Here is a 115343-nt window from a genome sequence, read left to right on the forward strand (position 1 = left end):
ATATGTATTGTTGAGACAAACAAACAGGTGTAAAAAACGTTGCTAAATCAACGTTTTTTTATTTTGACTAAGGAGAAGAATGAAAAAATTTTGCATTTTTTTGCATCACAATATCATTCTGAGAAAAGGGAAATCTAAAGAGTTAATTTGTCGTATGGTCCCCAGATAAAATCTTTTGTAGTCTGATTTTTAGATCTTCTTTTAGTTCGCATCAAAAAGCTTAATAATAGTTTGAAGTGAATGCTGCTTTAAGAATTCTTGTTCATATTCTTGAATGATTTCTTCCGCCCTTAATTGCTCAGATCCACTCAACTGTTGCTTCACATCTTGATACTCTTCCTCATATTTTCTAAAACTAACGGACCCTGATACGCAAACCACTCTGACATGGATTTTTTTGGATACTTCTTTTTATATTCTGGATAATCCATAATCGTGATCATTACTCATCAACCTTCCAATAATTAAATCCATGAATCTAAATGTTTTTCTTGTTTGGCTTATCTGCTATTTTAGTTGTCGACTTTCTCGCCACATTACCACTACTCATTTGCTAATATTATTATAAATATCATCATAATTGTATTCTTTAATAAATCCAATTTGCTCGGAATTTTATGTAACACGTATTAGTCAGCAGTTTCAGTAACAACTAAAGTAATACGGATTTCTGTATTTATTTCGTTTTCTCCTAATGAATTCCTAAACTATTTTTCGACGGTTCTATTTGTAAACTAAAAATCGACTAACTCATTGACACACATCAGTTTTTAAGTCATCATAAATATATAGTTAAACATAGATATCGATTTACTATTCCTAGGCATTTGTGAATATATGATCATGAAGACCAAGTATACTCTTTAGTAAAAAACTAAAAAAGGACTTTTAGGAAGATATCTGGTCAAACTTACGAATATAAACTGAATTATTTGAAGACAAATGAATAGGTTCTGCTAGAAAGCCTTGTCGCTTTCTTTGATAAAAAATTAACCCGAGGTTGGGACAGAAATGTTTCTTACTTTTGTCCCACACTTACTATCTTTAAAAAATGACAAATCTATTATATCAGAAATGAGGAATCAAGAAATGGGATTATTCGATGGACTAATGGGAAATGCTGCACAACATGATAATAAATCTGTAGAAAAAGAACTACAAGGGGTCTTAGTACCTAATGAAAACGTGGATTTAGCTTTTAAATTAGTAAGAGACTTAATTGTTTTTACAGACAAACGATTGATTATCGTTGACAAACAAGGTGTCACTGGTAAAAAAGTAGAATATAAGTCGATTCCTTATAAATCGATCTCACGTTTTTCTGTAGAAACAAGTGGTCATTTTGATTTGGATGCAGAGTTGAAAATTTGGATTTCTAGCGCTGAACTTCCGGCCGAGAGTCTACAATTCCGCAAGGACAAAAATATTGTAGCTATTCAACAAGCATTAGCTTCTGCTGTTTTATTCTAACTATTGAAAATCATTGAACCAATCTAACAATGATCCGTCCTTGTTTTTGACAGAAAATCCACCGAAAAATCAATTTTTTCGATAATGAGTAAGTCAATGAGGATTTCACTAACAAACAAAAACTGGAAGACTGAAAATCGTAAAAAAGATTTCCAGTCTTCCAGTTTTTTTGTCTTGATATATATCCAAAACTCTAGCGAAATGGATTATAAAAGCGTCCGCCATTGATGAACAATAAAGATATTCCTGCAGCACACAATAAGATTACCAGTAATAATGCCAAATAATCATTGCGCTTCAAGGGTTTAGCTAACAACCAAGTGCGGCTTTTTTTCTTACCGAAACGACGAAGCTCCATCGCCGAAGAAATCGTTTCGATCCGTTCTAAACTGGAGAAAATCAAAGGAATCGCAATCGTTAAATTGCCACGTACTCGTTTCATCAACGAGGCTTTCTTGGATAGCTCATTTCCTCGAGCTTGCTGTGCTTTTGAAATCGTTCGAAAATCTTCTTGAATATCTGGGATATAACGCAATGCTAAAGAAAAAGCATAAGCGATCTTATATGATCCACCTACTCGATGAATACTTGATGCCAATTCACTAGGGTTCGTCGTCAAAATAAAAATCAACCCTGGTGGAATCGTGACGAAATATTTGATCAGCAGATTGAACTCATAAAAAAGTTGTTCTTGTGTGAGTGTATACCGGCCGATTCCTTCAAAAATCACATGTCTTGTCCCATAGATCGTCACGCCATATTCTGGTGCAAATAGATAAACCGTCAGCAAATTCAAAATCGAAAAGAATGCGATGAATTTCAATACAAAGGAAATCTCACGATACGTAATTTTTGCTGTTCGAAAAAGAATAATAGAGAAAAGCGCAAGCACTAGCAAAAAACGTGTGTCATAAGAAATCATCCCAACTACTGAAATCATTAAAAAGCACAGCAATTTAGTGAAGCCGCTAAGTTGATGGATCACCGTTTTTTTCGGCAAATAACCGATCAAATTATTGTCTGCCATCAGTAGGCACCTCCTCATGCTGGATGAATGCCGACACAAAATCGGTGGCATCTGCTAAATGATTGTTTTGTGCCAAACGATAGAGACTCGTTTCACGCAGACTTGCTGAGGCAACTAATTCTGCCGAAGATAAGACATTGGCAGGGGTCTCATCCGCGATGATCTGTCCTTGTTTCAATACCAACGTCCGTCGGGTATGTTCCAACATCAGGTGCATATCATGGGTGATCATCAAGATGGTAATCCCTTGCTGGTTCAACGTGCGTAAAAAGGTCATCATTTCATTATAATGGTAATAATCTTGCCCCGCTGTAGGTTCATCAAGGATCAGCAATTCAGGCTCGAGTACTAAAATAGCTGCAATTGCTACTCGGCGTTTTTGCCCATGGCTCAATGCAGAGATTGGCCAATTACGAAATTCGTAGAGTCCACAGACCTTCAATGTGTCAAAAACTTTTTCCTGGATCTCCTCAGGTTCGACACCCTGGTTCTCCAACCCTAATGCGACCTCTTCAAAAATCATATTCTTCGATAGCATTTGATTGCTATTTTGCAACACGTAACCTATTTTATCGGCTCGTTCCTTGATACTTTCATTTGCAATGGATTGCCCTTTCCACAACAGTTCACCTGTTTGAAGAGGATAAAAACCTGTGATCAGGTTCGACAGCGTAGACTTGCCTGCCCCATTATGCCCAACAAGACTGACCATTTCTCCTTGATAGAGTGTCAAGTCAATTTTTTTGATGACTTGCTCATCCCCAAAGCCAAAGGAAATATTTTTCAGTGTCAGTAATGGCGTTTCTTTTAACGGAATTGCTTTGAATTCTCCCTGATCCTTGGCTAATGCCGTTGCTATTTCTGGGGAAACTAGTTGATCGACCTGTGTTAGATCAGAAAACTCTTCCAAAGAAATACCCGCACGTTTCAAAGCAGAGATATACAACGGTTCGCGTATACCATACATTGTCAAAAGGTCACTTTTTAGTAATTCTGTTGGCGTGCTATCTGCGATGATCGTTCCTTCGTTCATTAGAATAACACGATCGATTGGTGCTGCTAAAACTTCTTCCAACCGGTGTTCGATAATGATTGTTGTAAATTTTTGCGACTGATACAACTGGTCGATCATTTGAATCGCTTCATACCCCGTTTGTGGATCGAGATTGGCTAAAGGTTCATCAAACAAAAGGATCGGCGTTTCATCGATCAAGACGCCAGCCATCGTTACACGTTGCTTCTGACCGCCAGAGAGATCTTGTGGGCGTTTTTCTAATTGTTCCGATAGATTGGTTTTTTCAGACCAATAATTTACCGCCTTGCGCATCTCCGTTTGCTCAATCATCTCGTTTTCCAATGAAAATGCAATATCTTCAGCCACTGTCAAGCCAACAAACTGGCTATCCGTATCTTGCAATACTGTCCCCACATCTAACGAAAGGTCATAGATGGTGGATTCACCAAACAACTTCCCGTTGATGTTCAAACTCCCAGTATAACTACCTTTTTCATTTTGCAGGATGATACCATTCAAACATTTCCCTAAGGTAGATTTTCCTGAGCCACTAGGTCCCATGATCAAAATCTTTTCTCCTTGTTTGATGGATAAATTGATATTTTTCAGCGTGGGTTCGGCTTGGCTATCATATTGAAATGTAAAATCATGAAACTCGATCATTTTATATCCTCACGTTCTAATCTTCTTTATTTAAGCTACCTTTTTTCGTTTTCGTCTGTGCATAGGCTTTTAGCAAAATAACACCGATGACACCTGTTACAATCGCATTTGTGATCCCTGCAACGATACCTTGTGTAAAGACTTTGCTTGGTGCCTCCGCATAGATCAAGATATCTCCGATTGGTGCTATCACTACCCATGTAATCAAATTGGCGATCGTTTCACCAACAAGAAATGTTCCGATTTCTTTTTTCCCAAAAGTTCCTTGTTCGATTGGGATACGTTTAGCTAACAAGCCAAAGAAGACACCTAAAATACCTGAAGCAATGATCCATGACCACCATGCCCCATAGGTTGTCAAGTCACCAAGTGCATGGCCGATAAAGCCTGCTAACCCTGCAACGATAGGGCCATAAACAACGCCTAACAATGCCAAGAAAGGATACGCCGTTGCGATATCCGTATTAGGAATCCCTGTTGGAATAGTTACGAAACGTTTCAAAATGAAGAAGACCGCTGCGCCGATACCAATTGCTACAATGTGTTTTACCGTGAATTTTTTACTCATACTTTTTTACCCCTTTTTAATTAATACGTAATAAGTGCTTCTTTTCTTAGTTCTTTTCTTAGTTCTTTGTCAGTTCGATCGTCCAGTCATTGCCTGTTCCGATCTTATATACAGCTGAAAATGAATCCAGATTGATCCCTAAACCAACGTTCAATAATGAATTGATGTATAATACCGCTTTTTTTGGCGCTACTTGAGCAAACGAACGTCCAAAGACAACCTCATCTTGGTAACGGACTACACCTTGATAGTATATTTTTACTAGTAAGCTTTGTCCATATTCAATTTGCCAATTTTTGAAAAAATCCACCGGAATGTTCGTCCAAAGTGAGCCGAAACGAATATCGGTGATATCGATCGTACCTGTCGTTGTATGTTCATTTTGGACAGGAGCGATCAATGGGAATGTTACTAACTCGCTCGTTGGAATGACTGAACCTAGTTCGTCAAATCGTACATTTCCACTAGCTAGTCGAGCCCCATTGTATACATAGACATCGCGTCCATGGAATGTATGACTTTCTGATGAACCTGGCAAGCGCTGTGTTTCTTCATCAATTTGACGGACTTCTTTGATTCCTACGTATTGTGCCAAATATGTCAATGTCCCATTGTCTGGCGTGATGACATATTGCCCATCTTTTAATTCTGCCACGACACTTCGACGCGTTGAACCAACCCCAGGATCAACAACCGAAACAAATACCGTGCCCGCTGGCCAATAACTTGCTGCTTGCAATAGACGGTAACTTGCATCATGAATATTGTATGGTTCAATCTCGTGAGTGAGATTATTGATGATCAAGTTGGGCTCAACTTGATAAGCCACTCCATACATTGCATTTACCGCGCCATCTTGCAACCCAAAATCGGTTTGTACTACTAAAAATCCTGCCATAATTCGTCCACCTTCCAATTCTTTATGTCCGATGAGTCTCTTTATGAGATAGTCATCCTTGCTTAAAAGCAAATACAAAAAATGCCCCTAGCAAAAAATTTGCTAAGGGCATTGGACATGCGTTACCACCTTTAATCATAAAATCCTCACAGATTTCATCTCGATCAGTACCCAAAAAGTTTGCATCTTGGAGACTGTGCCTTGTTAACGGGGACAACCGTATTTCCTTCATAAAGTCGGGAAATCCGCTCAAAAGCCATTTTCAAGTAATTGATGCGCATCCCCTCTCACCAAGCAGGAATTCTCTTTAGCGTACATGGTTACTCTACTTTCTTTTTCATCGCGTTTTAATGATTGGTAATAAAATAGCAGAGTTCATTTGATTTGTCAATCAAGAAAAAAATTTTTTCTTTTAGCTAGTCTAATGCTGACTTTCTGATTTTTGTGCTATCGATTTCACTAAGTATACTTTTTTCAAAAACAAAAATTAATTACAGCAGAAAAAACTGTTGTCCATTGTTGAAATTTTTACTTCATACTGTATAAAAAGTTATTCGAAAAGAGGCAGCTAGTATGAAACCAGAAGAAAAGAATAGTTTAAAACAGGAATTACTCCATTCAATATTTTCCTATCGCCAACAACAAATAAATAATTATCAACAAAAGTATACAAAACAAGATATAATGGTGTGTCTTTCCCATTTAAAAAGCAAAAAGCCTGAGGATCAATCTTTTTTTGATCAAACCATTTCCGCTGCAAAACAATTGACTTTGCCAAGTATAGAAAAATATTTTGTCCGTCAACTTCAAAGTAGAATGATTACAGTTGATAATTTCAGCGTACAGTATGAATTGATTGCAAAAGAACTTGCGCAAAAACTTTGTCCTTTCGATGATCTTATTTACATAGAAAAAATGCTCACTATAGAGTTGTTAAAAGAAAAAATCGAAAAAAAGTTAAAGTTCTCTTCGGCAGATACGAAAAAGTTTTCCACTTATGATTGGCAGCACCAAGACACTGATTTTGATTCTTTCTACCAAGCAGCTCAAACTGCTTATCCGCAATTCAATTGGGACGATCTCTTGTCATCGACTACTCTTGAAGTCAAAACGAAATTGTATAAAACAATGAATCCGCCAGATTATCACTACAAAAATGAATTGTTTAATCTCATGCTCTACCAGGTTACTACTGAACATCTCCAATTTTCAATGCGAAATGGGCGTATAACTACCAGTGTCGTTTCTAAATTTAAGGCCCCTCCTTTACCATCTGTTTCCCAACTAACTAAAAAAAGCAAAGCTGCATCTGCACTTGATAATGAGAAAAAAGAACCGCTAAGTAAGAAGACATCGTTACTTACCAGAGACTGAGTACTGGTCAGCAAGACCTGATAGATAGAACAAAAAACGTGAGAAATCGACAGTTAAGTCTAATTCTCACGTTTTTCATTGGTTTAATAAATATATAGAAAGCTATTGTTTTCTAGTCAATTGTTTTTGAAACGACGATCTCTGATTTTTTACTGCTGTATTCTGGCATACTATGGAATAATTTTTGCAATAATGGACTTTGATTATGTCCTTCTACAGCTTGTTGATCCCGCCAGTTTTCGATCATGACGAATTCATTTTCTGTATCAATTGATTCAAACAATTTATAGCTTAGACAACCGTCTTCTTTTTTTGTTGCTTCGATCAAATTTTTAACTTCTGCTAAAAATTCATTTCTTTTTTCAGGTTTAATAGAAAATTTTGCATTGATTACGATCATATTAGTTCCCTCGCTTTACTTAAAAGATGTGATTTTTTCTGAAGCCAAACGAACAGATTCATACCCTTGGTCTACTGCTTTACCTACTGATAGAATCATAACAGGTACATAACGTTCTTTATCTAAATCAAAAGCTTCCGCTAATTGATCGGCTTCAAATCCACCGATTGGATTGGTATCATATCCATGACCGCGAGCAATTAACATGAACTGCATTGCAGCTAAGCTAGCATCGATTTTTACAACATCATTCATTTCTTGACGAGTAAGGTTTTTGTAGTAAGGAATAATAGCCGCTAATTGTTGGTCGCGGACTTCAGCTGGCATTTTCCCTTCTTCTACTGCTTGGTTGTAGATTTCTTCGCCGTATTCATAGCATTCCATGTCTCCAAAAATCAAGACCATTGCAGAAGAAGTATCATTTTGACGTGTGTTGAAACGGATCAGTGGTTTTAATTTAGCTTTTGCTTCTTCACTTTCGACTACAACAAAGCGCCAAGGTTGTAGATTTACTGATGAAGGAGCCGTTGTTGTTTCTTGGATCATTTCTAACATTTCTTCATGAGAGATTTTCACTGTTTCATCATAGACACGTACTGATTTTCTACCAAATACGATTTCTGAAAAATCATTGTTTGCTAATTCTTTGCTCATTCTTTTCGCTTCTTTCTTTATTCATCGGTATTTTGATATAATTTATCTAATAATCGAGTTAGTTCAATTAGTTCTTTCTCAGATAAAGAAAGACACAAAGAGTTATTGGAATTTTGATGATCTTTCTCACACTGAGCCAATTCTTTGATTGCTTTTTCTGAAAGTAAAACGAATACTTCACGATTATTTTCCGGATTTCTTTTTCGTATAACGTATCCTTTCTCTTCCAATATTTTTAAATGCCGTGAGATAGCTGCATTGTCAATTTTCATCTCTAGTTGGATCTGACTCTGCAAGCATTCCCCATGTTCACTTAAAAACATCAGCAGCTCATATCTAGTCAAGCTGAAACCGGTCTTTTTTTCAAATAAAGCTGTACCCTCTTGACTAATGATTTTGATTTGATAGAGCAACTGGCTTAGTTTTCTTAAATCCATCATTTCCCTCCTTCATTGACTAATCAATTATTGACTTGTCAATAATATAGACGATATCTGCATATTTGTAAAGTAGCAAGACAAAAAAAGTTGAAGCAACCACACGCCTCAACTTTCTAGCTTTATTTTATAGGGAGGCTGGGACAGAAGTGTTTAACTCCGAGAAATAAGAAGAAATTCACGAAAATTGCTTTTCAAATTTTTGTGAATTTCGGCTTACTTCCGAAGGAGTTGCTTCTGCTCTCGCCGTTTATTCGAGAGTCTGTAGCAAAACTGATTTTTAGATTTGTCCCAGACTCTATTACTAAATTTCCGATGTAAAATAATGAACCGTTTCAAGCATTCTCCTTAATTGCTCAGAGCGCTATCTATATGATACTAGTGATGGATCAAGAAACAACTGCATGTTCATAAATTCTAGCTGGTGTGGTAAATACCGCTTCAATCTCATGCAATTCACAAACTTCCGAATACTTTGCGACAACTTTACCACATTTTTCTAATATTTCTTCATGGTCACACTCTTGGTATTCCTCTACACATAAAACGACACAATTTTCCATTTTACTGATCACTTCGCCAATTACTCTGTTTTTTAAGCCAATCGGTCGGCAAGCATATTTTTGTCCTAAAATAATTTCTTCGTTACTCATATCTCATCCACCTTTAATCGTTTTAACATTTTATAAAATGATAATAACATTAAAATTAGATTATGAAAACTAAAAACCATTATAATATTTCAAAAAAATGAGGTAAAAGTAACAATACTTTCACCTCATCCGCTAAATTTTGAGAAATCATAGAAACAGAAGGACTTTCATCGAAAAAATAAACCAACATTTCCAAAAAACGAACCGCAACTCTCTCAGTTTCTTCTTATTTTTTCGGCTCGACACTACTGTTTCATCCTCATTTTTTATTTAGAAATAACACTAATTGGCATATTTTCAACTAAAAGCGCTACATATTTCTCCAAGTTTTCTTGATCAATGTGGTCGTAGCCATTGGTGACGCCACAGTCAATGTCTAATACCCCGATCAATTGGTCGTTTTTGACCATTGGTACGACGATTTCAGACTGTGCTGCTGAATCACATGAAATATAGTTTTCATGGGTTTTAACATCGTCAACGATCAATGAGATCCGTTTTTGTGCAGACTCCCCACAAACACCTTTGCCCATTTTGATTCGCGTACAAGACACGTGTCCTTGGAAGGGTCCTAAAATCAATTCTTCGCCATCGAAAAGATAATATCCGGCAAAAACTGTTTCTGGTAGGGTTTCATTTAAAAGTGCGGAAGAATTGGCTAAGTTAGCTAACCAATTGTCTTCAGCTTCCAATAGTCCTTCTTGCTGTAATAATAATATCTGGTATGCATCCTTTTTTTGTTTCTCTGTCCACATGACCCCATCCACTCCTTCTATGCAAGAAATTATAGCCTAGAAATCGTGGTCTGACTAGTCTATAAATTTAAAAGAGTTGAAAAATTTGGTTTTTCCGCCTTCCATCGCTTTCTATTCCCCATCAAACAAAGAGTGTGAGAAAAAGCAAGTCACACTTTTTTCCCCACACTCTCTCATTCTTATAGGTAACACAACCACAATTGCTTGATTGCCGTATCTATTCTGCTTGTTGGATTTCTTTTTCCAAATCTGCATAGTCGATTTCGCTTTGAACAAAAGTTGGATCATTTACTGGAAAGTGTTGGACCAAGCTTTCGATTTGGCTGCTTTCAACAGTACCATCCGCTAATTCAAAATCCATGACATGCCCGCCAAATTTTCTGGTATCATCAATAAAATGCAGATGGAACCCAGCTGCTGCCACACCTTGGAATAGCTCTGGGGTAAAAAATCCTACGAGCGTACCTTGGATTTTCTCTTGATAGAACTCCGGTTGCGATTCAGAAATCTTGGCTAATCTTCGATAAGGTTTTTCTTGTTTTGGCATGATTCTGATATGCATTTTTTTGAAGGTTCCTGTGATTTTTATCGCTAAAAACAAGTTTTTCCCATCTTCTTTGTCAAGGATGTCTTTCTTTAATGTCTCACCATCTGTTTCTGTTGTTACATCAAATGAACGATCGGCTGTGAAGTCTGTAATGGCAGAATAAGGCGTCAGTTCCTCTCCTGTCAATCGTATGACTGCGCCATCAGAACGACCTTGATAGGCTTCTCCATCCAAGAAAATGACTTCTCCATCTAATCCATGTAATGTGCCTAATCCCAACGTTCCATGTTGGAGTACTTGACCGATTGTTTCAGTTCCGTCCATCAAGCCGGCCATCAATGCGCCTAAGGTTCCGTGTTGATACAATACCTTTTCACTCATGCTCGCATCTCCTTAATAAAATTGATCTGGTAAAATCGTTTCGCCTAATTTTTCATTGTCACGGTAATCAATCGGAATATCGATGATCACAGGACCTTCTGTTTCAAATCCTTCTGCTAATGCTTGATCCAATTCTTCCACATTTGTCACACGTAACCCTTTCGCACCAAATGCCTCTGCATATTTTACAAAATCAACTGGGCCAAAGTTGACACCAGATGAACGTTGATATTTCATGATCTCTTGGAATTCTACCATGTTGTAGCGACCATCATTCCAAATCAAATGGACGATATTCAATTTTTTGCGCACTGCTGTTTCAAGATCTTGTGCAGAGAACAAGAAACCGCCATCCCCAGATACTGAAATGATTTGTGTGTTTGGTCGAACTAACGCCGCAGAAATAGCCCAAGGTAAGGCAACTCCTAATGTTTGCATGCCGTTACTGAACAATAGATGACGTGCTTCATAACTTCTAAAATGACGTGCCATCCAGATATAATGACTACCGACGTCAACAGTCACAGTCATGTCATCTGTTACTTTTGCTTGAAGCGTATTGATCACTTCTAACGGATGCAAGATTCCTTCTTCACTTTTTGATTCAACGATATCTCTTGCCGCAAGTTTTTCTTGTAAAGAAGCAAGATATTCCTTCGCATCAACAGATACTTGTTGTGGCTCTAAGGAAACAGTCAATAGGTCTAATGTTTCTGAGATATTTCCGATCAATTCTCTTTCAGGTTGCATATACGGATCAATTTCTGCTGGTGTTTCATCAATCACAATAATGCGCGCATCTTTTTCGGCATTCCAGTTTCTTGCTTCATATTCGATAGGGTCGTAGCCAATTGCAATGACCAAATCACTACGTTTCAACAACATATCTCCAGGTTGGTTTCTAAATAGTCCGACTCTACCAAAGAAATGTTCTTCTAACTGACGAGAGATCACTCCTGCTGCTTGGAAGGTCTCTACTACAGGCAAGCCTGTTTTTCCAACTAAATTCCTGATTGCTGTGGTTTCTTTTTCACTTGACCCACGCATTCCTACAAGTAGGACGGGTAATTTAGCTTCACGGATACGTTCAGCCAAATAGTCGATATCTAAAGCTGATGCTGATCCCAATTGAGGGTCTCTCAAAGGTTGGATCACTGCATTTTTAACAGGTGCATCGACTACATCTTGTGGGATACTGATGAAGCTTGCCCCCTTTTTAGAGCTTTTCGCCATACGATAGGCATTTGCGATCACTTCAGAAATCGTTTCTGGGTCTTGGATCTCAGCACTATATTTTGTGATAGGCTGGAACAATGCTGCGTTATTCATGCTTTGATGCGTCAATTTTAGCAGATCACTACGTTTTACTTGACCAGCAATTGCAAGAACAGGATCACCTTCTGCAGTAGCAGTAACTAACCCAGTTGCTAGGTTGCTTGCTCCTGGTCCACTTGTAGCAATCACTACGCCCGGTTCACCTGTGATCCGCCCGATCGCTTGAGCCATAAAAGCCGCATTTTGTTCATGTCTAGTAACGATCAACTCAGGACCACCATCTTCTAGTTCATTGAACACACCATCGATTTTTGCACCTGGAATCCCAAATACATAATCCACATGATGATTTATCAGACTTTCTACTACAGTTTTAGATCCTTGTTTCACTTTATCAGCCATTGTTTTTCTCCTTTTTCATTCCATTTAATTAAAAATAGAGACATTGATTAGTACAGTTTTAAAACCTGTTTCAAAATGTAGTTTAGCACTAATCAAGCAATTTGTGTAGTGATATGTAAAAAAAGATAGCGATAGAAGTGATACACTTCAAAAATAAGCAGGAATTCAAAAAAACACTTTTCACATTTTTGAGGATTTCGCTTTTCCCTTTGACAGTTCGCTTCTGTACTTTTCTTCAAATTTAAAGGATGAGGGACAAATCTAAAAATCAGTTTTGCTACAGACTCTCGAATAAACGGCGAGAGCAGAAGCAACTCCTTCGGAAATAAGCCGAAATTCACAAAAATTTGAAAAGCAATTTTCGTGAATTTCGGCTTATTTCTCGGAGTTAAACACTTCTGTCCCAGCCTCTCTTGCTCTATTCTCATGAACGATACGTCTTACCTAAAATATTTAATCCGATCACACGATCTTCCATGTGTGCGATTTTTGGTAGATGTCCCCAAGTCCCATAGCCATTTTTTTCAAATAGGCGTTGACTTGCTTGATTGATATCAAAAATAAAGGCTAATACTGTTTCGATCTTCAGGCGTGACAACTGGCTTTCGACAAAATGCAACGCTTTTTGCCCAAGCCCAAGCTTCTGACAGGATCGATCAATGTAAATACTGATCTCTACCGTTTGATCATAGGCTGGCCGTCCATAAAAATCACTAAGACTGATCCAACCAACAACTTCTCCTTTTTCTTCGATAAGCCATAAAGGCCGATGATCAGGGTCATGCGCTTCAAACCAGTCGATTCTTGACTCTACTGTGATTGGTTTCAAATCTGCTGTAGCCATCTTGCCAGGAATTGCTTGATTATAGATTTCAACGATTCGTGGTAGTTGCTCTATGGTTGCGTTCAAAAAATTCGTCACTGCTTCTATCATCCCATTCATATTAAGGTAAAATTTTTAAGGACAATTATAGCATTAAGCACGTTAGATAGCCATCCTTGATCGTCAAAATAAAAAAAGGCGAGATCAACTCATTTTTTTCGATTCCATCTGTTCAAATATCCTATAAGAAAAAAGCTGGCGATGCGAAAAGGGATACTGCATCTAAAAGTGAAAAACACCATCTGCCAACGACTCTCTTCGATTTTTCTAATGAAAGCAACAAGCATACATGATATGATAGAGGTAATAAAAAATTATCAGGTGATAAAATGGATAAAAATAATTTGAATTTTTATAGTTCATTAGTCAAATTTCTTGGCCAAGCTTTAGGTGAAAATTATGAAATCGTTCTACACAATCTTGAAGAGGACCACTTTCATATTGCCGCCATCGAAAACAATCATATCAGCGGTCGAGATATCGATTCACCGGTAACTGGATTCGCTTTGGACTTGATTCGTTCAAAAAAGCATCTGACACAAGACTATTTAGTAAACTACAAATCCCAGACGATCAACGGAAAAAATTTGAAGGGTGCTACTTTTTTTATTCGAAATGATCAAAATGAATTGGTTGGATTGTTGTGTATCAATCAGGATATAAGTAAATATCAGCAGTTGTCACAAGAAATACTGGGATTAGCTGGCTTAGCAAAAGAATCACACTCTCATGTCGCCTTAGACACTACTTTATTCTCTGACTCTGTTGAGATCTTGGAAGAAACGATTGAAGGGATCATTTATTCGATTGTTTCGCCAGACTTATTGGATCAACAAATCACGCTAAATAAAGATTTAAAAGTTGAGATCATTCGTCAGTTAAATGAAAAAGGGGTATTTCAAATCAAAGGGGCAGTCTCACAAGTGGCTAAGATCCTAAATATTTCTGATCCAAGTGTCTATCGCTACCTTAAAATAGCCGAACAAACAAAATAAAAAAGAGAGAAAGGACGAGCGTGGGAGCAGAAGCAACTCCTTCGGAAATAAACACTTCTGTCCCAACCTCATCCTTTTTTTCTTTTATTTATTCTTCACTTGTCTTTTTTGTTACTGGTGCCAAGAAAGCTTCCTTATCAAATGTCCCTTCCCACTTATCTACCATGATGGCAGAAACCATCGCGCCAGCTACATTCAACATGGTACGTCCCATATCAACGATCGGATCGATCCCAAAAATCGCACCAATACTTGTCAATGTGTGACCAAAACCTAAACCATTCAATGTAACGGTTGCAGCAACTGTCGCTGTACCTGGTACGCCGGCTATACCAATTGAGCCAACTGTAACTACGACCACCACTAAAATATAAAAGGAAAGGTTCATTTCTGCACCAACAGCCGAGCCCATCAATACACCTAACATCGCAGGGAATACCCCAGCACACCCATTCATTCCAATCGATGTTCCTAATGTAGCGACAAAATTTGACGTCTCCAATGAAACACCCAGATCTCCATTCAATGTTTTTAGTGTATAAGGCAAAGTACCTACACTAGAATGGGATGAAAAAGCGAATAATAGAGTCGTGAAGGCTTTCTTATAAAAGATCCATGGGTTGACACCCAGTACCATAAGAAGGAAAACGTACACGATAAGCATGAGTATGACACCTGTATATAACGCTGCGATAAAGCCGATCATCCCCATGATTGCTTGGATACCTCTGGAAATGATCGTATTACTCACTAATGCTACTACACCGTAAGGCATCAATTTGATGACATTTGTCAGCACCGAATTCACAGTCACTTTCAAGGAATCAAGCAGAGTCACAAAGGGCGCAACTTGTTCTGGTTTTTTTACTTCTAAAAAACGGATCGCGCCGGCAAACATTGCCGCAATGATCACGACTGAGACAATACTACCATTGTTCCCCATGACACTAATGATGTTATTAGGCACAAGATTAAGGAAAAATTCTGGGAAACTTTGCGAAGCGATATTAGTCATGTTTTCGACTCGTTCTGCTGCCAGATCACCAGCAAATTCTGCACCATTCAGTTGAAACAGTTTCACAACAAGTATACCTAACAATGCAGAGATCGCAGTTGTTCCAAGTAATGTGGCAAAAGTTTTCCCTGTTAGATGCTTCAGGCGCTCGCCTTTCACTTCCACCACGACTTTGATGATCGATAAAAACACGACCGGAATAGCTAATAATTGGATCATTTTTAAAAAGCCCGATCCAACTAATGCATACCATGTATTGATTTCTGTTCGAGCAAATTCCGTATAGACTTCATTAGTGGAACCAACTAGATCCACAACAATCCCTAAGATCAGACCTAGTATCAAAGCATAGATCATTCGTTTTGAAAAATTGACTCGTTTATTTTTCATGTATTTCATGATAGCTAATGAACCTAACAATAAGACCAGTCCAAAGACTGTATAAAAATTACTTAGTTTTAAAAATTGAGTAAAAAAAGGGGCATTGGTCACTTTATCCATCTCCTTTATTTTGCAGTATTTGCAACGACATTGATTGCTTCCCACGTGGAAGCAAATGGAGGAGCGCACGCAAAATCAATAAATCCTAGTTCTTTAGTCGTCATTTGTCCATGTATTGCCACAGCTAACCCCGTAGAACGGAGTACCGTTTCATTTTTGCCGAATAATTGGGCACCATACACTACTTTTGTCTGTTTGTCATACACAAGCTTGATTTTTATTTTTTCCTGCACACTATAATAGTTCGAATGGTTTGCTACCTCTACGCAAGTAGTACTGTAGTCCATTTTCGCTTGTTGTGCTGCCTTCTCTGTAAGCCCGACACTAGCGGCTTCATAGTCTCCGATTTTGATCGCACTACTACCTAATGCACCTACGTATTCTTCTGTTACCTTCTCGCTACTGATATTGATCCCCACGATTCGTCCCATTTTATTCGCTGTCGTAGCTAATGGCAGATAAACATCTCCCAACAAACGGTGAGGTATCGAGGCACAGTCACCGGCGGCAAAAATGTCTTTTTGCGAGGTTCGTCCGTAAGTATCAATTCTGATAGCACCATTCTCCAAACAATCGAGTTGTCCATCCAAGAAACCAGTATTCGGGGCAAATCCTATTGCAAACAGCACTGCATCAGTTTCATATCGCTGTTTACTTGTCTGTATAGCATGGACACGCCCATCTTGCTGCTCTATAGCTACTACTTCCTCTCCTAAATGGAGGTTCACACCTTTTTCTTGGATCGCTTCTGCTATTTTCTCAGAAAATTCCTGATCGAATGTTCGGTTCATCAATTCTGTTTTTGTTTCGATTATATGTACTTCATTTCCCGTTTTCACCAATTGGTCCGCTAATTCCAACCCGATAAAACTACCACCAACGATGGTGATTTTTCTATAGCTCGGTAGTGCTTGTTTAAATCTATTGATCTCTGATAATTTAGTTGCCGTATAAACATCCTTAGAGTCACTGCCCACAATAGCTGGAAGTAATGGACTGGCACCTACCGCCAACATCAGGCGATCATATTTCTCGTAGAATCGTTCATTTGTTGCTAGATCCTCCACTAGCACTCGTTTCTTCTCACTATCTAACGCTTGAACTTTGTGCTTTAATAACAAACGAATGCCCAAGCGCTCTATTTGTTCTGGGGTCCTTGCAAACATTTCGTTTTCATCACTGAATTCCTCCCCTAAATAATAGGGAAGGCCACATGCCCCGAATGAAACATACTCTTCTTGTTCAATTACGATTATTTCAGTGGATGGGTCTAGGCGCTTAGCCTTTGCTGCTGCACTCATGCCGGCCGCTATCCCACCGATGATCACAATCTTCATTTTTCCCCTCCTAACTTTCTTCCATTAGAATCAGTTCGATCTCGATCAAAGCACCTTTCGGCAGAGCCCCTACTTGAAAAGCAGAGCGAGCAGGAAAACGCTCACCAAAATATTCTTGATATACTTGGTTGAATGTTGCAAAATGTCCAATATCTGCTAAAAAACAAGTAGCTTTTACAATTTCATCAAAAGTTAGTTCTAAATCCTTGAGTATATCAGTTATATTTGCCATTACCTGTTTCGTTTGCTCTTCGATCGTTGAGCCACTCAGTTGATCTGTTTTTGGATCTACTGGCAACTGTCCTGAAATAAAAATAAAATCATTTGCTCGACGGTACTTCTCATAAGGCATTTTTATTTCTTCTTTCGTCATTGTTCCCTCCTTGAGTGATAAATTTTTATCAAAAAACATATTTCAATAAAAAATTATCACAATTAACTATATCAGTCAAATGTTTTTTAGTTTTTTTATATGTAGAAAAATTAGTATAATTGTATATTCTTTATAATAAATTACGTTATTAAATTAAATACTCGTTTGATAATTTTTTATCAAGAAAACGTTGACATAAAGAGAACGAGTATGCTACTTTTAATGCGCAAATGAAAACAAACTTTGGAGGAACGACTCATGAAAATCAATACGAAGTTACTGCATGACTATCCGATGATCGACCCTGTTACTGGTGCCTCATCCATCCCCAAATACCAAGCATCGACTTTTCATCAGGAAGATGTCTTTACCCATACGGGATTTAGCTATACGCGTTTTGGGAACCCTACGGTCGAAGCTGCTGAAAAATGTATCGCCTCTTTAGAAGATGCTACTTTTGGATTGGCCTTTTCTTCTGGAATGGCTGCCATCAACGCGGTCTTGTTTCTACTGTCAAAAGGTGACCATCTGGTATTAGGAAAAAACATTTATGGTGGCACCTTCCACAGCATCCATTTGTTTCTTTCACGATTTGGGATTGACTGTACATTCGTAGATGAAACAGATAATGATTCTTGGGAAAAAGCAATCAAAAAAGAAACAAAAATGTTTTATATCGAAACACCTTCGAATCCATTATTGACGATCACTGACATTAGAAAAGTAGCGGAAACTGCCAGAAAACATGGGATTCTTACTGTTTCCGACAATACTTTTATGTCCCCACTCTCGCAACACCCTTTATCCTTAGGCTTAGATATCGTCATACATAGTGCAACTAAATTTATCAATGGACATAGCGACGTAGTAGCTGGCTTAGTTGCTACAAATCAAGAAGCGATTTATAAAAAATTAAAGGAGCATCAGATCGCATTAGGTGGGATCTTAGGACCAGAAGATGCTTGGCTATTATTGCGTGGAGTAAAAACGATGGGATTACGCATGGAGAAGTCCATCAAGAATGCTTCTAAAATCGCCACCTTTCTATCTGAACACGCTAAAGTAAAAAAAGTCTATTACCCTGGATTAGCACAACATCCAAGATATCAAGTGCATCATCAACAATGTGAGAACTCCGGAGCAATTCTCTCTTTTGAATTGGAAACGATCGATCAGATCCAGTCTTTATTTACTAACTGTCGATTGCCAATCGTTGCTGTCAGTCTTGGTGGCGTGGAATCGATTCTTTCCTATCCTTGGGCAATGTCACATGCGAGTATGCCAGAAGAAGAACGGCTAAAAATGGGGGTAACGGAAACACTCGTCCGTCTATCTTGTGGGATAGAAGATGAAGAAGACTTGCTGAATGATCTGACACGTTCACTTGGATAATGTCGTGCTGATAGTACTTGCGACAACTATTACAGGAAAAAAACTGGAACGGACAAAGTTTCTGTCCATTCCAGTTTTTCTATACACTCTTTATTTCTTTACTAGGAGTCGATCGTAATTCTTTATTTTTCCCTCTAATCGATCAAAACATTCCTGCATCTCTTCGATTTTTTTCGCTAATTGCTGACTCTCTTCAATCAGCAACTCTTTTCGAGCTTCGATTGTTTCATTTCCTTGTTCACATAATTTATTATAGGCGATCAAAGAGTCGATCGAAAGGCCCGCATTGCGCATACAAATGGTAAAATCTACCCAATTCAAGTCTTCTTCCGTATAATCTCTGATACCACCTTTTGTTCGATGAACAGGAGGGATCAACCCAATCTTTTCATAATAGCGCAAGGTATCTGGAGATATTCCCTTTTTTTCACTTACTTCTCTGATATTCACTAGTTGTTCACCTCATTATAACTGATATGTATGGTCCTTTGATCAAGATCAAACATCCAATCAATGATGCAATTGAGATCTGCTTTTGCTTGATTGGAGGAAACCATTTTTTATTTTGTTACTAATTAATCGTGTCCGCAAAAAATAGCTTGCTTCTCTAAGTTCATACTTCTCACGATATACTAAAAGAATCATACGTTTCTCCAAGTCAAATTGCAAATGAAATTTTTTAAGATCAAATGTCAGTTATTTCCGTGATGGACAACAGATATGAACACAGACTCTCCTCAATCAGCTATGATAAGCAGTGTTCCTTATAGGTATCATAAAGCGATTATCCTAGTCATATGGTAAACTTTACAGTATAAAATCTACTCAAAGGAGGCCATGATGATGTTCCTTTTTCGTGCAACACTAAAATTGTTCCAGACATTTTTTTCTATTTTGAGAAAAGAAGAAATGCGGGCACTACTTTCTGTGATGTTGATTACTTTAACCATTGGTACGTTCTGCTTTTCTTTTCTCGAAAAAGTATCCTTATTTGACTCTTTTTACTGGAGTTTCATTACACTGACCACTATCGGTTTTGGTGATATCCATCCTGTTACAGTATTAGGAAAATTATTCACCATCCTATACGCTACATTTGGATTAGGGATTATGAGTATCTTTATTTCGATCCTAGTGAAAAATTATGTCCATACCTATGATTCAAGACACCACAATCATTGAAACTGTTGATTCCAGTAACTAGAATAACGAGTAATCAATTGATCGAGCGCCTGCATCTCGAACTGGCGCTCGGGGTCATCTGCCCAAATGCCAAACATGCTTCCAATAATCGGTAATTTTTCAACAGCCGCTGGCACCTGACTTATCTCAGTCCTTTCGATGCCCTCTAGCACTTGCTCAAAATGGTAATACCCATCTTTTTCTGTATTGCGCCCGATCACCCAGTACCAGCTGTCATTCGTATTCAACAAACGATGCCCTTTAGCTACTAAAAATTCTGGTGGGCAGACTTCATACCCCTTCCAACCAGCTGTCCAATATGCAACGATGATCGCGGGGTCAAACTGCCCATAGCGTTCATCTGCATGATAGTAGATACCATCGTTGAAGACGATTGGTTCCATTTTATTGTTTTTGACTATTGCGGCAAGTTCATTCGTATAGTCTATAAACTTCGCATAATCCCCTTTATCTAGGAGTCCTAGCCACCCTCCTTCTGTTTTTACATCATTCGCATACTCATCACAGCCAAGGTTGAAGTAACCTACTTTTCCCGAAAAATAGTCTATATATTTTTTTACTAATTGACGCGTAAAGTCAACCGCTTCTTGATTCGCTAAATCGATGGTACTTCGTGATGTGCGAAAAGCGGGAGCTTGAATACCTAAATGTTTCATTCCCTCAACTATAGCATCCATGTGTCCAGGACTATTGATTACCGGTATCAGTTCGATGCTTCGTTCTTTTGCGGATTGCAACAAATAGTCCATGTCTTTTTGCGATAAATAACAGCCATTTGGATCATCATAATATTTTTTCGTTCCTTTGATTAATTCCTCTTTCACCTTTTCACTTTCATAGTATTGGACTTGTCCGTTGATCGCCATGTCGTCCAAGATAAAACGTAGTCCGTTGTTTGCTAAAATCACTTCGATTCCTGTAAAACCAGCTTGAGAAGCTTTTTCAATGATGGTTTCCAATTGTTCTTTTGAAAAATATTTTCTGCCTGCATCGATCGAAAGTATTTTTTTCACAGTGCCCTCCTATTTTAAAACGTTTTCACGGAAAACTATAAGCTACTTTAGTAAAAAAATCTACTCCTAATTAAAGTAACTTGTAAAAAAGTGAGATAAAAGCAAAGAATACTTTCACCCCACACTCTAAATACGAATAAACGTCAGGAACAGAAGCAATCTACTCAAAATAGGCTGTACTTCTCAAATAGTCGAATCATAATTTTCGCGACATTTTTATTCCTTCTTGTATCTATGCTTTCATTTGATTTTTGCCACAGATATTTTTAACCCGTAAAGCTTTTGTTTTTGCCAAATAAAAAGGTCTAAGGTAAGCAACTGTATTCGAAAGTGGCAAAATATCCTCATTCAAATAGATATTCAGTTCTTCTTCAAGATAGTTTCGGCGGATACAGATCCTTTCCCATAACTCAGGATAATTTTCTTTAATCGAGGTACGAAGGGCTTCATCCGCAATTGCTACACATTCTTCTGCACTGACCCCAGTATAACCAGGAACAGATGGGATAATATCCAGTTGGAAAATCATGCCACTAACAAGGTATTCTGTGGAATCCTCATAGATAGGAGAAGCCATCCATTCTTCATCGGCTGTTAAATGTCCAGGGTTCAAATGCCAATGGAACAGCTGCTTCGGTAAGACAGATTCAATCAATTGATAAATTTCTTCTCCGATTAAACCAACTCTGAGATTCTCAATCCAAGTGACGATCGCCTTGAAATAAGGTTTCGCTACCCGCTCTAAATAATCGGCTTGCTCCACAGGTAACTCCTCTGCTTTTTCAACAACGAATCCTGTTCGACTAGAAAGCCCCCCTTTAAAACCAGCCGTTAAAGATAAGGCATCACCTTGTTTGATTTTTTTGTGTGTGGGGTAGAGATTAGCATAGTCAAAGCGCGTTCCTGTAGCTGCTATCGTGACCACTGTATTGGTTTGCCCCTCGCCATTCAGTTGTTCTGCCACTTCAACTTCTTTGATACCAACTTCAATTTTATTAAGTGCGTTGAGCATACATCTTGATGCTAAATTTGCTCCATACTCATAATGCGCAAGCTCATTTGCATTATTTTCTCTACGAACACCGTTTTCTCCTATCATCAGATAAGCAGCATTTATAAGTTCAGTTTTGGCATCAATAGTTTGTCTGATGGCTTCAACAATGAAATATGGAAGATCAAATAATTTAGAAGCGGCAACTTTCTGCGTCGTGAACATCTTCCAACCGATCAATCCAATTTTATTTTTTTCCTTAAACCCTAGAGTAGCAAAAATTTCCGCTAAAGATTCTTCATTTGTCATCGGTTGATTTGGTAGTGAAAAAGGCGGATAATGGATCAATTTCGTTGAAATCCTTGAATGAGCATGCATCTTTAGATTTTCATTCCCTACGATCAAAGTATCGTTGCCACTTGCTTCAACCACCAATAATCCCTCTTCAAATCTTGGGATAAATCCTGTCAAATATTCAAAATTCGCTCCATGTTCTTTGTCTGCATAAATAACTAGTGTATCGATTCCTTCTTCTTTCATACGTGTAATCAACTTATTTTTTCTTTCTTCCATTGTTTCTTCAGTCAAGAAAACAGGTGGAACATCTAAAAATGTCATTGGTTCCTTCACTGTGGTTAGAATAATTTTTTTGCTCATCTTTTCGTGCTCCTTTTCTCTAAACATACGCAAGTTACATGATTTTGAATTAATGCTTCCTCTAGCGTTTCGGATAAAGGACGATCCGTAACTAGCACATCGATTTCCGCCAACTCACATACTTTAAAGAACCCAGTTTTGTCCAGCTTCGTATGATCCGCAATAGCAAGGACAGTAGCGGCTTGTTTGACCATCTGTCTTTTGACCAATCCTTCCTCTTTCGTATGGATGAACACTCCCTCACTTGATAAAGCATAGATTCCAAGAAGAGTATAATCTACTTTATATTGCTTCAATTGTTCAATCGTTTCTGTACCATAAAGAAACAATTGCGTCTTGTGTAATTTTCCAGGCAAAAGAGAAATAGTCGTGCCATTTAATTTTGCTAGTAACATTGCATGCACCAAGGAATTTGTAACAGCATTTATTTTTTTATCAGATAAATGATGGATCACATTCTCAACTGTAGTGGAAGAATCGAAGATGACCGAACATTTCTCTTCAATGAATGAACTTGCTTTTTCACCCAATGCGATTTTCACTTGATTGGCTTTGCTTGCTCGTTGTTCATAGTCAAAAATAGGTGCTTTTTCTTCCGGCAGAATTGCCCCGCCGTGTGTCCTCCGTAAAAATTTTTGTTTTTCTAGTTTGATCAAATCGCGACGGACCGTATCTTTTGATACACCTAGCTCTTCTGCCAAATCCTCGATAGTGACACTCTGATGTTCTTTCAAACTATTTTTTATCTTCGTCAAACGATCTTCCATCAACATGAAATCGCCTCCTAAGTGATAGTTTAATTCACTGTGCATTGTTTTGCAATGTTTTGCTGTATTTTGCAATATATTATCCGTTCTTTCATGGTATACTTTGCTTGAACTTGTACCTCTATTTTTATCAATCAGTATAATGAAAGTTGGGTAATCAATGAAGATCATACCGCCTAAAATCACGGCACAATTAGAAAGTAAGCGTTTCTCAGATATTTTTTATGAAGAAGATCCCATTCTCGAAATGTGTACTGTTTCTGGTTCTGAATTCATGGATTCGTTCCTTGAACGGCCACGTTTTTATCATATGGAATTTGACCACTGTCTTTTTACGAATACAGATTTCAGCCAGCTTGAAGTTGTTGACGTTCGCTTCAAGAATTGCGATTTTTCGAATGCTGATCTTTCCAAAGCATCGATTCATCGCGCGGAATTCATCAATTGCAAACTTTTAGGAACCTCTCTTCCTGAATCTGCGATCCATCATGTTACTTTTCAAGATTGTATCTTAAACCTTGCTACTTTTGGTTTTTCAAAACTAGAAAACATTCACTTTGTTCATTCACAACTCCAAGGAACCGATTTCTATCAATGCAAATTCAAACATCTTGCTTTTGATACATGCGATTTAAATGAAGCTAATTTTGAACAAACTCCTTTAAAGGGTGTTGATTTGAGTACTTCTCACTTTGAGTCCTTAACTGTTTCAATGGATGATCTAAAAGGATGCCAAGTCTCGACTTATCAGGCTTTACGCTTCTCCACTTTGATGGGCTTGATCATCAAAGAATAACGTACTGAGAAAATTGCTATGCTGTTCTTTCGAATGACTAGTGGGGTATATTCTGAAAAATAAAAAAAGATGGTCAGGACACATGGAGAAACGGTATCACGTTTCTTTGCGTTCTGGCCATCTTTTTGACTATAAAGGAAATGAGTCCCCTTCAATAAAATTAGTATAAATATGTTCACTTTCGACTGTTTCTTCTTGAATCAAATGAATGATCTTTTCTGCTGCGACCATCCCCCAGCGATGCTTAGAATAGGCGATTGTCGCTAGTCGAGGTTGTACAAAAGCGCCTAACTCTGAATTATCAAATCCGATGATCCGAATATCCTGCCCAATTTCATAAGGTGTTTCCTTCACATATTTGTACACGCCAATCGCCATTTCATCATTAAGCGCAAAGATATCAATAGGAAAGTTTTCTGATTGTTTGATGATTTCTTTTGCTGCTTGATAGCCAGATGGTTCAGTAAAATCCCCTTGAAAAACTTCATACGTTATTCCGAAACGTGCTAATTCTCTCTGACTGATAGTCAGCCGTTCTTGACTATCATAGCCATTTTTTGGTCCAGCAATCAAATGTACTTTTTTAGAATGACCATTAAAAAATTGTTCGACCGCTAATGTTGTACCTCCACGATTATCTAAAAGGACTTGTCGCACATTTTCATGTACCATGATCCGATCCAGAATGACGATTGGATGCCCACGATCAGCAAACATCTGGATTTCTTCCGTTGAAAACGTCCAATCCAAAATGATCGCTCCGTCCACCATTTTTTCTGGGATAAACAAATGAGATTTATGACCGCTGCAGACGATCATCTCATAATCAAATAGTGCTAACCCTTTTTTGATTCCTTCAAGCAGTTCGCCGTAAAAACTTCCTCCATAATCGGCCAAATAGACACCGATGATTTTTGTTTGGCGCCGTTTTAGTGTTCGAGCTGCCATGTTAGGAACATAGTTAAGTTCATTTGCAATCGCTTGGATACGTGCTCTTGTCTCTTCAGTTACTTTAGGACTTCCATTAAGTGCATAAGAGACTGTTGAGATCGAAACACCCGCTTTTTTTGCAATATCTTTGATTCCTGCCATGGTCTGCTCCTTTCTAATGATAAATTTCAATCACTGAATTTTCTTCAAGAGACGAAAGTATTTCCTTTTTTTTGAGAATCAATCCACCTTCGCGGTAGGGATTTTCTTCGAGATCAAAAGAGACTGCTTTTCCGTCAATTGTTACTTTAGCTGGTGCTTCGGGATAAAATTTGATTGTGATATTTTTTCCAAGCAATTGATAACGTAGCTCTAAACCCTCGAGTTCTTTCGGTAGTACAGGATCAAACACAAGTGTTTCTTCCTTAATCCGTATCCCTAAAACCGTTGTGATCAACTGATTCAAATAGATCCCCGGACCACTAGAATAAATACGCCAACCGCCTTTGACACCAACTTCTCCATTCTTAAGTTTACCAAAATTTTCCTGAGATTCATACCTTGTTCTAAAGTTCCCATCTGAACTACTGAAGTAAGCATTTGCCTGTCTTAATTCAGCATTGTGAACATTTTCTCTAATTTTTATTGGATTGATTGTCTTTAGTGCATGCCATGTCTGGTCTCTCTGCCCAATTTTTGCCATTGCTTCAGTATAGCGAATGTGTGCATGGACATATTGTAAGCCGATTTCACGGCCAAAATTTGCTGCTTGTTCTGCCCGTTTGAAATTTGTGCTCACTCCACCATGATAGGCTGCAGGACGATCCATCAAACGCACTCCGTCAGGGAAAAGCAAGTGGAACTTGATGATTCTTAGATGATGCACTACTTCTTCTGGCGACAAGATTTCAGCAATCATACTACGAGTCATTGGGAGTAATCGATACTTGATCCCTGTTTTCGTATCCTTTGGATGAATGATTGGCTCCACTTCATTTACATTTTCCATATAAATGAACCCTGGGATCGTCTCATCTTTTAGCATGAATTTTTGGAAATCTTTTTTGATCTTTTCGGCTAACTCATTTAAATAATCACTATAATCCGGCGCATATTTTTTAAGAAGCATTCCTAATTTTTTAATCACTTGATATGTTAGAGCGACTGTCCAACTACTTGCCATTTGTTCCTTTAGTCGATTGTCGTAGGGTTGGAGTGTATCGTCCCAGTCACCATCTCCATAACAGGATAAATAGGTTCCAGGAAGAAAGTGGCTCGTGATATAAGTGATCTCTTTTTGCAAATGGTCCATCAATGGATAACGTTCTCGTGTTTTGTGAAAATCAGCATAAGAGGTATAAGGTATTTCTTTTTGTAAAATGGTCATGTCGCCTGTTTGCTCCAAGTAGTCTGCGACAACTTTCAGCGGCCAGACAATGACATCTCCATGGCTTTCAGTGGCTTTTTGCTCCTCGTATCTATCAAACATAAACCATTGTGGCCAATGCCCATCTTCGATAAATTGATTTTCAAATAAATGTTCGATGATCGATACCACTACATCTGGTCGATTGACAGCTAAGAAAAATTCTGTTGGTCCTTGAGAAACATCGCGAGTTCCCCACGCGGCCCCACCAAACTGTTCTAGTCCATGTGGAGATAGATAATGTACCAACATATTGTGTGTATACCAGCGAGTGAGTAAATTTATTTTGTCCATTGAGAGAGAATCATGACGCAATTCAAATCGATGGATCAACTGGTCAATAAAATCTTGATACTCCTCTTGTGCTTCATCAAAGGTCACAAGATCATTTTCTTTTTCGTTTTCCCCACTTAAGCTACCGTGAATAGTTAGTGAAAAGCCAGTTGTATCATTGAATGTCATGACAAGCAAATCAGCAGATCTCGTAAATAGCTGCCCATCATTCGTCAGCTCAAAAGCGTTGTCACTTTCTATATAATACGTCAGTTTTGGATAATATTCTTCTGTAGGCGAATTTTCTCCGGTTATTTTTAATTCATTGCATTGCCTGCTTACTTTATAAGTTGCTTTCTCTTCTGGTCCCATCAATAAATGGTTCGTTACTACCCAGCTATAGGATTTCTCTCCTTTTACTTCTAACCGGACCTCTCTGGTATCTGGCAAAGTATACGTACGAACTTGAATTAGTTCTTCTGGCAATTGATAATACCAAGTTGCCGAATTCAATCCCATTTCAAAAGCAGAGGGCATCGTGAGCAGTCGCCACTCTTCATCTACCAAAAGATAGATACGTTGTCCAGAGCGTTTCATCACATTCAACGAATTTCGACTATTACTCATCAATTTGTTCATCGTTGTATTTCCCAGCACAACTTGAGAATTAAAAATACCATACATATAGACTGTCGTACTTAACAAAGGCTGATCCACCTTCAAATCCATTCCACTTAATAGAATATGCCCATGCGCCCGTTCCATCTCCAACTCTTTTTTTTGCAGGACTACGTGATGCCCCTCTTTTGTAAAGAAAGAATACGTTTGATTGTCTACTACTTCTACTTCTTTTTGTTCTGGAAACCATGTTTTGATTGTTGCTTCGCTTAACTCACTTCCTACAAGTGGTCGACCTATTTTTTTATACCCACTTGTTACTTTTGGCGGATGTCCAAATGTCAGAGAACGATATGTCTCAATTAACTCAGTTTCTATAGAGACTGGTTCAGTGACTTCTTCTTGCTGGTTTTCTTTTACTGAACTATAAAAAACAATTTCTGCAACTTCATCCCCCAGTGTAATTTGTTCAGTCTGTAAAGCAACGAAAGCAAATTCATATTGGTATACTTCATTTTCTAAGCATTCTTTTTTCAAACATTCAGGTTGATTCGTTAGCTTATACTTTCGATCAAAAAACTGATAACCATCTGTTGAAAACCCAACTGTCTTCTGGAAACAGCCTTGTGAAATGGCAGGGAATTTCCCATTTTGCGGTTGGTTCTGCCGTGAAGTGATCACCAATTTATCCTTACTTTTTGTAACATGATGGTCAATATACTGCGACACATACGCTTCATTCGCAGTAACTGTGGTTTTATTAGCTAAACCTAAATCTTGTCCATAAATGATATCTACTTGCCCTTTTCCAGAAAGAAGCACTCGCCAAAACCATTGATTATTTGTTGCTAATTTAAAATCAACCTGATAATTGATTTCTTCAAAATCACCTTTCCATGTTTGCTGGTCTTGAGAAGAATAGAATGTACTCAGGCTATTTGAACCAACCATTGGTGCATAATGATATCCATCTTTTGTTTTCTTTCTTAGATATAATTGATTTAAACTACCGTCTAAAGTGTTTCCTTCCAACTGGTTGATCATAAAATCAAAACTGTTGATTTCTTTGATATCGCCTGTATCAAGAAAAGTGATAGTGGTGTTGTCTCGACTTTGCGTTTGCATTGAATGATCCTTTCTTAGCTATTCATTTAGTTCGGCAGGAACAATCAGCACATCTCGGCTATTCCCACCTACCATGATAGTGAATTTGCCGCCCTCACTTCGGCATTTCTGATCAGAATGAACATAGCGAACCATGGCTTCTGTCAGCTCAAATCGTACGAGCTTTTCTTCATTCGGCTCCAACCAAATTTTTTTAAAATCTTTCAACTCTTTAACAGGTCGTACCACTTCACCGATAAGATCTCTTATATACAACTGAACTGTTTCTTCCCCCGGCATACTTCCCACGTTCTTAACGCTTACCGAAATCTTCAATGGCGTTTGCGCATCAAACCATGTCTGTTCAATTTGAAGATCACTATAAGCGAATTGGGTATAACTAAGACCAAATCCAAATGGATACTTTGGATCATTTCCTACATCTAGATATTTGGAAACATATTTTTCATTCGGCGCAGAATCATAAGGACGTCCTGTACTATCTGAATTGTAAAAAACTGGTACTTGACCCACTGTTTCTGGGAATGACATACTTAAACGTGCGCTTGGATTATAATACCCCCACAGGATTTCTGCTAATGCATTGCCTCCTTCCGTTCCAGGCATCCAAGCTTGAACGATTGCTTTAGCTTGGGAAATCCCATTTAAATCTAATGGACGTCCACTATATATGGTTACAACGACATTAGGATTTACTTCAGCAAGTTGTTCAAAAAATTCCAACTGTTTCTCTGGTAGGCGAATATCACTGCGGCTTGCGGCTTCACCACTCATCCAATCAGTTTCACCTAAAGCGATGACTACTTTATCTGCCTTTTTTGCTAAACCGATTGCTTCTGTTACCGCTTGTTCAGTAGGATCAAAATAATCAAATACTTCTTTTCCAATCAGTAAGTTAGTCTCTAGTGCTTGTGCTCCAGTAATTAACGAAACTGCTTCTTGCTTTTGTCCTTGCCAAGACCATGCACCCAATATATCTTGTGAGTCTGCACCTGGTCCGACGATCGCCACTTTCTCTTGGCTCCGAAAAGGCAAAATGGCTTCATTTTTTAGTAGAACTATTGATTTTCTTGCAATTTCTTTTGCTTTTTCACGATGTGTTTGGCTTAAAACAAGCGCTTTCTCTTTTGCTTCATCTGCTCCTCGATAAGGATTCTCAAACAATCCTAGATCATTTTTCAATTGTAATATCCGCAGTACTGCCTCGTCGATCAATTCTTCTGAGATAGTTCCTTCATCTATCAGTTCTTCCAAATATTCTGGGTAGCATGTGGTCATCATCTCAATATCCACTCCAGCTTTAATCGCTAGTTCAGCCGCTTGTTTCTTGTCTTTTGCCACACCATGTGGAATCAGCTCTTGAATCGCTCCCCAATCAGAAATAACCACTCCATTAAAGCCAAACTCTTCCCGTAATATTTCTCTAAATAGCCATTTATTTCCTGTAGCTGGGATGCCATCAACTGTATTGAAAGACGTCATTACCAATTTTGCTCCAGCTGCTAGTCCAGCTTGATACCCTGGTAGATATTGCTCACGTAATTGTCTTTCAGACATATCTACTGTATTGTAATCTCTACCACCTAATGCCCCACCGTAGGCTGCAAAATGTTTGACACAGGCTGCAATCCGTTCTGTATCTTCTTTCAAATTCGTTCCCTGATATCCTTTGATCATTGCTGCAGCAAGCTTTCCGTTTAAATAAGCATCTTCTCCTGTCGATTCCATGACTCTACCCCATCTAGGATCACGGACTAAGTCGATCATTGGAGAAAAAGTGACATGTAACCCCGAAACTGCAGCTTCTTTTGCAGAAATCTCCGCCATTTCTTCTATTGCTTGTTCATCCCAAGTACTCCCTAAAGCGAGAGGAATCGGGAATATCGTCCGAAATCCATGGATGATGTCGGCCATTAAAAGCGTTGGAATATGCAGACGATGATTCTCCATATACGTTTTTTGTACTCTTATCGCTTCCTTTGCACCCGAAATCCCTAATGTCGTCCCTGCTGTATCAATTGTTGCTTGATTTAACCCCATTTCGGTCATTGGACCAGTTTTTTCTTCCGCTTTATCAGAGTAAAATGCCGCAGCTAGTTGTAATAATTGATTGATTTTTTCTTTGATTGTCATTTGTTCGATCAATGTAATAAGTTGTTTGTCTTTCATGCTGTCACCTTTCTCTATCTGAATAAATGAATTCCTTCATTTAATAAAAATTTCTGCTACTAATGGAAAATGATCGGCAGGATATCTGCAATTCCATGAATCGGTTAAAACCGCTGTTTTTTTTATGAAAATATCCTTTGTATATATATAATCTAATTCTTCTAAATCTTGCCATTGTCGCTCATAATCAAAATCTTGAAATGTGCCAAAGGGTCCATAATGGACAGAATGATCGTCACGTTTTACCTCTAAAAAATCAACAAGTAAATGATGTGTAGCTTCAGTATGTTCCGCATTGAAATCTCCTAAAATGATCGTTGGATAGTGTTCGATTTTTGGGGCTAATTCTGTTAAAACAATCTGTAGCCCTTCGACTCTCGCTTTTGCAGACAAATGGTCCAAATGGATATTGATCATCAGAAAAATTTTTTCCGAATGCTTTTCTTTAAAAATCCCCCACAGAGCAATACGTGGACAGCCTGCTTCTGGGTGGATACTCCTTTTTTCAGGTGTCTCCGATAACCAGAAAAAGCCGGAATCAATCATCGTAAATGTTTCTTTTTTATAAAAAATGCCTAATCCCTCACCTTGTCCATCACCCTCTCGCTCAGCTACTAGAACATCATATGCAACTAGCTGTTGGAGATCTCTTATCTGATTCGGACGTACTTCTTGGACTCCAAATAAATCCCAATCATGGTATTGGATCATATCAATGACATGTTCTTTTCGATAGAACCAAGACCATTGTTTATCATAATCAGTATCAACGCGTACGTTATAAGTTGCTATTTTCATGCCTGACCCCCTGCAATATCTTCTGTACTCTTGCTTTTTCTCGTGCTAACTGCCGCTCACCCCCACCGTCATGTCCCTTATTCCAATAGACATATAATTGTTTCACTGCATCGATTCGTCGATAGGTGGGTAAAAAATCATGCATCGGGCAAATTGGATCATGACTACCAACAGAAATAAAAACCTGATTGTGGATACGTTGAACAAAGTTTTTTGTATCAAAATACGGTATGACTGATTCAACTGTTTTTTTATATTCAGGATATTTTTGCAAATAATTATGGATTACTTGATAAGAACCTGTTCCCGTTTCGATTCGATGATCAAGATTTGAATGACTTGGTACATCTGCAAAAGTAGCTAGAATTGGAATATTGCTTAAACTATTTACCATCAAAACCACGCCGCCCCCTTGCGAACCACCACGAAGAAAAAGTTGATCCGTAGCGATATCTGACAAAACTTGCGTGAGAGCCAAAGCTCGTAAATGATCCGAAATCAATCGTCTTTGATACCAATCTTCTTTAGCCAAAAATCCTCTTCCAAGAGGTGCTTCATGCCACACTGTCTGGTAAGGAGCATTGTCTGGTGTCTTTCCTCCTTGTCCGCGATTGTCGATTACAAAACAAGCACACCCGATCTCAGTCCATTGACTAAATGACGTAGCCATTGTAAAAGGTTCCACATGATTCATATAACCCAAGCAATCTAATACTAAAGGAAATGGACCTTGACCAATTGGTAGAAATAAATACCCTGTCACTGTTTCGGCAAATAAACTTTGAAACTTGATTTGATCCACACGATATGTTTTACTGCTACGTATTGTTTTTTGTTCGACTGCTAGAGGAATCTCCGATAATTCTTTCTGGGTCTTTTCCCAGAATGCGAATAAATTAGCCATTCACCCCACCTAATACTTTCTGAAAGAATACTACTTGTAAGTAGGCACTTGATCCTATTCCCAGAGAAAGATAGAAAAAAAGATTGATTTGGTTCAACAAAACAAGTACCACTACCGGTATCACCAATAACACAATTGCATTCGCACTACTACTCAATACTACACAGAAGCTTTCTTTGATTGTGGACCGTAGATCCCATGTAAACATGCTATACAGAATTAGACATACATTGATGAAAAGAGTTGCTCCACTAAATAAAACCACCGCCAAAAAGCCAAAACTGACAGATAACCTAAACAAACTTACCAATACGATGCCGACTGTTGTTCCACATCCTGCCAAAAAGAATGTAAGTGCCAATCCTCTTAAGATATTCTTTCGGAATTCTTGGATGAACGTTGAAAAAACTGCTAACTCTTTTTCTTCATATAATGCAAAACTCGTACGATATAACGCAATGAAGCCTGCCCCGCTAAAAATCACTGTACAGCAGCTGAGAAGAAATAAAAAATTGATTAACAAGATGTTCGTCACAAACGAAAAGGTTCGATAATACCAGCCTTCATAAGCAAAAATTTTATTCATAGTAAAGGAGAAGAACGGACAGGGATGAGCTTAATCCGCTCTTCTCTCCTCCCTTCGGTTAGTTCAATTTTTCTTTATTTTCAGCCATCTTCTCTGATTTTATTTTTTCAATTGCTTCCCATTTATTCGATTTTAGAAAGTCTTTATATTCAGCTAACGTTTTATCAAAGCTAGACTCATCTTTGGCACGGATCAATGAAATGACTGTTGTGTTCAATTTTGTTTCAATTGCTTCATTTGAACGAGCTTCTGGTGTTCCAGCATCTGGATTGATATTTTCAATAATGAAATGTGGTTTCAACTTTCCTTTACCCCATTCCTGCATTTGTGTAAGCGCGCTATTCGTTGTGACTTTAAGACTATTGACACGATCATTATTGAAATATAAGAACCGACTAATACCATATTTTTTGTTGTACGCATCATTATCTGTTTCTTCCATTTTTTTGATTTCTGGCAAATAATCGATTTTCCCTTGATCGTTATATTGGTACGTTACTCCCTCTACACCATATTTAGTTAGAATCTGTCCGGGTTCATCAATGAGATACGTAAATAGTTGCGTTACTTTTGCAGGATCTTTCGCATCTTTCGTAATATAGTTACTTAGCCAGCCTGAAATCCCCGTTTGGTTCAACGTCGGCTCACGCCCAGATGTACTACTTGGACCATCAATTGCAATATAACGCGTTTTTGAATTTTTCATAAATTCATTGAAATTCCCACCCTGTCCACTTGTTCCTGCCACTAACATTGTTGCATAACTTCCTTGCTTCACTTTCTCATCAAAGGTCGCTCCATCATCAGTGAAGCTATCATCACTAATATTTCCATCACGGTAGACTTTATTCAGTGTCTTTAACCATTCGATATACTCACCATCTAAGTTCCGATCATAGTAGTTGCCATCTTCGTCCTCAAGAGGTACACCTAAAAAGTCTTGTAACTTATCTAAAAATGGACCTGCACCGTCTCCGACTGTAGTAAAACCTGCTGGGGTCAATTCTGGATACTTTTCTTTGATTTGATTCATTACCTTTTCAAAATTTTCTGGAGTGGATACATCTGGTTTCCCTAAGGAATTATATACATCCTCTCGAATAACAAAATTATCATTAACAGGTATATTACCGCTTTCATAATCGGCTTCAGTATTCGAATAATTAGGATAACCATAAGTATTGCCATCTTCTAATGCATACCATTTAAAGGTATCTTGATTCACTACTTTCAGTAAGTACGGGTCATATTTTTTTGCTAGATCGTTTAATGAGTATGACCAAGAATTCGCTTTCAATGCAGCTTGTCCCGCCTTTTCAGTCAATGTTACGATGTCTGGCATATCACCACTTGAGATCATTGCATTTAATTTCGAATCATCCCCAGAGACAAATTCAATATCAATGTTCAAATCTTTTTTGATTTGAGCAGTCGTTACATCTTTTCCAAAAGGCAGAGATGTCCAATCTGAATTGATATACCATTTAATTTTTGTTGTTTCTTCTTTTTTATCCAATTTCCAAGCAGGGGTATTTTCATCAAGTGTATAACGATCACTGATTGAAAAATCTTCGCCAGCTTCCTTATCATTCCCGCCACAAGCTGCTAAGCTGAATAATGCCGTTGCTACCAATATGCCACCTATCATTCTTTTCATATGTTCTCCTACTTTCTTTTATTCTTTTACCGCGCCAGCCATCATGCCGCCGATAAAGTGTTTTTGTAATAAAGGGTAAATGACCAAAATCGGGATCGTAGTAATGACAATAGTCGCTAATTGAACGCCCCGAGTTGTTGCTTGGACGACAACATCCGTACTTCCGCTTTCCGTCATCGTGCTTAGATTTGACTGAACAATGATTTCATAGATTTTCATTTGCAGAGGATAAAGATACTCTTTCGTAATGTATAATTTAGTTGTCATAAAATCGTTCCATTGGCCAACACCATTGAACAAAATAATTGTCGCCAAAGCCGGTTTCGTTAATGGTAAAAATATTTTGTAGAATATTTGAAATTCACTAGCTCCATCAATTTTGGCTGATTCTTCTAATGAAGGTGGGATTTCTCGGAAAAAGTTCATTAAGATCACCACATCGTAATAGCTGAATAAAGCAGGAATAATATAGACCCAAAAAGAATCCAGTAAACCAAGTGATTTGATCAATAAATAAGTAGGGATCATTCCACCTCCAAAATACATAGTGATTACACCCATCGTTGTATAGATGTTCCGTCCTAAAAGACGTGATTTACTTAAACCATAAGCCACTACTGCGCAAAACAAGGTATGTGTAGCTGCGCCAATGACTGTCTTTAAAACGGATATCAGGAAAGCTCTTGGGATACTACTATCTGAAAGTACCTTTCGATAATTTTCGATCGTAAATCCTTTGGGCCATAGAACTAGTCCTTCACTTGCCAAACCTGAACTAGAAGAAACCGAAGAAACAAGAATATTCCAGATGGGCACAATAATCAATAATGAAAATAGCACCAAGATCAATGTGTTAAAAACATAGAACCATTTATTTTCCTGTGTTTTTCTTCTTATCAATAGTTAACTCCCTCCTTATAAAATGACTGATCTGCCATTATTCATTTTTCTTGTCATTCGATCAGTGAGGATCAACAATATAATCGAGATAACAGATATTCCTAAACCAACTGCTGTTGCGTAAGAAAAATTTCCTTGAGTCAACCCCATACGATAGACAAAGGAGTTGATTACTTCTGATTTATTTTGATTTTGAGCATTCATCAATACGAGTGTTTGATCTAAGTTCGACCCCAGTAAACCACTGACATTCAAAATCAGATTCAAAGAGATTATGGGTGTCAATAAAGGAAGAGTGATGGTTCGAATTTGTGTAAGTTTTGAAGCCCCGTCGATTCTAGCTGCTTCATAAAAAGTTGGATCAATCCGTGACATTCCCGCTAAGTACAAAATTGTTCCCCATCCAACTTCCTTCCAAATATCTGAAAGTACAGCGATCCACCAATATTTATCAGGGTCAAGTAAATGATTGACTCCTTGATCCATCAATCCCAAAGCCATCAGTACCTGATTGATAAAACCGTTAGTGGAAAGCCAGGAGATCATCATACCTCCCAATACGATCCAAGAAAAAAAGTGAGGAATGTAAGAAACCGTTTGGATAACTTTTTTCAGCCGTCCGTCTTGCATTTCAAAAATCATTATTGCTAAAATGATAGGAATAGCAAACCCAAGTAATAATTTCATTAAACTAATTGCCAGTGTGTTACGAACAGCTTCCCAGAAAAAACTATCTTCCATAATGATTTTAAAGTTATCCAGACCGACCCAAGGAGCCGATGACATCGTATCAACGATCGTATAATTCTTAAAAGCAATAATGATGCCATAAATCGGAATATAGTTAAAGACAATCATAAATGCTACACCTGGAAGTACCATCCAATGTAGTTGCCGCTGGTCATAAAACTTTTTAAGTTTCTTCATACACGTTTTCCTTTCTTTTTAGTGAAACGTTTCTACAAAAATGATTATAAGCTTTTGCCTTTTGTTTGTAAACCCTTACAAAAAGGTTTTTTGCTTAAATAACGGCAAATTAAAAGGATTATATCTTAATTTATTTTTATATAAATTATTGTAATTTTTACTGAAAGTTGACGATTATTCGCTTATTTAAAGATAACTATCGAAACGTTTCACTTACAAAAGTAGAAAAAAGACGCCTTTTTTATAATTTAAATAACTACAAAAAAAGTGTCTTTTTACTTTACGGTTCCATCGATTTTTTTGAACAGTTCAGTCGATCTTTATTGAAAATAAACATACTTTAGCCAATTGTCAATTGCCTGGTCTGCTTTGCTGACACGAGAACCGCGAATGGCTAAGCCTGTTTTGATTATTGCTTCAGGACATGCTTGACGGAGTTGATCCAGACTATGGCCGAATGAAGAACCTTCATGTGTACAAAAAGGATAGATTATCTTCTTCTTGGTTGACGTAGTAGCTAAGAAACTCGCGACTGCTTGCGGATAACAGCCCCACCAATTCGGATAGCCTAAAAATATGATGGATTCTGTGAGAATACCAGATGGGATTGCTTGGATGTGAGGCAATATGCTTTTTTCTTTTTCTAGTTTTGCCTTTGCTACTGCCTCTGGATAGCTACTTGGGTAAGGATCGATCGTTTCTACTCCATAGATTTGCCCATTCACTTTTAGTGCGATTTTCTCAGCTACTATCTGGGTGTTCCCTTTAGTAAGCAACTGATAGGTACCATTGATCAAGTTCTCTTCTGCTCTTGAAAAATAAACGATAGCGGCCATTCTTCCACCTTCTCTCGTTTTTCATTCTACTGGTGGAAACTAAAAATGTATAATACCTAGCTATCGAAATATACATGCTTACTAAGCATAGATGTGAGTATTTTTCAATTTGAAAACGCAGTACTGAAACGGTGGATCAATTCCTTTACAACTGGCGAAAGGGAGCGTTTCCTTTTCCATACAAGTACGCAATTTGTTTCAATCGTTGGTGACAAAGGCAGAAATTTTAACGTATCTACCTTACGGCCAGTGATGGCACCTTCGATCACAAATGCTGAACCAACATTATTTTCAACTAATGAGAAGATGTTGAAAATCAAATTAAACGTACCGATGATCGTTAAATCTGTTACATCTTTTTCCATAAAGCGACTTAATAAGTCTTGAACTTCCGGTCTCTTGGAAATGAGTAATGGTACGCCTTGTAGTTCATCTTTTGTGAGTTCTTCTTTTTGCGCTAAAAAAGAATCTGTTGAAACTAAAAGACCCCATTTTTCTTTTCTTGGCAAAACAATCGTTTCATATTTTTCTGTTGAAACCGGCTCAAGAAAAATCGCTAAATCCAATAATCCCTTATCTAAACGATCAGTTATCTCATCCCCAGTTCCACTATACAGATCGAAATGGACTTCGGGATAGTCGCTGAGAAGTTCTTCTAGCATCATAGCTAAAGTATCCGAATTATCTGCTTCAACGCACCCAATCGAGAAATGACCACTGAATAATTGATGTTTCCGATTTTTGAATTCGCGCTGTGTCTGTTCTGTCAAATCCAATATTTCTTCTGCACGATCCTTTAAAAAGCGCCCCGCCTCAGTTAAGACCATCTTGCGTTTTTCACGAATAAATAATTCTGTTCCTAATTCTTCTTCTAGTTCTCGTAATTGCCGACTCAATGTTGGCTGCGTGAGATGCAGAACTTCCGCTGCTTGCGAAATTGTTTCCTCCTGCGCAATCGTATAAAAATATTTCAATAAACGAATTTCCATTTGTCCCCTCCATGACTCATTTTCTCTCTTATTGTCCTCGTTTAAGCCTACTAATTAGAGTATACTCTAAGTCAATGTTTTTTGCGTCATCACATAGTAACTTACACTGAATTTTCCACTATTTTTTTCATTGTTGTCCCTAAAAAAAGACAAATTATGGTTGACTTACCCTATCTTACAAGAATATAGTAATAACAATTATTTATTTGAAAGGAGAAAAACAATTTGAATGGTAACCTTAATCAACGTACAGCCATTACTGATACTCTACCTACAGTTTTCGGCTACATTGGAATCGGTATTGCTTTTGGTATCGTCGGAAAGGCAGCGGGTTTTTCACCTTTTGTCGTAACCCTCATGTCTTTGCTGATCTACGCAGGGTCTGCACAATTCATTACTGTCACCATGCTAGTTTCTCACAGCCCGATCCTGTCGATTATTTTTTCAACTTTTTTAGTAAATGCGCGCATGATCTTGATGAGTATGACTTTGGCGCCTTTCTTTAAAAAAGAATCACTTGCTAAAAATCTGTTTCTTGGTACTTTGTTAACAGACGAAAGTTTTGCTTTAGGAATGAATAAATTGAATCATACAGGTGGAAAATTGAATTTTTCATGGATGAATACTGCAAACTGGATAGCATATCTCACTTGGGTAATCTCTACATTTGTCGGTTCAGTCATTGGTAATCTGATTACTGATCCAAATAAATATGGACTAGACTTTGCAATCGTTGCGATGTTTATTGGCCTACTCTATCTACAAGTCATCAGTGACCGTTCCCTTCATCGCTTACTGCAATTATTAGTTATTTTGTTTACATTGATTCTCGTTTATCTTGGTTTGATCGTTATTCCAAGTAATTTATTGATAGTAATTGTGACCTTACTTGGTTGCGGATTTGGAGTGATAATTAAACATGCCTTCTTTTGATTTTACATTACTGACGATTGTCGGCTGTGGAATTGCTACTTGGTTATCAAGAGCTGTTCCTTTTGCCTTATTAAAAAAATTTGACTTACCTGCTCCATTGTTGGAATATTTGGGTTTTGTTCCTATTGTGATCATGTCTGCATTATGGTTCAATAGTCTCTTTATCCAAGATTTAGGTCATTTACCTCAAATAAATATGGAAAATCTACTTGCTTCTGTCCCTACGATCCTCGCTGCGATACTTTCTAAAAGCCTGCTCGTAATCGTGATCATCGGGATCATTTCGCTTGCAATCATTCGACTATATGTTTGAGTCACCGATTATACGGACTTCTAGATAGCTAAACTCGAGGTAAGATAAGTTGATTTGCTTAAAAAAAGTTGAGCAAAAAAAATAGTGATGCAAAGCTAGTTTTCAAAAAATAGACTGGATCATCTTATACGAAGTGTAAACTCGTTTAGATGATCCGGCTTTTCATTGAATTGGCTTGATCAACTTTTTCAATCTATTTGAATCGACTGTACATCGGCGTTGCTGTTTCTTCAAGAACTGCATTCAATGCTTCAATTTTTTTCCGTCCTTCAGCTTTCATCCAATTTATGGCTGCTGCTTCTCCTTGCGTGACAAAGACTTTGACCCCTTCGCTCCAAGTCGCTCTTCCACACAGTACACCATTGAATAAGGACCCCGCTTCTTTTGCAAAATGGAGCGTTTCATAAAATCGTTCGGTTGTCACACCAGCACTCAAAAAAACAAATGGTAATGACGTACTTTGCGATTGCTCCCTAAAATACTGCTGTGCTTCGTCTTTTGTGTAAGCAAAATCTCGATGTCCAAATCCCTCTACATAAGACAGATTGACTGGCACTTCTACCTTTAGAACATCCACTTTAAAACCAGGTTCTGAAAATTTTTCCATCATCCTGATTACTTTATGGGGATTCTTTCGAGCGTATTCTTTTGATTGATTATCCTCACTCGTTTCATCATACGACAATAATTCTAGAAAAAAGGGCAGCTGTTCTGTTTGGCACTCGGACCCGATCCTTTCAACAAATGCCTGTTTTTTCTCATTGGCTTCTGGTGAGCCATCTATATCATAGTAAAGTAGAAATTTACACGCATCCGCACCAGCCGCTTTTAGCCTTTTTGCAGACCATGTTGGTAAAAGATCAGGCATCCTTTCTGATTTATCCGAATCATAGCCTGTTTTTTCATACGCAAGAAGCAAACCAGTACTTTTTTCTTTATTCATCGCTGCAGGTAGCCCATATTCAGGGTCCAATAAAATAGCAGAAACGTCCTTTGTCAATTGTGATGAGACAATCGATTTAAATACTGCAACTTCATCCTCACTTGCCGGCTCCCCTTTTATCTCGGCAATCATCTTTTTTAATGCACCTCGTTGGTCAATTGCTAAAGCAGAAAAAATAGATTCTTTATTACATAGTTTCTCTAATCGTTTTCTTTTTTCATGCACCAAGTCCATCACTTTCTCCCCATTGAATTTTGATATTTACTCTTTGTTTGTCGAAATGATTTAGATGTTGACTACTCGAATTTCGACTGACTTCTTGCCTTCATTGTGTCCGTATCCTGAACAAATTTGACCAGAAAGTATGTATCTACCTTGATAGTTCATGTGTGTACCAGTTGTCTTGTATTGTAGTCTATCTTTCTAATCATCATATTCTCCTTCTTGCCACTTCTTCAAAAAACATTCAAAAAAGTCAGGTTTGAACTGATGTTGGTTGACTGTTTCGCACTGGCTGATTTTGTTGATAAGTTGGCGGTTAGTTTCAGTTTCTTGGTATTTTGCTTGGATAAAGGCTTCGATGATATCACAGATCAGTAATTCACCAGTGATCTTCCCACCAAATCCAAGTACATTTGCATTTAATCGTTCTCTTGCAAATAACGCACTTGTCATATCTCGCACCAATGCACCTCTGACCCCTGGGACCTTATTCACTGCATTTGTTATCCCAACACCTGTACCGCACAAACAGATACCAAAATCCGCTTTTCCTTGTGCTACTACCTCCCCGATCTTTTTCCCATAGATTGGATAATGTGTCCGCGTAAATCCGTATGTGCCCACATCGGTTACTTCATGCCCTTTTGTTTTCAAAAAATCTGCGATTGCTATTTTTGTATCTGTCACAATATGATCACAACCTATAACGATTTTCATGATTCGATCCTTTCCGGTTATCCCATTTCATTTAACATGTCTACTCGTATCTGATGTCGACCGCCTCTGTATGGAGCATTCAAAAATGCGTTCGCAATGGCCAGAGCCAATTCTTGACCAACGATATTTGTACCTAAAGTGATCAAGCGTGCATCATTATGCTCTCTAGTCATGTAAGCACTTCGTTCATCTGATACTTCGGCCGCAATCATCCCTTTTACTTTAGCCGCTACCATAAAACTCCCCACACCAAATCCATCGATCACGATTCCCAGACTATTTTTATCCCTCTTCAAACTTTTTACGACAGCTAATGTCACATCTACAAAATCTCCAGAGGATATGCTCTTATCTTCTATTTCAACACCAGATTGGGTAAGCTTCATCTTCAACCATTCTTTTAAGACCATTCCCTCGCTATCTGAACCAATCACTACTTTCATCAATTTCCTCTCTTTCTATTTCGTTATCCCTCTAATTTTTTCTCTTCACTTATTTTTTTATACCAATAAGCGCTTTTCTTTGGAAAGCGTTGCTGTGTGTCAAAATCTACATAAAACAGTCCATATCGCTTTGTATAGCCATTGGTCCAAGAAAATAGATCAAACAATGACCAAACGAAATAACCTTTGATTTTTACTCCCTGATCCATGGCTCTTAAAATTGCAGAAAGGTGGACCTTGATATAAGCAATTCGATCATCATCTGTCACTGTTCCATTGATTAAAGTATCCTTATTTCCCAACCCATTTTCAGTCACATAGATTTTTTTATAATTGGAGTAATTTTTTTTGATGTACACCAACATCTCCTCCAAACCTTGGGGGAAAATCGGCCAGTCCCAATCTGTGGTTGGTATATTGGGATTGGTGACTCTCTCTCCTATACCAGATAGCGCGAAGACACTACTTCCTTTTTTTCCAGTGCCATTATGTTGGATTTTCGACTCCCCATCATAGCTTTTTAAAAAATGACTTGCATAGTAGTTGACTCCTAAAAAATCAATCAGTCCTGCTGCTTCTTCTAAATCCGCTAGGTCTTTTTCCGTTATGAAAAGTTCTGCACCATTTTTTTGAAGGATACTATGGATGACCCGGATCGTTTCTTCCGAATACTTGCCTTTAAATGTACCATCCAATAAAAATTGATTGGCTAGGACGTGTTCCCTTTCGGCTGCTTCCTTATCTTCTTTGCTAGTTGTGAGACTGTATTTTGATTCTAAAATATGAACAATACCGATTTCTCCTTTTGGATACCCATTCTTATAGATTTTCACCACTCTTGCATGAGCGACCATCATGTTGTGCATTGCTTGAACTGCTTTTCCTACCTGATATTTGAGATTTGGCGGGAAATGGCCAATGATATATTGACCTGCAACGACAGACCATGGTTCATTGATCGTGATCCAGTGGGTTACTTTATCGCCATATTCTGTAAAACAAAATGACGCAAAAGCAACATAATCATCAATCATCTCTGAAGAAAGCCAATCCCCTTTTTCAAACTGTTTTTTAGGTGTATCAAAATGATGCAAAGTCACGAATGGAACGATTCCATTTTTTATGCAAGCATCGAGCACTTGATGATAAAACAGCACACCGCTAGGATCGATTTCCCCCGATCCTGTTGGGAAAATCCTCGACCAAGCAATGGAGATCCGAATCCCATTGATCCCAAATTGTTGACTTAAACGGAGATCATTCTCATATTGATGGTAAAAATCACTTGCGGCACTTGGATCGTAGCTGCCACTTTCTTTTAAATAGTTATCCCAATAGTTTTCGCCTCTATTGCCTTCATCGATTCCACCTTCTGCCTGATAGGCGGCTGTTGCTGCACCAAAAACAAAGTCTTCCGAGAATTTATGCATTGTTGCTCCCTTCCTCAATCTGTTTGAATACAAAACCAACAGCTTCTATGGGAGATTTTGCCAAATTGATATATTCTAATCCTGTAGTCGATACTGTGTGTACTTTATGATTGGCGGCATCACCTCGCAATTCATCAAGCATCGCAGCCATTTGCGGTGCTAAAATAATCAAATCGAATGCATCGATCTGATCTTTGTGTTGTCCATAAGCCATCGCAGTCCCATGTACAGTGATATTTGTTTCTTTCGCTCCTTTATTGATTGCATTCGCCAACATTGAACTTGTTGCTCCGTTTGCACATAAGACCAATACATTTGTTTTAGAGTGGCGGTCTTTAACAGATTCTATAGCAAAATTTTTATCCTCCAGAATTGTTGTTGATTGTTCTTCCTCATTATTTGCGGTCTCTTTTGCGAGCAACTCGCTGTCATATGCTTTAAAAAAAGGAAAATAAAGAATAAAGTCAACTGCTAACAATACAAACATCAACCCAATCGCTAAGCCGGCAAAACCTGTGCCTAAGATCAACCCAATCGGGCCTGGTGTCGTCCAAGGGAGATTGTAAATGAAACTATTCATCCCTAACACTTCAACAAAAAATTTAAAAATCCAGACGTTCGCTATAGGTGCCAAAATAAATGGCAGAAAAAAGATGGGATTCAATACAAGAGGAGCACCAAACAGTATCGGTTCATTGACTCCGAATAATACTGGCACTGCTGAGGCTCGTCCCATCGTCTTCAACTGTTTTGATTTAGCAAGAAAAGCAAACATGAGAGTGATCACAAGCGTTGCTCCTGTACCTCCCAATGTAGCCACAAAGTATTGCAAGCCCTGTGATAAGATCTTTGGCGCATGTTCGCCATTTTGGTAGAATTGAAAATTCATTTCCACGTTTGTTATGTAAATTGCTGCTACAGCAGGTTCTACAATTGACGGCCCATGGATGCCAATGAACCAGAAGAATGCCATTGCTCCAAAAATGAGGCCCAAACCTAAATAGCCATCTGCAGCTGTAAAAATCGGCTGGAAAACCTCAATTAACTTTTCTGAAAAACCTAGTCCAACATATTGACGAAATCCTAAATCAAACACCCAGAAAAATACGGTGGTCAGAGTGATTGGGATCAAGTCCTTGAATGTTTGCGAAATATTCCCAGGTACTTCTTCCGGCATCTTTACTTTAAGATTCTTCACTACACAAAAGCGATAGATGATAGGAACGACAAATCCAACAATAAAAGCAGTCATCAGTCCTTTGGTACCCATATAATCAGAGGCAAAGCCACCATCTAACGGGGCGACCCCAATGATCATGAATCCGATAAATGCAGCTGTCATAGTGGAAGTACTATTGATTTGATTCATTTTAGGTAATTTTGAATTGAAATTTTCCGTCAAACTTTTAGTTACTGTAGCAGACATCAGGATACCAAGAATACCCATCGATCCGTTATAGGCCTTCATTAAAATCGTTTCGATACCAGAGTCCCAATAAATATCAAATGCATTCGGGACATAAGCAACTAGCAAAAAGAAACTTGAAAAAAGGATGACTGGGATCAAGCTGATAAATCCATCTCTAATAGCTCTTAGATACGAGTTATTCGAAATTTTCTCAAAAAGCGGTTTCATTTTTTCAATGCGATCGATCATAGCTTTCATAGTAGCAACTCCTCTACGCTTTCTTATAAATATTAAATAGATGCTGTAGGATATCTTTCAAAAGCAACGTAGTCATCAAATGGTCTTGCGCATGAACCATGATGAATCCCAACTCAACAGATTCACCGCTTGCTTCTATGGCTAACATTTTTGTTTGAGAGCTATGTGCTTCCATTAAACTTTCATTTGCTTCTGTAACTAACATCTCAGCTTTTTCAAAATTTTGTTTTTCTGCTTCTACTAGAGCGCTAAGTAATTTTGATCTTGCCTCACCCGCAAAAGCGACTACTTCAAAACCAATCATCGCCACAGTTTCTTTGTCCATCTTTCTTCCTCCAATTCTATTTTTATAAAAACAAAAATCAACTAAAAATGTTCGTATATGTTTGATTTTGTTCTTACCGAACAAAGCATAAACGAGAATATTCGTAGTGTCAATAGATTTTTTTCGATAAAAAGAAATGAATTGACATCCCAATGTTATTGTTTTATGTTTATTTCAAACAATAAAAATTTAAAAATATTCTATTTTTAGGGAGCCAAGCATGATAAAAGAAGAGCGACAAAACTATCTGTTGGAACAATTAACTAAAAAAGGCATCGTCCGAGTAACTGATGTAGTCCAAGAATTGAAAGTAACTGATATGACGATCCGCAGAGACCTCCAAGAATTAGAAGACAGAGGTTTGATCATCCGCGTCCACGGTGGTGCTAAATTGATTGGTACCTCTCCCTCTTTACCAGAGCTAAGTCATCGAGAAAAAAAGGACATCCATTTTGCCGAAAAATCAGAGGTTGCACGCCTGATTGCTGAAAATATCAAGGAAGGAGAAACGGTTTTTTTAGGGCCAGGCACAACAATTGAATTGGTCTACGATCACCTGACGATCGAACAGGCAAAAATCATCACAAACTCCATCCATGTGTTTGATAAATTCAAAAATGATCCTCGATTCGAGATCATCTTGATTGGTGGTTCCTATCGCAACAAAACAGGCGCATTCGTCGGTACCATTGCCAATGATTTTATTTCTAGTATCCATGTCGAAAAAAGTTTTATCGGTGTCAACGGGCTAGATACAACGGCTGCCTATACTTCTAATGAAGATGAAGGAGTAACCCAACGCTATGCTCTGGATAGTGCGAAAGAAAAATATCTTGTAGCAGACCATCATAAATTTGATAAAAAAGACTTTTATGGCTTTTATCCAATTCATAAAGTAGATCATGTAATCACTGATACTGGGATAACAAAAGACAAGAGAAAAGAGTTTAACAAATATGTATCTATCTTGACGAAATAAGTTCAATTATTTGATGTTTTTAGTGTAGTCTTGAATAGTCTATTCTAGCATTTACCTATGTAGGGTGAAAATACAACGCGAAGCATCGCTAGCTAAGCGTTACTCCCTTATTAATTTAATTCCTGATTCTAACCGATCCAAGAGAAACATACGCCAGTTTCTCTGGATTTTCTCTAAAAAAATAGCTGTTAGTCCAACGTATTACGCTTTGGACTAACAGCTATTTTTTTACAAATGTGCCTCTCATTTAGAAACTACAACATCCGTACTCAACGCTTTAAGTTCACCAACAATCGAAGAATGCCCAAGTTCCATAAGCAAGTCTAAGATTATTTTACAATTCTCAATGGCTTGGCCATCCCTGCTATTCCTTTTTAAGGATAAGATATTGTCAAAATATTTTGTTAATAATCGATGGAAAAATTCTTTATAGTCTGAACTAAGTAGGTGTAATTGATAGATCAAGACTTCTGCATAATCAAAATAGCCATGGCGGATAGCTTGAGTAATTACGTTTACTAGCATCGCACAAAATATCTCTCGGCCCTTGTCGTATTCAACATACAAAGGAAAAGATTTGGATAGGTTACGAAATAAAGGAAAATGTTGCTCAAAATCCAAAAACTCAATCGTATTTCCAAAAAACTGGATCTCTCTTAATGTCCAGGTTTCAATTTCCACTAGATAGTTTTGAATCGTTTCGCGATCTTCTTCGATTGTTGCTGAACCATCAAACCTCCCTGTTCGATTAAAATTCTCGATTGCTTGTATACGACATCTTATTTCTGCAAATCGTAACTGATCAATCACTCTAGTTTTATCAGCATATTTTTTTAAAAGTTCATACAAAGATTTTAGATCATGTGTATTAGAATACTTGGATAGTTTATAGATGTAAGCAGAATAATCATTTAAAAGATATCCCTTGTCTATAAACAGAAACTCATCTATATCCATTGACAAACGATCTAATATCTCAATCAAAAGGGTCGTCGCTATACTATGTTTGCCTTTTTCAAATTCTATAGCATACGATTTAGAGATGATGTCCTGATAGATTGCTTTTTGGGAGTATCCTTTACTTATTCGAATTTCTCTGATCTTTGGACCAAAATTCATAGAATTCCTCCGTTCTTATAAGTGGGCTCGTCTAGCTAAATCAAAGATTGCTCCCAATTGTAACACACAGTAGTCAAATTCCTTGATCGTTTGGCTTTTCTATCACTACTCTTCCTTAAAAAACTGGTTTTCTTGCTAAAATTATCAATTGATCTGTGGTCAAAAAATCATTTCATTGAAAGTAGAATAACAATGAATGCTATCCAATCATATGCAACATGGACAAAATAACCAGCCCATATCGAATCACTCTTTAAAGTTGCCACTGTAAAAGGAATCCTTCCTACACCAATGATTAAAAGGCATTGCAACAGATTCCATTGATAAGTCGGTAAATGCAATAATCCGAATATCACAGAAGAAACAAGAATCCCAGCTACTATTGCTTTACTCGTCCCACCAAGTAAGTTTGCCACAATAACTAAGATAACGATTGCCAAAAGTTCTTCTCCTAGTAGCATGGGCAAGGTTTCAATGATGAAGGTCGCGGATAAGTGATCTGTAACTTCATTGGCTGCAGTTGACGCGTGTAAGATATTTTTTACAACAGACGACATTACTAAACTTAAAACAACCGCACAAACATAGCTAACTAGAAAAGTAACTATTCCTTTTTTGGGTTTCTTGAACCCCGCTTTCAAGCCTTCCATTCCAAAAAGACTATATAATCCTATAAATCCTCCAGCTGCTAGTGAAACACTCTCGATGATAGGTACGCCTATTGTTAAGATAGCATACCCGATCGTTAAGCCAAGGATAGCTATAAGAATACCTATTTTGTTCATTTTCTTCGTCATCAATTCTTTCATTTTACATTCTCCTTTCTGTTGCTCTAATTAAACCATATTTTATACCTTTTACTTACTAATTGTAATAGAAACTTTTATTTAGACGAACACCACCCAGCCCTCCTAGTAATAGGAATAAACCTATCCATTTCATCACTGCAGATCGTTTCCTATTTTCTCCTGTTTTAGGCAGTTCCTTTCGAAGCATTTGCACTGTTGAACTACTCGAAGTGGTTTTTATAGTTGAATCAATTGTTTCTTTTTCTATAGAGACATCATTTCCCGTATTTTCTCCTTCAGTCAACGTAGACAAATTGTCCTCTTTTTGTGAAACTTTTGGTGCAGATTCATTACTCTTATGATTCTGAGGTTCCTCTTTTACTTCTGTCCCAGCCTCATCTGCTTTAGCTGAGCTAGATTCTACTAATTTATTGCTTGTTCCACCTTTTCTTTTTTCAGTACTTATTTGAGTAGGTACACTTGTTTTTTCGGAAAACAAAGTACTTGTACTTGAAGATGTATCCTCCACCATATATATCTGCCTTATTATTTGAGGTAGAAGGCACAGATTCGATTACTTCACTTGTTGATTCAATCGTTTCTGATTCTTTCACCAATTCATGATGAATGAGATCCGCTACTTTTTTTGTTTCATTTTAAGCATACCACTGTCTATCAAAGCGCCATTCCTCACCATCCTCAGTATATGCAACCTGCCCATCATTACTAATCACTTCCATTCAATGTATCGTATCCCTCGATTGTCGTTGCCTGTGTTCTCGTGACAAATCCTATTACACCAAAAACCCAAAACAATACTAAACAAACAAGTGATAAGATTTTTTTACTATCCTTCATTGACTACTCCTTCAATCATTCAATTATTTGTCTATTATAGATGGGGAGTTTATCGTATTCTTTTTTAGTCCTATATGTCAGACCTCTTAATGTAAAAGTAAACCATTGTTAACAAAAAAATTCCTAATTGATATCCCATTTTATGTATAGTACTGAATCATCAAACAGTTTCTTAGTTTAATGATCCCCTAAATTTAGTAATGGTCTTTTACAATAACTTGAAAAAACAGATTTCTCTATTTTTGTACATACTAAAAAAGCGATGAACATCTGTCTTACAAGATGTCCTGTCGCTTTTTTAATCGACTCCTTGTCTTTCACTAGGACCAATAAGGATTGTTATGGATAAAAAGATTACTTTGTTGTATCAACGTTGGCTTTGATGATGTTTGATTTTAAATTGTCTGTCTGGTAAAGATAGTATGTTCACCAATCATGTCATTCAATGCAGTTTTCATATGTGCAAGATGTTTAAATCGCAATTCTTCGTAATCGATCTTAGTTTTATCTAAAATTACGTGCTTTTTAAAAATCATGTGGGGTATTTCTAAGATAAATGGGTGCGTGAATGAGTTTGGTAAAAGATTGCTATAAGTCAGTAACAATGACGCAATCGTATGTAAGTCAAAGATTCGATCATCAAATCTAGCTCGATAAACAGCAAATTCATCTCCATTGGCATATTTTGAAAAACAGCTTGCTTGTTTGTTCGTATACACTAAATGGTCTTTTTTGAAAAAAACGACTCCATCTTGTTGAAGTAATGAGATGATGAGATGGATAAATGGTTTGATCTCTCTGCCGTTGATATGACCCCGAAGCTCCCCAATAGCAATAAATAGCTGACTACAACTATCAGCAGTTAGTTGTTCATGCTCAAGCCCCTCAATAAGTGAACGAAATGATTCTATTCTATTTTTGACATGTTCATTCAAAGATACTCTCTCCTTTCTTCGACAAGCCTTACTCCTGAGAATAGTCATCAGAAGCCATGTGAAACTCCAGTGCACGATCCACTAGATATTTTGCGATTAGGTTCATTTCCCGCATAAGGCACCACACTTTTTCTAGCAGAACACATCTCCATACACTTTATTATACCTAAAAAAGTTTCTTTATTTTTTCTTTTTTCTCAAAATGTAGGATTTTACTCCTAAATGAAAGATAACATAGCATACACTATTCGATTCGTCACAATCTTATTTAATCATTTTTGGAAAAATATAGTCAGATTTGTATATACATGTTAGAATATTTAATGGAAGCGTTACAATTATCTATCAAGTATCTGATAAAAAGACTGGAGTGTATAAAATGAATATGAATCCCCACAATATCAAGTTAGTTGCTGTAGATATGGACGGAACATTTGCTAGAAGTGATTATACTTATGACATCCACAGATTTAATGCCATTTTTTCTAGAATGAAAGAGGTCGGCTGTGCATTTGTTGTGGCAAGTGGCAATCAGTATTACCAATTGCGTTCTCTTTTTCCCGATCACCATAACGAGATGAGTTTTGTTGCCGAGAATGGTGCTTTAGTCAAAGATAAAGATACATTTATCTTTTCCGCCGATATCCCTAAAGAATCCATTCAATCTGTACTCGAACTGTGTAAAAACAACCCAGAAATACAAAATGTGATGTGTGGCCGTAACAGCGCTTATTGCGAGCGAGGGACTGTAAGTAAAGAGTTTTTTGAGTTAACCAACATTTATTATCATAAATTGACATGGGTAGATGATTTTTCTCAAGTCGAAGATCAGATTCTAAAATTTGCCCCCACTGTTCCCGTAGAAAAAACAGAGTATTATTGCGACTTATTCCGAGAAAAATTAGCCGGATCACTCGTTCCTACTAGTAGTGGTCATGGATCTGTAGACTTGATTGTCCCAGGTTGCCATAAAGCTGCTGGATTAGAAAAATTAGTGCAACGTTGGGGGATTACACCCGAACAATGTGTTGCCTTTGGTGATGGTGGAAATGATTTAGAGATGCTAGCTTATTGTGGGCGAGGTTATGCCATGGATAATGCTCCAGATGCTGTGAAAGCAGTAGCAGACGAAGTTTGTCCTTCAAACGACCAAGATGGCGTTCTCGTGACCTTAGATCGACTGTTTCCTCTGATGTAAATCACTGGATAGTTAGTATAGTTAGGGTAGTTAGAAGACTTATAAGAAAAAATCATGTTTCAAAAATCACTCTGTTCCATACAAATTCTCAAGTGTTACTATCCGAAAATAATCGTATAAATTAGGAGCTTCTGACTCAAGTCCGATATTTATACGATTATTCGGTGGTTGTTCGCTCTCGCTTTTTTTCATTTATAAACATAATGATACATCCATTCAATTTAGTATCCTCTTCGAACAGCTCCTCACATCTAAAACTGTTGTTATTCAATACAGTAACAGCCATGTATCTTTCTTTGTATTCCTCTTTCTAGCTCTAAGAAATCTAGATCACTGATTCTTACATCTATATTTTTTTGATGTTGATCTGCTCCTCTTTCTTCTCTTCAAAGTTTAAAGATCACCCGTAAATTTTTTGCTTAAAGCGCAGGTTTTCAACAATGATGACTCTAGTTTCTGCTATTCATAGATAGCTATGAAAAAATCGAATAATTTACTTTTATCATTAAGGAACTTTGTGCCTTTCTAAAGGTGCAGGTCGCCAAAGCAATCAAAAAACTTTTCTTATTTAAAGAGCAATCCATCAAGTTTTGCTATTATAAATAAAGAAAGTATTTCTCAGTAAAAAAGATATAAACCTATATTTGAAACACTCTCTGCAAGTGTTTCTTCAATTATTGACTGATGATTCCAGAGAATGATTGGTTATCTGTTGACTCTCCCTTAACAGGAGATAATATTCTGTTAATGAAAGGAGCGGATCAGCATGAATAAAGTGATTGAGGCCAAAGATTTAACAATGACTCTTGGCGGCAGAAAGATCATTGACCATTTATCTTTAGCAGTCTATAAAGGAGAAGTATTCGGTTTATTAGGTCCAAATGGCGCTGGGAAAACAACCACTATTGAAACCATCCTAGGTATCAAGCAACCTGACCACGGTTCTACCCACATACTTGGTCAAGATCCTCGAAAATCTCGTCGAAAATTATTTGAAAAGGTTGGGGTCCAACTTCAATCCTCCAGTTATCAAACGAATATCAAGGTAGGCGAATTGTGTGATGAAATCTCGGGTTTGTATGAACAGCCACGGGATTACTACGAACTGTTACAGCTCTTCAAATTAGAGAAATTTGAGAAGCAGTTCGTTGAAAAACTTTCTGGTGGCGAAAAACAAAAATTATCCATCGTTTTAGCACTGATCCCAGATCCTGAAATCATTTTTTTAGATGAATTGACGGCTGGATTAGATACTGAAGCACGGAGAAGTGTTTGGCAGACGTTACTTCGCCTGAAAGAGACGAATTTAACTATTTTTTTAACCACTCACTATATGGAAGAAGCAGAACTTCTGTGCAACCGCATCTGCCTAATCAAAGCAGGGCAAATCATCGTGGAAGGCACCGTGACACAATTATTGACGGAAAGTGCGCAGAATAATTTGGAAGATGCCTATCTCTGGTATGTAAAGGAGGAAGACCATGACTAAAGTGATTCGTTTAGCGAAGATCGAAGGACGATTAGCCATTCGTTCCATTGACGGTATTCTTTTTGGTATCGCGATGCCTCTTGGCGTGTTACTCTTGACGACCATGATCGCTGGTAACAACCAAGCTGGCAATGCTTCTTATACTTTTTTGGACAGTAGCTTTAGCGCCCTATTAGTTGTCGGTATCTGCGCTACTGCTTTCATGGGCATTCCTTTAACGATCTGTGATTACCGTGATAAAAAGATTTTGAAACACTTTTTTGTCACTCCAGCTTCTCCTGTACACTTGATTGCTGCACAAATGGTCGTTGCTGCTATCACATCTATCATTCAGCTATACTGATCATCTTTGTCTCAATTGTTTTTCTTGACTACCACATGCAAGGAAACTGGGGCATTTTGATCGCCAGTTATTTTTTAGTCATGAGTGCCATGTACAGTTTAGGATTATTAATCGCTAGCTTATGTAAAAATATCAAAATTGCTAATTTAGTATGTAGCGCGGTTTATTTTCCCATGCTTTTTCTATCAGGAGCAGTGATTCCATTTGAACTCTTTCCAGATGGCATACAGAAAGTAGCTACGTTTCTACCATTGACTCAAGGAATAAAATTATTGAAAAGTGTCAGTTTAGGACAATCAGTCGGAAACCCACAATTCATTGTCATTCTATTACTCTGCATCACCATTCTAGGATTTGGTTTAGCCGCTAAATTCTTCCGTTGGGAATAAACACTACTAGGAGGATCATTATGGTACAAGAACACGAAAAAATCGAAGAAAATCTTTATCGCATCGGAATGTTTTCTAAAATGAATCAAATCACGATCAAAACATTACGTTACTACGATGAAGTGGGGCTCTTACACCCCCGCTTCATTGATCCCGATAATGGCTACCGCTATTATACTTCGAGTCAATTAGCCCCACTACATCGCATAATGGCCTTACGAAATATCGGCTATAGTATCGAAGAACTCAAACGTGTACAAGATGGAGAAAGCGAACAGCGTATCTTGCAGCGAAAAAAGCAACAATTATTAGCGGAGATTGCCGAACGGATGACTATACTTTCGCAGATTGAAGGCTACATGCAGCAAGAAGAAACCAATTACCACATGGTAGTCAAGCAGCTTCCTGAAGTGATCGTGGCATCAACACGGACAATCATTCCCAAGCATAATGCGCTTTTTACTATCATGCCTGAGATGGGGATGAGAATGGAAAAAGCGGGCTGTGTCTGTGCGATTCCAGAATACTGTTTTACGATCTACCATGATAATGAATACAAAGAAGAAGCAATCGATGTCGAAATTTGTGAAGCTGTTACGCAAATGAATGAGAGTGCTGATGGACTCACCTTCAAAACGATCACCGAAGTTCCTGAAGCAATCTGCACGATGCATAAAGGACCTTATCAAACACTCCCAAACGCCTACGCTGCTGCTATGCGATTTGCAGAAGCAAATGGGTATGAAATCATCGACGCATTTCGTGAAAATTATATTGATGGTATTTGGAATAAAGAAAGCGAATCCGACTGGTTAACAGAAATCCAAATTCCAGTTAAAAAAGCAACTTTATAAAATTCTCTTCTTCATTATATGAACATTTCTAAACCCATTACCTTGATCACCTTGCCTATAATCTCAAACGAGGAGGCTGGGACAGAAGTGTTCAACTCCGAGAAATAAGAAGAAATTAACGAAAATTGCTTTTCAAATTTTTGTGAATTTCGGCTTATTTAAGAAGGAGTTGCTTCTGCTCCCGCCGTTTATTCGTTTTTAAAGTATGAGACGAAAGTGTTTCTTACTTTTGTCCCACGCTCCTTTATTCATATTTAGAAGGAGAAAAAATGAACCCATCCCATTATATGTCAAACTGATAATTTTTCGCTTCAAAAGTAAAAAATCACGTTTCCTCCATATTCCAAATCTAGATAAATGATGGAAACAAAAGGAACTTCTCTAAGGATAAATCAAAAATCAGCAAACTTTCGCAAAATAATTTTCCTGAGTCTCTGAGAATAAGCGTACTATTTTCCTAAGTTTTTTATGGAGTATGCATTACGGATTCTCAGTTTTTTTCAATTTTTATCTGTAAATTTGAAATTCTTGACCAGTTTGATTCGTACTCACACTCTTTAGATATCCTTTGGCTGCAGTTTTAGCAGGAATGGTTGAAAATCCAGCATAGGTTTCTTTGTATGCTTCAAATGATTCCTCTACGATAGTTGGACTTACACAATTTATCCTAATTCCACGACTGAAATCATTTGCCGCTGATTTTACAAATGATGCTATCCCACCATTTGCCATGGCTCCCGAAGCCCCACCGATTATAGGATCATCTTTTGTCACTCCAGTCGTAAGCGTAATACTCCCGTTGTCTGCTAGATACTTATGCCCAATTAGAACTAAATTTATTTGACCCAATAGTTTACTATCAATAGCTACTCTATTATCTTCCATTGTCATTTGTTCAATTGGAACTACCTTCACTTCACCCGCCACATTTACGATTGCATCTACTTTGCCAATGTTCTCAAACATCTCTTTTATACTTTTCGGTGAAGCAATATCGACTATCACATCCCCCTGGTGTCTACTAGCTGTGATCACATGGTATCCATATTCCTCAAACAGTTTGACAACTTCTTTTCCGATCGTTCCAAAAGCACCAATTACCAATATCTTCATCCAATACCCCACCTTTTTGTCCTTATAGCCAATCGTTTCTACTATTTTCCTCTAAATAAGTAGTATGCTAAAAAAAGCTCGTTGAAGCATAAAAAATTTCAAATAGAGCCGCATTGATACATAAATCAATCGTTGAACCAGAATCAAAAAAATTTATGGTTTTAAAAGAATTTTCCCCACACTTTTACCTGATTCTAGAAACTCATGGGCTTCCTTACCGTTGGCCAAAGAAAAAATCGTTGGTTCACTGATAGTTATCTTCTCTTTTCTGAAATAGTCAAAAAGTCTACTAGATCTTCGATTACGTTCTTCAGAACTTGTTAAATAATCCCACAGATCTCCTGTCAAAATACTCTTTGATTGTGACAATAATTCAACCAGATCCACAGTAGATGGCGTTCCTCCAGCCATTCCAAAGAAGACTACTTTTCCTCTATTTTTAAGTATACTTATACTATCTAGCAAGGTAATCCCGATACCATCGTAAACAGTATCGAATGAAGATAAGTAATCCATCTGCCAATTCGAACTTCTTAAAAAAACTTTTTTTGCTCCTTGTTTCAGCGCAAGTTGTCGTTTTTCATCAGATGAAGTAACGCCATATACATTCAGACCATCTGCAGTTAACATCTGGGATAAAATTTGTCCTACCCCTCCACTTATGCCATGGACAAACACATCACTGCCTCTAGTATCATCACCAAGATCATGTGCTAGAAAATCAGCAGTCAATCCTTGCAAACCAATACTAGCTACTAACTTAGGGGCCATGTCATTCGGGACCTTTATTGCATTTGCTTCTGGGACCGCTACTAAACTTGCATTCGAAAACGGAACGTCCACAAAAAACACCTTATCCCCAAGTTTGAAATCAGCAACAGTTGAACCTAAAGCAATAACTGTCCCAATCCCTTCATAGCCATTGATATAAGGAGAATGCTCTTCTATGTGGTAGTTTCCTTTCCTTCGATAAACATCTGCATAATTTAACCCAATATAATCCATTTCCACTAGCAATTCACTGCTGCTTATCACTGGATCAGGTAATTCTCCATATTTTAGAACGTCAGAATTACCAAATCCATTAAAAAAAAGAGCTTTCATTCGTACATTTCCCCTAACATTTAGATTTGATCATTGCTGATTTTTCAAAGATCCTAACAGATTCGATGCCGAAAAAAGCTATCCAGAAAGAAGCCATTAAACTGTGGAATACTCGATTATTCCTCTAAATTATCTCACAATGGAAAATGAAGAATCGAATGATTTGTTCGTTTACTATTTCTAATCGAGTAAGCTCAGCTAAAGCTTTTTTCTGATTTCATCTAGTTGTGCTAGTTTCCTAGTCATGGAACTACCCTACGCCTAAATGATTTTTTTTACAAGGCTTAAAATAGGTAGACATTATGCTTTATTATTTAAATATAAAATTTTTTGATTTCATGAAATACCCTGTTGCCGCTATTCTTCATTCCTTGTCTCGATTGTCATACTTGTATATTCTTGATAAAATCAAAAGTTTAATTAATCTACTAGCTAAACGGAGCGTTGCTCTATGATAGAAAAAAACTGACAAATAACGCTTGGATTTGTCAGCTTTAGGTACTTCTTACTAATTTCATAGGAATGTTTCTCTGTTTTCTAGTTGGTTTTACTTCTTAGTTTTCTCGTATAAAAGTATATAAGTACATATTGGATAATGAGAGAAAGTATCAGCACACCCGCGATCGTGTACTTACCAGTCATCGTCTCGAAAAAAGAAGAAAAAATAGTAGTACGAGAGACTATTCCAATCACAGCACACGAGAGAATCACCGGTATAAATGGAGCCCAAGTTTTTTTATCTTCTTTATCTTGTCTAAAAAATAGAATGGCTATTATTAAAAGTAGCATCAGTATAACTACGATTCCAAAAATTCCAACTAACTTGACCTGATAAGGTGTTTTGATAAAAATCGATAAGGCCCCACCACCAATTAAAAGTACGATGTATAACAAAGTAGTCATAGCATTGGAAAGCTTTTGTTTCTTTGAATAAACAGTTGTTCCAATGAACCAAAATAAAAGTAATGCAGCCACGAGTGTATAAACTGCTACCACTGCAAAGGTTCCAAAATCAAAGGACCGACTTGGTAGGATCAGATCAATGAAAAGCATGAACATGCTGTATACTCCTAGTGCAACGAACACCAATTTCAATAAGCCTAAAAAACTTACTGGAGCAGTTTTTACTATTTCATCTGCAAATTCCTGTGGTTTTTTCCCAAAATACTCTTCTGCGCTTATACCTTCTTGCTGCGAATCCAAAATGTCTTGTAAAATCTCTAACGCTTTTTCTTCGATAATCCAGTCATTTTTGAACGTACCCTTTGCTCTTAAATAAATGACTAAATCACTGTAATAACTTTCATTCTCAGAGTTTAATTGTTTTTGAAGTTCCCTATTTTTTTGGATCAGTTCATCCGTTTTCACCATTAATCACCCTTTCTCATGCTCCTCTTTTAGCAGTGTCTCTACATTATTTTTAAGTTGAGACCATTCTTCTATAAACAGTTTCTTTTCAATTTGACCTTGTTCAGTAAGGCTGTAATATTTCCGACTAGGTCCATCAGGAGAAGGTACTCTTTGACCTGTAATCAGCCCCTTTTTTTCTAAATTAAGTAACAAAGGATAGATGGTCCCTTTAGGAATTTGATCAAAACCGATTTTTTCTAATTCTAAACTCAATGTATATCCATATAATGCTTCCTGGCTCAGTAGAACAAGAATACAACCAGAAAGAATACCTTTTAGCATTTGTGACGACCTATTACTAAATGACATCTTCTCACCTACCTTATAGCAACTATATTGCTTTACATATTAGTTTGGGATTAGTGTACCCCATCCTCCACTAGATTGCAATGCATACTAGTGATTTACAAAAAATTAAATTTAAAAAATTGAACGGATATAGTTTGACGTCGCTCTTTCTTTCTACTAACGGAGTAAGCAGCTTCCATCTCATATCCTCCATTTATCAGAATATATTTGCCTAAATATATACACATTCAAGACATCCTCAGCTAAAGAAATTCCTTTATTTATGAGATAAATTCGTAGTACAATAATGAAAGAGTTCAAGGTTGAATTACAAATTTTAGCAAATTCTAACTATTTTATTTAGTGATGGCACATTAATAGCCACATGTCTAGGCTATTAGTCCTATTTACGTAGCATACATACAGAAACTTTGGCAGTTTTAAGAGTGCAACATAACAGAAGTATTCGGAGGTGATTTATGAAATCTATAGAGAAAAAAGCAATTATTCGTATACTGATTATAACGATTGTAAATTGTATCATAGTACTATCTGTCCCACTTTCCATGAATTATTATGGTTGGAAAGGGCTGTTACTACCAATGACACTTCTGACACTCCTCACCCTTACCGATAATTTATTAAGGAAATATTTCGATAGTCCTTTCATGAAATAGTACAATAGAAAAATTCTATCTTCATGATTTTTAGGAAAACCTAGCATGGCATACGTAATATAAGGAGCAGAAAAATCGCCTATGAAAAACTTCTCTATAAAATAAAGAGTAAGAAAAAAGAGGCTGAGACAGAGGTGTTTAACTCCGAGAAATAAGCCGAAGGAGTTGCTTCTGCTCCCACCGTTTATTCGTTTTTAAAGAATGAGACAAAAGTGTTTCTTACTTTTGTCCCACGCTCGATGATTTGTTCTTTTTTAGATAGTAAGCTTCCTAACCCAATCGCTTATCTAACTGCTCAATTTTTTGCTTTCGTACATCAGGTGTCTCTCGAAAAATATGACCGAAAAATTTCCGAACATCCCTCCGACTAGCAATTTCATTTTTATAACAATAAAAACAAAAATCTTCTGCTGAATCTTGTATAATTGGCAAGTCTGCTTCATCCGTAGAAATACAATAATCTTCTTGTTCGACAATTTTGCGAATATCAAAATCATTGCTACAAATGATTTGCGCACCAATCATCATACAAGCAGCTAGAGTTGCAATTTCACCTAAGTCTGTTGTTGATTTAACTCGTTCACCTGCTTCAATAGCAGTTAAGCGCATTTGACTAAAAGCATCTTTTACATCTGATAATCGCTCTTGATAAATAGCAAATTCTAATTCCGAAAGAATTATTCTTGGTTCAAACAATTTCCATCGACCTGTTGAGAGAAAAGTTTCAATTTTGCTTTTTATACTGGACAAAATGAGTTCATTCAAAACTTCTTGATGAATATAAATTTCACCATATAACTGATCCATCCATTCAAAAACATCTGCTTTCTGAAATTCTGCGGCGAACATTAGCATATTTGAATCGATGAAAACTTTATTTGTTCGATTAGTCATCAGGGTCCCAATCATCGACAATTTCTTGTCGTTTTTTCCAATATTGTTCTGCTTTCTTTGCGTCAATATGTTTAACCAAATTCGCCGCTGTTTCTAAAGTAAGCTCTTGTTTATTAACTTTCTCATCTACTTCTTGTAAAAAAGCATGAAATTGGACAAAGCTATCTGCTTTATCTAACGCACTAGGAACCAAATCAATCCGTTCTCTTACCTGAATCCATTCAGCTTCTTCTCGTGATTTTAAGTCTGAAGATAATTTATACCCCAACTCAACTAGCCTTCTAGTAACCGCTTGATAAGGCATAGAAGAAAGATCGGCAATTTTAAAGACTAGTCGTTCATCATCTTTTTTGAAATTATTCTTAATATTTTTCAATAGATTACTAGGTAACATCACGACTGCTGCAAAATGATCCGCAGCTCGTTCTTGATCAATTTGCTTCTCGCCTATTGCAATTTCACCCGATTCAAATTGCAAATGCCATAACTCATGTGCCGCACTATAATAACGGACTCTAAGGGGTTGATTTGTGTTAATTGCGATAATATGCTTTCCCTTTAAATGAAGAGCTGCTCCAAAATAACTAGGATCGTCAACACTTTGATACACAAGATAGGCGCGATCGGCCAATATTTGCTCAATATCCCCACCTAAAAAAATCTCTCCCCCAACGTTATCCGCTAAAAACTTTACTGCATAAGCTTCTGCTATAGTCTCAGATAAATCCTTCAATTGCGCATCCATCTATTCAATACACCTACTTTGCTAATAACTGAACAAAATGCTCTGAATCTAATAGCAATTGATCCAATGCTCGTTGCCCATGTTCATTCGATATTTTTCCTCTTAAGGAATAAACGATTGGGTTACTATTTTCCTGATCTGAACTAGCTAACTCACCAATAGAAAGACCTGTGATTTCTGACATGCTAATAATATGAGTAGTTTGCAGTTTTCGAGTGCCGTTAAAAATTTGACTAATTAAAGACTTCGCCACTCCCATTTGCTCCGCTAGCCATGCTTGTGAATGATTGTTTTCATCTAACCAATTTTTGACATTCATAATGGTGTTTTTATCGCTTCTCATGATATTCGCCATCCCTCCATCATTAGTATAGCACTTTTTGTGAACATTCACAAAAAATGAAGTCAAATTGTGAACGATGCTAGTGTCATTTTTTCCTTCATCGTTAACATTTCCATATAAGCCACATATTCATCAAAGATTAAAAAGTTTGGTGGAAGAACAAGATAGGCATAATTCTCCCCTGTCTTGTAATTTGGCATTTCTTTCATGGACTTACTACGAGCCATCATGCGTTCATAGAAGTCCTCCACACACGCAGAAATTTCTTCCTTTTGAGAATATACATGAGGCATTACCGTTGCCAAATCTGCTAGATCCGCATTCTTTGGATCAAGGACAAATAGTTCTGCCTCAGATTTTAGTAGCGCCTGAATAATCGTGAGTAGGAAATAGGTCTTGCCTCCACCGGTGCCGCCAGCGATTAACATATGTGGCAATGAATCGTAGGCCCACACTTGATTTTTCATCAATCGCAAAGCACCGTTTTCCGCCACCACCTCCTCAATCCCAATCCGATTGGCAATCATAATCGTAAAGCAAGGTGTATTCCACATAAGAATCTTTGAGTTCCTTTTCCACCAGCTCGTAATACAGACCACTTTCCAATTTCTTTTCCAACTTCAAGAGCTGATCCTGATATTTTTCGAGTGAGATTTGAAAACGAATGGAAAGTAAACCGTTCTTCATCCTGTAATAAATTTTGGGGAAGTAGCTGATGGTCTCTTTAGTTCTATTACTATTGAGGCTGAGACAGAAGTGTTTAACTCCGAGAAATAAGAAGAAATGAACGAAAATTGCTTTTCAAATTTTTGTGAATTTCGGCTTATTTCCGAAGGCGTTGCTTCTGCTCCCACCGTTTATTCGTTTTTGAAGAATGAGATAAAAGTGTTTCTTACTTTTGTCCCACGCTCGCTTTGGGTCTGCTTCACTTCATACCAATGATTTTCTAGAATCATCCGGGCTAGCTTCTCCCGATGCCACAAACTCCGCCAGTGATCGTGGAAAAAATGAATGTAAAGCAAGAACATGCTTCCTGAAAGTACTAGACTTCCAAGTAGACGGACTAAATCTTTCACAGACCAAGCAATTTCAATTATAGAAGGGGATAGACTAGAAAAATCCAGCTGCCTAAGCTCTTAAAAATAAAAAATGACCATCTAGCCGATGAATAAGGTGATAAACCAAGTGCTGATCTCCTGCTCGTATACGATGCCTTTTGTGTTTCACGTCTTTCTTCACCTTCAATTGAAAATCAAAACCACCCGTATGAACGGGTGGTTTGTTCTGCGGCTGAAAGCCTCTCTTATCGGCCTAAGCCTGAAAGGCTCACTAGATCGGTTCCCTTTTGCACCACATTTACTCACTGCTTTTCAAAGAAGCTCTTAATGCTTCTGACGATTTTTTCTCCTGTAAACGGATCTACCTCTTCAAACAATGTACGCTGATCTGCTACATGATCTTCTCGTAATTGATTACGAATATATTCTGCGATTTTTTTCTTGTTTCGCCCTACTGTGTCCACATAATATCCTCTACACCAAAATTTTCTATTTCCATAACGATACTTAGTTCCGCATGCCTATCAAAAATCATTAAACTACTTTTTCCTTTTAAATACCCCAAAAATTGAGATACACTGATTTTTGGCGGAATGCTGACTAACATATGTATATGGTCTGGGCATGCATTTGCTTCTAAAATCTCTACACCTTTTCTCTCACATCATTCTCGTATAATCTCACCTATACTGGCTTTATATTTGCCGTAAATGATTTGTCGTCGATATTTTGGTGCAAAAACTATGTGATACTTACATTTCCATACTGTGTGTGATAAACTTTCTGTATCCTTTTTCATAAAAGGTACCTCCTAAACTTTTTGATGTGGTGGTCGGGAAACCAACTTCATCTTACCAGTTTAGGAGGCTCTTTTTATACCTCGCTAGAAGCTTTCCGGAACCACCTGCACAGCAGGTGGTTTTCAAAAAATACAAAAAAAGAACCCTTGATAATCAAGGGTTCTTCCACTATCTGATAACGATAGATTAACGACGGATTTCTTTGATACGAGCTGCTTTTCCGTGTAATGCACGTAAGTAGTACAATTTTGCACGACGTACTTTACCGTAACGAACAACTTCGATTTTTGCAACACGTGGTGTGTGCAATGGGAATGTACGTTCAACGCCCACTCCGTTAGAAACTTTACGTACTGTATAAGTTTCGCTGATTCCAGCACCACGGCGTTTGATTACAACACCTTCAAATAACTGGATACGTTCACGTGTACCTTCGACAACTTTCGCATGAACACGTACAGTGTCACCAGGGCGGAAAGCTGGAATGTCAGAACGTAATTGTTCTTTTGTTAATTCTTCGATTAATGGATTCATTGATCTTTTCTCCTTATTCCAAACATTCGTATGAGCTTTTTCTCACAGCGGAACATCGTAATAGTTAAGTGCTTTGCACTCACCATAAAATACTAACATATTACGATTTTCATGTAAAGGATAATTTTATTTTTTCCCAGCTATATCTGCTATTCGTTTTCTTCTTGTTTGATTTCTTCTAAGAATTTGAGCATTTGTGGCGTCATTTCTAGCTGTCCCAATAAATCTGGACGGCGCAGATAGGTTCTTCGTAGTGATTCTTTTAATTGCCATTCTTCAATCAACTTGTGGTTGCCGTTTGTCAAGACTTCGGGTACTTTCATTCCCTTGTATTCTGCTGGGCGAGTATATTGCGGATGTTCCAGTAGACCAGTTGAATAAGAATCCGTTTGAGCAGAAGTCTGGTTTCCTAAGACATCTGGTAATAGCCGTACCGTAGCATCGATCATTACCATCGCACCTAGCTCGCCTCCGGTCAATACATAATCGCCTAATGACACTTCATCTGTGACTAGACTTCTGATCCGTTCATCATAGCCTTCATAGTGACCACAGATAAATACTAAATGTTCTTCTTGTGAAAATTCTTCGGCCATCTTTTGATCGAATTGTTTTCCTGCCGGATCTAATAAGATCACTCTTTTTTTTGTTTCCGGTGCAGCTTCCTCAATTGCTTTGATATTGTCATAGATTGGTTGGACTTTTAGTAGCATTCCTGCCCCACCACCATAGGGATAATCATCGACGGTCTGGTGTTTATTGTCTGAATAGTCTCTAAAATTTGAGATATTGATATCCAATAATCCTTTATTGACTGCTTTACCAATGATCGATTCGCCCATTGGTCCTTCAAACATTCGCGGAAATAATGTTAATACATCAATTTTCATCGTCAATCAGTCCTTCAGGGATTTCTACGCGTACAATACCATTTTTCGTATCTACTTCTTTAACAACCGAATCGATATAAGGCAACAATATATCTTTTTTCTTTTGACGTTGGACGACCCAGACATCATTTGCTCCTGGTGAAAGGATTTCTTTGATTTTACCTAACTCTGTTCCATCTTCATCGATGACAGTTGCTCCAATGATTTCATGGTAGTAAAATTCATTTTCTTCCAACTCTACTGTATTTTCTTTTGACACTCTAAGTATCCCATCGCGGTATTTTTCTACGTCATTGATCGATGGATGGCCTTCAAAACTTACGATATCAAAGTTTTTGTGTTTTCGGTGGCTTTTGACCGTTAACTCGATTGGTGCTTTTTTTTCTTGAAATAAGGTCAGGACTGCACCTTTTTTATATCTTTCTTCAGGAAAATCCGTTGTTGAGATGACACGGACTTCGCCTTTTATTCCTTGAGTATTGACAATTTTTCCTACATTTAAATATTCAGTCAACTTGTATCCCCTTTTCTTTTTCTTATGCAACGTTTATCCGTTTTTTCATTCAGTATAAAAAACAACGTATTACGTATCTGTTTTATTTTAGCATGTGGTTATAGGCAATTCTACCCTTCATTTTACTTTCGTCATGCCCAAAATCATAAATTGGCACTTAATTCATTGAAACAGCCATTTCTAGGGCGGCTAATGCGTCTTGATGTGTGACTGTAAAGACATTATTCGGTTCTTGCCAAATGACCTGCGTAGCTTGATTGGATGAATCATTCATATCGACTGTGATTTTCCCATATTTTTCAGGTGCCGGTAGAGTGGCCTTTTCTAAATAATTGACGATTTTTTTCGCTAAAGGTAGTGGATCTTGTCCTTCGATGTTGCTTGATCGCACTCGGATACGCCAGTTTCCTTCTTGCCATTCAAGATAATTCGATCCAGCTGCTCCTTGTTGATAGGCAATGATTTGATGACCGAGATCGACTTTTTGCCCATTCTTATCGATCGTAAAAGGTTGTAACACATTGATGGTTTCTTGGCTTGAAGCAAATCCGTATTGATAAAGATAAGTGGCGATCGGTGTTTCTTGATTCAACGCTTGTGCATTTAGCGCAAGTTTTTCTGGCAACGCATAGTAGAGGACCGTGTATCCTTGCTTTGATTGCGCTGCAGCGAGATTTAGATTCCCTGAAGAAATCGGGATGACCTGTGGCATTGGTAGCGTTGGCTGTTCGGCTTTCAATTGCTCAAAGGCGGTCTTTTGGGTCTGATTTGTTCCTGTCGTGGCATCTGAATGTTCTTCTTTATCCTTAGCACTTTCTCCTGTAGAGGTTTCTGCAGTCGTCTGTGTGCCTTGTGAATGGCTCTGATTGTAAGCTTGAGTTGATTCTTGCGTTTGTGTTGTTCGATCAGCCGAGGTTTGACAAGCGCCTAAAAACAGGATAGCTGGTATAGCGATCCACCATTTTTTCATATGTATTTCCTCCTCTTTACTTTAAGAATACGCTCTCTGTAGTCTTTTGCCAATCAAAACCATGTATAATAAAAAAGCCGTTTCGCATGAACGAAACAGCTTTTGATTATTCCTTATTATCGACGATATTCAAACGCACTTTTTTTGGTGCATTTAGCCGCACACCATAGACGATCGTCCGGATTGCTTTTGCAACTCGGCCTTGTTTGCCAATGATACGACCAATATCTTCGGGAGCCACGGTTAGATTGTATTCGTAAAAATCATTTGATTCAACGACTTCTAACTGGACCTGTTCAGGATGAGTGACTAACGGACGAACGATTGTTAAGACTAATTCGCTTAAATCTTTCATATCCGATCACCTTATTTCTTTGAGAATTTAGCTTCGTGGTGTTTTTGCATAACGCCTTCTTTTGAAAGGATGTTACGTACTGTATCAGAAGGTTGTGCACCTTTAGACAACCAGTTAAGAACTAAATCTTCTTTTAAAACTACTTCTGCAGGATCTTTCAAAGGATTGTAAGTACCTACAGTTTCGATGAAACGTCCATCACGAGGAGAACGTGAATCAGCTACTACGATACGGTAAAAAGGACTCTTTTTAGAACCCATACGTTTTAAACGGATTTTAACTGCCATTATATATTTCCACCTCCATTGTTTTATTCACAAGATGTAGTGTAACAGTTTTTTTTTACCCTGTAAAGCTTTTTTTCTTTACAGCTGCAATTTTTTAATACTTTTCTATGATACACCGAAATCTTTCCCCCTATAGATAAACAAATGGACTGTGGACAAATCTAAAAATCAGTCTTGCTATAGGCTCTCGAATAAACGACGGGAGCAGAAGCAACTCCTTCTTAAATAAGCCGAAATTCACAAAAATTTGAAAAGCAATTTTCGTGAATTTTTTCTTATTTCTCGGAATTAAACACTTCTGTCCCAGCCTCTCTCAAATAAATGAAAGTCCAAAAGAATTTGTCAAACCGAAGCGACTTTTGTTTCGACCTCAATAAACGACGGATACTATTCGCTGAAAACCACATGCTTCCTAAAATTTTTGCTTCTTTGCTCAAACAATCAACTGTCTATCGTGCAAGATCTGAACATGATACAGGTGCACACGAAACGCTATCCCCCAAGTATGAATACAAAGCGCAGAAACAGTAAATGATGAGCGGCATAAGCATAGATGATAGAGCCAATTTTTCTATAAATAAAGTAGTAGATACTTTTCTTCTCTAATGGAGAAACGAGTGCATTCTTCCAGTAATCAAAAGGAAGTAAAGGAAAGCTATCACACCCTTGATTTCCCCTTTTGTTGATAAAAATACTGGCGCGTGCCCCCAATGATCATCACCCCAACTACCAGTAGCAAACCGAATAACGAGACTTGGCTCTTTAACTCACCTGTCTTGGGATACATTTTGATTGCGGTCTTTCCCCCAATGATTCCCCCTTGATTTGCCGAATTTTTATCTGGAGCAACACCTGCAAAGGCGATGGAGTCTACCTTGTAGCCAGCTGAATTTGTTGCGGATATTACCGATGAAAGCTGAGAATTTTTATTATAGAAAACCAAAACGTTAATGTCATATATCTGCTCTTGTGCTTGGATCAAGTTCTTTTCAACTGGTGCCAACGTATAGTGGTAGTTGCCTGGTTTGAAAAATGCAAAGTGTAGCGTCAAGTTTTGCTTATCGCTGATAGAAAACACTCCATTTTTCGCTTCTTCCGGATAATTTGCATTTTCATCCTGCGTAGAAAGTCGATAATTGATTGTTTTTCCTTGAACATTTTGCTGAACCAAAACTGGAAGAGTTACTTCTTCACTTGCAAATACATCTGGCGTTAAAAGTAACACACTTAAAAGTCCTAAAATCCCTATCAGTAAAGCATTAATTCGTTTTATTTTCATATTTCCCTCCTTTCTCCCGCTTTTTTCTTTGAGTAATGAGCATCACATACCAGAAGAGCAAGACTAGAAACAATAGGATGAACAAGAGTAAGCTCTTTTGACTTTTCAAACGAAATGAACGTAAGTAATTGACGGCTTTCCCGGTGAAAGTATTCTGCTGCGTCTTTGTTTGAAGCTCCTTAGGAATAGCGATCTTTTTATCTGTGATCACACCAACCAACACATATCGTCCGTTCGTAGCGTCTGTTGAACACGTACTTAGCAAGACTAGCCTGTCTTCGGGACGGACATTCAGTTCGCGATAGGATTGTGACTTTTCTTTTACTGCGTCGAGATACCTCTGACTATTTTCCCTTCCTGTTACTGGCGTCTGATAAATCTGCGCGTCAAACGCATCAACGTTTAAAAATGCGAAGAATTCAATCCCATGATCCTTGCCTTGAAAATACAGGTTTCCAAAGGCGTGTTTCTTAAAAAAATCTTGATCCTTAAATTTATCCAGATCACCAAACATTGCAGACTCCGCCATATGATGCCCATAGATAATCGAGTTGAAATCGGAAAAATCTTTTTTATTGCGATAATCCATAAAGATCGAACCTGACATTTTGTAATTCCCAAAAACATCCGTATTCAAATATTTTTCATTATCGCCGCTTTGTAGGACTGGGTAATCGATTTGGGTGCCATAAACATTTAGCCAAGCAAAAACATCCGGATTTTTCTTTTGTAACTCAGAAAAGCTTGGTGCATTACTTGTTTCTGGTTTAAATGTTTGATACTCACTAGATTGACCATTTAGGAGAATCTTTTGGTTATCCCAAATACTAAACATACCGTAGCTGAACATCAGTAACAAAAGGAGAACAGCGATAAGATCAATGAATTTATCTAGCAGACCGATACATCCTTTTGTCACCCAAAACAAATGTTTTTTCAAACTAGATTTGTTCTCCATGTGAAAAGTTCTCCTTTTGCTTTTTTCTTAAGAAATTTTATGCATCTTGATGACGTTTTTTAACGATATAAAAGGCCAAACCTGCGAATCCTGCTAGAATCAAAGCGATATAAGGGAAGTTATTCAATAGGATCCCTGTTGGTGTAATATTTCCACCATTTTGAGTATTCGTATACGCAACGGAATTATCTCCCTTTGTTCCAAGTGCTCCTGCTGCTTCAAGAGTGCCAGTAGTTGGTGTTTCCCCATTGAAAGTTGCTTCATTTGCTTCATCATAATCAGCTGTATCTGCTTCTTTGACATTTACCATAGCTCCAGCTGGGATCTTTTCAAAATAAGCAATTTCACCATGTTTTAGCTTGAATGTAGCGGGTGTTCCAGGAGTAACTTTTACCTTATCTACATCGTCGTTTGTCCGTTTGATATTTAATTCATAATCTTTTCCAGCTGTAAGTTCATTTGCCGCAATATCCAAAGTGTAATCAAAATCGAGTGTGTTATCTGCCATTTGCCCTTTAACTTCTTTACTGATCCAGAATGGTGCCGTTTTAGGATCATTTCCGTTAAAAGGTTTGTCTGAGGCTGTCACAGTATAGATATTTTTAAAGTTGAAGGTTTTATTTGGTTCAGGTGTTGGTACCACTGGATGATCCGGATCGACAGGAGTATCTGGCGTTGGTGTTGGTGTAACTGGTGTTGGATCAACCTTATTGGCATTTTTGTCTGTTACTACGACTTTTTCCACCTTATCTACCGTTCCACTTGGCGTATTGTTGCCATTTTTATCCATTGTTACCCAGATTCTTAAAGTGTAGGTATTGCCATCGTAAGTAACTTCTTCCTTCTTATTCGGATCTGACGCAAAGGTATTTGTACCATCTACTTCTTTAACTGTGTATTGATAAACACCTGCTTTAGGGAAAGTTACTCCCCCAATAACGTCCGTACTTTGCTTCGTTATGGTATTCACACCATCTTTATCGTTTGCAGCTTTCATATCTTGTTCCGTAAATTTGATTTCTTGTGATGCTAAGTCTGGTACGGTCACAGATCCATCCGCTTGATCAGCTACACCATTTCCTGAATATGGATAAAACCCTACGCCTGTAAACGTAAAATCAAACTTCATGTCAGGAATCTCCGCTAAGTTCGATGCGGGAGAAACTAAGGTCTTGGTGAATCGGACATCTTTACTAGTTGGTGCTGCTGTATCCGCAGCGTAAGCCTTGATTCCTGATAGTCCAAGTGCCAAGCCAACTAAACCAAAAGTCAGTCCGATTTTTTTCATTCTTGCATTTTTCATTAAAATTCCTCTTTTCTGTTTGTTTTTATAATTTCATAGGTTCCGTCGTCTTAAATCCCACATTAGTTTTCCCATCGTATCTTTGATTTTTACTGGTCCATAGATCCTTGAATCTTGTGCTTGCTGCCGATTATCTCCCAATAAAAATACTTCACCTTTTTTGATCGTGATGGGAAAAGTGATGCCCTGTTTATAAGGCAACGTATCGCCATTGACAAAATCCTTTTCCAGCCCGGTTTGCAGTGACCCATTGACAACTAGTCCTTCGGCAGTGATATCTACTGTATCACCAGCTTTGGCCACTACTCGGCGCACTTGCACCGTATCTTTTACCTTTAAAACAACTGGATCCAACAGGTCATAGTCTTTCTCCAAGCGATAATACATAATGATATCTTCTGGCTTGATACTTGGTGACATACCAGTTTCTTCCACTTGATGCAGTCCGAAAACGAATACAAAAAGCGACCAAAACAGTGCGATGATGATGAATATTTTCAAGACGAGATTCAAAATATCCTCAGTTAAACTAGGTTTTGTCCCATCTTTTCTTGTGCTTTCGGTTGTCCTTTTTTCGATTTTATTTTTTCTTTTCTTGTGGAATTTTTCAATCATCTGTATTTCCTCTTCTACGACCTTTTTAGCAACATCACTAATTTGTTCAACTATTTAATTCGTTTCAATTTTCTGAAAACAAAGAATGCTAAGCCTGCAAGGGAAACAACTACTAACGGTATCAGTGACTGATTGTTCAAATTGATTCCTGTCTCAGGTATTTTCTTATAAACAACCTCAAATACTTGTTTGTGGGAATCTTCGTTGGTTGACGACAATTTTGAATCATCAAATGTCTTGTTGGCTTCTAAAGCTTTAGCTAAACTGTCATAAGTTGTACCGTCAGGCCCCGTTACCGTATAGGAATAGCCGCCTCGGACTAGCTGATCATCAGTTTTATCAAAGGAAATCTCATCCCCTGGTTCCCCTATCACGGGTTTTTCAGCTTGACCATCGATCGTTAAGACAGCTGTTTGTTGTGCCACGTAAACATAGTTCAAATCATAATATGCGGCGCTTGTTCCTTTACTAGGCATTAATCCTTCACCATTGATCGCAGTTAGAACATCAGACCAATTCGTTTTCTGGAACTCAGCCTCATCAAGTGTTACATACTTGGCATCTACCATTTTAATAAGCTTCGACTTCTTGATCGAAGGGATGAGCCCGTTTATGACCGGATCTGGCGGGGCAAAAAATAGTTTTCCACCATCAAGGTCCTCTTGGTAATCACTATCTTTTATCTCCTTGCCATTCTCATCAACGTAATGGGTTCTAAGAAGAAGTACCGGAAAAATGTGAATCGTGGCAGTTGCAGTAATGTCTATCATCCCAAACTTATACCTTATTGTTAGCGGAAAGTCCCCTGCTTTAGTGGTATCGACTAGAGCATCGTCATAAACAACCGGACTATCAAAAGTCAACCACGGAGAATCCACTACTTGACCATCACTTAACGTCAGTCCAGGAAAATTATCTACAAAATCAGCACTTTCATGTAATCTGAAGTAAAAGTCCTTCAAAACCCCAGTTTTAGGCACTACATACACGTAAGTCAAGGTGTATTCGGTGGTTTGCACGTTACTATAATCGTACTGGCGTGTTGCATCCTCGAGTGCACTGATGACCGTCTTCCAGTCTGAACCAAACTTCGTTAAGCCGGTATCTGATTCTACGACCTTTCCATCTTGTTTGATCTCATAGGTTGAATTTTCTATACTTGTTAGATTATGATTATTTACCATATAAGGGGTTGCACCTTTAGATTGGATTTGTTTATTATAAGTATTTCCGAATATGGTGTCTAATTCGTCAAGTGTTTTCTCACCAAATAGGATGTGATCATACCACCCCCCTACTCTCTTCCCAGTATCGGTTAACCAGTTTATCTTGACATGGAAGGTTGGTTCGATAGTAATTTCTGTTTTGACAGTAACACTTTTTTGAATTTCATCAGAATTATAGGTTACAGAAACCTCATACGTTCCTTTTTTACTTGTATCCAAACTACCATCCGGCTTAATTACGTCGCCAGAAATAGTAAAATTTTTGTAATCAAGGTTCCTATTTCTTCCATCACTGTAACTAACCCCTTGAACAATTTGTTTGAGCAGATCAGCTTGGGTCGTAATTTTTTTGTTGTACACAGCACCGCCAGATTGGAACACCATGTCACCTACGCCATAATGGTCAGTCCGCTTATCAATAGGCACAATAGCAATTTTTGCAGTGGGTTTCAACCCTTGATAGACTAAGGTCAAAACTGAACCATCTTTGATATGACCGCTGCCATACTTAGAGTCGTTTATAATATTTCGAATGCCCTCAAATAGTGAACCATCATTTGCCGTTGTACTTGCTTTCAAGTCAGGAGCAGGCGCATTAGGCACAGTCAGTGTAGACTGGTCTAATTTGAAGGTATATTCTGGAATATTGGTCACTTGCCCATCTAACCTGCCAGCTTTTCCACTAAAAACATCATCAGAATTGGCTTGTAGATCCGCGTTACTTACTTCTGATAATGCGGGGGGATTATCTAGGGGATTGCCATCCGTATCCACGTAATTGATTTTTAACCTAGGTGCTTTTACAGTAATTGGCGCCCCATCTTTACTTATCTTGAATTCTGTAGCGCCAAGGCTAACTGTCATCTCACCATCTTGGGAAAAGATATCACTACTAATCAATTTATCGGCTGTAAATGTATACGTGTAATTATTCCCGCTTTTTTCTGCACTTCCTATTGGCAAGGCGGAAATAGCGTTTGCACTCCAGATTTGTGCTGCTGGCGGATTTACCGGCGGATCATATATCACGATTTTGACATCATCAGTTTGGGAAAGGCAACCGTCAACTAAGTAACCGCTGACATCGAATTTAATCGTTTCTTTACCGTCTGTATAAGTCTCTGGTACTGTGAACGGAACTCTCGTTTCAGTAGTGGCTGCTTCAACGGTATTACTTCCTTCTATACTGTTGATGGGAGTCGCCAGCGATAACAACAAGGCGAAAAGAAAACCAAACGAAACGAGTATTTTTATTTTGAATCTATTCCAAATCTTACTCTTAACATAATTCGGAGGACTACTATGGCGCATTTCACGCTTATTCATCATCAAATTCCTCCATTTCGGATCGTTGATTGTGTATCATTTTGATTCTTTTACATAAATAGTTACTATTTTCATTCATAAAACAACCTTCAATCATTATCCGCCCCCTTTATCATCGAATCGTTTAACTCCTGACCTCCTTTGTTTGATTTTATAAGGAGAGTTTACCATGTATTTTTTTGCACAAACTATCAATATGAGTGAGCAGGCGTGCCAATATTGATAGTTTTTATTTCAAAAAAAATGAGAAAATAGCGGTTACTTTAAATACAGGTAGCACCAAAAGAATTGACCTATGTCTGACTGTCAGGGAGCAAAAAATCTGCTTAAATGTTTCACAGAGAAGAAACTAGCGAGAAACTCACTTTTTTTCGTATGTGGTTTCAATTCCTCAACTGCAACTGATAAAACGATTTCGCCATCATTTGAAAATACAACCTCATTATTGCCTTGTTCCACATTAGCTAAAAAAGGTGTGGAAAAAAGTCACTTGTTCTTTTTCTCACAACAAACTGGCGAAGATTTCTCTACAGCCAATTAGATCAAATACTAAAGTAGGTCCATCGCAAAACAATAATTTAAATTCATTCACCAGTGTTTGTGTGACGCCTAGCCGTTGCTTCATTTCTCTTGAGAGAGTTTCTCTTATCATCTTGATGGTTTACATCGATTACTGTTGATAGTTCCAGTTTTTTTGGTATTTAGCTTTGACATACTGGTGATTTTGTCCACATAAAGGAGCATTTCATCTAAGGAATCGAAACCAAAAGTACTATTCAATACTTTTTAACCAATCGTTGACTTTTTATAGCCAAGGGTTATTATTTGCTCCAGTTACTTATTTTTTGTAAGATAAATATAGAAAGATAAAGGGAGGAATTATTGATGACTAAAAAAATTGGTTTCTTTGTAGGAAGCTTAAGAAAAGATTCATACAATAAAAAAGTTGCAGAGGCTTTTGCAAAATTATTACCTGAAGGATATGAAAGTGTCTTTGTAAAAATCGATGATCTGCCTTTTTATAATGAAGATCTTGAAACACCTGAAAATGCCCCAGCGGAATGGACTCGTTTCCGTGAGAAAGTAAAAGATTTAGCTGGCGTTGTTTTTGTGACACCTGAATATAACCGGTCTGTTCCTGCTGTTCTAAAAAATGCTTTAGATGTTGGCTCACGTCCTTATGGCCATAGTGTTTGGGATAACAAACCTGGACTAGTTGTTACTGCTTCACCTGGTGGTATCGGCGGTTTTGGTGCGAACCATCACCTACGCCAATCATTGGTATTCTTAAATGTACCAACATTACAACAACCAGAAGCGTATATCGGCAATATCGCTAACCTAGTTGACGAAAATGGTAACGTAGTTGAAGGTACTTTGAACTTCTTCCAAACAATTTTAGATGCGTATTTAGCTTTTGCTAATAAATTAGCTGATTAATATTATTTACTAGTAGATTGACTAACCGCCTGTCAACATTCGTTCTTATCACAACTAATGAGAACGAGGCTGGCTGCGATAAAAGAAAAGACCACTTAATCACAGAATAGTTGAGGAACCACGTTCAATTGCTTACGATGCTCCTCCTATTCCTATGATTATGTGGTCTTTTTTGTTCTATACATACTCGTGAAATGGCGGTCGAGACAAAAGTCGTTTCGATTTGAGAAATTGGAGAGAAAAACGAACAATACGTTTTTTGTATTGCTCGTTTTTTTTTTTTGAAATTTCCGAAAAACCTGACTTTTGGACGCCGTTTATTTGATAGAGGTTGGGACAGAAGTGTTTAATTCCGAGAAATAAGAAGAAATTCACGAAAATTGCTTTTCAAATTTTTGTGAATTTTGGCTTATTTAAGAAGGAGTTGCTTTTTGCTCTCGCCGTTTATTCGAGAGCCTGTAGCAAAACTGATTTTTATATTTGTCCCACATTCGCTACTGGTTTTTGATATAGTGCAGTTCGATGAATTCACCAAACCGTTGGCTATCAGTCAGTTTTAGTCGTTCATCATACTTTCCTTCTTGAAACAGGCGAATACCGCTTCCTAAAAGCACTGGAGCAATTTGAATATACCATTCATCAATCAGCTGATGTTCAATCAACGGTCTTAATAATGTGCCGCCACGAACCACCCAGACAGTTGTGTCAGGATTCTTTTTCAATTGTTCAACAACGCCTACTGGGTCATCGTGCACAACCGTTGCATCTTCTAATTTCAGTTCCTTGTTTGAGGAAAAAACGATATTGCGTTTATCTGGATAAAGCGCATCTGTTTCCAAGTATTTTTTGGCTTCCTCATATGTTCTTCTTCCCATGACCGTCACATCTATCTGCTTATAGAAAGCTTCATACGTCGTACCGATACCTGTTGGAGTATCGAAGAGCCATTGCAGGCTGTCCTCTTTGGTCGCGAGATAGCCATCTAGACTGACCGCACCATAAAATAGTATTCTTCCCATCTTCTTCCTCCTCTTTTGCTACTTACGTGCTACTTCCTGTTTTCTAAAGCAATCATCGATATGGTCATTGATGATGCCGACTGCTTCTAAGAACGCATAGAGCGTTGTACTACCGATAAATTTAAACCCTCTTTTTTTCAACTCTTTTGCCAGTTTGTCAGATAACGGGCTAGTCGTTGGAATATCTGCTTGTTCATGATAAGAAAGATTGATCACTTTCTGATCCGTGAATCCCCATAGATAGTCTGAGAAGCTACCAAATTCCGCTTGGATTTGTTGAACAGCTTTTGCATTGGCGATGGCTGCTTCGATCTTACGACGATTGCGAATGATTCCTTTGTTTTCCATCAATTCATTGATCTTATCTTCTTGGTATCGTGCTACTTTTTCAATGGCAAATGAATCATACGCCTCATCAAATGCTTCGCTTTTATTGAGGATCGTCTGCCAGCTTAGCCCCGCCTGATTGATATCTAACATCAATTTGCGAAAAAGCTTCTGGTCGTCATATTCAGGGACACCCCAAACGGTATCATGATAGATCTGCATACTTTCTGTCTGTTCACTCCATGCACATCTTTTTTTCACTAGGTTCACCTCTGATTCTATTTTTTATAAAAAAAGAGAGGACCACGTGGTGATCCGATCACTCTGAAGTCCTTCTTCTCTACTATTAATTACGTTTATTTACGTTTTTTCTTTTTCTTTTTGTTTTTCTTGATCATACGGTTCATCGCCATTTTACCAAGTTTTCCTTTGACACCCGTGCCAAACATTTGGTCCATGCCAGGAATATTCATATCTCCTTTAGACATTTGCTGCATCATTTTACGTGATTCTTTGAACTGTTTGATCATACGATTGACTTCGACCACACTATTCCCCGAACCTGCAGCGATCCGTCTACGGCGGCTTGGATTCAATAGGTCAGGGTTTTCTCTTTCAGCTGGTGTCATTGAATAAACCATTGCTTTTTTGCGTTCCACATCTTTAGGATCGACTTTGACATTTTCAATGCCAGGTACTTGATTCATTCCCGGGATCATTTTGATGATATCTTCCAGAGGTCCCATGCCCATCACTTGATCCAATTGTTCGATAAAGTCATTGAAATCAAATGAGTTTTCCCGCATTTTCTTTGCAAGTTCTTCCGCTTTTTTCTCATCATAGTCCTGTTGCGCTTTTTCGATCAGCGTCAACATGTCACCCATTCCAAGGATACGGCTTGCCATACGGTCTGGATGGAAGACTTCTAAATCAGTTAATTTTTCTCCAGAACCAACAAATTTGATTGGCGCTCCAGTCACTGAACGAATTGAAAGTGCCGCACCACCACGAGTATCACCATCTAATTTGGTGATGACTACCCCAGTGATCCCTAATTGTTGATTGAAACTATCTGCTACATTGACAGCATCTTGACCAGTCATCGCATCGACAACCAGTAAAATTTCATTTGGTTGAGTTAGTTCTTTGATTTGCTTCAATTCATCCATCAACGTTTCATCAATATGCAAACGTCCGGCCGTATCGATCAAGACATAATCATTTTTCTTTTCTTTGGCTACTTCCATCCCTTGACGGACGATCTCGACTGGACTGACATCTGTACCCATATCAAATACCGGTACATCTAATTGTTGGCCTAATACTTTTAATTGATCGATCGCTGCTGGACGATACACGTCTCCTGCAATCAGTAATGGACGTGCATTTTCATTTTTCTTTAAATAATTGGCTAATTTACCGGTAAAAGTCGTTTTCCCAGCCCCTTGGAGACCAGCCATCATGATGACTGTAGGGATCTTAGGAGACTTGTTCAATTCCACTGTTTCTGAGCCCAGAGTGATCGTTAATTCTTCATCAACGATCTTAACGATTTGTTGTGCGGGTGATAGACTTTCCAACACTTCTGCGCCAACTGCGCGTTCTCTTACTCGTTTCGTAAAATCTTTTACGACTTGTAAGTTGACATCGGCTTCCAGCAAAGCAAGGCGGATTTCCCGCATCATTTCTTTGACGTCAGCTTCTGATACTTTTCCTTTTTTTCTTAATTTACTCATCGCCTGTTGCAGGCGCTCTGTTAAGTTCTCAAATGCCATATTTTCTTCATTCCTTTATTCTTCGATTTCTTGGATCTGTTTGATCAAATCAAGAAGGGTCTCATCTTTTGGATAAGTTTCCTTCACATAAGTAGTCATTTTTTCTAAAAATTGTTCACGAACGATATAGTCAGAAAAAAGATGCAACTTTTTTTCATAATCTTCTAAAATTTTACTTGTCCGTTTGATATTATCATAAACGGCTTGGCGACTCACTTCATACTCTTCCGCTATTTCTCCTAATGAAAAATCGTCTGCATAATACAATTCCATATAGTTCATTTGCTTTTCGGTCAGAAGGGTGGAATAAAATTCAAAAAGTGCATTCATTCGGTTCGTTTTCTCGATTTCCATTCGATTCACCTCGCATTTCCAACCATTCTTCATCTGAGAGTACGGTCATTTGTTGTTGGATAAAATAGGCAGTCGCTACCCCCATGCCTTCTTCAAGAGTTCCAGTAAAACAACCATCATAAATAAGATGGACCCCGCATGAAGGACTTTTCGCTTTCATTATGACGGTGTCTATTTTATGTTCACGTAATTTTTGATAGGCTTTAACTGCGCCTTCTTGATAGGACTTTGTCACATCTTCACCTGTCACCGTCACAACCTTAGCGTGGCCATGCCAAACAGCTGCACCATTCCCACCGACAATTTCTGCGGGAGGTCTCGGCGTAGGCAATCCACCCATCACTTCTGGACAAACCATGATCGCTTTTCCTTCATCTACCAGTTTTTTTAATGCAGGAACAGCTTTTTGCTGACCATCATAGCGGCAGATTAGACCGCCTAAACAAGCACTGATACCGATCATCGTTTCTTTCCTCCTTATCCAACAAGTGCCTTCCCATTATACCATTTATTCAGTGAGTAAAATAGTACTTACTATTGATTATATGCTAAAATAAGAACAGCCGAATAGCTGAAGCTTTTCTTGGATCGTTGTTCAAACCATTCAAAAAAGTAAGCAACTTGAAGCGGCAAACATTCAACAAGCTTTGCTTGTTTAGATAAACCAAACAGACTGTTCGCAAAAGGAGAATTTATGAAAAAAGTATTAGTCGTAGATGATGAGCCTTCGATCGTCACATTACTAACCTTCAACTTGGAAAAAGAAGGCTACAAAGTTATTAGTGCAGTTGACGGACAAATCGGTCTTGATCTTGCTCTTGAGCAATCCTTTGATTTTATTATTCTGGACGTTATGCTCCCTTCCATTGACGGGATAGCAATTACTCAAAAACTAAGACAAGAAAAAATCGACACACCGATTTTGATACTCACAGCGAAAGATGACCAAGTGGATCGAATCATTGGACTAGAAATCGGCGCCGATGATTACTTGACGAAACCATTCAGCCCTAGAGAAGTACTTGCGCGGATGAAAGCTATTTTCCGACGGGTCGAACCTCGGAACAGCCAAACAGTAGAAACAGAACCTGAGTACTTGTCGAGTGGACAGATCACAGCTGATCTAACGAATTATCAGGTGACGGTCGATGATCGTCCAATCGAGTTGACGCCAAAAGAATTTGAATTACTTGTTTATTTTATGAAACGAAAAGATCGTGTGATCGATCGTGATACATTGCTTGATCGCATTTGGAATTTCGATTTTGCTGGTCAAAGCCGGATCGTAGATGTTCATGTCAGCCATTTACGAGAAAAAATTGAAAGAGATCCAAAACATCCCAAATATTTGATCACTGTTCGTGGTTTTGGCTATAAGTTTCAGGAACCAAAGATATGAACTGGAAAAAATTATCCGAACGCGCATTCTTTCTTATCCTTTTGATTGGGCTCTTTTTTGGTGGTTGGCAGATGATCTCACATTACTTTCAACAACAGATCATCGAACAGCAAGAAAGTTATCTGATAAAAAAAGCACAGCTGTTGACCCAACAACTGGATGTAGAAGATTTGACTTCTCAACAGAATAAAAATGTTTTAACAGAATTTGTCCATCAATCGAACGAACGGATCACGTTGATGGATTCTAATGGAAAAGTCTTATTTGATACAACGGATCAATCGTTGGATCAATCGAGGGATGACCGTCCTGAGATCAAAGCAGTATTGAATGGTGGGACACTTGGCACCTCATTGAGAATGAGTACGACATTGAATGAAGAACTGCTCTATGTAGCATTACCAATCAAAGTAAACGGGCAACTTGAAGCAATTATTCGAATCGCAGAACCAACGAGTGGCTTCTTACCTCGAACAGAAAACTTTCGTCGGTGGGTCTTCTTCTTTTTCTTGATTTTTTTCATTGTCTTAACTAGTATGATCTATTACTTGGCTTATCAGCGAAATCAACCACTCAAGACAGTTTTACCAGTCTTGAAAAAGATGGTCAATAATCCCGATAAAACGGAAATCATTATGCAAACGTCCGATCAGTGGGAAGAATTGTATCAAACGATCAACGATTTAAGTGAACAAATGAGTAAAATGTATCGTGCGTATACCACCACTGAAGAACAATTATATTCACTTCTGAACGAATTGATGATCGGTGTTTTCCTCATTGATTCAGAATCACGATTGCGTTTGCTTAATCCAAAAATGCAAAGTCATTTAGGTGTAAGTCACTTTCGCCCCAATGAGCGCTATACAGAGATCATCCAAGAACCAAAATTGATCCAGCTGATCCATCAAGTTACTCCGACTGAACCGCTTGTACACAAAGAAATCAAGATTTCTGAAGGACAACAAACGTTGGACATCAGCCTTCGCTATTTTAATAGTTCAGAAGAAACTGGACAAATATTGGGGGTCGCGTATGATCTAACTAAAATCAGACGTTTGGAAAAACTTCAAAAAGACTTTGTTGGAAATGTCTCTCATGAATTAAAGACTCCAGTCACTTCTTTGATTGGTTTTACTGAGACTTTGCTGGACGGGGCAAAAGACGACCCGAAAACGTTGACGGACTTTCTTTTGATCATGCAAAAAGATGCCATCCGATTAGATAAGTTGATTCGAGAAATCATCCAACTGTCAAAAGATGAAGAAACACCTTACGAGACACAGACGATTTATCTGGATCCTTATTTCCACCAGATCATCCAAAGTTATCAGCCAACGATCGAGAAAAAACAGTTGACCATCCAACTGTTTGGGGAAGATGTATCATTCACTACGCAGACAGATCTATTGTATCCGATCATTAAAAATCTAGTCGAAAATGCCATCCAGTATTCAAAAGAATCAAGCACGATCATCATTCGCTATCAAGTCACGAACAAATTAACCTTTTCAGTCCAAGATTTTGGCATTGGTATTGATAAGGAAGATCAAGAACGGATTTTTGAACGTTTTTATCGAGTGGATAAAGCCAGGAGCCGACACTCAGGTGGAACTGGTCTAGGCTTAGCGATCGTAAAAGATTATGTCAATCTATTAGGTGGGGAAATCCTAGTAGACAGTCATCCAGGAACTGGCTCTACTTTTACGGTCACGATCCCCGCTTTACAGTCAAACTTTCCAAGTTGAATCGAGACCGGAACAGAAGTATCTCTCTCCGAGAAATAAGCCGAAATTCACGAAAATTGCTTTTCAACTTTTTGTGAATTTCGGCTTATTTCCGAAGGAGTTGCTTTTTGCTCCCGCCGTTTATTCGAGAGTCTATAGCAAAACCGATTTTTAGATTTGTCCCACATTCTCTTCTTCCCTTTATCTCACTCGCGTTTATTCTTTCGGTTCGTCAAATTTGATCCGAAATAAGTCCTTCAACCACTCTATAAGCGTTCGTTTTCTTTGGTCATTTTTCAACCGACTGTATTTTTCGATCAGTTGCGACAGTTGTCTAAAAATAGATTCTGCTGCAAAAAACAAAATGATCAGTAACAAAATAGAGACTGCGGAGATTGCCGATATAGAAAATAGTTTATGGAGAAAAATAACTGAAAAGACGATCCCTCCTGCACAAAATAAAATAATTCTCCCTCTAAACCGATTCAGTGGCTGACAGATTTTATATAGAACTAAAAACCCAACGGCCGTAAGCAACATCGTAGACGCTGTGGAGACGTCTGTTTTATTGAGCTGCAAGCTCACACCGCTCACGACTAAGGCACCCACGACCATCATATCAGTCAAGCCACCAGGGATTGCTTTTTCCATCACATTGAACATGAATTTTCCTTCAATCCGGTTCTTGTTTTCTTCAAGTGCAAGTAAAAAGGATGGCACACCAATCGTGAATAAACTAATCAATGTAATTTGAGAAGGTTCAAGTGGATACGTCAGTGCAAATAAAATAGAAAATACGGAAAGCAAAAAAGAAAAAATATTTTTGACTAAAAATAAACTAGCAGAACGCTCAATGTTATTTACCACACGACGTCCTTCTGCTACGATCTCAGGCATTTTTGAGAAATCAGAATCGAGTAACGCAACTTGTGCTGCTTGGATCGTTGCCTCGTTTCCTGAAGCCATGGCAATACTACAGTCTGCTTCTTTCATCGCCAAAATGTCATTTACGCCATCACCTGTCATTGCTACAGTATTTTTTTCTTTTAACAGTTGCACAAATCTCATTTTTTGTTCTGGTTTCACACGTCCAAAAACGGTATATTCCTCAACTGCTTTACCATATTCTTCTTCTGCTAACTGAGAAACATCGATATATTTTTCAGCATTTGCGATTCCTGCTTGTTTGGCTACGCTAGAAACAGTTTGCGGATTATCCCCTGAGATCACTTTGATCGCTACACCTTGTTCTTTAAAATAAGCGAATGTTGCTGGTGCTTCTTTTCGTATAGGATTAGTGATCAGAATATAGCCTAATGGTGTTACCTCTGCTTCTAAGACCATTTCCGTGAGTTCTTGTGGATAGGCTCCAAAAACCAACACGCGATAGCCCTGTTCAGTATAGTGACTGAATTCCTCTTGATATTTTGAAAACTGATCCCGTAAAACCATTTCTGGAGCCCCTAATACATAGGTTCCCTCAGAAAAAGAAACACTACTGAATTTCTGTACGGAAGAGAATGGTTGAACTGTTCGTACCTCTTGATCTGTGTAGTCCGTAAAATAATCTTGGATGGCTTCCATCGTCACATTGTCGCTGGCCATCGCTTTTGCGTAATCAGAAATCAGCCCTTTGATTCTCTCGCTGTTTTTTTGCGCAGTTTCATTTTTTGCAACAAGCAATTTTTGAACAGTCATCCGATTTTCTGTGATCGTACCTGTTTTATCGACACATAGGACGTTTACTCTAGCTAATGTTTCGATACTTTTCATATTATGCAAAAGGACTCGTTCCTTCGCTAATCGGCTGGCACTCATTGCTAAAGCGATCGTTGTCAACAAATACAAGCCTTCGGGGATCATACCGATCAACGCTGCTTCCATTGCTACGATACTTTCTTTGATCGTATCCTCGTTTACAAAATAGCTTTGTCCAAAGAGGGTAAGACCTAAGGGAATGATGATGATCCCGATCCATTTGATGAGTTTATTCAAGGAAGCGATCATTTCAGATTGTTCCCCTTCACCCATTTTCTTTGCTTTTACTGTCAGTTGAGAGATGTAAGAATCATATCCAACTCTTTCCAATTGAACATAGGCCTTGCCGGAAATAATAAAACTTCCTGACATCAAAGAATCACCAATCTCTTTAGTGATCTCATCTGCTTCACCTGTTAATAAACCTTCATTGACTTGCAGTTTTCCTTCTAACACGGTGGCATCTGCTGGTATTTGTTGCCCCGTTTCAAGAAGTACTACATCATCTAATACTAACGATTCAATATCGATCTTCTTTTCTTTTCCCTCTCTAATGACCGTTACTTTGGCAGCAGACAATACGGTCAAATTGTCCAAGATTTTTTTTGAACGGATTTCTTGGTAGATGGCGATTCCCGTATTCGCTAAGATCACTGGTAAAAAAGTGAGATTTTTATAAGATCCGACTAAACATAATAAAATGGCTAAAACCATAAAAATCAAATTGAAATATGTGAATGTATTTTGAAAAACAATTTCCTTGTTACTTTTAAATGAGGTATCTATCGTCTGGTTTGTCGCATGATCTTGTATTCTCTCTGCGACTATTTTTTCTGAAAGCCCCTCATGATAATCGGGGGCGTAACGGGTAACAGGATTTTTCTCTTTTTGATCGAATTCATTCTTGCTTCTTTTTCTGAATTTTTCCATGATTTTTTACCTCGATTGTTATTCTTATGAATACAATAATACAATCATCAAAAAAAAGCCTATGAAACGGCTGATAAATGTCTTTCATTCCTGTCATATGCCAGTTGCTCAAGCAAAAAAAGCGTACCTATCAAGGCACACTGTCACTTATATTCTACGAAGTAAAAAAGCTGGAACAGAAGCCACTCTTTATGAGTGAGATACTTCTGTTCCAGCCTTGGGGTAACTTATTTTAAATTTCCTTTCGCATCACGTTCGACTTTCATTGAAGTGATTGGCAGATAACCTAGTTCTTTGACTGCGCCTTGTTGGACATCCTCTTTCATCATGTAGTCTAAAAACTTCTTCACTTCTGGGGAAGGTTTACCATTTGTATACATATGTTCATACGACCAGATCTTCCAACTGTTGTCTGCAACGTTTTCTTCCTTAGGTTCTACACCATCAATGCTTAACGCTTGTGTCGTGTCATCCAAGTAAGAAAATGCTAAATAGCTGATCGAGCCTGGCGTTTGGGCCACGATCTGGCGAACTGTGCCAGAAGAATCTTGCTCCTGTGATTGGATAGGAGTAGCGCCATCTAAACCCCATTTTTCAAATGTTGCTCTGGTACCACTACCATTTGCTCGGTTGATTACACTGATCTTTTCATCTTTTCCGCCTAGATCTTTCCAATTGGTGATTTTACCTGTGAAGATGTCGATCAATTCTTGTTTGGTGATATTTTTTACACCAGTATCTTTGTTGACGATCGGTGCCATTCCAACAACAGCAACTTTATGGTCCACTAGCTTGCTGGCATCGACACCGTCTTTTTCTTCAGCAAAAACATCGGAGTTACCGATCGTGACCGCTCCGGCTTCAACTTGGCTCAAGCCTGTTCCGCTCCCACCACCTTGGACAGAAATCTGATAATTGGGATTTTCTTGCACGAAGCTTTCTTGTGCAGCATCAACTAATGGTTGTAAAGCGGTTGAGCCCACCGCAACGATTTTTACTTGTTCATTTGAATTACCCGAACTATTCTGTGCTGCGGAACCATCTGTATTTCCAGAACCTGAACCACACCCAGCTAAAAGAAAACCAAGGACACCTAAAGAGAATAATACTTTTTTCATTGATATACCCCTTTCTTATTTACAAGTAAAGTGTACCAATGTACTGTAAATCCTACGTGTGGATGGTGTAAATATCCAGTTAATTTATGTAAATTTCCGGTAAAACGAAAAAAACAAACAGAGTCCTCATCGACCATGTTTGTTCCTGTGCTTATTTATAAGGGAGTACTCATCAGTATCATCCGCGCTCTGAAATCACCTTTATTGTTCGAACTTCCGTGTAAAAATAAAAAAATGCTGCTAAAAAGAATGAGAGAATTGCTAGATAGAAACTTGGCTTTATTGTTAAAAAATACATTGCTGAATAAGCAGAATCTTTTAACCCGCTTTCACTTAGCCCATTAGGACCAACGATGATCCGCGGCAACATCGAGAAAAACGAGGCAAAAACCAACATGCAAGAAAAATGGAGCATATGCCAGTTATAAGCTTTAATGAATTTATTTGAAAGCAGCAAACTCACACTGATCAGAAAATAAAACATCGTTAAAAGTGGAAAATTCTTTGATACGACAAATCCGCTACCTTGGATCAATCCTAAAATCTCTGCCCCTTGTACTACCGCATTTACCCATGTAAAAGGTGCCAAGAAAATTGGGAAAAACCAAAAAAACAAATACAAACGTTCAACTTTTATTATCTTTCTCATTCGTTTCCTCCCATGCACTATTTTCTTTCATCATACTATAAGCGTTTTCTCTAAAAAAATTAGGGGGAAAATCTTTTTTTTTAGAGATAACGCAATGAGAGTTTGTTCATTTAACCATCAAAATATGAAAAAGGAATTGCTTAATTTTATTTTGATCTTAAAATAAAGTTGTGGGGGAGAATCGAATACACAAGTTTGGAGGACAAACATCATGGTAAAATATCTAAAAAAATGTATTTTACTCCTGTTTTTAGTTCCGTATATTTATTTTGCATTGTTGCTAGATTACCGCTATCATTCTATTTTTGGATTGATTTTTCTAATTTTTCTGGCATTTTATACTGGTTTTCTCATGCAGAAAAAAGACCAACTTTTTCTTTTGATTCCAGGGAACATCGCTACGACTGTGACTTCCTATTTAGCATGTCTCCATTATACAGATTGGCACTTTTTTTATCAGCCATTTAGCCCGACCAAACTTATCCTGCTACTAGCTGTCATTTATTTGATCCCACAAGTGATGGGTATTTTTTGGGCACGGATATTTACTCAAAAAAAGCAGAATATAAACATATTTAAATAGAATATAAAACAAGGAGGAGACTTTCGTCATCGATCGTCTGCTCCCTTTTTTAGTGTGATTTATTTGTATACTGCGGCTTCTTCTGACACTTTTAAAGTATATCCTATGACAGACTGAATCCTACCTATATCTCATGCAGATACACTTTCTTGATCACGATCTTGTCGAATAGTTGTGACTGACTATCTTGTTCACCAATGATCTCAGCAATCACTGTGCGATTATTTGATTTCTTCCGTAACTGGTAATTTATTTTCCCAGTCGCATTCAACTCATTTAACATGTCTACTACGCCACCAAAACCTGATTTCTTTGTAATGAATCCTAATGCCACCATTCGTTCATCCAAATTTTTAGCGGAGACCGTTACTCCAGTGATCAAAGAATGTTTTAACTTTTGAACTAACTCCTCTAACCCTTCTGTTGTTGAGACAACTGACGTGGACTGATCGGTAAAGTTATCCAGTACTTGTTTGCTTTCTTCATTGATCCGCACTTCCTCTTTCACCGATTCTCGCAAGTCTGCTAGTTCCTGTAACAAGGTTTCGTACTGTTCCTGAGTCAGCATGACACCTGCAACTTTTTCTCGGTTGAATATATATACCCCAGTTTCGGCTTTTCTCGCCTGGTCAAACACATCCATCGGTGATCTTTTTACCTCTGTGATCGAAGATGTGGGCACCTCTAATTTCTTTAAATCCAATGGACATCCTCCTTTGCTACTCTGTTTCATTATAGCATATCCAAAACATCCGAAGAAAATATCCTTCAATTTTTTGTATCGATCCAGTAATCGATATCTGAAAGTAGCCGGTCGATGCCAAAGGAAGATTGGTAGAAATAGGTTTTTTGATCCTTATTATTGACCAGTGGGAAAAAATGATCCGTAATGATCAATTGTGCATAATTGGGCGGTGTTGCTCGCGTACATACGTGGATCGCTGTTCGTTTTCGGTGTCTAAGTGTTTTGTCTAAAACAGCTGCCAATCTTCTCGCTTCCTCGTGGTCGTAACGAAAAAAAAAGACGATTTTCACTTCTGGCGGATAAAGTTCCAAATAGCCTCGCTCTTGTAATACTTTTAGTAAACACAAATCCCACTCACTTGCTGGATAATCGAGTGCTTGTTGTAAAGCTGTTCGAAATTGGCTTAGTTTCTCTTGGCAATTCGGTATCTTTTTCAGAAATTCATGATATGTTTGCAATTCTTCCTTGACTGTATGTTCTTGGATACCGATCGTATAGCGCAACCATTCTTGATAAATCACCCGTGTGATGCTTTTTTTATTCGTACTTTCATATTCGCTGGTCAGCCAAAATAAAGAATCCAGCTTTTCAGTGACGATCATCAATTTACGGTAATCCTGTGTTTCTTCGATTTTTTCCCAACGTTTCTCGATGATGATATTACAGCTCAAGCGCAAAATACATCGATATATTTTTTCTTTTTCTGATAAGTGTTGTTCTCTCAAAAATAGCAGTTCAGGAAACATCTCAAAGAATACCGTCTGATTTTCATTTAACAGTTCCACCTCTGAGACTTCTTTTCTTTGCTCCAATAGCTGAATAAACACTTCTGAAAAAGATCGTTCTGTATCTTCAACATAAAAATGTGGAAAATCTCTTAAGAAACAAAAGATCAGATAACGGATCTTTCGTTCAGCACCATAGATTTGTCCCTTTTTATATGAAAAGGAAAGATGATATTCCCCTAACCACTTCCGTAAGCGTTCCTGTGAAGAACGATCATAGACTTGCTGGTATTTTTTTTGGAGGATCAAATCTTTTAATAAACAAAAGGAAGAAGACTGGATCAAAAAATCAAATAATAAATAAGGTTCGCTGTATCCTTTGTTATAGACTAAGCAAACACTTTTTTTCTGCTGGATCAATTGGATCGGGATATCCTTTTCCTCTAATCTTTTTAAATAGCGATCGATCGTTTTCACGTCTACCATTAACTTTTCGGCTAGATCGGCTTTTTTCCAAGTTAGATCCTTCATCTGATGGATCAATAAAAATAAATTTTGTACATTTTTTGTTAATAGTTTTTGCCATTTCATTGAAGCTACCTCACTTAATCCATTTACTCTGATTCATAAAAAAGAAAAATTGCAAATAGCTAGTTTCTATATATAAAGTACGAAAAAAAACAAAAAATTATTTTTATAAACCATTAATTTATTTTTAATTTTATTATACTTCATTCGTTCGCGTTGTAAGAGACATTGCTTGTCGGAACGATACCCTTCAATTAAAATATAGAAGTAGAGTAGCAATTTTCATGAGAAGGAGATGAGAGAATGAATAACCAAATCCAGTCATCCAAAGAAAAAGTGGATCAACTGATTCTTGAATTAGAAAAAGCAATTGTTGGTAAACGTTCGACGATTCAGTTAATGGTTGTCGCCTTGTTAGCAAATGGGCACGTCCTATTCGAGGATATACCAGGTGTCGGTAAAACTTTACTTGTCAAAGCTTTATCTCAAGCAATCAAAGGTAACTTTAGTCGCATCCAGTTTACACCGGATCTCCTTCCCAGCGATATTTTGGGATTTTCAGTCTATAATTCTCAAAACCACTCCTTTGAATTTCGACCGGGACCAGTTTTTACGACAATTCTCTTAGCTGATGAGATCAATCGAACCACGCCAAGAACTCAAGCCGCACTTTTAGAAGTGATGGCGGAAAGACACGCAACGATCGACAATCATACGTATCCTTTAGACCCGCATTTCTTTGTTTTGGCTACCCAGAACCCCATCGAATATGAAGGAACATATCCTTTACCTGAAGCCCAATTAGATCGCTTTTTATTTCGATTAGAAATCGGGTATCCTTCATTTGAAGAAGAGCTCTATCTATTGATGAATGAATATGAACAGAATCGGCAATCCTTATCTGTTGTTTTAAGTAGTGAAGAATTGACCTCCTTAAAAGAAGAAGTGAATCAAGTCTTCGTAGACCCTGCTGTTGCTTCTTTTGCCTTACAACTCGTGACAGCAACCAGAGAACATCCTGAAATCAAATTAGGCATTAGTCCAAGAGGAAGTCGAGCATTTATTCATGCAGCGAAAGCCTATACTCTTGTACATGGTCGGACATATGTCACGCCAAAGGACTTCCAAACATTAGTTCCATTCGTATTTGCTCACCGTCTGATGTTTCATGATCCTTCATTGAGCAAAACACAGATCACAGAGCTTCTAAAAGACTTAGTTTCTCATGTTCCCATACCAGTGAGGTGAGCAAATGACAAAACTATTCAATTACCTGACTAACTCCTTGTTGCTCGGTATCTATTTTTTATTTGTGGGGTTTGCTATTCTTTTCAATAATTCATTGGGTTGGTTCCTTGCAACTTTTACCACACTTTATTTGTTATGGAGTTTTCTTTCATTAGGCTCGCTTTTACGAAAAATAGCAGTCTCTAGTTCTGTTCCAGCCTTCATCAACCGTGAAAAAGCAACTGTCACAACTGTTTATTTTTCGAAAGCACGAGCCTTTTCTATTCCCTTACCTCGTTTAACTATTCGCTTTTCTGAGAATTTCTCTCCCCAACAGCAAACAGTCTTTGTCGTATCGAAAAAGAAACAAGAAGTACAAGCAACCTTCAATTTGCCAAGTCGGGGAACTTTAAAAACAGCCCCGATCGAACTGATCGCTTATGATCCTTTAGGGTTGTTTCGTAAAAGTATCAAACTGGAGATTCCTTTCAATACCACCGTCCTTCCCCGGTTTTGTGAAGAAGAAGCCAACCAACTGTTTGAACAGTTGATCCATGAGCAAAGGCAATTCCCCCAAAAAGGTGGAGAGGAATTGAAAGAATATCGACCTTACCGCTATGGTGATCCAGTGAATCGGATCAATTGGAAATTATCGGCACATAGTCAAGAATGGCTTTATCGTGAAACAGAAGAAAAACAGCCAATGAGCGAGATCAGCCTATGTTTTTGGGGAGTAGATGACCCATTTTTCGAAGAAACATTGGATATCTATTATTCTTTTTATCAATTAGTTAAAGATAAAAATCCGGAAATGATTGTTTTAGGAAAGGATCATTTTAGCCAGAATGAACCAACCAATCAATTATTTGCCAAATTACAGCCATTTCCTGTGACTGATGAAAAAAAGGCAAACGCCTATTTAAAAGATGCTCATAGCCCGCACCTTATCATTTTTACGCCCAGACTTTCCGACGCACTCCAAGCATTTAGTGAGTCAAACCCTAAAAATACCACTGTCGTTTTTATTTATTTCGAAAGCAATCACTTAGTCATTCAACATAAACAAGCTCGTCTAGCTGTCAAGGGAGGTACGAAAGATGACTGATAAAAAAATACTATGGCTTCGTGGGATATATTGTTTTTTTATACTTAGTGTCCCAGTACCTGTTTTTCTATCTGCGAATCAGTTGCCAGAGTATTTGACCCTTGTTTTGATCATTGGCTTGATTGCTGCCGTCACTGCTGGTTTACGTTCAAAACTACTGCGACTACCTTTTTATATTATTTTGGCTATTGGTGCACTTGTTCGTTATTTTCCTGAAACACCATTTTCTTTCCGTTGGTTCTCACAGTTTTACGCACAGATTTCGTTAGAGCTTGCGCAATTGTTTCAGGGAGAATTGAATTATTTTCCTGCAAAAACTGCTTTTTGCCTGATTTTATGCTTGATCTATCTCAGCTGTCTGCTAGTGATCGATTATGACCTATGGCCGATCCCTTTTATACTTATAACTGTATACTTTATGCTGTTGACTATTTTTAGGGATTTCGATCTATTTGAAGAAATGATTTTTGTCGTGGCTGTCTTATGTATCTATTTGATTTTCAGACAACTGTTAGTTACCCTTCCTAGCAATAAAAAAGGCCAATTTCTATTACTTACAAATTCAACTTTACTTGTCCTTTTAGTTATCAGTGCGACACTTCCTTCCTATTTACCGACATTCAATCAGGCGTTAGAAGAAAAAAGTGAACCAATCAGGGACTATCTCAACCAAGAAGGGCTCTATGACAAAATCAACAACTATCAAGCTACTGGTACCGCTAAAACTGGATTCAGTGAAAATGATGAGCAACTTGGTGGCCCTCTATATGATAACAACGATGCCGTTTTTACTGTTGTACAACCTGAAAGCAACTACTGGAAAGTGGAAAACAAGACTGATTATACTGGTAAAGGATGGAATGAAGATCCAAATGCTCCTCTTACTCCAGTGGAAAATATACCTTATGGACTTCAAGAATATCAGGAAGCTGACGCAACATCACAAACTGCCCAGCTATCTTTGAAAAGTCAAGCCTACATTCCTTATCCTTATGGGAATATCCAATTGACTACTCTACCTGATCAAAACGAGATGCCTGTCTATTTTTTGCAGCAATCGAACCGTTTCATTTTAACTGGAGCAAAAAAAGATACTACGGTTACCATGGCTGTCAATAAAATTTCCACTTCGCCTGATAACCTACAAGCTATTCAGATCTCAGCCGATGATAAAAAGCGACTTGAAAATTTTCTGCAGTTGCCTTCTTCACTCCCGGAAAGAGTCAAAAATCTAGCAAATGAACTCACAGATGGACTTGCTACTCCTATTGAAAAAGTAAAAGCAATTGAAGATCATCTAAAATCGTTAGGGAACTATCGGTATTCAAAGATCGATGCACAACATACCCCAGAAAATCGTGACTATGTGGACTATTTTTTATTTGATACGAAAGTAGGTTATTGTGACAACTTTTCTACTGCTATGGTAGTTCTCCTTAGAGCAGCTGGGCTTCCTGCTCGTTGGGCAAAAGGATTTACAGGGGGCTATCAAACGGGTACAAAAGATGATAACAAAATATATACGATTTTAAACAGCAATGCACATTCTTGGCCGGAAGTTTATTTCCCTGGCTTTGGTTGGCTCCCTTTTGAACCGACTCCTGCTTTTTCAAATCCAGCAACTGCTGAACAGGAAGTTTCAGAAACATCCAGTGCGCCGCTTGCTTCAGATGCAGCAGAACAAAGCAGTGAACCTGCAGATACACAACGTTCCTCTTCAGAAACAACAACTACTACTGAGAATGGTACAACTGACACATTGAAAAAAAATAATAGATTTCTGTTCTTTGCGCTATTTTCTGTTTTAGCGCTTGTTGTTCTCGGGCTCTATCGCAAAAAAATATATTGGTTCGTTTATGTTCTCTGTCTTCACTTATTTATCGGCAATGAACGGCAAGCCTATCGTTTTCTGCTGTGGGGATGTGAGCGCCTACTACCTAGAGCACCAGAAGAAGATCTCGTATCATACAGTATGCGCTTTGAAACGAACTATCCACTGAATGATCGTTTCATCAAATTAACGACGCATTATGAAGCGTTCCTCTATGGCAGTCATGCTGAGCCATTTGATAAAGCAATGTATCACGCTGTTGCGGATGCGATCAGAAAACAGATATAACTAAATCATGAAAAAAAGACAATTCCTATTATAGCTAAAAGAAATCATCTCTGCGTAAAGTCCATTTGATTTCTGCTATTTTAAGAATTGTCTTTTTTGTTTTCTTTCAGTTTTTTACTATTTCAGCGTTAGTGCATTCAAAGCAACAACTACCGTACTTAGTGACATCAATACTGCACCCACTGCGGGACTTAAAATAATTCCGACTGGGGCTAAGATTCCCGCCGCTAAAGGAATAGCAACAATGTTGTAACCGGCACCCCACCAAAGATTCTGGATCATTTTTCTTCTTGTTTGTTTTGCCAATTCCAAGAAATGTAAAATATCTTTAGGGTCACTGTTTGTCAACACAACATCTGCCGAATCAATCGCGATATCCGTCCCAGCACCAATCGCCATTCCGATCGTGGCACGTGCCAAGCTAGGAGCATCATTGATCCCATCACCGACCATGATCACTTTTTTGCCTTTATCAAGATATTGTTGCACGATTGCTTCTTTGTCATCAGGTAACAATCCACCATAATAATTCTCAATACCCAAATATTCTGCTACTGCCTGTGCGGCTTTTTGATTATCTCCAGTCAACATGACAGGCGTGATATTCTTTTCTTTAAGGGCTTGGATAAATTGTTTTGCTTCTGGTTTTATCACATCACCTAGAGCAATGATTGCCGCAAGTTGATCTCCAATAATCAAATAACTTATTGTATTTCCTTGTTCTTCATAAGGTTTTACTCGGCTTGCATCAACTGATAACCCCAAGCGCTTCACTTCTTTTTCATTGACGATCTTCACTTTTTGGTCTTCAACATCTGCTTCTAGACCAACACCGCTTAGATTTTTTTGGTTCAACGCTTCATATGGGGCAATATCCTTTTCTTTTAGATAGTTCATGATACCAATCGCTAACGGATGATTGGCTGCGGATTCCAAAGCACCAATGTATTTCAGCAATTCTTCTTTTGTATAGTTGTCAGTTAACACTTCGAGGCCTGTCACTGTAAATTTGCCTTGAGTCAATGTCCCTGTTTTATCCAATATGATGACATCTAAGTCATTTGCTTGTTCCAAAGCATTGCGATTTTTCAAAAGCAAGCCATTTTTGGCTGCAATCGAGGTAGAACGAGCGACTACTAAAGGTATCGCTAATCCTAACGCATGTGGACAAGCAATAATGAACACCGTAACCATTCGTTCTAGCGCATCTGGTAAATTCTCTAAGAATAACCAAGCAATAAAAGCCAAGATACCGGCGACTAATGCAACATAAAAGAGCCATTTGGCTACTTTATCTGATAATGATTCTAGCTTAGATTTTTCACCCTGGGCTTTTCGTACCATGTCCATGACTTTCGCTAAATAACCATTTTCGCCAGTTCCTGTTACAGTGATTTCAATCGTACCATCACCATTGATCGATCCACCAATAACTTGGTCGTCTACGTTTTTCTTCACGCCTCTAGATTCACCAGTAACCGCAGATTCGTCCACGATCGTTTCACCTTTTACGATCGTACCATCTGTTGGCATCTTATCTCCGGCACGAACGATCAGATGATCCCCCTCTTTTACTTCTTTGAGAGAGACAGTTTCTTCTGTACCGTCTTTTTTCAGACGTTTAACAGACTCAGGAAGTAATTCAGCTAATTTCTGCAATGCATTACTAGCATTTGAAACAGCGTTCATTTCGATCCAATGCCCCAACAACATGATGACGATCAATGTGGCTAATTCCCAGAAGAAGTCCATTACATGTGCTTGCGGATTGATCAGATTTGCGACAAATGAATAGACACTATATACATATGCAACAGTGATCCCCATAGCAATCAAGGTCATCATTGCAGGACTTTTTTGTTGGAGTTCCATTTTCGCACCACTTAAAAATGGTTGTCCGCCGTATACAAAAAGGATTGTCGCCAGAACTAGAACTACCCATTCTGACCCAGGAAATGTAATTTGAAAAGGAAATTCCATTCCCATCATCGGTGAAAAGAGAATGATCGGAATAGCTAAAATAAGGGATAACCAAAATTTTTGTTTGAAATTCCCCATGTGCATGGAATGGTCCATTCCGCCCATATTTCCATGATCCATGTGATCGTGGTCCATCATTCCGTGGTTCATATTTCCATGGTCCATTTGTCCATGGTCCATATTTTTATGATTCATGTGTTCATGGTCCATACCTTCATGATTCATGTGTTCATGGTCCATACCTTCATGATTCATATGATCATGTCCCACTTGTCCATGATTCATTTCTTCATTATCCATACCTTCATGATTCATGTGTTCATGGTCCATACCTTCATGATTCATGTGTTCATGGTCCATACCTTCATGGTTCATGTGGCCATGATCCATTTCTCTATGCTCATGTTGTTCATTAGAAACCTGTTTTTCTGGATGTGTTGTTTTTTCTTTCATCTTTACCCTATCCTTTCTTCGAATGTGTCATCCTCCGATTCAAACTTAGGGAGTTTAGCAAAACACTTACAGAACTAAAGGCCATGGCGCCACCTGCAATGATAGGATTCAAAAAGCCGAGTGCGGCAAATGGAATGCCGATCGTATTATAAATAAATGCCCAAAATAGATTTTGCTCGATCTTCTTCAAAGTGGCTGTCGAAAGAGCAATCATCTGGCTGATCGAAGTCAAATGACTATTCATCAAAGTGACATCCGCAGCTTCCATTGCGATGTCCGTCCCACTTCCCATAGCGATCCCCACATCTGCAAGAGCTAACGCTGGCGCATCGTTGATCCCATCACCGACCATTCCAACTTTTTCTCCTTTTTTCTGAAGGCTCTCAACGTAGTTCGCTTTGTCTTCCGGTAACACTTCTGCGAAAATATGTGCTGGATCGATTCCAACTTGTTTACCGATTGCTTGAGCTGCAAGTTGATTGTCTCCTGTCACCATGTAAACTGCGATACCATTGTTCTGTAACTGTGCGATTGCCTGTTTGGCGTCATCTTTGATTTGATCCGATACAGCGATCAAACCAAGTACTTTTTTGTCATTTGCCAAGAACATGACTGTTTTTCCCTGTCCTTCTAATTCTAACGCTTGTTCTTGAAATTCATCAAATGAAAGGGTCATTTCTTCCAACCGCTTTCTGGTACCGGCAAAATAAAACTGTCCATTGATTTTTCCACTGATGCCAGCTCCTGGATGGGCAGTGAAATCTGTGATTGGCTCAGCGATCATCCCTTGCGTTTCTCCGTAAGCGACGATTGCTTTACCTAAAGGATGTTCAGAAGCATATTCTAATGAATAAAAGAGCGAAGCAACTTCTTCGTTCCCCAAAACATCTGTCACTTCTGGCGTACCGCGAGTGATAGTGCCTGTTTTATCTAAGATGATACTGCTCAAATGTGCCGCTGCTTCTAATGCTCCGCCGCCTTTGATCAAAATCCCATTGCGAGCGCCGACTCCTGTACCTACCATGATCGCTGTAGGTGTAGCTAGACCAAGCGCACATGGACAGGCGATCACTAGAACTGAAACACTATGGATCACGGCAAGTTGCCAGTCATTGGTCATAAATCCAGTAATCAGTAACGTTAACACTGCAAGCACTAAAACAATCGGTACGAATATCCCTGAGATCCTATCAGCAATCTTTTGGATGGGTGCTTTGCTTCCTTGAGCATCTTCGACCATTTGAATGATCTGTGCCAAAACTGTTTGTTTCCCAATTTGAGAAACTTCCATTTGGATCAAACCATTTGTATTGATCGTTCCTCCAAAGATAGAGTCATTTTCCTTTTTCTCCACTGGAACACTTTCGCCTGTCAACATACTTTCATCGATGGCACTAATCCCTGAAATAATCTTTCCATCTGTCGGTATCTGTTCCCCTGGACGGATCACTAGGATATCTGATAGATTGACTTCATCAATTGAGATCGTTTGTTCCTGTCCATCTCTTAACACTTGAGCCGTCTTTGTCTGTAACGACATCAACTGTTTGATTGCGTCACCTGTTTTGCTTTTCGCTGTATGTTCTAAATATTTACCTAACAATATCAACGTAATGATCATACTGCTGCTTTCAAAATATAAATCGGTGGAATGACTTGGAAAAAAGCCATTGTAGACACTTAAAGCAAAAGCCGCAGTCGTTCCGATCGCGACTAAGACATCCATGTTTGGTGCCTTTGTTTTCAATGCATGATAGGCACCTTTATAAAAACGCCATCCCACATAAAATTGGACTGGAATAGCTAAGATAAGTTGAACGATCGGCCGATGAAAAAAGTGGACGATCTCACTATTGTTCCCTAACATCATCGCGATCATCGCCAACATTAGCGGCAACGTCAATACTGCACTGAAAATCAGGTCAAATCTCATTTTCTTGCGATAAGCCGTTTTTTCTTCCGCAATCTTTTGTTTATGCGCATCATCGTACAAGATTGCTCCATACCCGATATTTTCAACACTGCGAATCAGTTTTTCTGTTGACGTTTCTTTATAGGTCACACTAGCTTTTTCAGTAGCTAAATTAACAGTTGCAGATACAACACCCGGTTGCTCTTTCAATTCTTTCTCGATTCGAGCAGAGCAATTCGCACAGGTCATCCCTGTGATAACAAATGTATCCATTTTTGTTTGGGCATCCATCAAATCACCTCAGATTGATAGCCTAATGCATTGATCGTCTGGCAGATTTTTTCCGGTTGGATTTTTTCTTCATCATATTTCACAATTCCATTTTCTTTTTTTAAATTGACTTTTATCTTTTTTACGCCATCAAGTGAATGAACGGCTTCTTCCACACGTTCTACACAATGGTTACAACTCATTCCTTTAATTGAAAGTTCTTTTTTCATCATTTATTCCTCCTTATTGATGTTCCTTACAATGGCATTGGCCAGGGATACAGTTGCATGCAACGGATGCGACTGGCTGTTTTTTATTTAATTGGTCTAAGATCATCTCAATATCTTCTTGCGTCAAGGTTGCTTCTTCCACTAAGTCAGCAATCGTTGCCCCGATCCTTTTTGCGCAGATATGGGAAAAAAGATTCTCAGTTGCACTGCGAACCGTTTCCGTCTCCGAAACGGCAGGGTGATAAATAAATTTTTTCCCTTCTTGTTCTGTCCAGACCGCTTCTTTTTTCACCAGACGTCCCAACAAAGTTTTTACTGTGGCTGCTTTCCATTCCATGGATTCTGCGAGTATCTGCGTGATTTCTTGTGCTGTCGATTGACCAAGGGTCCAGATGACTCGCATGATCTCCCATTCAGAGTCACTGATCTTGATTGGGGAAGTTACTTCTTTCATCTCATCACTCTTCCTTTCTGTTTACAGATGTAAACTTAAGTACGAATATAGATTACAACTGTAAACGTAAAATGTCAAATGGTTTCTTCTATTATTTGCTCAATTTCTTTAAAAATGCTGTTTGCTCCCGTTTGTTGTGCAAAATAATCAATTTTTCGCTTGCACCTAGTTGATCAATACGATTCAATAACCGCGGTTCATTTTTTTTCTTATAATGTAAAACAAATGAGAGAAATTCTATATATTCGCTATCTAGTTTTTCACTAAAGGTGTGAGGCATATCTGGTCTTGTTGCTTTGTTTCTTTTTCTTTTGATACTTCTTAAAATCACTCGGTAGATTGCGAGGAGTGTGGGGACTTTTAGTAATATGATCTGATCTGCTTCTTCGATTCTCTCTGTCGCTGTACCGGTATAGTTGCCTTCGATGATCCATGATTCATTTTCAGCCATGAATTTTATTTGTTCTGCTTTGAACCATTCTGCAGCCTCGTCACTGTAATCTGTGGTATGCCATAACAAGTCTAGTGGTAACAGAGGACTATGTGTGATCGTTTGCATCTTCCTTGCTAGTGTAGATTTCCCAGCACCGCTTTGACCGATAATCATTCGCTTCATTTACTCTCCCCATTTCATTCATCTTTTTTTCTATCTTACCATAGGAAAAAAGAGAGGCAAGGCATCCTTATGCCTCGTCTCTCTTTATCCGTATAAACGTTTTGTTCTTATTTTCAGCTTATTTCCTGTTCTTTCAAACGATTGGATATTTTTCTCCATCCATGAATAGACTCACGTTCTGTTCATCATACTTGAGTAACAGGTTCTTCTACTTTATTTTTATCTCTACGTGCAATTGCAGGTAAGATCATTCCTAATAAAATCAAAATGATCGGTGTCACGACGTTTGAGACCAACTGGAACCACCATGCTTTTGGATCAGCTGCATATTCGACTTTTGGTACCATTCCCAAAATACAAGCAAATGCAGTGAATGCAAAACACCAAGCGCCAAAAATAAAGCCGATTTTTGGATTTTTAACAAACTTATATTCAGAAGTGAATTTCTTATACGCTTTATTCAACATCATATAAGCTAAGAATACCCATAAATAACGCATTGGCATGACTACTGAATTCAGGTTCGTCAACCATTTGACTAGTTCATTCATATCCTTGATCCCAACGATCGGTAGTAAGATGATGATACCGACTAAAATCCCAGTTAATAAATAGCCGTTGACTAGTGTTCCTTTGCGGTTACGTTTGCGCAACCAATTAGGTACAAAGTTTGGATCAGCATCAGCTAATAAGATTTTTAGTGGCGCATCGATCGAAAAGGCTAATGCAGAAATCTGGCCGACCATATTTGTCAATGCGTAAATGATCATCAATACATTTCCTATACCATAATAATTCCCAAGGATCTGGAATGCACTATATGCACCATTTGCCATCAGATCTTTAGGGATATTGTCACTGGCAAAGAGCATCCCCATCGCTACTGAACCTAAGACCGCACATACACCGACCATTGCCGCTAAAAAGATCATCCCTTTTGGAAATTCTTTTGCAGGGTTACGTGTTGAATTGACATATGGAGAAATTTTTTCTGCTCCGCCAACCGCAAATACTAACATCGAAACTGTCGTGAAATAGCTAAAGTCAAATGTAGGAATGTATGTTTTGACTTCATTCATATGAGGAGTCGCAAACTCCATTGTTGGATTGATGAATGGTGCTGTAACAGCGAGCAAGATGAATAATAAAGACATCACGAACATAGCTGTACCAGCCAAACCACCAATCACTTTTAGTGTCGATAGTCCTTTTGTTGAAAGATAAAGGAAGGCTAAGAAAATGATCAACGAGATGACCGCCACCATTTGGACTGACATCGTATTGACGATATTGCCATTTCCTTCAACTGCCCAACCAGCCGCAATCAAGATTGCTTGTGGTTTTTGTGCCAAATAAGGAATATGGACGACCCAATAAGTCCAAGCAGCATAATATGCCAATCGTTTATTTGAGGTCGTATTTTCTACCCAAGAGCTGACGCCCCCTTTGCTATCTTTGAAGGCGGAGCCAAGTTGTCCAACAATTAAGGCATAGGGGATAAAATAAATAGCAAGAATCAATAACCAAGAGGTAACAACGGAAATCCCTTGTTGCGCATAATTGTTGACTACATTCCCCATACCCCACACCATGTTGAATGCAATTAAAGCCACGGTAAACCAACGTAATTGTTTATCGTTCATTTGTTCTCTCCTTTTTGATTTTAATAGGTAAAACTAACATCCACATGTAATCATAATAAAACTCTTACATTTTTACAATATAATGTTATTTTAATTGTGGATTATTTTAGCAATTACACATTTTTCTTACATCTTATTATCATTTTTCGAGGTAAAACCCTTTTAAAAAGGCACATTTTATGAAAAAAGCTTTCCTTTTTTATAGAATATTCTGAAAAAATTAAATCAACGAAGTTATTTTAATCGTTTTTTTACAGAATAGTTGCTATGTGTTTCTTCTGACATGAGCGCAACAAAAAAACCTCTATTTGATCGAGAAGACTCGAAAAAATAAAGGTTTTTTTATCCGTAAGTGGATTGAGTATTATTTAACCCGTAAACATCTCATTGCATTTAAAACGGCTAAGACAGTCACTCCAACATCCGCAAAAACAGCATCACCCATTGAAGCGATTCCGAATGCGCCCAATAACAGAACAAGCACTTTGACACCAATGGCAAAGAGGATATTTTGTTTGACGATTTTCAACGTTTTTCTAGATAAGCGAATTGCATCAACGATTTTCGAGGGTTCGTCATTCATGATGACCACATCTGCCGCTTCGATTGCTGCATCACTTCCCAAACCACCCATAGCAATTCCAACATCTGCTCTCGCCAAAACAGGTGCATCATTGATTCCATCACCGACAAATGCGGTTTGTTGTGTTGCATTCTCCATGATATTTTCTAATTTTTCGACCTTGTCTTGTGGCAGTAATTCACTGTATACCTTATCTATCCCAAGTTTGTGTCCGATATGATCGGCAATATTTTGGGCATCCCCAGTGAGCATCACCGTTTGTTTGATCCCTACTTGTTTTAGTTTGCGCAATGCTTCTTGCGCATCAGGTTTCACTGTATCTGCAATTACCAAATAACCGACAAATTCACCATCCAGCGCTACATATAAAAGGGTACCAACTTCTTCACTCTTCGTGCTCTTGATCTGGTATCTTTCCATTAACTTGTGATTACCGACTAAAACAAGTTTTCCATCTATCTGCGCCTTGATTCCTTCTCCTGCCACTTCTTCTATTTCTTCTACTGGCAATAATGAACCTTCATAAGCAGATAAAACAGCTTGTGCAATGGGATGGGTAGATAATTGTTCAGCACTTGCTACGTATTGCATAAATTGTGTTTTCTCAAGAGTTGTTTCTAATTTTTGAACAGAAAAATCACCTTTTGTCAAAGTCCCGGTTTTATCAAAAACAATTGTATCTGTGTGGGCCAATAATTCTAAGTAATTCCCACCTTTTACCAATACCCCGATTTTACTTGCGCCACCGATTCCGCCAAAGAAGCTTAATGGGACAGAAATCACTAACGCACAAGGGCAAGAAATCACTAGGAAAGTCAACGCACGATAGATCCAATCAGAAAATTCTGCCCCAGAGATCACAAGGGGTGGAACGACAGCAAGTACTAAAGCTAACTCTACGACGATCGGTGTATAGTAGCGAGCAAATTTCGTGATAAAATTTTCTGCTGGTGCTTTTTTACTGCTTGCGTTTTCAACTAATTCCAATAGTTTACTAATCGTAGAATTCTCATACGTCTTTTCGACCTTGATCACTAATGGCTGATTTTTATTGATAAATCCACTTAAAACAGTTTCTCCAGCAAACACTTCTTTAGGTACAGACTCTCCAGTCAGTGCCGAGGTATCAACTAATGATTGCCCTGTAAGGATCGTTCCGTCTAATGGCACACGTTCGCCAGGTTTGACTAATACTTGCTCTCCAATCACTACATCTTCGGGTTGCTTTGTTATCAACCCGTTTTCTGTTTGGACATGGGCAACTTCTGGACGGATCGCCATCAATTCACGAATCGATTTTCTCGATTGGTTCACTGCAAATCCTTGGAAGTATTCACCAACTTGATAAAACAGCATAACTGCAACTGCTTCTGGATATTCTCCGATCAGCATTGCTCCGATAGTCGCAATCGCCATCAAAAAATTCTCATCAAAAATTTGTCCTTTGATTATGTTCCCGACTGCCCGTTTGATGATATCAAATCCAATGACTAAGTATATCAACAAAAATCCGATAAATTTGATTGGTTCAGCTGGTGACCACAGAAACAAAATCAGTAAGCCGATAGCAGAAAGGATGATACGTAGCAATGCACGTTTTTCATGGTCGTCTTTTTCTCCCTGAACTTCTTGCTTTTTCTTAGTGATCTCTTTCATCGAAACATCTGGTTCTACTTCTTTTACGACTCTTTTCGTTTCGTTTTCAATTGTTGCTAAATCTTTATCACTCGCTTCGATCGTCAGTTTACATGTCGTAAAATTGACAGTCGCTTGCTTTACTCCTTTGATTTCATTCACTTTTTTCTCGATTTTCATCGCGCAATTGGCACAATCTAATCCATCTAAATAATAACTCTTCATTTTCCTCACTCCTCGCATTTACATATGAGTAACTCTTCATAAGCAATTATATATGAATGAACACTCATGTGTCAAATGGAAAATGTCCTTTTGGAGAAGTGAACAAAAATATTTTTCAGATTTTATCTTTTGAATAGAGTCTGGGACAAATCTAAAAATCAGTTTTGCTACAGACTCTCGAATAAACGGCATCCAAAAGTTAGGTTTTTCGGAAATTTCGAAAAAAGAGCGTGGGACAAAAGTAAGAAACACTTTTGTCTCAACCTCGAATATCAACCTATCTATTCAAAAAAGAATCATGTTCAAAGTTTGGATACAAGGGTGAGTGGCGATACTTCTATAAGATTGATTCAGATATGTCGATTTATAATACAGGCTTTCTAAAGATATCTGAGACAGAAATCTGAACAAAAAAATAAGCTGATATCCACAATGATCATTTTTCAAATTTTTGAGGATATCAGCTTATTTTCGAAAGGAGTTGCTTTGTCTTTATCGTTTGCTATCACCTAGTACCTGTGATACTCGTTTTTCACGGTTCTCTCTAACATGAGCAAATAAAAGAACATCAAAGTAAATCAATAAAAAAATCAGCGATCTTTCTTTTCTTTGCTGCAAGTAGCCAGTATTTGATAAATTCAGTTTGGACCTTTTCTTCTTCTTCGATTGCGATAAACACTTTTTCAACTAGTTTTCCAGAACGCACCCCCACTGTTTTGTCTATTTGAAAGGCCTGACCGAAGGCAATCAGCTTTGGTGTCCCATTTGACTGTCTCACTTCAGCCACTACAGAGATTCGAGTAGGATTTTGGAGATCATACTCCTTTATTTTTACAGTAGGTACTCCTTTGGCAGTTTTAAAAAGCAAGTTGATTTGTTGAAGATCCTCCGCTTTTGCTTCTCGTATTTCCATTTGTTTCACCCTTTATCACAGATTCACTAACATTTCAGGTACGACAAACTCTAACCAACTTTGTGCAATGATCTCATGTCCGGCAAGTGTAGGATGTACGCCATCCTCTCCTGTATATTTACTGAATCCTCGAGTAATTCCCAACGCATTCAGTTTTCCATCTAAGGGAACAAACACCAGATGGTATTCTTCCGCTAACCTACGAATGATCTGTATTTTCGGATCAAGGTCCTTGCGCCAAGTCTGACGATCAAGTGGCTCTGGTAATACAAAAGGCTCCATTAGTACAACCTGCTTTATCCCTTTCTCCAACAATTTTTCGATCAAGTAACGGTAATCTTTTTCAAACATCGCCATTGATTGCTCCGTTGCAAACGTGGTTGGATCATTCACATTATGCCACGTATCATTGATACCGATAAGAATCGAAACGATATCTGGTTCAAGGGCCAAACAGTCTGTGTCAAAACGTGCTCGTAGATCAGCAATCTTATTTCCATTGATGCCTTTATTAAGAACATCAAATTCAATAGTTGGAAACTGTGTGCTCAATCGTTTTGCTACCAACAATGGATAACCATTACCTAAATCCTTTGAGTCATTATATTCTCTGCCACAATCAGTAATACTATCACCAATAAATAAAATACGTTTTTTCAAATTACTTTCCTCCTATTGTGTCTATTTATGCTTTCTTTCTTGTGTATGATCAATCAGCATACTTTTCAGACTTGGCTTCCCTCCTTAACGTATTCGCTTACATTCGTATAAAAGAAAAAAACACAGCATCTAAAGCTTAGATTTCACCTAGGAACAATAAGCAATTTCGAGAATGTGTCTTTTCATTCCTATTCCAACACGCTGTTTGCAATTGCTCTTTTTTTGCTGTCTGCACTAAAATAACTCTACAGATTTTTCTTCCAAACTTCCATGCTTCGATTAGATTTTTGCATTATCGTTACGTTTAACTTGTTAATCAGGCGTAGCCATTCATTTTGACTATCTTACACCAACACAATCGTATTATACCATCATTTTCCAGAGACAAATATGCAATTCTTTTTTTCAACTATTTTACTTCTTCGTACTTGGCCATTTCATTGAGAGACAGTTTGATTTTTGCTATCTATGAGGAATATGTCAATACTAAAAAGGACCCCACAAACATTCATGATGAATGTTCGTGGAATCCTTCTTTGGGTTTAGCCATTGCTTTTCCTGTCGCTTCTAGCACTTCACTGTATCAAAACCGAAGCATGTATCTTTAGGACAGCTAGCTGTTTTTCTATGGATAAATACGATTCAATAAACGTGGGAATGGGATTGCTTCACGTACATGATCAATACCAGCAATCCAAGTCACCGTACGTTCCAAACCTAGTCCAAATCCAGAATGGGGAACAGAACCATATTTACGTAGATCAAGATACCAAGAATATTCGTTTTCATCTAATCCATGGTTTCTGATTTGTTCTAATAAAAATTCGTAATCCGTTGCCCGTTCACTACCACCGATGATTTCGCCATAACCTTCTGGAGCGATCATGTCAGCACAAATAACAACATCATCTCTTGTTGGATGTGGCTTCATGTAGAAAGGTTTGATTGCTTTCGGATAGTTCAAAATAAAGACAGGTTGTTCAAACGAATTGGCGATGAATGTTTCGTGTGGTGAACCAAAGTCATCGCCCCACTCGATGTCATCGAAGCCGTTTTTCTTCAATAATTCGATTGCATCATCGTATGAGATACGTGGGAATGGTAATTTTGTATAAGTTTTCAGTACTTCTTTGTCTCTTTCCAAGACATCTAACGCATAGTCACAATGATCAAGAACATTTTGCACTAAGAAAGCGACATATTGTTCTTGGACTTCTAGACTTTCTTCCTGATGCATAAATGCCATTTCAGGTTCGATCATCCAGAATTCAATCAAGTGACGACGAGTTTTTGATTTTTCCGCACGGAAAGTTGGTCCGAATGAGAATACTTTTCCAAAAGCCATTGCAGCAGCTTCCATATAAAGCTGTCCGCTTTGAGATAAGTAAGCTTTTTGATCAAAATAGTTTGTTTCAAATAGATCCGTTGTTCCTTCTGGTGCAGAACCAGTCAAAATCGGTGGATCAATCTTAACAAAATGATGATCATTGAAAAATTCATACGTTGCACGAATGATTTCATTTCTGATTTGCATGATCGCATGCTGTCTTGAAGAACGTAACCATAAATGGCGATGATCCATCAAGAAATCTGTGCCGTGTTCTTTTGGTGTGATAGGGTAATCATGACTTTCACTGACCACTTCAATGTCAGAGATCCCAATTTCGTAGCCGAATTTTGAACGGCTATCTTCACGGATTTCACCTGTTATGATGATCGATGTTTCTTGGTGCAAGTTTTTCGCAAGTTGGAAAACTTCTTCTGGCACTTCACTTTTTACGACTACTCCTTGGAAATAAGCAGTACCGTCTCTTAATTGTAAAAAGGCGATTTTTCCGCTTGAACGCTTATTGGCTACCCAAGCGCCGATTTTTACTGTTTCTCCCACATGGTTTTTCGAATCGATGATTTGAATTTGTTCCACGTTGACTCTCCTTTATCATTTCCTATTTTTAGGATTAATTTTGACTTTTACTCTCAATGAATCGGGCAATCCGTCTCACTGCTTCTTCTAAGGTTCCTAGATCTGCCGCATAACTCATCCGCACATTTTCTGGCGCACCGAACCCTTCACCAGTTACCAAAGCAACGCCAGTTTCTTCTAATAGATCTTCTACCCAGCGAGTGACGTTCTCATATCCGCAAATCGCCATCGTTTGTTTGACATTCGGGAATAAATAAAATGCACCTTGGGGCTTATTGATCGTTACTCCAGGTAAGTTAGAAACAAGCGGATATATGATATTCAAACGCTCTTCAAATGCACTTCTCATTTCCTCTACCGTATCTTGAGTCCCAGTCAAAGCCTCAACTGCCGCGTACTGACTAACTGCAGTTGGATTACTGGTCGACTGCGAAGCAATAGCGATCATTCCATTGATGATCTCTTGATTACCTACAGCATAACCGATCCTCCACCCTGTCATCGCGTATGTTTTTGACACACCATTGATGATGATGGTTTGTTGACGAATTGCTTCTGATATCGTTGCAATTGGAGTAAACTCATTGCCATTATAAACTAATCGTCCATAAATATCATCTGCAACTATCAAAATATCGTTTTTGACAGCCCATTCCCCAATTGCTTGAAGTTCATTTTTCTCATAGATCATTCCTGTCGGATTTGACGGAGAATTGATGATGATTGCTTTCGTTTTTGCTGTGCGTACTTGTTCAAGTTGAGAAACAGTTACTTTAAAGCCGTTTCTCTCTTCGCCTTTGACAAATACTGGCTTTCCTTCTGCTAACTTCACTTGTTCTCCATAACTGACCCAATACGGTACCGGAATAATCACTTCATCTGCCGGATTCAAAATGGTTTGGAATAACGCATAAAGTGCAAATTTAGCCCCATCAGTCACAATTGTTTGTGAAGGTGCATAATCGACACCATAATTCTGTTTGAGATAGGCGACGACTGCTTGACGCAATTCAGGGATACCAGCGCTTGGTGTGTAATAACTAGCTTTACCATTTTTGATTGCCTTGATGGCTGCCTCTTGAATGTTTTCTGGCGTAGCAAAATCAGGTTCCCCAACAGTTAAGCTCAAAATATCCCTACCTTGTGCCTTCAACGCTTTCGCTTTTGCTGCTGCTGCCAGCGTAACAGACGGTTCTAGCCGTTGAATTTTTTCTGATAGATTCATCTAACTCATCCTTTACAATTTAGATATCGGTAATTGTTTTTACTTCTTTTCCTGTGTCAAAAGCAATTAGATAATAATTCAATTCATTATGTGAATTTTCTCCTGTGATTTCCCAGACTACTTGATCATCGTACATACCAAGAGTTGCTTTTTCGACTTGGATATCCGGATGAGCATCCGCAATCTTTTGTTTTGCTTCTTTTTCTGTCAGCCCGTCTTTTTGAGCTAAAACTTTTACTTTTTCACCCGATTTTGGAATGACGACCACGATTTCCTGGCCTTTATCATTTTTACCTGTCAAAGAGAAATACGTTTTTTTACGTGTGAACCAATAAAAACGATCAACTTCCTTTAGATCGGCATATTTTTCGGCAATCTCAGTCGCTTCTTTTTTCGCCTGCATCATTGGACGACTTGAGCGTAAATAGAAAATCGAACTAAATACGATCACTGCTAACAAAAAAATGATTAAGCCAAGTAAAACGCGGTTGATGATCTTTTCTTTTGCCGTTTTTTTCTTTTTGTTTTTCTTTGGTGATTTTTTCAAGGATCGTCGCTCCTTTTTTTTGTTCGCTATCATTCATTATAGCAGATTTTTGATATGAAAAAAGAATGTCACAGGAAGTTTATTCTTCGTTTTTGTTTAAGAAGTGATGGATGTCATGGCAAATCTCTTCCATTGAGTCTTCCTTGATCGTGATTTTTTTAGGCAAAGCTTGAATGATCCGCGCCCCATATTTAGCAGAAAGTAAGCGCCGATCCAAAATCAGCAGAACCCCGCGGTCTTTTTCTGAACGAATCAAGCGACCTAATGCCTGTCTCAGCTTCAAGGCTGCTTTGGGAACCGACTCCTGATAGAAGGGATTAAGTCCTTCTGATTCAAGATACGCATTTCTGGCTCTTACCATCGGACGCAAAGGATTATCGAAAGGAAGTCGAGTCACTACTACGATTTGTAACGCATCTCCAGGTAGATCGACGCCCTCCCAAAAGCTGTCTGCACCAAACAGTACACTCATTTCCGATAACGTGAACCGTTTCAAAAGTTTTTGGCGACTGCCACCAAAACCTTGTGCCAGAATCTCTCGTCCTTGCTCCAACATAATCAAATGAATCCGTTGGTACACTTTTTGTAAAATATCATGTGAAGTAAAAAGGACTAAGATCGGACGCTTCTCTTGTGTAATCAGCTCCATGAGAGAATTTGCCAAATAATCAACATACTGCTGACCGCTCACTTGATTGATTGCCGGAGCATCTTTAGGCACATAGACTCTAGCTTGTTGCTCATAATCATAAGGAGAAGCAATCACTTTGAGTGGTGTTCCATCTATCCCCAAGCGCTTCGCTAGATAGTGACGATTTGGCCCGACTTTTAATGTGCCACCGATATATAATATTCTTTCATAGCGAGGATACCAAGCGGTTGTTTCTAATAGAGCTGCCTGGAAATCATGCAAATGAAAAATCGTTTGCTGCGGATTCTTACCGGGTACGAACCAATGAATCAGATTCTCATGCCAATCTTCTAGCCATTTTTCCATAAAAAATCCTTGTTTTTCCATTTGATCAAACAGCTGATAGAAAGTCGCCAAATCGATCCGCATCTGGTTCGTCCAACTTTCTTGGATGATTTCTAGACTGAGGCGCATCTGTATCTGCAATTGCTGGATTTCGCGGTAAAACAAATGAAGATGATCAATTGCCATGCTTGCTTCTAATGGTAGCTGATCAAGCATATCTTTGGTGACCATTATTTCTTCTGGATATTCGCCATGGGTCTCCTTAGGTGCAAACTCATTCAATCCTTCTGCCAGAAAAATCTGTGCTTCACATAATGCACTTAATTCATCTCGGTAAATCTCAAGCCAGCGACGCATGTCATGATTCTCCGGCAAATAGCTTTGAATGCGGTCAAACAATCGTTCTGGATCTTCAAATTGCTGGATTTGTTTATAAAATTGAGCAATACTTAGCCGCTGGTCATTCACCTTTTCTGCAATGTCTGGTAAATGATGCGCTTCATCGATCAATAAATAAGGACTTTTTGGAAGTAAAGGCGTTTTCCTTTGTGTTTCTTGGACTAAAAAAGCATGGTTCACAATCAAAAAATTGCTCTGCTGGACTTTTCTTTCTAAGAAACGGACAAAATCTTGTTCATAGAAAGATTGATTACGTGCTAAAAAGTTTGTTCCTCGATGCGCGATCTCTGAGAAAAAGGCATGATTCAGATTCGTCAGATGCAATTCATCTAAATCACCTGTTGTTGTTTGGGTCAACCAGACCAAGACCGACATTTGATAGAGAGCATATTGTTTTTGCTCCTTTGGTGTTGCCAGTGTTGCCTTGAATCGTTGGAGATCGATATAATGCCGGTAACTTTTGATGATAGTCGCTTGGATCGGTTGCTCCAATAACTGATTCAACAAAGGGATATCTTTTTCCATGATCTGCTGTTGTAAAACAAGCGATACTGTACTGATGATTGCTGGTTTTTCTGGTGTTGCCAGATAACTAAGGGGTAAGAGATAGCCGATTGTTTTGCCCATTCCTGTAGCAGCTTCAATCATCAGATTTTTAGACTCATCTTTTGTAAAATGGTCATACACCGCATTCATCAAACGATTCTGCTCTTTTCGATACATCAATGTTTTGCCAAACATTTTCTCTTTGGCCTGTTTCTTCCTTGGATAGACCTTTTTGCCATAATGCACATCTGTATAGAGCTCTACTTCTTTTTTTCGCAAAGCAATGCCATCGATGATTTCCCAGTCTTCCTTCAATCTAGGAGGATTCTCTCGCATTTTATCCGTCACGTGTTGGATGAATCCAGCTGTATCCAATCCTGTCTGCCCGCTTAATTCAATGATTTTTTCTAAAGTGATGATCGGCAGCTGTTGCATACGCTCTTCGATCAGTAAAAGAAGTTGCGCAGTCACTTCTGCATCACTGTCTGCCTGATGAGGATTTTCGTGGACAAAACCTAGACTCTCCGATAAATCAGAAAGACGAAAACTTGGTTCACAAGGCAAGAAAATCTGTGCTAACTCAACGGTATCGATTCCTGGAATCGTCAAAGCTGGTGTATTGCAACGGGTCAATTCTTGGTTAAGAAAATTGTAGTCAAAGTATATATTATGTGCGACAAAAATTGTGTCAGCTAATAAATGATAGATTGTTTGTGCAACATCTTCAAAATAAGGTGCTTGCTGCACACGCTGATTTGTGATCCCAGTTAAATGTTGGATTTGTTTAGAAATCTTTCGACCTGGATTAATATCTATCGAAAAACGAGAAGTGATTCGACCACCTTCAATCATGACACACCCAAATTGGATTATTCGATCTTCTTTTGGATTTGTCCCAGTTGTTTCGATATCAACAACTGCATAAGTTTTTGGTTTCAAAATAAATACCCCTTCTCTTTCCTTTAAATATTCTCTTGCGATTATACTACAAACCTAAGAAAATTACTTTGACCCTCTCCTTTCTTTTAGTAAATCATCATAAAGATGGGGAGCTTCACAATGGATAAAACAGTTGCGCAAGACAAAAAAAGCTCGGAAAACTAATTGAATAGTTTCTCCGAGCTTTATAAATTATATAGGTTGATTAAGCTTTAACAACGTTAGTTGCTTGAGGGCCACGTTGACCTTCTTCAACATCGAAGTTTACTGTTTGGCCTTCTTCTAAAGTTTTGAAGCCGTCGCCTTGGATAGCTGAGAAATGAACGAATACGTCGTTACCGTTTTCTGCTGTGATAAATCCAAAACCTTTTTCTGAGTTAAACCATTTTACTGTACCTGTTTCCATAATAAAAATCCTCCTTGTGTATCAACACATATTTTGCAATTACTTGAATGGTGTATATCTGGAAGATGTTTATTTGAAACAAGCTACCACAGATTACCGAACAAAAACTACATTCTTACTATATCATACTGTTTACAAAATTACCAGAGTTTTTCCTTATTTTTTTGTATTTATTCTCTTATTTAGAAGATATATTTGCAAATAAACGAACGTTTTCTTAAAATCACCCCTATAAGATTCAGAAAATTTCTTTTTCCTATTTTCACTTTTGCGAAAAATTTCAATTTATTATCTGAAAAAAGGATGAACGAACTTTGGAATTCTCTAATGATCCACATCATTTTTTAACTGATAAAAATTAGTATGCGCATCTATCCCCTCTCATCTGCAAGGTTCGTTTTTCTGAGAAAAGTACATTCCCCTCGCAAAGCCAATGGGACTAAAGCACAAAAATAATGAGCGAGAGGCAAAAGCTAGCTTTTGTCTCTCGCTCAAGATGAATCCAACGGCTGAAACAGAGGAAACTCCTTTTATCGGAGCTATACACTTCTATCAACGCCTGACCATTCATCTACTTTGATAGTTTTCACTCAATAACGTAAGATCGCAACTAAACTCTTTTCGTCTGGTGCATCTTTTTGTTCAAGGATAAAGACCTGACCACCGTTAGTGATCACATTATCTGCTAGTTCATTCAGCACCTGACGGCGGTCATATTCTGTTTCTGGATCTTCGCCAAAACCATCTGCTAAATTAGATGTAGCAATGAATAAATGGGATATTTTCCCTTCTTTTGCTGCCGGTATAATATCAACGAGTTGATCAATGAACTTTTTATCAAGCAACTTATTGTAGTCACTTGCTTCTTTGACAGCTAATTCTTGCGATAGTTTTTTTGCGCCTGCTTCAATTTCTTTTAATGAAAGTTGTGCAGGTGAAGCTGAGATCGCAACATCGGAACGATAATAAGGGTTCTTCGCCACTTTTTTGAACATCGTCTGATTTTCTGGTAATGCAAATAAGAAGATAGGCCATTTCTCTGGATTTTCAAATGTATCTTTCAAATAGTCATCGACTGCTTGATAATAATTGACCCAATCAATTTCGACTTCTTCATCTTTAGGATTGACTCCATGGAACGTCGTACCTTCACTACCATTTGATGCGTAGTTCAACCCGCCTCCTGTTAGTTCAGATCCGAGAGCAGTGACGACATCTTTTGGTGCATCTTCAGGCAAAGCCACTTCTTTGACTTGTTTATTCGTTACTTCGTACAATTTCATCGAATCACGATTCAATCCTAATAAATAGTATGAATAGTTGAAATGTCCATTTTTGATGATCGCTAATAAATAAGGTAGATCACTCACATAATACTGGTCATCTACAGGAATACCCAAACGGTGGATAAACACTTGTTCTGGTGATACTATGACAGCTACACTCGTTGTGGCACTACGCCAGAAAGACGGATCGTCCAACAAACTAGTAATTTTTTCTTGGAATGGGGACCAATCATGCTCAGAGTATTTCTTTTCAAAGCGCTTTTTCGCTTCCTTTGCAAAATTCTTGAATTTGATTTGATCTTTTTCTACGTCTTGATGCGCAACATGGGTGTTTAACATAATCGTGACAAACGGTCCTTTGGTACCTTCTGAAGTCAATTGTGATAATAATTCTTTTTCTTTTTTTGCCATAAACGTACCCCTCCTAAAAAAATCATTTCTTTGTATCTGTAAATAAAGTCTACCACATCCCATTTTATCAATACAATAAAACGAATCCCTACCAGAGAAATACCTGATCGATTTTTAGTTGTGTTGTCCTACTTCATATTTTTTTCATACTTTCATCAATTATATGCTCATTTCCTTAACAGTAGCTTCAAACTCTCTTGCTATACTATAAAAAAACAAAAAAAACGAGGTGATCTTATGCAATTATTCATGATTTTTAGTTTGGTCGCTCTCTCAGCAGGCGCCCTTTTTGCAGCATCACGCCTAACCGAACCCGAAGTACAGCCAGTCAAAATTCGTGTCAATGAACCCAAAAGATAACTTTCTCTGATTCTTCATTAATAAGACTTGTTCTTTATAAGGTTTTTTTCAGAACCATTGAAACCTTTTGTTCTCTCTGATAATATTCTAAGTTGTAAGAATCAATTTAAAAATGAGGAGAACAAAGATGTTCAAAAAAAATACCCGTTTTATTGTACTATTAGCAAGTCTTATCTTATGTATCACTTCTTTCTTGCCTAGCGCAACTGTTCAAGCAGACGACGCATTTAAAATAAATGCCAAAGCTGCCTTTGCCGTAGATGCAGAAAGTGGAAAAATCCTTTATGATCAGGATGGCGAAAAAACGATGGGAATTGCTTCCATCACAAAGATCATTGGTCTATATATCGTACTTGAACAAATCAAAGAAGGTAAATTATCTTGGGAAGATAAGGTAGCCATTTCGGATTATGCAGAAAAATTAAGCGTCGTGCCGGATCTATCGAATGTTCCTTTGCATAAAGAAAATGATTATACAGTGAAAGAACTTGTTGACTCAGCTTTCATCCAATCAGCCAATGCTTCTATGGTTGCTTTAGCTGAAAAAGTTGCAGGCAGTGAAAGTAAATTTCTTGAGTTAATGAAGAAACAACTAAAAGATTGGGGCATCAAAGATGCAACGATCGTCAATGCATCAGGTTTAAACAATTCTTACCTAGGTGAGAATCGACCTGAGAATACTGGTGAAACAGATGAAAATCAACTTTCTGCGAAAGATGTCGCTATTGTTGCTCGTCACCTCATCTTAGATTATCCTGAAGTCTTAAAAATCACGAGTACCACAAATCAAACATTCGGCGAAAACACACAGTCACCGGTTGAAATGGTCAATTGGAACTGGATGCTACCTGGTTTTGTAAACTATCACGAAGGTGTCGATGGATTAAAAACTGGCACAACTGATTTTGCGGGTGCATGCTTTGTCGGAACGATCAACAAAGATGGCCGACGAATCATCACAGTGGTTTTAAATGCAGATAACCATGAAGAAAATCCAAGTGCCCGATTCAATGAAACGTCACGATTGATGGATTATTGTTATGACAACTGGTCAGAAAAAGAACTTGGAAAAGCAAATGCAAGCATTCCAAGCCTAAAAGACATCAAAGTGAAAGATGGAAAAGAAACCTCCGTCAATGTTGCGCTAAAAAGCCCTGTAAAAGTCTGGGTCGAAAATGGAATGGATACTGGAAAATTAACGATTACTCCAACACTTGATAAAAAGAAAGTAACGGATGATCAAGTGACCGCTCCTATCAACAAAGGCACTACAGTTGGCTCAGCAACGATCCAATTAGCTGATGACAAATTAGGCTATTTGGAAGCAAATCAAGAGCCTTCGACAGACATCATTACCACTTCTACTGTTGAAAAAGCTAATATTTTTGTCATTGGTTGGCGCCATGTCACAGATTTTTTCAGTAATTTATTTTAACATCATGAATAGTCACCAAAAAGAAGTCGAGACAAAAGTCGTTTAGGTGTGAGAAACTGAAGAGAAAAACGAGCAATACGCTTTTTGTATTGTTCGTTTTTTTTTGAAATTTGCGGTTTTATAATGATGGAAAAGTTTGGCTATCAAAAGGTGAATACAAGAGGTTGGGACAGAAGTGTTTAACTCCGAGAAATAAGAAGAAATTCACGAAAATTGCTTTTCAAATTTTTGTGAATTTTGGCTTATTTCCGAAGGAGTTGCTTCTGCTCCCACCGTTTACTCGTTTTTAAATAATGAGACAAAAGTGTTTCTTACTTTTGTCCCACTCTCAGAAAGTAAAACCGATCTTCTGGCTTTCTATTTGGGACGGATTTTTCAAAGTATCCTTTCATTTCTCAGAAAAAATGAGAGAGGAATTAGTCACGCTCTCTTTAAGTGAAGGAACCAAAGAGAAGATAAAAACTCTTCAAGCAAACGGGAATCAAAGAAAACATCTTTCGGTTATCTTTGATGTTGATCATCTGGAACAATTGGCTGATATCTATCAACTAGCGGAATTTAAGAAACAGAATGG

110 protein-coding genes, 7 pseudogenes and 1 other annotated feature (1 of these 118 running past the window's edge) are annotated in these 115343 nt (G+C 38.1%); of the genes and pseudogenes, 26 read left to right on the top strand and 91 right to left on the bottom strand.

The features are described from left to right. Positions 1-201: 201 nt before the first annotated feature. Positions 202-381 (bottom strand): hypothetical protein, encoded by a 180-nt coding sequence (locus CJZ72_RS00005; RefSeq protein ID WP_227326337.1) that lies wholly within the window; start codon positions 379-381, stop codon positions 202-204. Between the two features lie 708 nt (positions 382-1089). Here CJZ72_RS00005 and CJZ72_RS00010 point away from each other — a divergent pair. Next, the gene (locus CJZ72_RS00010; RefSeq protein ID WP_005876746.1) at positions 1090-1470 is read left to right on the top strand and encodes a PH domain-containing protein; all 381 of its coding nucleotides are present in this window, start codon (positions 1090-1092) and stop codon (positions 1468-1470) included. Between the two features lie 193 nt (positions 1471-1663). On the opposite strand, the gene CJZ72_RS00015 is transcribed toward CJZ72_RS00010, so the two are convergent. Genes CJZ72_RS00015 through CJZ72_RS00030 form a run of 4 tightly spaced genes read right to left on the bottom strand, consistent with a single transcriptional unit; the run spans position 1664 to position 5641 of the window. Beyond that, entirely contained in the window at positions 1664-2497 is an 834-nt protein-coding gene (locus CJZ72_RS00015) for an energy-coupling factor transporter transmembrane component T family protein (RefSeq protein WP_005876744.1), read from the bottom strand. Next, positions 2484-4175: an ABC transporter ATP-binding protein gene (locus CJZ72_RS00020; RefSeq protein ID WP_081134284.1), complete on the bottom strand. Its 1692-nt coding sequence runs from the start codon at positions 4173-4175 to the stop codon at positions 2484-2486. Before CJZ72_RS00020 ends, CJZ72_RS00015 begins: the two co-directional genes overlap by 14 nt. A gap of 16 nt (positions 4176-4191) precedes the next feature. Continuing rightward, a complete protein-coding gene (locus tag CJZ72_RS00025) occupies positions 4192-4743 on the bottom strand; it encodes an ECF-type riboflavin transporter substrate-binding protein (RefSeq protein WP_005876741.1) in 552 nt (183 codons plus the stop codon). A 58-nt stretch (positions 4744-4801) separates the two neighbouring features. Continuing rightward, on the bottom strand, positions 4802-5641 hold the full coding sequence (locus tag CJZ72_RS00030) for an SAM hydrolase/SAM-dependent halogenase family protein (RefSeq protein WP_081134285.1): 840 nt from the start codon (positions 5639-5641) through the stop codon (positions 4802-4804). Positions 5642-5742: 101 nt separating this feature from the next. After that, positions 5743-5991: a binding site (T-box leader), on the bottom strand. A gap of 223 nt (positions 5992-6214) precedes the next feature. Here CJZ72_RS00030 and CJZ72_RS00040 point away from each other — a divergent pair. Beyond that, positions 6215-7015, top strand: a complete 801-nt coding sequence (locus tag CJZ72_RS00040; protein ID WP_081134287.1) for a hypothetical protein — start codon at positions 6215-6217, stop codon at positions 7013-7015. Between the two features lie 112 nt (positions 7016-7127). Here the strand turns inward: CJZ72_RS00040 and CJZ72_RS00045 are convergent, their stop codons facing one another. From CJZ72_RS00045 to CJZ72_RS00055, 3 genes are read right to left on the bottom strand one after another with little or no spacing between them, the layout of a single operon-like run. Continuing rightward, positions 7128-7415 carry a putative quinol monooxygenase gene (locus CJZ72_RS00045; protein ID WP_005876932.1) on the bottom strand — a complete coding sequence of 96 codons (288 nt, stop codon included), beginning with the start codon at positions 7413-7415 and terminating at the stop codon, positions 7128-7130. Positions 7416-7430: 15 nt separating this feature from the next. Then, complete coding sequence (locus CJZ72_RS00050) at positions 7431-8069, bottom strand: nitroreductase family protein (RefSeq protein WP_005876933.1); 639 nt, start codon at positions 8067-8069, stop codon at positions 7431-7433. Positions 8070-8086: 17 nt separating this feature from the next. Then, positions 8087-8506, bottom strand: a complete 420-nt coding sequence (locus CJZ72_RS00055; protein ID WP_005876934.1) for a MarR family winged helix-turn-helix transcriptional regulator — start codon at positions 8504-8506, stop codon at positions 8087-8089. 129 nt (positions 8507-8635) lie between these two features. Here CJZ72_RS00055 and CJZ72_RS14990 point away from each other — a divergent pair. Further along, a pseudogene (locus CJZ72_RS14990) lies at positions 8636-8764 on the top strand (DUF3788 family protein); the annotation flags it as partial. Positions 8765-8895: 131 nt separating this feature from the next. Here CJZ72_RS14990 and CJZ72_RS00065 read toward each other — a convergent pair. From CJZ72_RS00065 to CJZ72_RS00090, 6 genes and pseudogenes are all read right to left on the bottom strand, one after another. Continuing rightward, positions 8896-9159 carry a hypothetical protein gene (locus CJZ72_RS00065; protein ID WP_081134289.1) on the bottom strand — a complete coding sequence of 88 codons (264 nt, stop codon included), beginning with the start codon at positions 9157-9159 and terminating at the stop codon, positions 8896-8898. Between the two features lie 266 nt (positions 9160-9425). After that, positions 9426-9914, bottom strand: a complete 489-nt coding sequence (locus tag CJZ72_RS00070) for a GAF domain-containing protein (protein WP_081134290.1) — start codon at positions 9912-9914, stop codon at positions 9426-9428. A 217-nt stretch (positions 9915-10131) separates the two neighbouring features. Beyond that, entirely contained in the window at positions 10132-10842 is a 711-nt protein-coding gene (budA, locus tag CJZ72_RS00075) for an acetolactate decarboxylase (protein ID WP_095443496.1), read from the bottom strand. 12 nt (positions 10843-10854) lie between these two features. Further along, entirely contained in the window at positions 10855-12519 is a 1665-nt protein-coding gene (gene alsS / locus CJZ72_RS00080; RefSeq protein WP_095443497.1) for an acetolactate synthase AlsS, read from the bottom strand. A 287-nt stretch (positions 12520-12806) separates the two neighbouring features. Then, positions 12807-12947 (bottom strand): annotated as a pseudogene (locus tag CJZ72_RS14995) (DUF3788 family protein); the annotation flags it as partial. Then, the gene (locus tag CJZ72_RS00090; protein ID WP_142957797.1) at positions 12944-13441 is read right to left on the bottom strand and encodes a GNAT family N-acetyltransferase; all 498 of its coding nucleotides are present in this window, start codon (positions 13439-13441) and stop codon (positions 12944-12946) included. The pseudogene CJZ72_RS14995 and the gene CJZ72_RS00090, both read right to left, overlap by 4 nt. Before the next feature lie 290 nt (positions 13442-13731). On the opposite strand from CJZ72_RS00090, the gene CJZ72_RS00095 reads away from it, so the two are divergent. After that, positions 13732-14397, top strand: coding sequence for a helix-turn-helix transcriptional regulator (locus CJZ72_RS00095; protein ID WP_081134294.1), 666 nt, complete (start codon positions 13732-13734; stop codon positions 14395-14397). A gap of 88 nt (positions 14398-14485) precedes the next feature. On the opposite strand, the gene CJZ72_RS00100 is transcribed toward CJZ72_RS00095, so the two are convergent. From CJZ72_RS00100 to CJZ72_RS00110, 3 genes are read right to left on the bottom strand one after another with little or no spacing between them, the layout of a single operon-like run. Further along, a complete protein-coding gene (locus tag CJZ72_RS00100; protein ID WP_053109123.1) occupies positions 14486-15904 on the bottom strand; it encodes a cation:dicarboxylate symporter family transporter in 1419 nt (472 codons plus the stop codon). Between the two features lie 14 nt (positions 15905-15918). After that, the gene (locus tag CJZ72_RS00105) at positions 15919-17250 is read right to left on the bottom strand and encodes a CoA-disulfide reductase (protein ID WP_095443498.1); all 1332 of its coding nucleotides are present in this window, start codon (positions 17248-17250) and stop codon (positions 15919-15921) included. Positions 17251-17260: 10 nt separating this feature from the next. Continuing rightward, positions 17261-17623, bottom strand: coding sequence for a Rid family detoxifying hydrolase (locus tag CJZ72_RS00110; RefSeq protein ID WP_081134296.1), 363 nt, complete (start codon positions 17621-17623; stop codon positions 17261-17263). A gap of 258 nt (positions 17624-17881) precedes the next feature. On the opposite strand from CJZ72_RS00110, the gene CJZ72_RS00115 reads away from it, so the two are divergent. Beyond that, entirely contained in the window at positions 17882-19015 is a 1134-nt protein-coding gene (locus tag CJZ72_RS00115; RefSeq protein WP_095443499.1) for a trans-sulfuration enzyme family protein, read from the top strand. A gap of 90 nt (positions 19016-19105) precedes the next feature. Here the strand turns inward: CJZ72_RS00115 and CJZ72_RS00120 are convergent, their stop codons facing one another. Next, on the bottom strand, positions 19106-19465 hold the full coding sequence (locus CJZ72_RS00120; RefSeq protein ID WP_081134298.1) for a MerR family transcriptional regulator: 360 nt from the start codon (positions 19463-19465) through the stop codon (positions 19106-19108). Between the two features lie 390 nt (positions 19466-19855). Between CJZ72_RS00120 and CJZ72_RS00125 the strand changes: the two genes are divergently transcribed. Then, the gene (locus tag CJZ72_RS00125; protein WP_081134299.1) at positions 19856-20197 is read left to right on the top strand and encodes a potassium channel family protein; all 342 of its coding nucleotides are present in this window, start codon (positions 19856-19858) and stop codon (positions 20195-20197) included. On the opposite strand, the gene CJZ72_RS00130 is transcribed toward CJZ72_RS00125, so the two are convergent. The 3 genes from CJZ72_RS00130 to CJZ72_RS00140 form a co-directional block, all read right to left on the bottom strand. After that, complete coding sequence (locus tag CJZ72_RS00130; protein ID WP_081134300.1) at positions 20191-21231, bottom strand: family 20 glycosylhydrolase; 1041 nt, start codon at positions 21229-21231, stop codon at positions 20191-20193. The genes CJZ72_RS00125 and CJZ72_RS00130 overlap by 7 nt on opposite strands. Positions 21232-21463: 232 nt before the next feature. Beyond that, a complete protein-coding gene (locus CJZ72_RS00135; RefSeq protein WP_095443500.1) occupies positions 21464-22879 on the bottom strand; it encodes a M24 family metallopeptidase in 1416 nt (471 codons plus the stop codon). Further along, positions 22876-23652 (bottom strand): DeoR/GlpR family DNA-binding transcription regulator, encoded by a 777-nt coding sequence (locus CJZ72_RS00140; protein WP_081134302.1) that lies wholly within the window; start codon positions 23650-23652, stop codon positions 22876-22878. The genes CJZ72_RS00135 and CJZ72_RS00140 overlap by 4 nt, the downstream gene beginning before the upstream one ends. Before the next feature lie 154 nt (positions 23653-23806). On the opposite strand from CJZ72_RS00140, the gene CJZ72_RS00145 reads away from it, so the two are divergent. Then, positions 23807-24442 carry a pentapeptide repeat-containing protein gene (locus CJZ72_RS00145; protein ID WP_081134303.1) on the top strand — a complete coding sequence of 212 codons (636 nt, stop codon included), beginning with the start codon at positions 23807-23809 and terminating at the stop codon, positions 24440-24442. A gap of 129 nt (positions 24443-24571) precedes the next feature. On the opposite strand, the gene CJZ72_RS00150 is transcribed toward CJZ72_RS00145, so the two are convergent. The 11 genes from CJZ72_RS00150 to CJZ72_RS00200 form a co-directional block, all read right to left on the bottom strand. Beyond that, entirely contained in the window at positions 24572-25534 is a 963-nt protein-coding gene (locus tag CJZ72_RS00150; RefSeq protein WP_081134304.1) for a LacI family DNA-binding transcriptional regulator, read from the bottom strand. Positions 25535-25547: 13 nt separating this feature from the next. Next, entirely contained in the window at positions 25548-28814 is a 3267-nt protein-coding gene (locus tag CJZ72_RS00155; protein WP_095443501.1) for a GH36-type glycosyl hydrolase domain-containing protein, read from the bottom strand. Between the two features lie 18 nt (positions 28815-28832). Beyond that, positions 28833-30983 (bottom strand): beta-glucosidase BglX, encoded by a 2151-nt coding sequence (bglX, locus tag CJZ72_RS00160; RefSeq protein ID WP_081134306.1) that lies wholly within the window; start codon positions 30981-30983, stop codon positions 28833-28835. 36 nt (positions 30984-31019) lie between these two features. After that, positions 31020-31781, bottom strand: a complete 762-nt coding sequence (locus tag CJZ72_RS00165) for an endonuclease/exonuclease/phosphatase family protein (protein ID WP_081134307.1) — start codon at positions 31779-31781, stop codon at positions 31020-31022. Continuing rightward, positions 31762-32685 carry an acetylxylan esterase gene (locus tag CJZ72_RS00170; RefSeq protein ID WP_081134308.1) on the bottom strand — a complete coding sequence of 308 codons (924 nt, stop codon included), beginning with the start codon at positions 32683-32685 and terminating at the stop codon, positions 31762-31764. The genes CJZ72_RS00165 and CJZ72_RS00170 overlap by 20 nt, the downstream gene beginning before the upstream one ends. After that, complete coding sequence (locus CJZ72_RS00175; protein WP_081134309.1) at positions 32678-33271, bottom strand: DUF624 domain-containing protein; 594 nt, start codon at positions 33269-33271, stop codon at positions 32678-32680. The genes CJZ72_RS00170 and CJZ72_RS00175 overlap by 8 nt, the downstream gene beginning before the upstream one ends. Before the next feature lie 58 nt (positions 33272-33329). Next, a complete protein-coding gene (locus CJZ72_RS00180; RefSeq protein ID WP_095443502.1) occupies positions 33330-34928 on the bottom strand; it encodes a type 2 periplasmic-binding domain-containing protein in 1599 nt (532 codons plus the stop codon). 18 nt (positions 34929-34946) lie between these two features. Next, on the bottom strand, positions 34947-35828 hold the full coding sequence (locus CJZ72_RS00185) for a carbohydrate ABC transporter permease (RefSeq protein WP_081134311.1): 882 nt from the start codon (positions 35826-35828) through the stop codon (positions 34947-34949). 15 nt (positions 35829-35843) lie between these two features. Continuing rightward, positions 35844-36755: an ABC transporter permease gene (locus CJZ72_RS00190; RefSeq protein WP_081134312.1), complete on the bottom strand. Its 912-nt coding sequence runs from the start codon at positions 36753-36755 to the stop codon at positions 35844-35846. Positions 36756-37075: 320 nt separating this feature from the next. After that, positions 37076-37591 carry a flavodoxin gene (locus CJZ72_RS00195; protein ID WP_095443503.1) on the bottom strand — a complete coding sequence of 172 codons (516 nt, stop codon included), beginning with the start codon at positions 37589-37591 and terminating at the stop codon, positions 37076-37078. Between the two features lie 104 nt (positions 37592-37695). Continuing rightward, entirely contained in the window at positions 37696-38580 is an 885-nt protein-coding gene (locus tag CJZ72_RS00200; RefSeq protein ID WP_095443504.1) for a LysR family transcriptional regulator, read from the bottom strand. Between the two features lie 225 nt (positions 38581-38805). Between CJZ72_RS00200 and CJZ72_RS00205 the strand changes: the two genes are divergently transcribed. Both CJZ72_RS00205 and CJZ72_RS00210 read left to right on the top strand, forming a co-directional pair. Continuing rightward, on the top strand, positions 38806-39513 hold the full coding sequence (locus CJZ72_RS00205; protein WP_081134315.1) for an AzlC family ABC transporter permease: 708 nt from the start codon (positions 38806-38808) through the stop codon (positions 39511-39513). Continuing rightward, the gene (locus tag CJZ72_RS00210; RefSeq protein WP_081134316.1) at positions 39500-39826 is read left to right on the top strand and encodes an AzlD domain-containing protein; all 327 of its coding nucleotides are present in this window, start codon (positions 39500-39502) and stop codon (positions 39824-39826) included. Before CJZ72_RS00205 ends, CJZ72_RS00210 begins: the two co-directional genes overlap by 14 nt. A 193-nt stretch (positions 39827-40019) precedes the next feature. Here CJZ72_RS00210 and CJZ72_RS00215 read toward each other — a convergent pair whose 3' ends face one another. From CJZ72_RS00215 to CJZ72_RS00240, 6 genes are all read right to left on the bottom strand, one after another. Then, on the bottom strand, positions 40020-41003 hold the full coding sequence (locus tag CJZ72_RS00215) for a tagatose 1,6-diphosphate aldolase (protein ID WP_198324543.1): 984 nt from the start codon (positions 41001-41003) through the stop codon (positions 40020-40022). Positions 41004-41192: 189 nt separating this feature from the next. After that, a complete protein-coding gene (gene lacB / locus CJZ72_RS00220; RefSeq protein WP_095443505.1) occupies positions 41193-41708 on the bottom strand; it encodes a galactose-6-phosphate isomerase subunit LacB in 516 nt (171 codons plus the stop codon). A 17-nt stretch (positions 41709-41725) separates the two neighbouring features. After that, positions 41726-42151 carry a galactose-6-phosphate isomerase subunit LacA gene (gene lacA, locus CJZ72_RS00225; RefSeq protein ID WP_081134319.1) on the bottom strand — a complete coding sequence of 142 codons (426 nt, stop codon included), beginning with the start codon at positions 42149-42151 and terminating at the stop codon, positions 41726-41728. 23 nt (positions 42152-42174) lie between these two features. Beyond that, positions 42175-43581 carry a 6-phospho-beta-galactosidase gene (gene lacG, locus CJZ72_RS00230; RefSeq protein WP_095443506.1) on the bottom strand — a complete coding sequence of 469 codons (1407 nt, stop codon included), beginning with the start codon at positions 43579-43581 and terminating at the stop codon, positions 42175-42177. Further along, a complete protein-coding gene (locus CJZ72_RS00235) occupies positions 43574-45247 on the bottom strand; it encodes a PTS transporter subunit EIIC (RefSeq protein ID WP_081134321.1) in 1674 nt (557 codons plus the stop codon). Before CJZ72_RS00235 ends, lacG begins: the two co-directional genes overlap by 8 nt. Before the next feature lie 13 nt (positions 45248-45260). Further along, complete coding sequence (locus CJZ72_RS00240; RefSeq protein WP_081134322.1) at positions 45261-45572, bottom strand: PTS lactose/cellobiose transporter subunit IIA; 312 nt, start codon at positions 45570-45572, stop codon at positions 45261-45263. Positions 45573-45792: 220 nt separating this feature from the next. Between CJZ72_RS00240 and CJZ72_RS00245 the strand changes: the two genes are divergently transcribed. Further along, positions 45793-46551 (top strand): DeoR/GlpR family DNA-binding transcription regulator, encoded by a 759-nt coding sequence (locus CJZ72_RS00245; protein ID WP_081134323.1) that lies wholly within the window; start codon positions 45793-45795, stop codon positions 46549-46551. 243 nt (positions 46552-46794) lie between these two features. Here CJZ72_RS00245 and CJZ72_RS00250 read toward each other — a convergent pair whose 3' ends face one another. The 5 genes from CJZ72_RS00250 to CJZ72_RS00265 form a co-directional block, all read right to left on the bottom strand. Then, positions 46795-47670 (bottom strand): helix-turn-helix domain-containing protein, encoded by an 876-nt coding sequence (locus CJZ72_RS00250; RefSeq protein WP_081134324.1) that lies wholly within the window; start codon positions 47668-47670, stop codon positions 46795-46797. Positions 47671-47837: 167 nt separating this feature from the next. Beyond that, complete coding sequence (locus CJZ72_RS00255) at positions 47838-48479, bottom strand: CPBP family intramembrane glutamic endopeptidase (RefSeq protein ID WP_081134325.1); 642 nt, start codon at positions 48477-48479, stop codon at positions 47838-47840. A gap of 55 nt (positions 48480-48534) precedes the next feature. Next, complete coding sequence (locus tag CJZ72_RS00260) at positions 48535-48990, bottom strand: hypothetical protein (protein WP_081134326.1); 456 nt, start codon at positions 48988-48990, stop codon at positions 48535-48537. Between the two features lie 194 nt (positions 48991-49184). After that, positions 49185-49316 carry a hypothetical protein gene (locus CJZ72_RS14900; protein WP_260608608.1) on the bottom strand — a complete coding sequence of 44 codons (132 nt, stop codon included), beginning with the start codon at positions 49314-49316 and terminating at the stop codon, positions 49185-49187. 395 nt (positions 49317-49711) lie between these two features. Beyond that, positions 49712-50251 (bottom strand): hypothetical protein, encoded by a 540-nt coding sequence (locus tag CJZ72_RS00265; RefSeq protein ID WP_095443507.1) that lies wholly within the window; start codon positions 50249-50251, stop codon positions 49712-49714. Positions 50252-50630: 379 nt separating this feature from the next. Here CJZ72_RS00265 and CJZ72_RS00270 point away from each other — a divergent pair, with 379 nt between their 5' ends. The 5 genes from CJZ72_RS00270 (at position 50631) to CJZ72_RS00285 (ending at position 54524) form a co-directional block, all read left to right on the top strand. Further along, a complete protein-coding gene (locus CJZ72_RS00270; protein ID WP_081134328.1) occupies positions 50631-51449 on the top strand; it encodes a Cof-type HAD-IIB family hydrolase in 819 nt (272 codons plus the stop codon). 766 nt (positions 51450-52215) lie between these two features. After that, on the top strand, positions 52216-52938 hold the full coding sequence (locus tag CJZ72_RS00275; protein ID WP_095443508.1) for an ABC transporter ATP-binding protein: 723 nt from the start codon (positions 52216-52218) through the stop codon (positions 52936-52938). Next, positions 52931-53281, top strand: coding sequence for a hypothetical protein (locus CJZ72_RS14630; protein WP_232509766.1), 351 nt, complete (start codon positions 52931-52933; stop codon positions 53279-53281). Before CJZ72_RS00275 ends, CJZ72_RS14630 begins: the two co-directional genes overlap by 8 nt. A 35-nt stretch (positions 53282-53316) precedes the next feature. Beyond that, the gene (locus CJZ72_RS14635; protein ID WP_232509767.1) at positions 53317-53670 is read left to right on the top strand and encodes an ABC transporter permease; all 354 of its coding nucleotides are present in this window, start codon (positions 53317-53319) and stop codon (positions 53668-53670) included. 20 nt (positions 53671-53690) lie between these two features. Further along, positions 53691-54524 (top strand): MerR family transcriptional regulator, encoded by an 834-nt coding sequence (locus CJZ72_RS00285; RefSeq protein ID WP_095443509.1) that lies wholly within the window; start codon positions 53691-53693, stop codon positions 54522-54524. 507 nt (positions 54525-55031) lie between these two features. Here the strand turns inward: CJZ72_RS00285 and CJZ72_RS00290 are convergent. The 23 genes and pseudogenes from CJZ72_RS00290 to CJZ72_RS14905 form a co-directional block, all read right to left on the bottom strand. Then, entirely contained in the window at positions 55032-55637 is a 606-nt protein-coding gene (locus tag CJZ72_RS00290; RefSeq protein ID WP_081134332.1) for a short chain dehydrogenase, read from the bottom strand. A 153-nt stretch (positions 55638-55790) separates the two neighbouring features. Continuing rightward, positions 55791-56741 (bottom strand): zinc-binding dehydrogenase, encoded by a 951-nt coding sequence (locus tag CJZ72_RS00295; RefSeq protein WP_081134333.1) that lies wholly within the window; start codon positions 56739-56741, stop codon positions 55791-55793. Positions 56742-57278: 537 nt separating this feature from the next. Beyond that, a complete protein-coding gene (locus tag CJZ72_RS00300) occupies positions 57279-58112 on the bottom strand; it encodes a DUF1129 domain-containing protein (protein WP_081134334.1) in 834 nt (277 codons plus the stop codon). A 3-nt stretch (positions 58113-58115) separates the two neighbouring features. Continuing rightward, positions 58116-58433, bottom strand: coding sequence for a PadR family transcriptional regulator (locus CJZ72_RS00305; protein WP_081134375.1), 318 nt, complete (start codon positions 58431-58433; stop codon positions 58116-58118). Positions 58434-59386: 953 nt separating this feature from the next. Then, positions 59387-60010, bottom strand: a complete 624-nt coding sequence (locus CJZ72_RS00315) for a PIN domain-containing protein (RefSeq protein ID WP_143348099.1) — start codon at positions 60008-60010, stop codon at positions 59387-59389. Beyond that, positions 60003-60755: an ImmA/IrrE family metallo-endopeptidase gene (locus CJZ72_RS00320; protein WP_081134337.1), complete on the bottom strand. Its 753-nt coding sequence runs from the start codon at positions 60753-60755 to the stop codon at positions 60003-60005. The genes CJZ72_RS00315 and CJZ72_RS00320 overlap by 8 nt, the downstream gene beginning before the upstream one ends. A 13-nt stretch (positions 60756-60768) precedes the next feature. Continuing rightward, entirely contained in the window at positions 60769-61074 is a 306-nt protein-coding gene (locus CJZ72_RS00325) for a helix-turn-helix domain-containing protein (protein ID WP_157728876.1), read from the bottom strand. 104 nt (positions 61075-61178) lie between these two features. Then, positions 61179-61842: pseudogene (locus tag CJZ72_RS00330) on the bottom strand (FtsK/SpoIIIE domain-containing protein); the annotation flags it as partial. Positions 61843-61961: 119 nt separating this feature from the next. Further along, positions 61962-62343 (bottom strand): annotated as a pseudogene (locus CJZ72_RS14640) (ATP-binding protein); the annotation flags it as partial. Between the two features lie 115 nt (positions 62344-62458). Continuing rightward, positions 62459-62955 (bottom strand): annotated as a pseudogene (gene tnpA, locus CJZ72_RS00340) (IS200/IS605 family transposase). Positions 62956-63142: 187 nt separating this feature from the next. Next, positions 63143-63490: a 50S ribosomal protein L19 gene (gene rplS, locus CJZ72_RS00345; protein WP_002286913.1), complete on the bottom strand. Its 348-nt coding sequence runs from the start codon at positions 63488-63490 to the stop codon at positions 63143-63145. Positions 63491-63639: 149 nt separating this feature from the next. Further along, positions 63640-64380: a tRNA (guanosine(37)-N1)-methyltransferase TrmD gene (gene trmD, locus CJZ72_RS00350; protein WP_081134339.1), complete on the bottom strand. Its 741-nt coding sequence runs from the start codon at positions 64378-64380 to the stop codon at positions 63640-63642. After that, positions 64370-64894 carry a ribosome maturation factor RimM gene (gene rimM / locus CJZ72_RS00355; RefSeq protein ID WP_005875633.1) on the bottom strand — a complete coding sequence of 175 codons (525 nt, stop codon included), beginning with the start codon at positions 64892-64894 and terminating at the stop codon, positions 64370-64372. Before rimM ends, trmD begins: the two co-directional genes overlap by 11 nt. A gap of 157 nt (positions 64895-65051) precedes the next feature. Beyond that, positions 65052-65864 carry a hypothetical protein gene (locus tag CJZ72_RS00360; protein WP_081134340.1) on the bottom strand — a complete coding sequence of 271 codons (813 nt, stop codon included), beginning with the start codon at positions 65862-65864 and terminating at the stop codon, positions 65052-65054. 106 nt (positions 65865-65970) lie between these two features. Continuing rightward, positions 65971-66219: a KH domain-containing protein gene (locus CJZ72_RS00365; protein ID WP_005875630.1), complete on the bottom strand. Its 249-nt coding sequence runs from the start codon at positions 66217-66219 to the stop codon at positions 65971-65973. Positions 66220-66230: 11 nt separating this feature from the next. Then, on the bottom strand, positions 66231-66506 hold the full coding sequence (gene rpsP, locus CJZ72_RS00370; RefSeq protein WP_005875628.1) for a 30S ribosomal protein S16: 276 nt from the start codon (positions 66504-66506) through the stop codon (positions 66231-66233). Between the two features lie 187 nt (positions 66507-66693). After that, positions 66694-66813 (bottom strand): annotated as a pseudogene (locus CJZ72_RS15000) (DUF3788 family protein); the annotation flags it as partial. Between the two features lie 351 nt (positions 66814-67164). Further along, positions 67165-67785 carry a hypothetical protein gene (locus CJZ72_RS00375; RefSeq protein WP_081134341.1) on the bottom strand — a complete coding sequence of 207 codons (621 nt, stop codon included), beginning with the start codon at positions 67783-67785 and terminating at the stop codon, positions 67165-67167. Next, positions 67766-68743 (bottom strand): class B sortase, encoded by a 978-nt coding sequence (gene srtB, locus CJZ72_RS00380; protein WP_081134342.1) that lies wholly within the window; start codon positions 68741-68743, stop codon positions 67766-67768. Before srtB ends, CJZ72_RS00375 begins: the two co-directional genes overlap by 20 nt. A gap of 37 nt (positions 68744-68780) precedes the next feature. Then, positions 68781-70031 (bottom strand): DUF7601 domain-containing protein, encoded by a 1251-nt coding sequence (locus CJZ72_RS00385; protein WP_227326440.1) that lies wholly within the window; start codon positions 70029-70031, stop codon positions 68781-68783. Positions 70032-70079: 48 nt separating this feature from the next. Continuing rightward, the gene (gene lepB / locus CJZ72_RS00390; RefSeq protein ID WP_081134344.1) at positions 70080-70661 is read right to left on the bottom strand and encodes a signal peptidase I; all 582 of its coding nucleotides are present in this window, start codon (positions 70659-70661) and stop codon (positions 70080-70082) included. A gap of 50 nt (positions 70662-70711) precedes the next feature. Next, positions 70712-73198, bottom strand: a complete 2487-nt coding sequence (locus CJZ72_RS00395) for a hypothetical protein (protein ID WP_232509768.1) — start codon at positions 73196-73198, stop codon at positions 70712-70714. A 517-nt stretch (positions 73199-73715) separates the two neighbouring features. Further along, entirely contained in the window at positions 73716-73838 is a 123-nt protein-coding gene (locus CJZ72_RS14905) for a hypothetical protein (protein WP_264475802.1), read from the bottom strand. 260 nt (positions 73839-74098) lie between these two features. Here CJZ72_RS14905 and CJZ72_RS00405 point away from each other — a divergent pair, with 260 nt between their 5' ends. Then, positions 74099-74653 (top strand): NADPH-dependent FMN reductase, encoded by a 555-nt coding sequence (locus CJZ72_RS00405; protein ID WP_081134347.1) that lies wholly within the window; start codon positions 74099-74101, stop codon positions 74651-74653. Positions 74654-74984: 331 nt separating this feature from the next. Continuing rightward, a pseudogene (locus CJZ72_RS15180) lies at positions 74985-75105 on the top strand (DUF3788 family protein); the annotation flags it as partial. Positions 75106-75147: 42 nt separating this feature from the next. Here the strand turns inward: CJZ72_RS15180 and CJZ72_RS00415 are convergent. From CJZ72_RS00415 to CJZ72_RS00435, 5 genes are all read right to left on the bottom strand, one after another. After that, entirely contained in the window at positions 75148-75672 is a 525-nt protein-coding gene (locus tag CJZ72_RS00415; protein ID WP_081134348.1) for a dihydrofolate reductase family protein, read from the bottom strand. Positions 75673-75690: 18 nt separating this feature from the next. Beyond that, positions 75691-76260: a DNA-3-methyladenine glycosylase I gene (locus CJZ72_RS00420; protein ID WP_081134349.1), complete on the bottom strand. Its 570-nt coding sequence runs from the start codon at positions 76258-76260 to the stop codon at positions 75691-75693. A 95-nt stretch (positions 76261-76355) separates the two neighbouring features. Then, positions 76356-77774, bottom strand: a complete 1419-nt coding sequence (gene ffh / locus CJZ72_RS00425) for a signal recognition particle protein (protein ID WP_081134350.1) — start codon at positions 77772-77774, stop codon at positions 76356-76358. 15 nt (positions 77775-77789) lie between these two features. Then, the gene (locus CJZ72_RS00430) at positions 77790-78128 is read right to left on the bottom strand and encodes a putative DNA-binding protein (RefSeq protein WP_005875610.1); all 339 of its coding nucleotides are present in this window, start codon (positions 78126-78128) and stop codon (positions 77790-77792) included. Further along, a complete protein-coding gene (locus CJZ72_RS00435; protein WP_095443512.1) occupies positions 78088-78591 on the bottom strand; it encodes a DUF523 domain-containing protein in 504 nt (167 codons plus the stop codon). Before CJZ72_RS00435 ends, CJZ72_RS00430 begins: the two co-directional genes overlap by 41 nt. Before the next feature lie 231 nt (positions 78592-78822). On the opposite strand from CJZ72_RS00435, the gene CJZ72_RS00440 reads away from it, so the two are divergent. Together CJZ72_RS00440 and CJZ72_RS00445 are read left to right on the top strand one after the other, a co-directional pair. Next, positions 78823-79527 carry a response regulator transcription factor gene (locus CJZ72_RS00440; RefSeq protein WP_081134352.1) on the top strand — a complete coding sequence of 235 codons (705 nt, stop codon included), beginning with the start codon at positions 78823-78825 and terminating at the stop codon, positions 79525-79527. Beyond that, on the top strand, positions 79524-81275 hold the full coding sequence (locus tag CJZ72_RS00445) for a sensor histidine kinase (RefSeq protein WP_095443513.1): 1752 nt from the start codon (positions 79524-79526) through the stop codon (positions 81273-81275). Before CJZ72_RS00440 ends, CJZ72_RS00445 begins: the two co-directional genes overlap by 4 nt. A gap of 195 nt (positions 81276-81470) precedes the next feature. On the opposite strand, the gene CJZ72_RS00455 is transcribed toward CJZ72_RS00445, so the two are convergent. Next, entirely contained in the window at positions 81471-83942 is a 2472-nt protein-coding gene (locus CJZ72_RS00455; protein WP_095443515.1) for a cation-translocating P-type ATPase, read from the bottom strand. Positions 83943-84003: 61 nt separating this feature from the next. Between CJZ72_RS00455 and CJZ72_RS14345 the strand changes: the two genes are divergently transcribed. Next, positions 84004-84141 (top strand): hypothetical protein, encoded by a 138-nt coding sequence (locus tag CJZ72_RS14345; RefSeq protein WP_157728877.1) that lies wholly within the window; start codon positions 84004-84006, stop codon positions 84139-84141. 28 nt (positions 84142-84169) lie between these two features. On the opposite strand, the gene CJZ72_RS00460 is transcribed toward CJZ72_RS14345, so the two are convergent. Beyond that, positions 84170-85060 (bottom strand): phosphate ABC transporter substrate-binding protein PstS family protein, encoded by an 891-nt coding sequence (locus CJZ72_RS00460; RefSeq protein ID WP_005875600.1) that lies wholly within the window; start codon positions 85058-85060, stop codon positions 84170-84172. 178 nt (positions 85061-85238) lie between these two features. Beyond that, a complete protein-coding gene (locus tag CJZ72_RS00465; RefSeq protein ID WP_081134355.1) occupies positions 85239-85709 on the bottom strand; it encodes a hypothetical protein in 471 nt (156 codons plus the stop codon). Positions 85710-85920: 211 nt separating this feature from the next. On the opposite strand from CJZ72_RS00465, the gene CJZ72_RS00470 reads away from it, so the two are divergent. Continuing rightward, positions 85921-86292 carry a hypothetical protein gene (locus tag CJZ72_RS00470; protein WP_016177498.1) on the top strand — a complete coding sequence of 124 codons (372 nt, stop codon included), beginning with the start codon at positions 85921-85923 and terminating at the stop codon, positions 86290-86292. Positions 86293-86416: 124 nt separating this feature from the next. Here CJZ72_RS00470 and CJZ72_RS00475 read toward each other — a convergent pair whose 3' ends face one another. After that, complete coding sequence (locus tag CJZ72_RS00475; protein ID WP_081134356.1) at positions 86417-86995, bottom strand: prevent-host-death protein; 579 nt, start codon at positions 86993-86995, stop codon at positions 86417-86419. 65 nt (positions 86996-87060) lie between these two features. Beyond that, entirely contained in the window at positions 87061-88353 is a 1293-nt protein-coding gene (locus CJZ72_RS00480; RefSeq protein ID WP_081134357.1) for a helix-turn-helix domain-containing protein, read from the bottom strand. Between the two features lie 240 nt (positions 88354-88593). Between CJZ72_RS00480 and CJZ72_RS00485 the strand changes: the two genes are divergently transcribed. Genes CJZ72_RS00485 through CJZ72_RS00495 form a run of 3 tightly spaced genes read left to right on the top strand, consistent with a single transcriptional unit; the run spans position 88594 to position 92741 of the window. After that, complete coding sequence (locus tag CJZ72_RS00485; RefSeq protein ID WP_095443516.1) at positions 88594-89538, top strand: AAA family ATPase; 945 nt, start codon at positions 88594-88596, stop codon at positions 89536-89538. 4 nt (positions 89539-89542) lie between these two features. Next, positions 89543-90622 (top strand): DUF58 domain-containing protein, encoded by a 1080-nt coding sequence (locus CJZ72_RS00490; protein ID WP_081134359.1) that lies wholly within the window; start codon positions 89543-89545, stop codon positions 90620-90622. After that, positions 90615-92741, top strand: coding sequence for a transglutaminase-like domain-containing protein (locus CJZ72_RS00495; RefSeq protein ID WP_095443517.1), 2127 nt, complete (start codon positions 90615-90617; stop codon positions 92739-92741). The genes CJZ72_RS00490 and CJZ72_RS00495 overlap by 8 nt, the downstream gene beginning before the upstream one ends. 117 nt (positions 92742-92858) lie before the next feature. Here CJZ72_RS00495 and copB read toward each other — a convergent pair whose 3' ends face one another. The 15 genes from copB to CJZ72_RS00575 all read right to left on the bottom strand — a co-directional run bounded on the left by copB (position 92859) and on the right by CJZ72_RS00575 (position 112974). Then, positions 92859-94961: a copper/silver-translocating P-type ATPase CopB gene (gene copB / locus CJZ72_RS00500; protein ID WP_373133914.1), complete on the bottom strand. Its 2103-nt coding sequence runs from the start codon at positions 94959-94961 to the stop codon at positions 92859-92861. A gap of 220 nt (positions 94962-95181) precedes the next feature. Continuing rightward, entirely contained in the window at positions 95182-97377 is a 2196-nt protein-coding gene (locus CJZ72_RS00505; RefSeq protein WP_095443519.1) for a heavy metal translocating P-type ATPase, read from the bottom strand. Beyond that, the gene (gene copZ / locus CJZ72_RS00510) at positions 97377-97586 is read right to left on the bottom strand and encodes a copper chaperone CopZ (RefSeq protein ID WP_081134363.1); all 210 of its coding nucleotides are present in this window, start codon (positions 97584-97586) and stop codon (positions 97377-97379) included. Before copZ ends, CJZ72_RS00505 begins: the two co-directional genes overlap by 1 nt. A 13-nt stretch (positions 97587-97599) precedes the next feature. Continuing rightward, complete coding sequence (locus CJZ72_RS00515) at positions 97600-98040, bottom strand: CopY/TcrY family copper transport repressor (RefSeq protein WP_005875576.1); 441 nt, start codon at positions 98038-98040, stop codon at positions 97600-97602. Positions 98041-98131: 91 nt separating this feature from the next. Further along, positions 98132-98656, bottom strand: coding sequence for a P-loop NTPase family protein (locus CJZ72_RS14440; protein ID WP_171024603.1), 525 nt, complete (start codon positions 98654-98656; stop codon positions 98132-98134). A gap of 185 nt (positions 98657-98841) precedes the next feature. Next, on the bottom strand, positions 98842-100299 hold the full coding sequence (locus tag CJZ72_RS00525; RefSeq protein WP_005875573.1) for an APC family permease: 1458 nt from the start codon (positions 100297-100299) through the stop codon (positions 98842-98844). A 364-nt stretch (positions 100300-100663) separates the two neighbouring features. Further along, the gene (locus CJZ72_RS00530) at positions 100664-102742 is read right to left on the bottom strand and encodes a heavy metal translocating P-type ATPase (protein WP_095443520.1); all 2079 of its coding nucleotides are present in this window, start codon (positions 102740-102742) and stop codon (positions 100664-100666) included. Positions 102743-103310: 568 nt separating this feature from the next. Continuing rightward, positions 103311-103655, bottom strand: a complete 345-nt coding sequence (locus tag CJZ72_RS00535) for a hypothetical protein (protein ID WP_095443521.1) — start codon at positions 103653-103655, stop codon at positions 103311-103313. A 15-nt stretch (positions 103656-103670) separates the two neighbouring features. Further along, the gene (locus CJZ72_RS00540) at positions 103671-104315 is read right to left on the bottom strand and encodes an SGNH/GDSL hydrolase family protein (protein WP_095443522.1); all 645 of its coding nucleotides are present in this window, start codon (positions 104313-104315) and stop codon (positions 103671-103673) included. Positions 104316-104940: 625 nt separating this feature from the next. Further along, positions 104941-106239: an asparagine--tRNA ligase gene (gene asnS / locus CJZ72_RS00545; RefSeq protein ID WP_095443523.1), complete on the bottom strand. Its 1299-nt coding sequence runs from the start codon at positions 106237-106239 to the stop codon at positions 104941-104943. A 34-nt stretch (positions 106240-106273) separates the two neighbouring features. Next, the gene (locus CJZ72_RS00550; RefSeq protein ID WP_095443524.1) at positions 106274-107464 is read right to left on the bottom strand and encodes a pyridoxal phosphate-dependent aminotransferase; all 1191 of its coding nucleotides are present in this window, start codon (positions 107462-107464) and stop codon (positions 106274-106276) included. 19 nt (positions 107465-107483) lie between these two features. Further along, positions 107484-108044: a cell wall elongation regulator TseB-like domain-containing protein gene (locus tag CJZ72_RS00555; protein ID WP_171024604.1), complete on the bottom strand. Its 561-nt coding sequence runs from the start codon at positions 108042-108044 to the stop codon at positions 107484-107486. A 46-nt stretch (positions 108045-108090) separates the two neighbouring features. Continuing rightward, positions 108091-110871, bottom strand: a complete 2781-nt coding sequence (locus CJZ72_RS00560; RefSeq protein ID WP_095443525.1) for a helicase C-terminal domain-containing protein — start codon at positions 110869-110871, stop codon at positions 108091-108093. Between the two features lie 205 nt (positions 110872-111076). Beyond that, positions 111077-111277: a cold-shock protein gene (locus CJZ72_RS00565; RefSeq protein ID WP_005875554.1), complete on the bottom strand. Its 201-nt coding sequence runs from the start codon at positions 111275-111277 to the stop codon at positions 111077-111079. A gap of 590 nt (positions 111278-111867) precedes the next feature. Continuing rightward, entirely contained in the window at positions 111868-112974 is a 1107-nt protein-coding gene (locus CJZ72_RS00575; RefSeq protein WP_095443526.1) for a baeRF6 domain-containing protein, read from the bottom strand. 487 nt (positions 112975-113461) lie between these two features. Between CJZ72_RS00575 and CJZ72_RS00580 the strand changes: the two genes are divergently transcribed. Both CJZ72_RS00580 and CJZ72_RS00590 read left to right on the top strand, forming a co-directional pair. Then, positions 113462-114769: a serine hydrolase gene (locus CJZ72_RS00580; RefSeq protein WP_095443527.1), complete on the top strand. Its 1308-nt coding sequence runs from the start codon at positions 113462-113464 to the stop codon at positions 114767-114769. A gap of 293 nt (positions 114770-115062) precedes the next feature. After that, a protein-coding gene (locus tag CJZ72_RS00590; protein ID WP_081134367.1) for a DUF3788 family protein crosses the window boundary here: on the top strand, positions 115063-115343 show its 5' portion. The gene runs 4 nt beyond the window's last position; only the first 281 of its 285 coding nucleotides appear in the window; the start codon lies at positions 115063-115065; the stop codon falls past the right edge of the window.

The organism is Enterococcus durans (assembly GCF_002277935.1).
Classification (GTDB): domain Bacteria; phylum Bacillota; class Bacilli; order Lactobacillales; family Enterococcaceae; genus Enterococcus_B; species Enterococcus_B durans.

Excerpts from the sequence above, each read along its gene's own strand:
- CJZ72_RS00070 (WP_081134290.1), bottom strand. The coding sequence starts at position 9,914 with ATGTGGACAGAGAAACAAAAAAAGGATGCATACCAGATATTATTATTA.
- CJZ72_RS00270 (WP_081134328.1), top strand. The coding sequence starts at position 50,631 with ATGAATATGAATCCCCACAATATCAAGTTAGTTGCTGTAGATATGGAC.
- CJZ72_RS00505 (WP_095443519.1), bottom strand. The coding sequence starts at position 97,377 with ATGGATGCCCAAACAAAAATGGATACATTTGTTATCACAGGGATGACC.
- CJZ72_RS00290 (WP_081134332.1), bottom strand. The coding sequence starts at position 55,637 with ATGAAGATATTGGTAATTGGTGCTTTTGGAACGATCGGAAAAGAAGTT.
- CJZ72_RS00115 (WP_095443499.1), top strand. The coding sequence starts at position 17,882 with ATGAAAATCAATACGAAGTTACTGCATGACTATCCGATGATCGACCCT.
- CJZ72_RS00050 (WP_005876933.1), bottom strand. The coding sequence starts at position 8,069 with ATGAGCAAAGAATTAGCAAACAATGATTTTTCAGAAATCGTATTTGGT.
- CJZ72_RS00260 (WP_081134326.1), bottom strand. The coding sequence starts at position 48,990 with ATGGTGGAGGATACATCTTCAAGTACAAGTACTTTGTTTTCCGAAAAA.
- CJZ72_RS00325 (WP_157728876.1), bottom strand. The coding sequence starts at position 61,074 with ATGAATGTCAAAAATTGGTTAGATGAAAACAATCATTCACAAGCATGG.
- CJZ72_RS14345 (WP_157728877.1), top strand. The coding sequence starts at position 84,004 with ATGAAACGGCTGATAAATGTCTTTCATTCCTGTCATATGCCAGTTGCT.
- CJZ72_RS00375 (WP_081134341.1), bottom strand. The coding sequence starts at position 67,785 with ATGAAAATAAAACGAATTAATGCTTTACTGATAGGGATTTTAGGACTT.
- alsS (WP_095443497.1), bottom strand. The coding sequence starts at position 12,519 with ATGGCTGATAAAGTGAAACAAGGATCTAAAACTGTAGTAGAAAGTCTG.
- lacG (WP_095443506.1), bottom strand. The coding sequence starts at position 43,581 with ATGCATAAATTCTCGGAAGACTTTGTTTTTGGTGCAGCAACAGCCGCC.
- CJZ72_RS00165 (WP_081134307.1), bottom strand. The coding sequence starts at position 31,781 with ATGAAAATAGCAACTTATAACGTACGCGTTGATACTGATTATGATAAA.
- CJZ72_RS14635 (WP_232509767.1), top strand. The coding sequence starts at position 53,317 with ATGCAAGGAAACTGGGGCATTTTGATCGCCAGTTATTTTTTAGTCATG.
- CJZ72_RS00215 (WP_198324543.1), bottom strand. The coding sequence starts at position 41,003 with ATGGACTTGGTGCATGAAAAAAGAAAACGATTAGAGAAACTATGTAAT.
- CJZ72_RS00315 (WP_143348099.1), bottom strand. The coding sequence starts at position 60,010 with ATGACTAATCGAACAAATAAAGTTTTCATCGATTCAAATATGCTAATG.
- CJZ72_RS00385 (WP_227326440.1), bottom strand. The coding sequence starts at position 70,031 with ATGAAAAAAATCGGACTGACTTTTGGTTTAGTTGGCTTGGCACTTGGA.
- CJZ72_RS00030 (WP_081134285.1), bottom strand. The coding sequence starts at position 5,641 with ATGGCAGGATTTTTAGTAGTACAAACCGATTTTGGGTTGCAAGATGGC.
- CJZ72_RS00430 (WP_005875610.1), bottom strand. The coding sequence starts at position 78,128 with ATGGAAATCGAGAAAACGAACCGAATGAATGCACTTTTTGAATTTTAT.
- CJZ72_RS00020 (WP_081134284.1), bottom strand. The coding sequence starts at position 4,175 with ATGATCGAGTTTCATGATTTTACATTTCAATATGATAGCCAAGCCGAA.
- CJZ72_RS00580 (WP_095443527.1), top strand. The coding sequence starts at position 113,462 with ATGTTCAAAAAAAATACCCGTTTTATTGTACTATTAGCAAGTCTTATC.
- CJZ72_RS00065 (WP_081134289.1), bottom strand. The coding sequence starts at position 9,159 with ATGAGTAACGAAGAAATTATTTTAGGACAAAAATATGCTTGCCGACCG.
- CJZ72_RS00485 (WP_095443516.1), top strand. The coding sequence starts at position 88,594 with ATGAATAACCAAATCCAGTCATCCAAAGAAAAAGTGGATCAACTGATT.
- CJZ72_RS00095 (WP_081134294.1), top strand. The coding sequence starts at position 13,732 with ATGGATAAAAATAATTTGAATTTTTATAGTTCATTAGTCAAATTTCTT.
- lacB (WP_095443505.1), bottom strand. The coding sequence starts at position 41,708 with ATGAAAATCGTTATAGGTTGTGATCATATTGTGACAGATACAAAAATA.
- CJZ72_RS00175 (WP_081134309.1), bottom strand. The coding sequence starts at position 33,271 with ATGAATAAAATTTTTGCTTATGAAGGCTGGTATTATCGAACCTTTTCG.
- CJZ72_RS00125 (WP_081134299.1), top strand. The coding sequence starts at position 19,856 with ATGATGTTCCTTTTTCGTGCAACACTAAAATTGTTCCAGACATTTTTT.
- CJZ72_RS00515 (WP_005875576.1), bottom strand. The coding sequence starts at position 98,040 with ATGAAAGAAGTAACTTCCCCAATCAAGATCAGTGACTCTGAATGGGAG.
- CJZ72_RS00460 (WP_005875600.1), bottom strand. The coding sequence starts at position 85,060 with ATGAAAAAAGTATTATTCTCTTTAGGTGTCCTTGGTTTTCTTTTAGCT.
- CJZ72_RS00480 (WP_081134357.1), bottom strand. The coding sequence starts at position 88,353 with ATGAAATGGCAAAAACTATTAACAAAAAATGTACAAAATTTATTTTTA.
- CJZ72_RS00300 (WP_081134334.1), bottom strand. The coding sequence starts at position 58,112 with ATGGTGAAAACGGATGAACTGATCCAAAAAAATAGGGAACTTCAAAAA.
- CJZ72_RS00015 (WP_005876744.1), bottom strand. The coding sequence starts at position 2,497 with ATGGCAGACAATAATTTGATCGGTTATTTGCCGAAAAAAACGGTGATC.
- CJZ72_RS00105 (WP_095443498.1), bottom strand. The coding sequence starts at position 17,250 with ATGAAGATTGTGATCATCGGTGGGATAGCGGCCGGCATGAGTGCAGCA.
- CJZ72_RS14630 (WP_232509766.1), top strand. The coding sequence starts at position 52,931 with ATGACTAAAGTGATTCGTTTAGCGAAGATCGAAGGACGATTAGCCATT.
- CJZ72_RS00445 (WP_095443513.1), top strand. The coding sequence starts at position 79,524 with ATGAACTGGAAAAAATTATCCGAACGCGCATTCTTTCTTATCCTTTTG.
- CJZ72_RS00055 (WP_005876934.1), bottom strand. The coding sequence starts at position 8,506 with ATGGATTTAAGAAAACTAAGCCAGTTGCTCTATCAAATCAAAATCATT.
- CJZ72_RS00025 (WP_005876741.1), bottom strand. The coding sequence starts at position 4,743 with ATGAGTAAAAAATTCACGGTAAAACACATTGTAGCAATTGGTATCGGC.
- budA (WP_095443496.1), bottom strand. The coding sequence starts at position 10,842 with ATGAGTGAAAAGGTATTGTATCAACACGGAACCTTAGGCGCATTGATG.
- CJZ72_RS00010 (WP_005876746.1), top strand. The coding sequence starts at position 1,090 with ATGGGATTATTCGATGGACTAATGGGAAATGCTGCACAACATGATAAT.
- CJZ72_RS00550 (WP_095443524.1), bottom strand. The coding sequence starts at position 107,464 with ATGAATCTATCAGAAAAAATTCAACGGCTAGAACCGTCTGTTACGCTG.
- CJZ72_RS00435 (WP_095443512.1), bottom strand. The coding sequence starts at position 78,591 with ATGATCGGTATCAGTGCTTGTTTAGGCGGTCTAATCTGCCGCTATGAT.
- CJZ72_RS00405 (WP_081134347.1), top strand. The coding sequence starts at position 74,099 with ATGACTAAAAAAATTGGTTTCTTTGTAGGAAGCTTAAGAAAAGATTCA.
- CJZ72_RS00145 (WP_081134303.1), top strand. The coding sequence starts at position 23,807 with ATGAAGATCATACCGCCTAAAATCACGGCACAATTAGAAAGTAAGCGT.
- srtB (WP_081134342.1), bottom strand. The coding sequence starts at position 68,743 with ATGGAGAACAAATCTAGTTTGAAAAAACATTTGTTTTGGGTGACAAAA.
- CJZ72_RS14900 (WP_260608608.1), bottom strand. The coding sequence starts at position 49,316 with ATGAAGGATAGTAAAAAAATCTTATCACTTGTTTGTTTAGTATTGTTT.
- CJZ72_RS00200 (WP_095443504.1), bottom strand. The coding sequence starts at position 38,580 with ATGGAAATTCGTTTATTGAAATATTTTTATACGATTGCGCAGGAGGAA.
- copZ (WP_081134363.1), bottom strand. The coding sequence starts at position 97,586 with ATGAAAAAAGAACTTTCAATTAAAGGAATGAGTTGTAACCATTGTGTA.
- CJZ72_RS00465 (WP_081134355.1), bottom strand. The coding sequence starts at position 85,709 with ATGAGAAAGATAATAAAAGTTGAACGTTTGTATTTGTTTTTTTGGTTT.
- CJZ72_RS00275 (WP_095443508.1), top strand. The coding sequence starts at position 52,216 with ATGAATAAAGTGATTGAGGCCAAAGATTTAACAATGACTCTTGGCGGC.
- CJZ72_RS00140 (WP_081134302.1), bottom strand. The coding sequence starts at position 23,652 with ATGTTGATGGAAGATCGTTTGACGAAGATAAAAAATAGTTTGAAAGAA.
- CJZ72_RS14440 (WP_171024603.1), bottom strand. The coding sequence starts at position 98,656 with ATGAAGCGAATGATTATCGGTCAAAGCGGTGCTGGGAAATCTACACTA.
- copB (WP_373133914.1), bottom strand. The coding sequence starts at position 94,961 with ATGGACCATGAACACATGAATCATGAAGGTATGGACCATGAACACATG.
- CJZ72_RS00565 (WP_005875554.1), bottom strand. The coding sequence starts at position 111,277 with ATGGAAACAGGTACAGTAAAATGGTTTAACTCAGAAAAAGGTTTTGGA.
- CJZ72_RS00110 (WP_081134296.1), bottom strand. The coding sequence starts at position 17,623 with ATGACGAAAGAAGAAATAAAAATGCCTTATGAGAAGTACCGTCGAGCA.
- CJZ72_RS00210 (WP_081134316.1), top strand. The coding sequence starts at position 39,500 with ATGCCTTCTTTTGATTTTACATTACTGACGATTGTCGGCTGTGGAATT.
- CJZ72_RS00575 (WP_095443526.1), bottom strand. The coding sequence starts at position 112,974 with ATGGCAAAAAAAGAAAAAGAATTATTATCACAATTGACTTCAGAAGGT.
- CJZ72_RS00195 (WP_095443503.1), bottom strand. The coding sequence starts at position 37,591 with ATGGCCGCTATCGTTTATTTTTCAAGAGCAGAAGAGAACTTGATCAAT.
- ffh (WP_081134350.1), bottom strand. The coding sequence starts at position 77,774 with ATGGCATTTGAGAACTTAACAGAGCGCCTGCAACAGGCGATGAGTAAA.
- CJZ72_RS00245 (WP_081134323.1), top strand. The coding sequence starts at position 45,793 with ATGATAAAAGAAGAGCGACAAAACTATCTGTTGGAACAATTAACTAAA.
- CJZ72_RS00295 (WP_081134333.1), bottom strand. The coding sequence starts at position 56,741 with ATGAAAGCTCTTTTTTTTAATGGATTTGGTAATTCTGACGTTCTAAAA.
- CJZ72_RS14905 (WP_264475802.1), bottom strand. The coding sequence starts at position 73,838 with ATGAAGCAACGGCTAGGCGTCACACAAACACTGGTGAATGAATTTAAA.
- CJZ72_RS00135 (WP_095443500.1), bottom strand. The coding sequence starts at position 22,879 with ATGAGCAAAAAAATTATTCTAACCACAGTGAAGGAACCAATGACATTT.
- CJZ72_RS00155 (WP_095443501.1), bottom strand. The coding sequence starts at position 28,814 with ATGCAAACGCAAAGTCGAGACAACACCACTATCACTTTTCTTGATACA.
- CJZ72_RS00305 (WP_081134375.1), bottom strand. The coding sequence starts at position 58,433 with ATGCTAAAAGGTATTCTTTCTGGTTGTATTCTTGTTCTACTGAGCCAG.
- CJZ72_RS00190 (WP_081134312.1), bottom strand. The coding sequence starts at position 36,755 with ATGAAGAAACTTAAAAAGTTTTATGACCAGCGGCAACTACATTGGATG.
- rpsP (WP_005875628.1), bottom strand. The coding sequence starts at position 66,506 with ATGGCAGTTAAAATCCGTTTAAAACGTATGGGTTCTAAAAAGAGTCCT.
- CJZ72_RS00365 (WP_005875630.1), bottom strand. The coding sequence starts at position 66,219 with ATGAAAGATTTAAGCGAATTAGTCTTAACAATCGTTCGTCCGTTAGTC.
- CJZ72_RS00525 (WP_005875573.1), bottom strand. The coding sequence starts at position 100,299 with ATGAACGATAAACAATTACGTTGGTTTACCGTGGCTTTAATTGCATTC.
- rplS (WP_002286913.1), bottom strand. The coding sequence starts at position 63,490 with ATGAATCCATTAATCGAAGAATTAACAAAAGAACAATTACGTTCTGAC.
- CJZ72_RS00150 (WP_081134304.1), bottom strand. The coding sequence starts at position 25,534 with ATGGCAGGAATCAAAGATATTGCAAAAAAAGCGGGTGTTTCGATCTCA.
- CJZ72_RS00455 (WP_095443515.1), bottom strand. The coding sequence starts at position 83,942 with ATGGAAAAATTCAGAAAAAGAAGCAAGAATGAATTCGATCAAAAAGAG.
- CJZ72_RS00045 (WP_005876932.1), bottom strand. The coding sequence starts at position 7,415 with ATGATCGTAATCAATGCAAAATTTTCTATTAAACCTGAAAAAAGAAAT.
- CJZ72_RS00240 (WP_081134322.1), bottom strand. The coding sequence starts at position 45,572 with ATGGACAAAGAAACTGTGGCGATGATTGGTTTTGAAGTAGTCGCTTTT.
- CJZ72_RS00555 (WP_171024604.1), bottom strand. The coding sequence starts at position 108,044 with ATGATAGCGAACAAAAAAAAGGAGCGACGATCCTTGAAAAAATCACCA.
- trmD (WP_081134339.1), bottom strand. The coding sequence starts at position 64,380 with ATGAAAATTGATGTATTAACATTATTTCCGCGAATGTTTGAAGGACCA.
- CJZ72_RS00470 (WP_016177498.1), top strand. The coding sequence starts at position 85,921 with ATGGTAAAATATCTAAAAAAATGTATTTTACTCCTGTTTTTAGTTCCG.
- lepB (WP_081134344.1), bottom strand. The coding sequence starts at position 70,661 with ATGATTGAAAAATTCCACAAGAAAAGAAAAAATAAAATCGAAAAAAGG.
- CJZ72_RS00495 (WP_095443517.1), top strand. The coding sequence starts at position 90,615 with ATGACTGATAAAAAAATACTATGGCTTCGTGGGATATATTGTTTTTTT.
- CJZ72_RS00535 (WP_095443521.1), bottom strand. The coding sequence starts at position 103,655 with ATGGAAATACGAGAAGCAAAAGCGGAGGATCTTCAACAAATCAACTTG.
- CJZ72_RS00490 (WP_081134359.1), top strand. The coding sequence starts at position 89,543 with ATGACAAAACTATTCAATTACCTGACTAACTCCTTGTTGCTCGGTATC.
- CJZ72_RS00320 (WP_081134337.1), bottom strand. The coding sequence starts at position 60,755 with ATGGATGCGCAATTGAAGGATTTATCTGAGACTATAGCAGAAGCTTAT.
- CJZ72_RS00040 (WP_081134287.1), top strand. The coding sequence starts at position 6,215 with ATGAAACCAGAAGAAAAGAATAGTTTAAAACAGGAATTACTCCATTCA.
- CJZ72_RS00255 (WP_081134325.1), bottom strand. The coding sequence starts at position 48,479 with ATGAAAGAATTGATGACGAAGAAAATGAACAAAATAGGTATTCTTATA.
- bglX (WP_081134306.1), bottom strand. The coding sequence starts at position 30,983 with ATGAAAGACAAACAACTTATTACATTGATCGAACAAATGACAATCAAA.
- CJZ72_RS00285 (WP_095443509.1), top strand. The coding sequence starts at position 53,691 with ATGGTACAAGAACACGAAAAAATCGAAGAAAATCTTTATCGCATCGGA.
- CJZ72_RS00250 (WP_081134324.1), bottom strand. The coding sequence starts at position 47,670 with ATGAATTTTGGTCCAAAGATCAGAGAAATTCGAATAAGTAAAGGATAC.
- lacA (WP_081134319.1), bottom strand. The coding sequence starts at position 42,151 with ATGAAAGTAGTGATTGGTTCAGATAGCGAGGGAATGGTCTTAAAAGAA.
- CJZ72_RS00440 (WP_081134352.1), top strand. The coding sequence starts at position 78,823 with ATGAAAAAAGTATTAGTCGTAGATGATGAGCCTTCGATCGTCACATTA.
- CJZ72_RS00180 (WP_095443502.1), bottom strand. The coding sequence starts at position 34,928 with ATGAAAAGAATGATAGGTGGCATATTGGTAGCAACGGCATTATTCAGC.
- CJZ72_RS00360 (WP_081134340.1), bottom strand. The coding sequence starts at position 65,864 with ATGAAAAAATGGTGGATCGCTATACCAGCTATCCTGTTTTTAGGCGCT.
- CJZ72_RS00415 (WP_081134348.1), bottom strand. The coding sequence starts at position 75,672 with ATGGGAAGAATACTATTTTATGGTGCGGTCAGTCTAGATGGCTATCTC.
- CJZ72_RS00395 (WP_232509768.1), bottom strand. The coding sequence starts at position 73,198 with ATGCGCCATAGTAGTCCTCCGAATTATGTTAAGAGTAAGATTTGGAAT.
- CJZ72_RS00170 (WP_081134308.1), bottom strand. The coding sequence starts at position 32,685 with ATGGCTAATTTATTCGCATTCTGGGAAAAGACCCAGAAAGAATTATCG.
- CJZ72_RS00235 (WP_081134321.1), bottom strand. The coding sequence starts at position 45,247 with ATGAAAGCTATGATCGATCGCATTGAAAAAATGAAACCGCTTTTTGAG.
- CJZ72_RS00530 (WP_095443520.1), bottom strand. The coding sequence starts at position 102,742 with ATGAAGAGTTATTATTTAGATGGATTAGATTGTGCCAATTGCGCGATG.